This is a genomic window from Mesorhizobium hawassense (genome assembly GCF_003289945.1).
GTDB classification, from domain to species: Bacteria; Pseudomonadota; Alphaproteobacteria; order Rhizobiales; family Rhizobiaceae; genus Mesorhizobium; species Mesorhizobium hawassense.
In genome coordinates this window covers 1-115,343 of sequence record NZ_QMBP01000009.1, presented here as the reverse complement: position 1 = coordinate 115,343, position 115,343 = coordinate 1, and the positions used below count along the sequence as shown (strand labels likewise).

At 60.9% G+C, this 115,343-nt stretch carries 95 protein-coding genes, 1 tRNA gene and 4 pseudogenes (1 of these 100 running past the window's edge); 53 read left to right on the top strand and 47 right to left on the bottom strand.

What is annotated here, in order from left to right:
- The 4 genes from serS to DPM33_RS19285 form a co-directional block, all read left to right on the top strand.
- Window positions 1-715 carry the 3' portion of a serine--tRNA ligase gene (serS, locus tag DPM33_RS19300; protein ID WP_112099029.1) on the top strand. The gene continues 590 nt to the left of window position 1, outside the view, so 715 of the gene's 1,305 nt are visible here — the last part of the coding sequence; the start codon falls outside the window, past its left edge; the stop codon is at window positions 713-715.
- 4 nt (window positions 716-719) lie between these two features.
- A complete protein-coding gene (surE, locus tag DPM33_RS19295; RefSeq protein ID WP_112099028.1) occupies window positions 720-1,478 on the top strand; it encodes a 5'/3'-nucleotidase SurE in 759 nt (252 codons plus the stop codon).
- The gene (locus DPM33_RS19290; RefSeq protein WP_112099027.1) at window positions 1,475-2,128 is read left to right on the top strand and encodes a protein-L-isoaspartate(D-aspartate) O-methyltransferase; all 654 of its coding nucleotides are present in this window, start codon (window positions 1,475-1,477) and stop codon (window positions 2,126-2,128) included. The genes surE and DPM33_RS19290 overlap by 4 nt, the downstream gene beginning before the upstream one ends.
- Before the next feature lie 138 nt (window positions 2,129-2,266).
- Complete coding sequence (locus DPM33_RS19285) at window positions 2,267-3,775, top strand: peptidoglycan DD-metalloendopeptidase family protein (RefSeq protein WP_112099026.1); 1,509 nt, start codon at window positions 2,267-2,269, stop codon at window positions 3,773-3,775.
- 93 nt (window positions 3,776-3,868) lie between these two features.
- Here the strand turns inward: DPM33_RS19285 and DPM33_RS19280 are convergent, their stop codons facing one another.
- The gene (locus tag DPM33_RS19280; protein ID WP_112099025.1) at window positions 3,869-4,741 is read right to left on the bottom strand and encodes an ATP-binding protein; all 873 of its coding nucleotides are present in this window, start codon (window positions 4,739-4,741) and stop codon (window positions 3,869-3,871) included.
- A 266-nt stretch (window positions 4,742-5,007) separates the two neighbouring features.
- Between DPM33_RS19280 and yajC the strand changes: the two genes are divergently transcribed.
- The 7 genes from yajC to DPM33_RS19245 all read left to right on the top strand — a co-directional run bounded on the left by yajC (window position 5,008) and on the right by DPM33_RS19245 (window position 11,825).
- The gene (gene yajC / locus DPM33_RS19275; RefSeq protein ID WP_112099024.1) at window positions 5,008-5,343 is read left to right on the top strand and encodes a preprotein translocase subunit YajC; all 336 of its coding nucleotides are present in this window, start codon (window positions 5,008-5,010) and stop codon (window positions 5,341-5,343) included.
- A 50-nt stretch (window positions 5,344-5,393) separates the two neighbouring features.
- Window positions 5,394-6,392, top strand: coding sequence for a SecDF P1 head subdomain-containing protein (locus DPM33_RS19270; protein ID WP_112099023.1), 999 nt, complete (start codon window positions 5,394-5,396; stop codon window positions 6,390-6,392).
- Window positions 6,393-6,480: 88 nt separating this feature from the next.
- Entirely contained in the window at window positions 6,481-9,033 is a 2,553-nt protein-coding gene (gene secDF, locus DPM33_RS19265) for a protein translocase subunit SecDF (RefSeq protein ID WP_112099022.1), read from the top strand.
- 78 nt (window positions 9,034-9,111) lie between these two features.
- A complete protein-coding gene (locus DPM33_RS19260; protein ID WP_112099021.1) occupies window positions 9,112-9,501 on the top strand; it encodes an Mth938-like domain-containing protein in 390 nt (129 codons plus the stop codon).
- Entirely contained in the window at window positions 9,502-10,368 is an 867-nt protein-coding gene (locus DPM33_RS19255; protein WP_245442250.1) for a phytoene/squalene synthase family protein, read from the top strand.
- An 81-nt stretch (window positions 10,369-10,449) separates the two neighbouring features.
- The gene (locus tag DPM33_RS19250; protein WP_112099020.1) at window positions 10,450-10,875 is read left to right on the top strand and encodes a hypothetical protein; all 426 of its coding nucleotides are present in this window, start codon (window positions 10,450-10,452) and stop codon (window positions 10,873-10,875) included.
- On the top strand, window positions 10,875-11,825 hold the full coding sequence (locus DPM33_RS19245; protein ID WP_208648427.1) for a sterol desaturase family protein: 951 nt from the start codon (window positions 10,875-10,877) through the stop codon (window positions 11,823-11,825). Before DPM33_RS19250 ends, DPM33_RS19245 begins: the two co-directional genes overlap by 1 nt.
- Window positions 11,826-11,834: 9 nt before the next feature.
- Here the strand turns inward: DPM33_RS19245 and DPM33_RS19240 are convergent, their stop codons facing one another.
- The 4 genes from DPM33_RS19240 to DPM33_RS19225 form a co-directional block, all read right to left on the bottom strand.
- Complete coding sequence (locus DPM33_RS19240; RefSeq protein WP_112099018.1) at window positions 11,835-12,317, bottom strand: T6SS immunity protein Tdi1 domain-containing protein; 483 nt, start codon at window positions 12,315-12,317, stop codon at window positions 11,835-11,837.
- Between the two features lie 55 nt (window positions 12,318-12,372).
- On the bottom strand, window positions 12,373-13,782 hold the full coding sequence (trmFO, locus tag DPM33_RS19235) for a methylenetetrahydrofolate--tRNA-(uracil(54)-C(5))-methyltransferase (FADH(2)-oxidizing) TrmFO (protein ID WP_112099017.1): 1,410 nt from the start codon (window positions 13,780-13,782) through the stop codon (window positions 12,373-12,375).
- A 430-nt stretch (window positions 13,783-14,212) separates the two neighbouring features.
- Window positions 14,213-14,353, bottom strand: coding sequence for a DUF1127 domain-containing protein (locus DPM33_RS19230; protein ID WP_112099016.1), 141 nt, complete (start codon window positions 14,351-14,353; stop codon window positions 14,213-14,215).
- A gap of 50 nt (window positions 14,354-14,403) precedes the next feature.
- A complete protein-coding gene (locus tag DPM33_RS19225; protein ID WP_006335194.1) occupies window positions 14,404-14,544 on the bottom strand; it encodes a DUF1127 domain-containing protein in 141 nt (46 codons plus the stop codon).
- Window positions 14,545-14,778: 234 nt separating this feature from the next.
- On the opposite strand from DPM33_RS19225, the gene DPM33_RS19220 reads away from it, so the two are divergent.
- The gene (locus tag DPM33_RS19220; RefSeq protein ID WP_112099015.1) at window positions 14,779-15,897 is read left to right on the top strand and encodes a DUF2157 domain-containing protein; all 1,119 of its coding nucleotides are present in this window, start codon (window positions 14,779-14,781) and stop codon (window positions 15,895-15,897) included.
- A complete protein-coding gene (locus tag DPM33_RS19215) occupies window positions 15,894-16,475 on the top strand; it encodes a GDYXXLXY domain-containing protein (protein WP_112099014.1) in 582 nt (193 codons plus the stop codon). The genes DPM33_RS19220 and DPM33_RS19215 overlap by 4 nt, the downstream gene beginning before the upstream one ends.
- A 329-nt stretch (window positions 16,476-16,804) precedes the next feature.
- On the opposite strand, the gene DPM33_RS19205 is transcribed toward DPM33_RS19215, so the two are convergent.
- A tRNA-Leu gene (locus DPM33_RS19205) sits at window positions 16,805-16,889 on the bottom strand.
- 343 nt (window positions 16,890-17,232) lie between these two features.
- Between DPM33_RS19205 and tig the strand changes: the two genes are divergently transcribed.
- Together tig and DPM33_RS19195 are read left to right on the top strand one after the other, a co-directional pair.
- Entirely contained in the window at window positions 17,233-18,717 is a 1,485-nt protein-coding gene (gene tig, locus DPM33_RS19200) for a trigger factor (RefSeq protein ID WP_112099013.1), read from the top strand.
- Window positions 18,718-18,907: 190 nt separating this feature from the next.
- Complete coding sequence (locus tag DPM33_RS19195; RefSeq protein ID WP_245442249.1) at window positions 18,908-19,462, top strand: hypothetical protein; 555 nt, start codon at window positions 18,908-18,910, stop codon at window positions 19,460-19,462.
- Window positions 19,463-19,502: 40 nt separating this feature from the next.
- Here DPM33_RS19195 and DPM33_RS19190 read toward each other — a convergent pair whose 3' ends face one another.
- Window positions 19,503-20,183, bottom strand: a complete 681-nt coding sequence (locus tag DPM33_RS19190) for a GntR family transcriptional regulator (RefSeq protein WP_112099012.1) — start codon at window positions 20,181-20,183, stop codon at window positions 19,503-19,505.
- A 211-nt stretch (window positions 20,184-20,394) separates the two neighbouring features.
- Here DPM33_RS19190 and DPM33_RS19185 point away from each other — a divergent pair, with 211 nt between their 5' ends.
- The 10 genes from DPM33_RS19185 (at window position 20,395) to DPM33_RS19140 (ending at window position 30,943) form a co-directional block, all read left to right on the top strand.
- The gene (locus tag DPM33_RS19185; protein WP_112099011.1) at window positions 20,395-21,522 is read left to right on the top strand and encodes a sugar ABC transporter substrate-binding protein; all 1,128 of its coding nucleotides are present in this window, start codon (window positions 20,395-20,397) and stop codon (window positions 21,520-21,522) included.
- Between the two features lie 99 nt (window positions 21,523-21,621).
- Entirely contained in the window at window positions 21,622-23,154 is a 1,533-nt protein-coding gene (locus DPM33_RS19180; RefSeq protein WP_112099222.1) for a sugar ABC transporter ATP-binding protein, read from the top strand.
- Window positions 23,151-25,226 (top strand): ABC transporter permease subunit, encoded by a 2,076-nt coding sequence (locus tag DPM33_RS19175; RefSeq protein WP_112099010.1) that lies wholly within the window; start codon window positions 23,151-23,153, stop codon window positions 25,224-25,226. The genes DPM33_RS19180 and DPM33_RS19175 overlap by 4 nt, the downstream gene beginning before the upstream one ends.
- Before the next feature lie 12 nt (window positions 25,227-25,238).
- Entirely contained in the window at window positions 25,239-26,045 is an 807-nt protein-coding gene (locus DPM33_RS19170; protein WP_112099009.1) for an SDR family oxidoreductase, read from the top strand.
- A 9-nt stretch (window positions 26,046-26,054) separates the two neighbouring features.
- Entirely contained in the window at window positions 26,055-27,002 is a 948-nt protein-coding gene (locus DPM33_RS19165) for a 3-hydroxyacyl-CoA dehydrogenase (RefSeq protein ID WP_112099008.1), read from the top strand.
- Window positions 26,999-27,961, top strand: coding sequence for a 3,5-dioxohexanoate:acetyl-CoA acetone transferase (kce, locus tag DPM33_RS19160; RefSeq protein WP_112099007.1), 963 nt, complete (start codon window positions 26,999-27,001; stop codon window positions 27,959-27,961). The genes DPM33_RS19165 and kce overlap by 4 nt, the downstream gene beginning before the upstream one ends.
- Before the next feature lie 49 nt (window positions 27,962-28,010).
- Window positions 28,011-28,889, top strand: a complete 879-nt coding sequence (locus DPM33_RS19155) for an SMP-30/gluconolactonase/LRE family protein (RefSeq protein ID WP_112099006.1) — start codon at window positions 28,011-28,013, stop codon at window positions 28,887-28,889.
- 158 nt (window positions 28,890-29,047) lie between these two features.
- Window positions 29,048-29,179 carry a hypothetical protein gene (locus DPM33_RS37455; protein ID WP_281004798.1) on the top strand — a complete coding sequence of 44 codons (132 nt, stop codon included), beginning with the start codon at window positions 29,048-29,050 and terminating at the stop codon, window positions 29,177-29,179.
- Between the two features lie 104 nt (window positions 29,180-29,283).
- Window positions 29,284-29,664: a c-type cytochrome gene (locus DPM33_RS19145; RefSeq protein WP_112099005.1), complete on the top strand. Its 381-nt coding sequence runs from the start codon at window positions 29,284-29,286 to the stop codon at window positions 29,662-29,664.
- Window positions 29,665-30,124: 460 nt separating this feature from the next.
- Window positions 30,125-30,943: a DUF2189 domain-containing protein gene (locus tag DPM33_RS19140; RefSeq protein ID WP_112099004.1), complete on the top strand. Its 819-nt coding sequence runs from the start codon at window positions 30,125-30,127 to the stop codon at window positions 30,941-30,943.
- 42 nt (window positions 30,944-30,985) lie between these two features.
- Here the strand turns inward: DPM33_RS19140 and DPM33_RS19135 are convergent, their stop codons facing one another.
- The 9 genes from DPM33_RS19135 to DPM33_RS19095 form a co-directional block, all read right to left on the bottom strand.
- Complete coding sequence (locus DPM33_RS19135) at window positions 30,986-31,459, bottom strand: aminoacyl-tRNA deacylase (RefSeq protein ID WP_112099003.1); 474 nt, start codon at window positions 31,457-31,459, stop codon at window positions 30,986-30,988.
- A 131-nt stretch (window positions 31,460-31,590) separates the two neighbouring features.
- Window positions 31,591-31,983 (bottom strand): cytochrome C oxidase subunit IV family protein, encoded by a 393-nt coding sequence (locus DPM33_RS19130; protein WP_112099002.1) that lies wholly within the window; start codon window positions 31,981-31,983, stop codon window positions 31,591-31,593.
- 26 nt (window positions 31,984-32,009) lie between these two features.
- Window positions 32,010-32,729, bottom strand: coding sequence for a heme-copper oxidase subunit III family protein (locus DPM33_RS19125; protein WP_112099001.1), 720 nt, complete (start codon window positions 32,727-32,729; stop codon window positions 32,010-32,012).
- A gap of 10 nt (window positions 32,730-32,739) precedes the next feature.
- Window positions 32,740-33,444 (bottom strand): cytochrome c oxidase subunit 3, encoded by a 705-nt coding sequence (locus tag DPM33_RS19120; protein WP_112099000.1) that lies wholly within the window; start codon window positions 33,442-33,444, stop codon window positions 32,740-32,742.
- Window positions 33,441-35,210 carry a cytochrome c oxidase subunit I gene (ctaD, locus tag DPM33_RS19115; protein WP_112098999.1) on the bottom strand — a complete coding sequence of 590 codons (1,770 nt, stop codon included), beginning with the start codon at window positions 35,208-35,210 and terminating at the stop codon, window positions 33,441-33,443. The genes DPM33_RS19120 and ctaD overlap by 4 nt, the downstream gene beginning before the upstream one ends.
- A 21-nt stretch (window positions 35,211-35,231) precedes the next feature.
- Window positions 35,232-36,116, bottom strand: a complete 885-nt coding sequence (locus DPM33_RS19110) for a cytochrome c oxidase subunit II (RefSeq protein ID WP_112098998.1) — start codon at window positions 36,114-36,116, stop codon at window positions 35,232-35,234.
- Window positions 36,117-36,378: 262 nt separating this feature from the next.
- The gene (locus DPM33_RS19105) at window positions 36,379-38,445 is read right to left on the bottom strand and encodes a mechanosensitive ion channel family protein (protein WP_112098997.1); all 2,067 of its coding nucleotides are present in this window, start codon (window positions 38,443-38,445) and stop codon (window positions 36,379-36,381) included.
- A 231-nt stretch (window positions 38,446-38,676) separates the two neighbouring features.
- Window positions 38,677-38,946 (bottom strand): hypothetical protein, encoded by a 270-nt coding sequence (locus DPM33_RS37025; RefSeq protein WP_245442274.1) that lies wholly within the window; start codon window positions 38,944-38,946, stop codon window positions 38,677-38,679.
- Window positions 38,947-39,249: 303 nt separating this feature from the next.
- Window positions 39,250-40,146 (bottom strand): helix-turn-helix domain-containing protein, encoded by an 897-nt coding sequence (locus DPM33_RS19095; protein ID WP_146770288.1) that lies wholly within the window; start codon window positions 40,144-40,146, stop codon window positions 39,250-39,252.
- 306 nt (window positions 40,147-40,452) lie between these two features.
- Between DPM33_RS19095 and DPM33_RS19090 the strand changes: the two genes are divergently transcribed.
- The 5 genes from DPM33_RS19090 to DPM33_RS19075 all read left to right on the top strand — a co-directional run bounded on the left by DPM33_RS19090 (window position 40,453) and on the right by DPM33_RS19075 (window position 46,397).
- The gene (locus DPM33_RS19090) at window positions 40,453-41,241 is read left to right on the top strand and encodes a hypothetical protein (protein ID WP_112098994.1); all 789 of its coding nucleotides are present in this window, start codon (window positions 40,453-40,455) and stop codon (window positions 41,239-41,241) included.
- A gap of 486 nt (window positions 41,242-41,727) precedes the next feature.
- Window positions 41,728-41,871 carry a hypothetical protein gene (locus DPM33_RS36315; protein ID WP_167449139.1) on the top strand — a complete coding sequence of 48 codons (144 nt, stop codon included), beginning with the start codon at window positions 41,728-41,730 and terminating at the stop codon, window positions 41,869-41,871.
- 36 nt (window positions 41,872-41,907) lie between these two features.
- Complete coding sequence (locus DPM33_RS19085; protein WP_112098993.1) at window positions 41,908-43,416, top strand: arylsulfatase B; 1,509 nt, start codon at window positions 41,908-41,910, stop codon at window positions 43,414-43,416.
- A 214-nt stretch (window positions 43,417-43,630) separates the two neighbouring features.
- Window positions 43,631-45,262 (top strand): arylsulfatase, encoded by a 1,632-nt coding sequence (locus DPM33_RS19080; protein WP_112098992.1) that lies wholly within the window; start codon window positions 43,631-43,633, stop codon window positions 45,260-45,262.
- A gap of 214 nt (window positions 45,263-45,476) precedes the next feature.
- Window positions 45,477-46,397, top strand: coding sequence for a formylglycine-generating enzyme family protein (locus DPM33_RS19075; protein ID WP_112098991.1), 921 nt, complete (start codon window positions 45,477-45,479; stop codon window positions 46,395-46,397).
- Window positions 46,398-46,444: 47 nt separating this feature from the next.
- Here the strand turns inward: DPM33_RS19075 and DPM33_RS19070 are convergent.
- Both DPM33_RS19070 and DPM33_RS19065 read right to left on the bottom strand, forming a co-directional pair.
- Window positions 46,445-46,606 (bottom strand): annotated as a pseudogene (locus tag DPM33_RS19070) (JAB domain-containing protein); the annotation flags it as partial.
- Window positions 46,607-46,721: 115 nt separating this feature from the next.
- Window positions 46,722-46,946 (bottom strand): helix-turn-helix domain-containing protein, encoded by a 225-nt coding sequence (locus tag DPM33_RS19065; RefSeq protein WP_112098989.1) that lies wholly within the window; start codon window positions 46,944-46,946, stop codon window positions 46,722-46,724.
- An 848-nt stretch (window positions 46,947-47,794) separates the two neighbouring features.
- On the opposite strand from DPM33_RS19065, the gene DPM33_RS19060 reads away from it, so the two are divergent.
- The 3 genes from DPM33_RS19060 (at window position 47,795) to DPM33_RS19050 (ending at window position 51,081) form a co-directional block, all read left to right on the top strand.
- Window positions 47,795-48,502: a glycoside hydrolase family 75 protein gene (locus tag DPM33_RS19060; protein WP_167449138.1), complete on the top strand. Its 708-nt coding sequence runs from the start codon at window positions 47,795-47,797 to the stop codon at window positions 48,500-48,502.
- Window positions 48,503-48,532: 30 nt separating this feature from the next.
- Window positions 48,533-49,300 carry an NlpC/P60 family protein gene (locus DPM33_RS36310; RefSeq protein ID WP_167449137.1) on the top strand — a complete coding sequence of 256 codons (768 nt, stop codon included), beginning with the start codon at window positions 48,533-48,535 and terminating at the stop codon, window positions 49,298-49,300.
- 116 nt (window positions 49,301-49,416) lie between these two features.
- Window positions 49,417-51,081, top strand: coding sequence for a S8/S53 family peptidase (locus tag DPM33_RS19050; protein ID WP_112098986.1), 1,665 nt, complete (start codon window positions 49,417-49,419; stop codon window positions 51,079-51,081).
- Between the two features lie 398 nt (window positions 51,082-51,479).
- Here the strand turns inward: DPM33_RS19050 and DPM33_RS35875 are convergent, their stop codons facing one another.
- Complete coding sequence (locus tag DPM33_RS35875; protein WP_146770287.1) at window positions 51,480-52,247, bottom strand: hypothetical protein; 768 nt, start codon at window positions 52,245-52,247, stop codon at window positions 51,480-51,482.
- Window positions 52,248-52,416: 169 nt separating this feature from the next.
- Here DPM33_RS35875 and DPM33_RS37785 point away from each other — a divergent pair.
- The 3 genes and pseudogenes from DPM33_RS37785 to DPM33_RS35870 form a co-directional block, all read left to right on the top strand.
- Window positions 52,417-53,157: pseudogene (locus DPM33_RS37785) on the top strand (trypsin-like serine protease); the annotation flags it as partial.
- A gap of 171 nt (window positions 53,158-53,328) precedes the next feature.
- On the top strand, window positions 53,329-55,218 hold the full coding sequence (locus DPM33_RS19045) for a S8 family serine peptidase (protein WP_245442248.1): 1,890 nt from the start codon (window positions 53,329-53,331) through the stop codon (window positions 55,216-55,218).
- 13 nt (window positions 55,219-55,231) lie between these two features.
- Window positions 55,232-56,845 (top strand): hypothetical protein, encoded by a 1,614-nt coding sequence (locus tag DPM33_RS35870; RefSeq protein WP_146770285.1) that lies wholly within the window; start codon window positions 55,232-55,234, stop codon window positions 56,843-56,845.
- Between the two features lie 961 nt (window positions 56,846-57,806).
- Here DPM33_RS35870 and DPM33_RS35865 read toward each other — a convergent pair.
- Both DPM33_RS35865 and DPM33_RS19040 read right to left on the bottom strand, forming a co-directional pair.
- The gene (locus DPM33_RS35865; protein ID WP_146770284.1) at window positions 57,807-58,283 is read right to left on the bottom strand and encodes a hypothetical protein; all 477 of its coding nucleotides are present in this window, start codon (window positions 58,281-58,283) and stop codon (window positions 57,807-57,809) included.
- A gap of 436 nt (window positions 58,284-58,719) precedes the next feature.
- Window positions 58,720-62,553, bottom strand: coding sequence for an ATP-binding protein (locus DPM33_RS19040; RefSeq protein WP_146770283.1), 3,834 nt, complete (start codon window positions 62,551-62,553; stop codon window positions 58,720-58,722).
- 350 nt (window positions 62,554-62,903) lie between these two features.
- Between DPM33_RS19040 and DPM33_RS19035 the strand changes: the two genes are divergently transcribed.
- Window positions 62,904-66,551, top strand: a complete 3,648-nt coding sequence (locus DPM33_RS19035) for a hypothetical protein (protein ID WP_146770282.1) — start codon at window positions 62,904-62,906, stop codon at window positions 66,549-66,551.
- Between the two features lie 276 nt (window positions 66,552-66,827).
- A complete protein-coding gene (locus DPM33_RS19030) occupies window positions 66,828-69,188 on the top strand; it encodes a hypothetical protein (RefSeq protein WP_112098982.1) in 2,361 nt (786 codons plus the stop codon).
- A 169-nt stretch (window positions 69,189-69,357) separates the two neighbouring features.
- Here the strand turns inward: DPM33_RS19030 and DPM33_RS19025 are convergent, their stop codons facing one another.
- The gene (locus DPM33_RS19025) at window positions 69,358-69,852 is read right to left on the bottom strand and encodes a hypothetical protein (protein WP_167449136.1); all 495 of its coding nucleotides are present in this window, start codon (window positions 69,850-69,852) and stop codon (window positions 69,358-69,360) included.
- 152 nt (window positions 69,853-70,004) lie between these two features.
- On the opposite strand from DPM33_RS19025, the gene DPM33_RS36305 reads away from it, so the two are divergent.
- The 3 genes and pseudogenes from DPM33_RS36305 to DPM33_RS37020 all read left to right on the top strand — a co-directional run.
- The gene (locus tag DPM33_RS36305; RefSeq protein ID WP_112098980.1) at window positions 70,005-70,187 is read left to right on the top strand and encodes a hypothetical protein; all 183 of its coding nucleotides are present in this window, start codon (window positions 70,005-70,007) and stop codon (window positions 70,185-70,187) included.
- Window positions 70,188-70,244: 57 nt separating this feature from the next.
- The gene (locus tag DPM33_RS19015) at window positions 70,245-70,847 is read left to right on the top strand and encodes a hypothetical protein (RefSeq protein WP_112098979.1); all 603 of its coding nucleotides are present in this window, start codon (window positions 70,245-70,247) and stop codon (window positions 70,845-70,847) included.
- Between the two features lie 119 nt (window positions 70,848-70,966).
- Window positions 70,967-71,152 (top strand): annotated as a pseudogene (locus tag DPM33_RS37020) (IS110 family transposase); the annotation flags it as partial.
- 7 nt (window positions 71,153-71,159) lie between these two features.
- On the opposite strand, the gene DPM33_RS19005 reads toward DPM33_RS37020, so the two are convergent.
- The 5 genes from DPM33_RS19005 to DPM33_RS18985 all read right to left on the bottom strand — a co-directional run bounded on the left by DPM33_RS19005 (window position 71,160) and on the right by DPM33_RS18985 (window position 83,008).
- Window positions 71,160-72,023, bottom strand: a complete 864-nt coding sequence (locus DPM33_RS19005) for a phospholipase D-like domain-containing protein (protein WP_112098978.1) — start codon at window positions 72,021-72,023, stop codon at window positions 71,160-71,162.
- Window positions 72,004-74,160: a hypothetical protein gene (locus DPM33_RS19000; RefSeq protein ID WP_245442245.1), complete on the bottom strand. Its 2,157-nt coding sequence runs from the start codon at window positions 74,158-74,160 to the stop codon at window positions 72,004-72,006. Before DPM33_RS19000 ends, DPM33_RS19005 begins: the two co-directional genes overlap by 20 nt.
- Before the next feature lie 86 nt (window positions 74,161-74,246).
- Window positions 74,247-78,674, bottom strand: coding sequence for a DEAD/DEAH box helicase family protein (locus DPM33_RS18995; protein ID WP_112098977.1), 4,428 nt, complete (start codon window positions 78,672-78,674; stop codon window positions 74,247-74,249).
- Entirely contained in the window at window positions 78,671-81,355 is a 2,685-nt protein-coding gene (locus DPM33_RS18990; RefSeq protein WP_112098976.1) for a hypothetical protein, read from the bottom strand. Before DPM33_RS18990 ends, DPM33_RS18995 begins: the two co-directional genes overlap by 4 nt.
- A 9-nt stretch (window positions 81,356-81,364) precedes the next feature.
- A complete protein-coding gene (locus DPM33_RS18985) occupies window positions 81,365-83,008 on the bottom strand; it encodes an Eco57I restriction-modification methylase domain-containing protein (RefSeq protein WP_112098975.1) in 1,644 nt (547 codons plus the stop codon).
- Window positions 83,009-83,596: 588 nt separating this feature from the next.
- Between DPM33_RS18985 and DPM33_RS37780 the strand changes: the two are divergent.
- Window positions 83,597-83,829, top strand: a pseudogene (locus DPM33_RS37780) (ArdC-like ssDNA-binding domain-containing protein); the annotation flags it as partial.
- Between the two features lie 149 nt (window positions 83,830-83,978).
- Here the strand turns inward: DPM33_RS37780 and DPM33_RS18975 are convergent.
- Together DPM33_RS18975 and DPM33_RS18970 are read right to left on the bottom strand one after the other, a co-directional pair.
- Window positions 83,979-84,227 carry a conjugal transfer protein TraD gene (locus DPM33_RS18975; protein ID WP_112098974.1) on the bottom strand — a complete coding sequence of 83 codons (249 nt, stop codon included), beginning with the start codon at window positions 84,225-84,227 and terminating at the stop codon, window positions 83,979-83,981.
- Between the two features lies 1 nt (window position 84,228).
- Window positions 84,229-84,555 carry a conjugal transfer protein TraD gene (locus tag DPM33_RS18970; RefSeq protein WP_112099219.1) on the bottom strand — a complete coding sequence of 109 codons (327 nt, stop codon included), beginning with the start codon at window positions 84,553-84,555 and terminating at the stop codon, window positions 84,229-84,231.
- A gap of 173 nt (window positions 84,556-84,728) precedes the next feature.
- On the opposite strand from DPM33_RS18970, the gene traA reads away from it, so the two are divergent.
- From traA to DPM33_RS18950, 3 genes are all read left to right on the top strand, one after another.
- Window positions 84,729-87,758, top strand: a complete 3,030-nt coding sequence (gene traA, locus DPM33_RS18965) for a Ti-type conjugative transfer relaxase TraA (RefSeq protein ID WP_112098973.1) — start codon at window positions 84,729-84,731, stop codon at window positions 87,756-87,758.
- Window positions 87,759-87,886: 128 nt separating this feature from the next.
- A complete protein-coding gene (locus tag DPM33_RS18960; protein WP_112098972.1) occupies window positions 87,887-88,090 on the top strand; it encodes a helix-turn-helix transcriptional regulator in 204 nt (67 codons plus the stop codon).
- A 356-nt stretch (window positions 88,091-88,446) separates the two neighbouring features.
- The gene (locus DPM33_RS18950; protein ID WP_112098971.1) at window positions 88,447-89,037 is read left to right on the top strand and encodes a hypothetical protein; all 591 of its coding nucleotides are present in this window, start codon (window positions 88,447-88,449) and stop codon (window positions 89,035-89,037) included.
- A gap of 203 nt (window positions 89,038-89,240) precedes the next feature.
- On the opposite strand, the gene DPM33_RS18945 is transcribed toward DPM33_RS18950, so the two are convergent.
- Window positions 89,241-90,251, bottom strand: coding sequence for a DUF3800 domain-containing protein (locus DPM33_RS18945; protein ID WP_112098970.1), 1,011 nt, complete (start codon window positions 90,249-90,251; stop codon window positions 89,241-89,243).
- 327 nt (window positions 90,252-90,578) lie between these two features.
- The gene (locus DPM33_RS18940; RefSeq protein ID WP_112098969.1) at window positions 90,579-91,070 is read right to left on the bottom strand and encodes a hypothetical protein; all 492 of its coding nucleotides are present in this window, start codon (window positions 91,068-91,070) and stop codon (window positions 90,579-90,581) included.
- Window positions 91,071-91,126: 56 nt separating this feature from the next.
- On the opposite strand from DPM33_RS18940, the gene DPM33_RS18935 reads away from it, so the two are divergent.
- Both DPM33_RS18935 and DPM33_RS18930 read left to right on the top strand, forming a co-directional pair.
- Window positions 91,127-91,585 (top strand): hypothetical protein, encoded by a 459-nt coding sequence (locus tag DPM33_RS18935; RefSeq protein WP_112098968.1) that lies wholly within the window; start codon window positions 91,127-91,129, stop codon window positions 91,583-91,585.
- On the top strand, window positions 91,576-91,992 hold the full coding sequence (locus tag DPM33_RS18930; protein ID WP_245442272.1) for a phage exclusion protein Lit family protein: 417 nt from the start codon (window positions 91,576-91,578) through the stop codon (window positions 91,990-91,992). Before DPM33_RS18935 ends, DPM33_RS18930 begins: the two co-directional genes overlap by 10 nt.
- A 91-nt stretch (window positions 91,993-92,083) precedes the next feature.
- Here DPM33_RS18930 and DPM33_RS37010 read toward each other — a convergent pair whose 3' ends face one another.
- The 4 genes from DPM33_RS37010 to map all read right to left on the bottom strand — a co-directional run bounded on the left by DPM33_RS37010 (window position 92,084) and on the right by map (window position 95,311).
- Window positions 92,084-92,284 (bottom strand): AbiEi antitoxin N-terminal domain-containing protein, encoded by a 201-nt coding sequence (locus DPM33_RS37010; RefSeq protein ID WP_245442241.1) that lies wholly within the window; start codon window positions 92,282-92,284, stop codon window positions 92,084-92,086.
- A 110-nt stretch (window positions 92,285-92,394) separates the two neighbouring features.
- Window positions 92,395-93,648 carry a tyrosine-type recombinase/integrase gene (locus DPM33_RS18920; RefSeq protein ID WP_112098965.1) on the bottom strand — a complete coding sequence of 418 codons (1,254 nt, stop codon included), beginning with the start codon at window positions 93,646-93,648 and terminating at the stop codon, window positions 92,395-92,397.
- Window positions 93,649-93,795: 147 nt separating this feature from the next.
- Complete coding sequence (locus DPM33_RS18915) at window positions 93,796-94,455, bottom strand: JAB domain-containing protein (RefSeq protein WP_112098964.1); 660 nt, start codon at window positions 94,453-94,455, stop codon at window positions 93,796-93,798.
- A 28-nt stretch (window positions 94,456-94,483) separates the two neighbouring features.
- Entirely contained in the window at window positions 94,484-95,311 is an 828-nt protein-coding gene (map, locus tag DPM33_RS18910; protein WP_112098963.1) for a type I methionyl aminopeptidase, read from the bottom strand.
- Between the two features lie 171 nt (window positions 95,312-95,482).
- Between map and DPM33_RS18905 the strand changes: the two genes are divergently transcribed.
- The 3 genes from DPM33_RS18905 to DPM33_RS18895 all read left to right on the top strand — a co-directional run bounded on the left by DPM33_RS18905 (window position 95,483) and on the right by DPM33_RS18895 (window position 96,741).
- Window positions 95,483-95,878, top strand: coding sequence for a hypothetical protein (locus DPM33_RS18905; RefSeq protein WP_112098962.1), 396 nt, complete (start codon window positions 95,483-95,485; stop codon window positions 95,876-95,878).
- A 114-nt stretch (window positions 95,879-95,992) separates the two neighbouring features.
- Window positions 95,993-96,229 carry a hypothetical protein gene (locus DPM33_RS18900; protein WP_112098961.1) on the top strand — a complete coding sequence of 79 codons (237 nt, stop codon included), beginning with the start codon at window positions 95,993-95,995 and terminating at the stop codon, window positions 96,227-96,229.
- Between the two features lie 206 nt (window positions 96,230-96,435).
- Window positions 96,436-96,741 carry a DUF982 domain-containing protein gene (locus DPM33_RS18895; RefSeq protein WP_112098960.1) on the top strand — a complete coding sequence of 102 codons (306 nt, stop codon included), beginning with the start codon at window positions 96,436-96,438 and terminating at the stop codon, window positions 96,739-96,741.
- A gap of 3 nt (window positions 96,742-96,744) precedes the next feature.
- Here DPM33_RS18895 and DPM33_RS18890 read toward each other — a convergent pair whose 3' ends face one another.
- The 8 genes from DPM33_RS18890 to DPM33_RS18855 form a co-directional block, all read right to left on the bottom strand.
- The gene (locus DPM33_RS18890) at window positions 96,745-97,326 is read right to left on the bottom strand and encodes an aspartyl/asparaginyl beta-hydroxylase domain-containing protein (protein WP_245442239.1); all 582 of its coding nucleotides are present in this window, start codon (window positions 97,324-97,326) and stop codon (window positions 96,745-96,747) included.
- A gap of 218 nt (window positions 97,327-97,544) precedes the next feature.
- Window positions 97,545-99,038, bottom strand: a complete 1,494-nt coding sequence (locus DPM33_RS18885; protein WP_112098958.1) for an efflux transporter outer membrane subunit — start codon at window positions 99,036-99,038, stop codon at window positions 97,545-97,547.
- A 14-nt stretch (window positions 99,039-99,052) separates the two neighbouring features.
- Window positions 99,053-102,196, bottom strand: a complete 3,144-nt coding sequence (locus DPM33_RS18880) for an efflux RND transporter permease subunit (protein WP_112098957.1) — start codon at window positions 102,194-102,196, stop codon at window positions 99,053-99,055.
- A gap of 4 nt (window positions 102,197-102,200) precedes the next feature.
- Window positions 102,201-103,478, bottom strand: a complete 1,278-nt coding sequence (locus DPM33_RS18875) for an efflux RND transporter periplasmic adaptor subunit (protein ID WP_112098956.1) — start codon at window positions 103,476-103,478, stop codon at window positions 102,201-102,203.
- On the bottom strand, window positions 103,462-106,608 hold the full coding sequence (locus DPM33_RS18870) for an efflux RND transporter permease subunit (RefSeq protein WP_245442238.1): 3,147 nt from the start codon (window positions 106,606-106,608) through the stop codon (window positions 103,462-103,464). Before DPM33_RS18870 ends, DPM33_RS18875 begins: the two co-directional genes overlap by 17 nt.
- Entirely contained in the window at window positions 106,605-107,747 is a 1,143-nt protein-coding gene (locus DPM33_RS18865; protein ID WP_112098955.1) for an efflux RND transporter periplasmic adaptor subunit, read from the bottom strand. The genes DPM33_RS18870 and DPM33_RS18865 overlap by 4 nt, the downstream gene beginning before the upstream one ends.
- Window positions 107,740-107,925, bottom strand: coding sequence for a hypothetical protein (locus DPM33_RS18860; protein WP_245442236.1), 186 nt, complete (start codon window positions 107,923-107,925; stop codon window positions 107,740-107,742). Before DPM33_RS18860 ends, DPM33_RS18865 begins: the two co-directional genes overlap by 8 nt.
- Before the next feature lie 126 nt (window positions 107,926-108,051).
- On the bottom strand, window positions 108,052-108,711 hold the full coding sequence (locus DPM33_RS18855; RefSeq protein WP_112099216.1) for a hypothetical protein: 660 nt from the start codon (window positions 108,709-108,711) through the stop codon (window positions 108,052-108,054).
- A gap of 212 nt (window positions 108,712-108,923) precedes the next feature.
- On the opposite strand from DPM33_RS18855, the gene DPM33_RS18850 reads away from it, so the two are divergent.
- Together DPM33_RS18850 and DPM33_RS18845 are read left to right on the top strand one after the other, a co-directional pair.
- Window positions 108,924-109,670: a response regulator gene (locus DPM33_RS18850; RefSeq protein ID WP_112098954.1), complete on the top strand. Its 747-nt coding sequence runs from the start codon at window positions 108,924-108,926 to the stop codon at window positions 109,668-109,670.
- Window positions 109,667-110,914, top strand: coding sequence for an ATP-binding protein (locus tag DPM33_RS18845; protein WP_112098953.1), 1,248 nt, complete (start codon window positions 109,667-109,669; stop codon window positions 110,912-110,914). The genes DPM33_RS18850 and DPM33_RS18845 overlap by 4 nt, the downstream gene beginning before the upstream one ends.
- A gap of 22 nt (window positions 110,915-110,936) precedes the next feature.
- Here DPM33_RS18845 and DPM33_RS18840 read toward each other — a convergent pair whose 3' ends face one another.
- The 4 genes from DPM33_RS18840 to DPM33_RS18820 all read right to left on the bottom strand — a co-directional run bounded on the left by DPM33_RS18840 (window position 110,937) and on the right by DPM33_RS18820 (window position 114,691).
- Window positions 110,937-111,188 carry a hypothetical protein gene (locus DPM33_RS18840; RefSeq protein ID WP_112098952.1) on the bottom strand — a complete coding sequence of 84 codons (252 nt, stop codon included), beginning with the start codon at window positions 111,186-111,188 and terminating at the stop codon, window positions 110,937-110,939.
- A 653-nt stretch (window positions 111,189-111,841) separates the two neighbouring features.
- A complete protein-coding gene (locus tag DPM33_RS36300; protein ID WP_167449135.1) occupies window positions 111,842-111,994 on the bottom strand; it encodes a hypothetical protein in 153 nt (50 codons plus the stop codon).
- A 172-nt stretch (window positions 111,995-112,166) separates the two neighbouring features.
- Window positions 112,167-112,280 carry a hypothetical protein gene (locus DPM33_RS37775; RefSeq protein ID WP_425373545.1) on the bottom strand — a complete coding sequence of 38 codons (114 nt, stop codon included), beginning with the start codon at window positions 112,278-112,280 and terminating at the stop codon, window positions 112,167-112,169.
- A gap of 875 nt (window positions 112,281-113,155) precedes the next feature.
- Window positions 113,156-114,691, bottom strand: coding sequence for a TadE/TadG family type IV pilus assembly protein (locus DPM33_RS18820; RefSeq protein ID WP_112098948.1), 1,536 nt, complete (start codon window positions 114,689-114,691; stop codon window positions 113,156-113,158).
- A gap of 445 nt (window positions 114,692-115,136) precedes the next feature.
- On the opposite strand from DPM33_RS18820, the gene DPM33_RS18815 reads away from it, so the two are divergent.
- On the top strand, window positions 115,137-115,343 hold a 207-nt coding region (locus DPM33_RS18815), incomplete at its 3' end, for a leucine zipper domain-containing protein (RefSeq protein ID WP_146770280.1).

Genomic DNA, 115,343 nt, shown 5'->3' with positions numbered 1-115,343 from the left:
TGAAGAGGTCATCCCGCCCCTGATGGTGCGCGACGAGGTGCTGTTCGGCACCAACCAACTGCCGAAGTTCGAGGAAGACCTGTTCTTCACGCCGCATGGCGATGGGCGGCTCGGCCTGATCCCGACCGCCGAAGTGCCGCTCACCAACCTCGTGCGCGAAGAGATCACGGCCCACGAAAAACTGCCGTTGCGCTACACGGCGCTGACGCCGTGCTTCCGCTCGGAAGCGGGTTCGGCCGGCCGCGACACGCGCGGCATGCTGCGCCAGCACCAGTTTTACAAGGTCGAGCTGGTGTCGGTCACCGACCAGGAAAGCTCGCTCGCCGAGCATGAGCGCATGACGCAATGCGCCGAGGAGGTTCTGAAGCGGCTTGGCCTGCCGTTCCGCACGGTCACGCTCTGCACCGGCGACATGGGTTTCGGCGCGCGCAAGACCTACGATATCGAGGTCTGGCTGCCCGGCCAGAACGCCTATCGCGAGATCTCGTCCTGCTCGGTCTGTGGCGATTTCCAGGCCAGACGCATGGATGCCCGCTACAAGGACAAGGACGGCAAGGGCAACCGCTTCGTCCACACGCTCAATGGCTCCGGCACGGCGGTCGGCCGCGCTCTTATTGCCGTCATCGAAAACTACCAGAATGAAGACGGCAGCGTAACCATTCCTGAAGTGCTGCGGCCTTACATGGGTGGTCTGGTCAAGATCGGTCCGAAGTGAATCCATGCGCATCCTGCTGACCAATGACGACGGCATCCATGCCGAGGGGCTGGCGTCGCTCGAACGCATCGCCCGCACGCTGTCGGACGATGTCTGGGTGGTCGCGCCGGAGCAGGACCAGTCCGGCTACGCGCATTCGCTGTCGATTTCGGAACCGCTCCGGCTGCGCAAGATCGGCGAGAAGCATTATGCCGTGCGCGGCACGCCGACCGACTGCGTCATCATGGGCACGAAAAAGATCCTGCCCGGACCGCCGGACCTCATCCTGTCCGGTGTCAATTCCGGCGCCAACATCGCCGACGACGTGACCTATTCCGGCACCGTGGCGGGCGCCATGGAGGGCGCGCTGCTCGGCGTGCGCTCGATCGCGGTGAGCCAGGCCTATTCCTATGTCGGCGAGGACCGTGTCGTTCCTTATGAGACGACCGAGACGCTGGCGCCTGCGTTGTTGAAGAGGCTGGTGGAAACGCCGTTACCGGAAGGCGTGCTGCTCAACGTCAATTTCCCCAACTGTGCGCCCGACGAAGTCGAGGGCACCGTCGTCACCTCGCAAGGCAAGCTGGTGCACAGCCTGTGGGTCGACGAACGCCGCGACGGGCGCGGCCTGCCTTACTATTGGCTGCGCTTCGGCCGCGAGCCGGTCGAGGGCAAGAAGGGCACCGACCTCCACGCAATGCGCAACCGGCTGGTTTCGGTGACGCCGCTGCAGCTCGACCTCACCGCCCATGAACTCCGCGACCAACTGACCAAGGCATTGGCATGAATACGGGCCTCGACGACCGCGAGGGGTTTGCCGCTTTCCTGCTCAGGCTGCGGGGCAGGGGGACGGCGCCGAAGCCGTTGGTCGCCGCTTTCGAGGCGACGCCGCGGCGCGGCTTCTTGTCGGCCCAGTTCCACGCGATCGCCTGGTCGGACGGCATGCTGCCGATCGAATGCGGCGAGGCGATCGAGGGCGCCGATCTGCAGGCGGCGGTGATCGCCGCGCTTCATATCGAGCCGGGCAACCGCGTGCTCGAGATCGGCACCGGCTCGGGCTACACGGCCGCGGTCATGTCGCGGCTTGCTGCGCGCATCATCACCATCGACCGTTACAAGACGCTCACCGAGCAGGCAAAGCAGCGCTTCGAGGCGCTCGCCATCAGCAACATCATCGCCCGCCAGGCCGACGGTTCCAACGGCCTGCCCAATGAAGGGCCGTTCGACCGCATCGTCGCCTGGGCCGCCTTCGACAGCCTGCCGCGCTTCCTGCTCGACCAACTGTCGAGCGGCGGTATCGTCATCGCGCCGATCGGCCCGGAGGAGGGCGAGCAGGTGCTGGCCAAGCTCACCAAGGTCGGCAGCCGTTTCGAGCGCGAGGACATCGGCATGGTCAGGCTGCAGCCGATACTGCGCAGCGTCGCGGCGGTGATTTAGCGGGCCTCAACGCCTTCGCCAAAATTTCCGCCAATGCTTTAAGAAAATTTTCGTCGGATTCTAATGAGTTAACCGGCCAGTAACATTAACGCGCTTTAATTAGGGCCAGTTTGTACCGGGTCTGTGCGGGTTAGTGCGATGCAATTCAATCACTTGAAAGCAAACAGACGCAATCTGGCGCGCGGTTGCGCCGTCCTCATGATTGCCGGCGCGGCGGCCGGGTGCAGTTCCCAGTCGATGCGCTTCAACGGGGTCGATGATGTCTTCACGTCATCCACCAACAATCAGCGCGCCATCATCAACAAGCAGAATGCCGACCAGCCCTATCCGGGTGACACGGTGGCACCTGCGCCGGTCGACGGCGCGCACACCCAGTCGGTCAGCCGTTCCAGCCTCGAGCCGGTCACGGCGCAGCAGTTGCCGCCTCCGTCGGCGCCGGCTGCGGCCAAGCCGATGCGCACCGCTTCGGCACCCGCTCCGGCGCTTGCGCCCGCGCCGCATCTCGACAGGACGGCAACCGGCACGGTTGCGCCGGCAAAGCCGTTCAAGACCGCCGAGCCTGACGCGGTCCGCAACGCCAGTGCCACGCCGCATGCGACCGAGATCGTGGTCCGGGACGGCGAGACGCTTTCGGGCCTGGCGGCGCATTACCACGTGCCGGCCGACGCCATAGCCAAGGTCAACGGGATCGACCCGAAGAAGGGCATCCGCTCCGGCCAGAAGATCGTCATCCCCGCCTATGCCTACTCGAGCAAGGCGGAGTCGAAGGTCGCCGAAGGCAAGCCGGCGAACGCACCGAAGCAGCCTGCTCCGGAAAAGGTCGCCGTGCTGCCGCAGCAGCCGAAGGTCAAGGACGGCAAAGCGGCCGCCCAGGTCGACACGTCGGCAGCCGCCACGGGTTCCAAGAATCCCAAGCGCACGTCGCAGGTTGCCGAGGCGAAGCCGGCTGGCGCCGGGGGCACCTATACCGTCCAGCAGGGCGACTCGCTGTCGTCGATCGCGAGGAAGACCGGCGTCGGCACCACGGCGCTTAAGCAGGCCAACGGCATGAAGGACGGCCTGCTCAAGATCGGCCAGACGCTCAAGGTTCCGGCCGGCGGCACCGTTCAGGTGGCAGCCGCCAAGCCCGCGGCCGCCAAGCCAGCGATCGATCCGGTGACGACGGCAACGACGCCGCCGGCGGCCAAGACCACCGAGACGCTCGCCTCCTACACGCCGCCGAAGAAGGACGTCAAGGTCATTCAGCAGGCCGAGGACGACAATGCCGAGGCGCCCGATGCGACCGGCATCGGCAAGATGCGCTGGCCGGTGCGCGGCCGCGTCATCTCCGGCTTCGGCTCCGGCAAGGACGGCGTCGACATCGCGGTGCCGGAGGGAACGCCGATCAAGGCGGCCGAGAACGGCGTCGTCATCTATGCCGGCGACGGCCTCAAGGAATTCGGCAACACCGTGCTGGTGCGGCATGAGAACGGACTGGTCACCGTCTACGGCCACGCAAGCTCAATCGAGGTGCAGCGCGGCCAGAAGGTCAAGCGCGGCCAGGAGATCGCGCTGTCCGGCATGAGCGGCACCACCGACTCGCCCAAGCTGCACTTTGAAGTGCGCAAGAACTCGGCCCCGGTCGATCCGACCGGCTATCTCGAATAGAACAAGAGCCTTTTGCGGGCCGTCTGACCTCCAGTCCGACCCGCCGTCTTCAGCCCGCTCCACAGGAGCGGGCTTTTTCCGTTGGGATTGAGTTCAATCCTTCAACGGCTTGCCGAGGCGACCGGCCAGGTCCTGCGTGAACTGCCAGGCGACGCGGCCGGAACGGCTGCCGCGCGTGGTCGCCCATTCCAGCGCCTCGGCGCGCAGATGGTCGGGGTCGATGGTCAGCTCATGATAGCGGACATAGCCGTCGATCATGTCGAGATATTCGTCCTGCGAACATTTGTGGAAGCCGAGCCAGAGGCCGAAACGGTCGGAAAGCGAGACCTTTTCCTCGACCGCTTCCGACGGATTGATGGCGGTCGAGCGCTCATTGTCGATCATGTCGCGCGGCAACAGGTGACGCCGGTTAGACGTGGCGTAGAAGATGACGTTGGCGGGCCGGCCCTCGACGCCGCCTTCGAGCGCCGCCTTCAGCGATTTGTACGAGGTGTCGTCATGGTCGAAGGAGAGGTCGTCGCAGAAAAGCATGAAGCGGTAGGGGGCCGCCTTCAACAGGCCCATCAACCTGGGCAGCGTGTCGATGTCCTCGCGGTGGATCTCGATCAGCTTCAGCGGTCGGTCGAGCTTGTCCGACGCATTGACCGCGGCGTGCACGGCCTTGACCAGCGACGACTTGCCCATGCCGCGCGCGCCCCACAGCAGCACATTGTTGGCGGCGAAGCCGGACGCGAAGCGTTCGGTGTTGTCGAGCAGGATGTCGCGCACCCGGTCGACGCCGCGGATCAGGCCGATGTCGACGCGGTTGACCTTGCGTACCGGTTCCAGGACCCCGGGCTCGGCCTGCCAGACGAAGCAGTCGGCGACGCTAAGATCGGTCTCCGGGACGGGCGGCGCGGCGAGGCGGGAAACCGCTTCGATCAGGCGGTCGAGCTTCTTGTTCAAGGCGTCCAGGCTGTCGGTCATTTGGGTCTTTTTGTTAAGGCATTTCAGCATGTGGGTGCAGCATCCATGACATCGCTGCAAGAACCACGCCCAAGCTTTTGTTGGAGCATGATCTTTTCGGTGGCCTCGAAGCCGCTTCCGCTGCGACGCTCTAGCACGTCGCAAACGGCTGGAAAAGCAACGGATTGGGCTTGCTGCGCAGTTGCATTGGCAGCTTTAGCGACTATATTCCGGCCAAATTTTCGCGGGTCCGCCCCGGCGGTATTTCACCATCCAGGAGTTTCTTGATGTTCGTTACACCGGCATACGCCCAAGGCATCGGCGCCTCGCCAGACATGTTCATCTCGATTTTGCCGTTTGTCCTGATTTTCGTGATCATGTATTTTCTGATCATCCGGCCGCAGCGCGCGCAGCTGAAGAAGCGTCAGGAAATGCTGTCGGCGGTGCGCCGCGGCGATACGGTGGTGACCGGCGGCGGCTTCGTCGGCAAAGTGACCAAGGTGATCGACGACAATGAGCTGGAGATCGACCTTGGCGGCACAAAGGTGACGGCGCTGCGTTCGACGATCTCGGACGTGCGCGTCAAGGGCGAGCCGGTGGCGAACCAGAACGCCAAGAAGTAAGCGAAGCCGGCGGCAATGGCCGCGGGCAGGGCTCCGACGAACGGCAACATATGGTCCATCTTTCGCGCCTGAAGGTCATGTTGATCGGGTTTGCCCTGGTCTCGATGATCTTCGGCGCGTCGCATGCTTTCGCCGCCGATCCGCACATTCTGCTTCGTGTTGACGTGGCCTATCTGGTCAACGAACGCATGGCGGCGGTGCGCGATGAGATCAGGACGCTGCTGCGCGATGCTCAACCGAAGATCGACTACGATGGCCTTGTCGCATCGAGCCAGACGGTGCAGGTGCGCATCGTCGATGGCAGTCAGGTCGATGCCGCCAAGTCGGCACTCAAGACGTTGACCGACCCTGTCGCCGGTGTCCAGGAAATGGTGCTGGACGAAAGCCAACCCGGCTTGCTGAAGTTCACGATGACGGATGCCGGCTTGAAATCCCGAACGTCCATCGCGCTCAGGCAATCGATCGAGGTCATCAAAAATCGCCTGCAGGATCTTGGCGTTGCCGGCGCGCTGGCCCAGCAGACAGACGAAGACGGCATATTGGTTCAGGCGCCGGGCGCCGTGGATTTGCTGGGGGTGGGAAAAATACTTGCCCGGCCCGGCCGTCTGAGTTTCCGGCTGGTCGACACATCGATGCCGGTGAACGATGCCGTCAACGCCAGTCCGCCTGCGGGCTCGTCGGTGCTCTATTCACTCGATGATCCGCCGGTTTCTTACCTCGTCGAAGATCGTGTGATCGTGGCGGGCAAAAGTGTAGTCGATGCGCAAGCGACGACCAATTCGTCGAGCAGCGAACCTGTCGTCGCATTCCGGCTCGATTCCAGGGGTACGGAACGTTTCAAGTGGGCAACCACGCGGAATATCGGCAAGCCATTCGCGGTGATTTTGGACGATCAGGTGATTTCAGCGCCGATCATCCGCGAGCCGATCGAGCATGGCACCGGGCAGATATCAGGCAATTTCACGATCGAAAGCGCCAAGGAACTTGCCTTGCTGTTCCGCACCGGCGCGCTGCCGGCGCGATTGACAATCGTCGAGGAAGCACGATAGGGCCGGCGTGGTTGAAATGACGACGATAGACGACAACCGAGCCGATGGCGGGACGCTGCCGCTCGTACGCCTGAACGGATAAGAACGAATGCTCTATTTCTCGCGCCTGAAGATGATCCTGATCTGGCTCGCCGTGGCCATCACAGTGATCCTCGCCGCGCCCAACCTTTTCCCGGCAAGCATGCTGGCGCAACTGCCGAGCTGGGTGCCGAAGCGGCAGATGACGCTCGGCCTCGACCTTCAGGGCGGTTCGCACATTCTGCTCGAAATGAATCAGAACGACCTGATCAAGGACAGGATGGAGACGACGCGCGACGAGATCAGGACGCTGCTGCGCGACGCCAACCCGAAGATCAACTACACCGGGCTTTCCGGTTCGGGGCGCACCGTGCAGGTTCGCATCACCGACCCGACGCAGCTCGACCAGGCCAAGAAGGTTCTGAAGCCGCTGACCGATCCGGTGGCCGCCGGCCTGTTCAGCGGCGGTTCCATCCAGGAGATGGCGCTGGATGAATCCGAGCCGGGCCTGCTCAAATTCACGGTTACCGACGCCGGCCTCAAATACCGCACCTCGACGGCGCTGACGCAGTCGATCGAAGTGGTCGAGCGGCGCGTCAACGAGCTCGGCACCACCGAGCCGATCGTGCAGCGCCAGGGCGATGACCGCATCCTGGTGCAGGTGCCGGGCCTGCAGGATCCGCAGCGGCTGAAGGAAATCCTTGGCCAGACCGCGAAGCTGACCTTCCAAATGGTCGACCAGTCGATGCCGGTGCAGGACGCGTTGAAGGGTCGCCCGCCGGCCGGCTCGACGGTGCTTTATTCGCAGGACGATCCGCCGGTTCCGTATCTCATCGAGAACCGCGTCATCGTTTCCGGCGAAAACTTGGTCGACGCGCAGGCGACCTATAATTCGCAGACCAACGAGCCCGTCGTTTCCTTCCGCTTCGATTCCAAGGGCGCGACCCGTTTCGGCCAGGCCACGGCGCAGAATGTCGACAAGCTGTTTGCCATCATTCTCGACAACCAGGTGATTTCGGCGCCGCAGATCCGCGAGCCGATCCTCGGCGGCACCGGCCAGATTTCCGGCAATTTCACGCCGCAGAGCGCCAACGACCTTGCCGTGCTGCTGCGTGCCGGCGCGCTGCCGGCGACGCTGACCGTGATCGAAGAGCGCACCGTCGGTCCGGGCCTCGGCCAGGATTCGATCCATGCCGGCAAGGTCGCCGGCTTGATCGGCTCGATCCTCGTCGTCGCCTTCATGTTCGTCGCCTACGGCTTTCTCGGCTTCCTCGCCAACATCGCGCTGGCCGTCCACGTGGCGATGATCGTGGCGCTGCTGTCGCTGCTCGGCGCCACGCTCACTCTGCCCGGTATCGCCGGTATCGTGCTCACCATCGGCATGGCGGTGGACTCCAACGTTCTGATCTATGAACGAATCCGCGAGGAGCGACGAAATGGCCGCTCGGTGATTCAGTCGATCGATACCGGCTTCTCCAAGGCGCTGGCGACGATCGTGGACTCCAACGTCACCTCGCTGATCGCGACCGTGGTGCTGTTTTGGCTGGGCACTGGACCGGTCAAGGGTTTTGCGATCACCTACGCGATCGGCATCCTGACCACGGTCTTCACCGCCTTCACCTTCACCCGCATGCTGGTGTCGATCTGGCTGCGCCGCGCCCGCCCGAAGGAATTGCCGCGCGCGCCGGTCACGTTCATTCCGCCGGGCACCAAGATACCGTTCATGGGCATCCGCCGCTGGACGTTCGCTCTGTCCAGCCTGCTGTCGATCCTGTCGGTCGTCGGGTTCCTGACCATCGACATCAATTACGGTATCGACTTCAAGGGCGGCTCGATGATCGAGGTGCAGTCCAAGCAGGGCGACGCCAATCTCGGCGACATCCGCAACAGGCTGTCCGAGCTCAACATCGGCGAGATCCAGGTGCAGCAGTTCGGCGCGCCGAACGACGTGCTGATCCGCGTCGGCACGCAGGACGCCGGCGAGAATGCCGAGCAGACCGTCATCGACAAGGTGCGGGGCGAGTTGCAGGACCAGTATGATTTCCGCCGCGTCGAAGTGGTGGGTCCGACGGTTTCGGGCGAACTCGCCAAGCAGGGCACGATCGCCATGCTGATCGCGCTGGTCGGCATCCTGCTCTATGTCTGGTTCCGTTTCGAATGGCAGTTCGCGGTCGGCGCCATCATCGCCACGGTGCACGACGTCGTGATGACGATCGGCTTCTTCGTCCTGACAGGACTGGAGTTCAACCAGTCGTCGCTGGCGGCGATCCTGACCATCATAGGCTACTCGCTGAACGACACGATCGTGGTCTATGACCGCGTCCGCGAGGATCTGCGAAAATACAAGAAGATGCCGCTGCCGCAGCTCTTGAACAACGCCATCAACGAGACGCTGTCGAGAACCACGCTGACCTCGGTCACGACCATCCTGGCGCTGCTGGCGCTGGTGCTTTTCGGCGGCGAGGTCATCCGCTCCTTCACGCTGGCGATGCTGTTCGGCGTGGTGTTCGGCACCTACTCGTCGATCTTCATCGCCGCGCCGCTGCTGATCCTGTTCAAGTTGCGCCCGCAAGCCGCGACGGAAGGGGAAAAGCCGGTGAACGGCAAGGCCGTGACGACCTGACGCCGTCCAAGTCAAAGAGATAGAGCATGATGTCGTCCGAAAACTGCTCCACACTTTTCGGCATCATGCTCTAGACCCATGGCCAAAGGCATCATCATCCGTGAGGCGCATTTCCCCGGCAAGGCGCCGATCGAGGCCTATGGCAATGGCGGCTTCCGCTTTGCCGACATGTCGCATCGCGGATCGCTGCTCGTCCTGCCCTCGGGCATCCATGGCTGGGAGCCGGCCGATCCGCTGGCGCTGAAGGCCTCGGACTTCGACAGGCTGTTCGCCGAGGTCGGCAAGGTGGAGATACTGCTGGTCGGCATGGGCAAGGAACTGCGGCCGCTGCCTGCGGCGCTGCGCGCCGCGTTCAAGGAGGCCGGCATCTCGGCCGACCCGATGTCGACGGGAGCGGCGGTGCGGACCTACAATGTGCTCCTGGCCGAAGACCGCGCCGTGGCCGCGGCACTGATCGCCGTCGATTGAATGGCCGGCAGGTCCAACATCGTCAAGAATGGCAACATCGTCATGGACGCGGTGCGCGCCGCCAACCATGACCGGTATCTGTCTGCGCTCTACGCGCCGGCCGACAAGCGCGACGCGCTGTTTGCGCTCTATGCCTTCAATGCCGAGATCGCCGGCGTGCGCGACCGTATCCACGAGCCGCTGCCGGGCGAGGTCAGGCTGCAATGGTGGCGCGACATCATCGCGGCCGACGGGGATGCCGAGACAGGCCACCCGACCGCCGATGCCTTGCGCGCGACGATATCGGCCAACGGGCTGCCGAAAGCGGCGTTCGAGTACATGCTCGAGGCGCGTATCTTCGATCTCTATGACGATCCGATGCCGTCGCGTACCGACCTTGAAGGCTACTGCGGCGAGACGGCCGCCGCACTTATCCAGCTTGCGGCCATGGTGATCGATCCGGCTGCGGCGCCTGGCTTTGCCGAACTGGCGGGCAGGGCCGGTTGCGCGCAGGCCATCACCGGCCTGCTGTTGCTCCTGCCGCTGCATCGCCGGCGCGGGCAGTGCTTTGTGCCTGCCGATATCCTGGCGGCAGCCGGCACGACGCCGGAAGAGTTCGTCAAGGGAGAAAGCGGGGCTGCCGCGGAGCGCGCCGTTGCGGCGATGATCGCACTGGCGCGGGAGCATCTCAATGCCTTCGAGAAAGGCGCGCCGGCGCTTCCCGTTACGCTGCGACCCGCCTTCCTGCCGCTGGCACTGACCCGTGCCTATCTCGACAAGATGGAGAAGGCGGGCAGGTCGCCGCTCAACACAACGGCGGCGCTCTCCACCTTGCGTCGGCACTGGCTGCTGCTGCGTCATGCGATGCGGGGCTGGGAGCCTCTTTGACGTAAACGTCAACCGTGCTAGGGGTTTTGTCGTGTGGACTCGCGTCGAAGAAATGCGAGCCGCCGGAGGAGCCGCCTTTCCATGAGCCTGCCAGTCCTGGTCGTCCTAGTCGTGTTCGGCATCGCCTTGTCCGTCGCGGCCGTGCATTTCACCGGTGGCACGACAAACGCGACGCTTGCCGGCACCGGTCAGGCGCTCGCGCGCTTTGCCGAGGATTTTCCCGATGAGAAGCCGGGCAGTGTGCGGCTGACAGCCGACAACCACGCCGCGTTTCTCGAACTCGGCCCGCAGCGCCTGGGCATCGTCCAGAGCATCGGCGACTGTTTTCTGACGCGCATCGTCACGCCGTCCGACATCCTGGCGCTGGCGCGGGAAGGCAATGAGGTCTCGGTGCGGCTCCACGATTTCACCTGGAAAGGCGGCAGGTTCGTTTTCGCCGACGAAGCCGACGCGCTGGCGGTGGCGGCCGCGCTGCAAGGCCGTGATCAAATCCGAGAGGCGGCGTGATGGACCAGTATAATTTCCCGCAGGTCACCCAGCTTGCCATTCCCTTCTTCGTCGCCGCGATCCTGATCGAGCTCTGGCTGGTGCGCACCGGCCGTGCCAAGGGATCGTTCGAGACGCGCGATACGCTGGCCAGCCTGATGATGGGCACCGGCAATGTCGTCGCCGGCCTGCTGCTCGGCGTCGTGTCCTACTGGGCGCTGCTGTGGCTGTGGCAGTTCCGCTTCTTCAATCTCGGTCTCTCGATCTGGGTCTTCGTCGCCGCCTTCCTGCTCGACGATTTGCGCTACTATGTCTATCACCGCATCGCGCACCAGGTGCGCTGGGTGTGGGCTGAGCATGTCAACCACCATTCCAGCCAGCACTACAATCTCTCGACGGCGCTGCGGCAAAGCTGGACCGGGCTTTTCACCTTCATGTTCGTGCTGCAGGCGCCGCTGGTGCTGCTCGGCTTCCATCCGGCGGTTATCGCCTTCGTCTTCGGCTTCAACCTGGTCTGGCAGTTCTGGATCCACACCGAGACGATCAGCAGGATGTGGGGCTGGTTCGAGTTCATCTTCAACACGCCCTCGCATCACCGCGTCCACCACGCCACCAATCCGCGCTATCTCGACGCCAACTATGCCGGCACGCTGATCATCTGGGATCGCATGTTCGGCACCTTCGTCGCGGAGTTGGAGGAAGACCGGCCACGCTACGGCATCGTAAAGAACATCGGCACCTTCAACCCGCTGAAGGTCGCCTTCCATGAATGGATCGGCATGTTCAAGGACGCGCTGACGCCGGGGCTGACGCTCAGCCAGCGGCTCAACTATCTGATCCAGCCGCCGGGCTGGAGCCATGACGGCTCGCGCGACACGTCGGAGACGCTGAAGGCGGCTTATGTCAGGCGAAATCCGGGAGAGGCGGGCAAGCCGGGGTTGCCGGGGGCGAGCGCCGAGCCGGCGGAGTAGCTTACCAGCCTAATCGACGACCTTGATCCGCACCCGTGAGCCGTCGGGCAATTCGTTAATCTGGCGATGAACCTCGGCCATGCCGATGAACTGCTCTCTGACTGGAACTACGAACATGTTCTTGATGTCGAATTTGCCTTCATCGAAGACGGGCAAGATGGTGAAGCCGAAGCATTCCCCCGCCTTCGGCTTCTTGCCAGCGGCGTGAAGGCGTACGACAAGCGGAGGCAGGAACCACTCGTCGACGAGGTCAGGAGACACCCGGATCATCTCCTCGAATCGCGCCCGACTGAGAGCGACCCGCTCGACCAAGCCTGTCCCTGTGTCTAGCCAATGAACCTCCTTGTTCGGCCGCTCGACAAACATGCCGCCCACCATGGAGCAGACAAGTGGGGTCCAAGGCTCGGGCAACAACCAGGACCACGCTTCCGCCGCCGCCTGCGCTACATCCGATTCAAATTGAAAAGCGATATCACGCCAGGTGATGCTCATTTGGGCCCCCGACCCAAAGATAGAGCCGGAGGAAGAATGTCTGCAACGGGTAAGGCTACTCCGCCGCTTCGGCCCGCATGGGCAGTCCGAGCCACTGCCGGCAATCGGCCAGTGCCCGCGACGTAATCGCATGCCTTTTGGCGACGGTCTTGTCCTTGCCGCGCAGGCGCTTGCCTTCGGCCTTCGGCGCTTCCACCGGCGGGAACAGGCCGAAATTGACGTTCATCGGCTGGAAGGAGCGTTTGCCCGGCTCGTCGTCCGAGACGATGTGGCCGCCGGTGATGTGGTTGAGCAGCGCGCCGAAGGCGGTGGTCGAAGGCGGTAGCGAGGGCGCCTGGCCGAGCCGTTCGGCGGCGGCGAAGCGGCCGGCGAGCAGGCCGATCGCGGCACTTTCGACATAGCCTTCACAGCCGGTGATCTGGCCGGCAAAGCGCAGTCCCGGCCGCGACTTCAGCTGCAGCGAGGGATCGAGCAGCGTCGGCGAGTTGATGTAGGTGTTGCGGTGCAGGCCGCCGAGCCGGGCGAAGTCGGCGTTCTCAAGTCCGGGGATGGTGCGGAAGATGCGTACCTGCTCGGCATGCTTCAGCTTGGTCTGGAAACCGACCATGTTGTAGAGCGTGCCCAGCGCATTGTCCTGGCGAAGCTGCACGACGGCATAGGCCTTGACCGTCGGATTGTGGGCGTTGGTCAGCCCCATCGGCTTCATCGGACCGTAGCGCAGCGTCTCGACGCCGCGCTCGGCCATCACCTCGATCGGCAGGCAGCCGTCGAAATAGGGCGTGCCTTCCCACTGCTTGAATTCCGTCTTCTGCCCGTCGAGCAGCGCCTGGACAAAGGCGAAATACTGCTCCTTGTCCATCGGGCAGTTGATGTAGTCCTTGCCGGTGCCGCCGGGACCGACCTTGTCGTAGCGCGACTGAAACCAGCAAATGTTCATGTCGATCGTATCGAAATGCACGATCGGCGCGATCGCGTCGAAGAAGGCCAGCGCGTCGGCGCCGGTGGCTTCCGCAATCGACTGCGCCAGTGACGGCGCGGTCAGCGGGCCGGTGGCGATAATCGCCTGGTCCCAATCCGCCGGAGGCAGTCCTGGCACTTCCTCGCGCTCGATCGCGATCAGCGGATGCGCCTCGATCTTCGCGGTGACCGCGTCGGAAAAGCCGTCACGGTCGACGGCCAGAGCGCCGCCGGCGGGAACCTGGTTGGCATCGCCGGCGCTCATGATCAGCGAGCCGGCAAGCCGCATTTCGGCATGCAGCAGGCCGACCGCGTTGCTCTGGGCATCGTCGGAGCGGAAAGAGTTGGAGCATACGAGCTCGGCCAGACCGTCGGTCTTGTGCGCATCGGTGCCGCGCACGGGACGCATCTCATGCAGCACGACAGGGATGCCGGCTTGCGCGATCTGCCATGCGGCTTCGGAGCCGGCGAGGCCGCCGCCGATGACGTGTACTGGATTTTTGTTCATGAGCGCCGGAATAGTCGCTTGGCGAAGCGATTGCAATTGCCGGCGAAGGCGGGAAAGCCTGCCCTGACTCTAGCTGGAGCATATCTTTTCCGAAAACCGGTTCCCACTTTTCGGGATCATGCTCTGAAAACAACAACACCCGCCGGGGGAGGAGGTCCGGCGGGTGTCGTTTTGGTGGTCGATCCTCGGGAGGAGGTGAAGATCGACCTAATTCGTCATCGCCGGGGAGGAGGTCGGCTTTGACGAAATTCCTTTCGCTTTTTAGAGGGGGCGAAACCCCTGGAAGACGAACTTCGTTCGCTTTTGAACAACGCCCGCCGGGGGAGGAGGTCCGGCGGGCGCCGTTTCGGTGGTCAACCCCTGGGAGGAGGTAGGGGTTGCCCGTATCCGTCAGGGTCGGGGAGGAGGTCGACCCTGGCGAAATTCCTGGTTAGACCGCCTTGCGGGCGACCATCTTGATCTCGTCACGGACGATACCAAGATCATGGAGCTGACGGTTCGACAGACGACCCAGCTCGGAAACCGTCTCGCGATAAACGCGCCAGTTACGATAGTTGCGGATCAGGTTCATTGTCTTGCTCTTTCAGAAACTTGCTCGGACCATTCGCGGTCCGAAGCGGATTAGACCGCCTTGCGGGCGACGTAGTGGATGTCGCTGCGGCTGATGCCGAGGTCGGTCAGTTCACGGTTCGACAGGCGGCTCAGCTCGGAAACGGTGTCCCGGTAGCGGCGCCAGTTGCGGTAGTTGCGGATCAGGTTCATGGTAGTGCTCGTTTCGTCTTTGGTTCGGATTATTCCGTTTGCGTACGAACAGAAAATAGGTGCGGTCATATCGATTTAAAAGTGCGATTGGCGCATGGCAGCAATGCAAATTGTGCAATGCAACATTAACGGCCATTCACGGCTGCGTCGCAAAGAAGGCCGAATCGGAAAATGCCGCCGCGTCAACGGTTTGGGCCTTGCGGCTGAAAAAATGACCTAGCTTGGGGGAAACGCGTGGCGGGCTATGCGACAAGGGTAAGGGCGGATATCGCCCGCTGGCGGGACAGCGGGCTGATCGATGCGCCTACGGCGGAGGCATTGACGCGCGACGTCGCCGCCAATGAACGGGCATCGCTGAGCTTCGGTTCGATCCTGGCGATGATGGCGGCCCTGCTGTTCGGCGCCGCGATCCTGATCTTCGTCGCCGCCAACTGGGAGGCCATCCCACGCCTGCTGCGCGTGGCGGCGCTTTTTGCCGTCATCCTTGCCGGCTACGTCGGCGGCGCGGTGCTGAAGACCCGCGATCATGCGGCGATCGCGGAGGCGCTGTGGATCGTGGCGGCGGCCGCCTTCGGCGGATCGATCGCGCTGATCGGCCAGATGTATCATCTGTCCGGCGACGAGGCCTCGGCGCTGCTGACCTGGTGCGCCGGAACCGCGCTGGCGGCGGTGGTGCTGCGCTCGAACCCGCTCACCGTCGCCTCCGTCGGCATTGCCGATGCCTGGCTCTTCCTCAAATGGGGCGGGTTTTTCCGCCGCTCCGAGTTTCCCCATCTCTTCGTGGCAATCGCGCTGGTGCTGTTCGCCATTTCGTTCTGGACGCGCAGTCAGGCTGCGCGGCACCTGATCATCCTCTCGATCCTGTCTTACCTCGTGCTGCTGGCGCTGGACCACAACATGCTCCAGGTCGCCATTCCGGTGGTGCTTGTCTCGGCGCTGGCCTTTGCCGCGGGGATCCTCGCCGCTGAACCGGTGGACAGGATCATGCAGCTCGGCGGCCGGCTTCCCTTGCATGCGCTCATCGGCTTTCTCACAGGCCTCGCAATGGTCCAGTTCGAACTGGCCGACGAGGCGACCTACAATAGCGGCTTTGCCATTGCGTCGGCGGTCGCGCTTGCCGGCATCGTCGCGGCAATCATTCTGGGCGGCCGTGAGAGCCGCGGCTTGCGCTGGGTAGCCTATGCCGGCTTCGCCTTCGAACTCGCCATGATCTATGGGGTGATGCTGCAGTCGATGCTCGACACAGCCGGTTTCTTCCTGTCCGCGGCCGTGCTGCTCGGAGTACTGGCGCTGATCATCATCCGCGTCGAAAAACGCATGAAGACGCCCGCCAGCGGAGGAGCAGTGGCATGAGCGGGAAAAAACTGATCGTCTCGGCGCTGGTGCTGGCGCTTGTCCAGATCGGCTTTCTCAGCTGGATCATTGCCGGCCGCGCCGCGATCCTGCGCGACGGCAAGGAAGTGCTTCTGAAGGTCGAGCCCGTCGATCCGCGCGACCTTCTGCGCGGCGACTATATCTCGCTCAACAACAACATCTCGCGGATCCCGGTCAAGCTGATCGCCAACATTCCGGAAGGCCAGCTCTCCAGCGACGACACATCGATCGTGGTGCGGCTGAAGAAGGGAGCTGACGGCTATTGGCAGCCGACCACCGCCTGGTTCGGCCAGGCGCCGGCGCCGGCCGGCCCGGACGAGGCCGACATTGCCGGACGCGTCGCCGAAGGTTGGGGCCTGCGTGACGCCGGTTCGACGATCGCGCCGGACTATGGAATCGACCGGTTCTATCTGCCGGAAGGCGAGGGCATGACGATCCAGGACGACATTCGCGTGCGGCCGTTCGGCATCAAGCTCGCGCTCTCGGCCAACGGCACGGCGCAGATCAAGGCGCTGATGGATGGCGACAAGACGCTGTTCGAGGAGCCGTTTTACTGAATTACCAGAACCAAAGCGTCTTCATGCTTTTCAGGAAGACGTCGGTTATCGGGTAGCCTGATTTGTCTCCAAGAACAGAATCGATGCCGCATTTGGGGCAGGTCGCCGTCGTCCCACCTCCGTCGTGATCTTCATCGACCCATTCTCGGATCTCAGAGGGCGGGTAGACGGAAAGGCAAAAGAAGCATCCGCAGATTAGGCTGCTCTCCACTTCCTGCCGATGGTTGGAGCAGTGTTTGTGGGCTTGCCTAAGTTCCTCAGGGATTTCCACAGTAGGAGCGACATTAGCTATGGGTGGCTCGCCACCCGAAGCTCGAAGAGCGAAAGGATGGTGCGGATGAAGGGACTCGAACCCCCACGCCTTTCGGCACTGGAACCTAAATCCAGGGCGTCTACCAATTCCGCCACATCCGCTTTCCCCGGCAATCCCATGTAGCCATCATTCTGTCAATGTCGGCGCCCAGATCATGCTTATCCGGCTAGACGCGAAGATAGTTGAAAATTGGCCTAGCCTGTGACAAAAGGCGTGTCGAATGTGACGGAACGTGAGTTTCCGCTTCTGCAAGATGTGAAAAGTTATAGGAAAAACAAAGACTTATTCGCATCCGGCAAAGCGTAGTTCAGGAGAGTTTGAACCGCATTAGCGGTCAAATCGCCAGGTTCCGTACCAAAAGCCATTTCCGGCAACATCATACCGGCAGGCTGTAAACGGCTAAGACCGTTTGGCAGTCTCATTGTTGAAAACAAAGGTTCTAGGATGCAGGTCACCGAAACGCTCAACTCCGGTCTCAAGCGCGAGATCAAGATCACCGTGCCGGCCGGTGACATGGAAGCCAAGCTGATGGCGCGGCTTACCGATGCCCGCGACAAGGTGCGCATCAACGGCTTCCGTCCGGGCAAGGTGCCGGTGCAGCACCTGCGCAAGATGTACGGCAAGTCGTTCATGGCCGAGGTCGTCAACGAGATCCTCAACGACTCGACCCGTTCGATCATCTCGGGGCGCGGCGAAAAGGCAGCCATGCAGCCCGAAGTGATCATGACCGAGGACGAGAAAGAGGCCGAGAAGATCCTGGCCGGCGGCTCCGACTTCGAATTCAGCCTCAACTACGAGGTCATCCCGGCGATCGAGATCAAGGATTTCTCCGACATCAAGGTGACGCGTCAGGTCTACGACGTGCCGGAATCGGAAGTCGACGATCAGGTCAAGCGCGTTGCCGAATCGGCGCGCAGCTATGAGCCGAAGACCGGCAAGGCCGCTGAGGGCGACCGCGTGACCATCGACTATCTCGGCAAGATCGACGGCGAGGCTTTCGCCGGCGGCGCCGGCACCGACCAACCGCTGGTGCTCGGCTCCAAGGAGTTCATCCCGGGCTTCGAGGACCAACTGGTCGGTACGAAGGCCGGCGATGAGAAGCAGGTCACCGTCACGTTCCCCGAAAACTACCAGGCGGCGCATCTGGCCGGCAAGGAAGCCACCTTCGACGTCACCGTCAAGGAAGTGGCCAAGCCCGGCGAGTTCGAGGTCAATGACGAGACGGCCAAGAATCTCGGCCTGGAATCGCTCGAGCGCCTGCGCGAGATCGTGCGCGGCCAGATCGAGAACCAGTTCGGCTCGATGACTCGCCAGAAGGTGAAGCGTCAACTGCTCGATCAGCTCGATTCCGCCTATTCCTTCGAGGCGCCGTCGAAGCTCGTCGAGGCCGAGTTCAACAACATCTGGGCTCAGGTCAACCGCGACCTCGAGGCCGCCGGCCGCACCTTCACCGACGAAGAGACGACGGAAGAAGAGGCGCGCGCCGAATATTCGCGCCTTGCCGAACGCCGCGTGCGTCTTGGCCTGGTCCTGGCCGAGATCGGCGAGAAGGCCGGCGTCACCGTGTCGGATGAAGAACTGCAGCGCGGCCTGTTCGAGCAGGTGCGCCGCTTCCCGGCCAACCAGCAGCAGGAAGCCTTCGAGTTCTATCGCGGCAACCCGGAAGCCATCAACGCACTGCGGGCGCCGATGTTCGAAGAGAAGGTCGTCGATTATCTGCTCGGCCAGATCTCGGTCAACGACGTCAAGGTCGGCAAGGACGAGCTGATGGCCGACGACGAGGAGGCCGAAACCGCTACAAAGGCGAAGCCGGTCAAGAAGGCTGCCTCGAAGAAGGCCGAAGCCAAGGCAAGTGAAGCCGCCGACGAGGCGGAAGAGCCGAAGAAGAAGGCCGCGCCGAAGAAAAAGGCGGCGAAGGAAACCGAGTAACAGGTTTCAGCACCCCGATTTCGAAAGGCCGCCTCCGGGCGGCCTTTTTCATTGTGGCGGCGCGGCAACGCAGGCAAATTGTCTTGATCAACTACCGCTGGCGATACCATCCATTGAACATTATCTGTTTTTCATCGCATTTCGCGGATGTGTGGAGGCACTTGTGAGGCTGGGGTTCTTGATAAGAGGCGTGGTTATTGCCCCGGCGCTCTTGCTGGCAGTGATCGTTGGGGGCGTCCGCGCCGAGCCGGACTCGGCAGCGTTCCTATTGGTGGCGGCCGAAGGAGGTGACCGGACTGGGCCGGATCTCGGCAACTGGCGCGTAAACACCGGCAGCGACGAACAGGTCACGGCATCGCTGCATGCCAGCAACAAGCTGATCACCGGGGGCGGCGCGCTGGGGTACAGCCCGGTGCTGACCTTGGCTTGCCGGCCCGATGGCGAACCACGCTGGAGCGAATGGCTGCAGCTCAGCGATGCCGTCTCCGCCAGCCGCAAGATCACCATCTCCGTCATTGTCGATGGCGGCGGCAAAACCGATGAAAGCTGGTCGGTCGGCTCGCGCGGCAGAACGCTGGTCAGGGATGGAGACGACGGCATCAAGCGCCTGGCTTCAGCGAACCGGCTGACGCTGTCATGGCGCTTCGGCCTCCTGTCGGGACGCGGCGAGGCTGACTTCGAGCTCGCGGGTCTCTCCGAGGCAATCGGCCAGATCGCCGCAAGCTGCAAAACTGATCCGCCTTGAATTCATCCGCCGACTGCTGAGCGGCCCGGTGCGTGAAATCCTATTTCAGCAGATCGACCAGGACTTGGAAAGCGGCGTCGATATCGGCGCGGATGGCCTTGCTGACCGCTTGCGCGTCTCGGTCTCGCAACGCGGCAAACATCTCCTGATGGTGCTCGTTGGCCGTCGAATAGTTTCCGGAATCGTGCAGCATGTTGAAATAGGGGCTGATCTGCAGCCACAGATTCTCGATGATGCTGAGGATGTTTTCGGAGCCCGCCGCCCGATAGATCGAGAAATGGAAGGCGTAGTTGGCGCGCAGGTAAGATTTGACGTCGCCAGCCGCATTGGCCTGTTCAAGTGCATCCAGAAGCTGGCGCAGCCGTGCGATGTCCTGGTCGCTCATGCGCTCGGCCGCCCATGCGGCGGCAATCGCCTCGATCTCGAAGCGGACATTCCTGAGATCGACGAGGCGCGCGCGGCTCAGGGCCGGAATTCCTATGGAGCGGCCCGACACCACCATCAGCGCGTTGGCGGCGGTGAGGCGCCTAAGCGCCTCCCTGACCGGCATCGGGCTGACGCCGAAGGCGTCGGCAAGGCTTTGCACCGTCACCATCTCGCCGGGCACGATGCTGCCGTCGAGGATCAGTTCCGTGACATGCCGGTAAACCCTGTCCTGCAAAGTTTCCTTGGACAGCGGTGCGATTTCCACACCCGGCTTCCTGAACGCCGCTCCAGCCATCTCCCGTCAATCTTCCCGCGTAAGACCACTCTGTTACCTGCTTCCCGAATGCAAGGTTCCGGCTGCTGCGTCAAGCGTCCGCGCCTCACTCGAAATAACGCTATTTCATCATTGATCTTTGATCAAATGATGGTACGGTCGCAGCCGCCGAATGACAAGGGCCACGTTTCGGGTCCTTGGGAAGCGTTCGCTGGTATCGGGAGGAATTCACATGGAAATCGGATTGAAAGTCCGGCAGCTCGCGCTGCTGGCCGGCATGGCCGCTTGCGCCTTTGGTGTGTCGGGCGCCGAAGCAGCCGGAAAGCACAAGATCTTTCTCAGCATGAGCTACATCGGCAACGATTGGCAGGCCGAGGCGGCAAACATGGTCAAGGCCATTGCCGCTCACAAGAGCCTGGCCGACAAGGTTGACCTGCAGGTCCAGGTGGCCGGACCCAACGCGCAGCGCCAGATCCAGCAGATCAACGCCATGGTGCAAAGCGGCGCCGAGGCGATTGTCGTCTATCCGATCTCGCCGACCGCGCTCAATCAGGTGGTGAAGAACGCCTGCGACAAGGGGGTGAAGGTCTTCGCCTATGACGCCGAGATCACCGAGCCCTGCGCCTACAATGTCCATATCGACCAGTTGGAAGCGGGCAGGGTAACCGCCGAATGGCTGGTCAAGAAGCTCAACGGCAAGGGCAATATCATCGCCATCACGGGGGTTCCCGGAACATCGGTCGACGACCAGCGCACCAAGGCAGCCAAGGAAGTCTTTGCCAAATATCCCGACATCAAGATTGTCGGCGAGGCTGTCGGCATGTGGAGCCAGGCGGTTGCCCGGACCGAACTGTCCAAGATCCTCGCGACCCGGAGCTGGGGCGACATCAATGGGCTGTGGATGCAAGTCGGCTGCTTCACCGCCAATTCGATGCAGCTCGAGGCAGGCAAGAAAGCCAGCGAGCTGCTGCCATGTGCGGGCGAAGGCTCCAATGGCGGCCGCATTCAGATGCTGCCGCAGGGCACCGAAGTCGAAGGCGCGGCTGCCCCTTACGCGCCGGCGGGCGCCCAGCGCATATCCTACGCTTCGCCACCCTACTCGGGTGCGTTGGCGCTTAAGCTTGCCGTCGAAGCGATCGAAGGCAAGGATGTGCCGAAAACCACGATCCTGCCGCTGCCGGTCGTCACCAATGAGACTATCAAGTTGTGCAATGAAGGCACGTGGGAGGAGATGAAGGCCGGCTGCAACGTCTTCAAGCCGTCGCTGGTTTCCAACCCCGGCTGGTTCGCCTCGATCTTTTCGGACCAGACGCCCGAGATCGGCCTCAACGCCGCGCTTGTCGGGCAGCCGGAGAACTGAGCCTCCCAAGGCAAATCTCGACGATGCGCGGGCGTTCTGTCCACGCATCGTCGATCCACGCTAATGCGTTTCGAAGGGCGTAGCCCGGTGATCGAGGACATGACCGAACACTCCGCGCTCCCCGCCATTGAGATCGACGGCATCGGCAAGGCCTTCGGCCCGACCGTCGCGCTGGACGGCGTGTCGTTTCGCGTCGAGCCCGGCAGCGTCCACGCGCTGCTTGGGGAGAACGGAGCCGGCAAATCGACCCTGGTCAAATTGCTGTCGGGACTGGTGCGACCGAGTGCCGGTCATATCAGGGTCTTCGGCAAGGAGATCGGCTATGGCGCGCCGCGCGCCGCACATGCGCTGGGCGTGCAGACGGCGTTCCAGGAGATGACCCTGGTGCGCGATCTTTCCGTCCTCGACAACATGCTTTTGCCCTATGCTCCTGTCGGCGTGACCGGTCTGATCCGCCGCAAGGCGGCGCGCCAGGCAGTGCGCCGCCATATCGACGATCTCGGTTTTGCCGTCGATCTCGACGCCGAGGTGGGCGAACTCGAGCTTTCCGTGCGCCAGAAGATCGAGATCGCCCGGGCGGTCCATCGCAAGCCGCGCATCCTGCTGCTCGACGAGCCGACTTCGACGCTGGCCGGCCGCGACGTCGATTGGCTGGGCGACATCATTGCCAGGCTGAAAGCGGCGGGCACCACGATTGTCTTCATCACTCATCGCATGCGCGAGGTGCGCGCCTTTTGCGATACGCTGACGATCCTGAGAAACGGCCGCCACATCGTGACCGCGCCGGTTGGCGATATCTCGGACGCCGACGTCATCGAAAAGATCATCGGCCGCAGCATCGAACAGACTTTCCCGCCCAAGCCCGACGGCGCCCAGGCTTTCGGCCCGCCGGTACTGGGCGCGCGCGATCTCAAGGTCGGACGCAAGCTCGACGGCGCCAGCTTCGATCTGCGCCGTGGTGAAATCCTGGGCGTTGCCGGACTACAGGGCATGGGCCAGCAGGACCTGTTCCTGGCCTGCTTCGGCATGGCCGAAATCACCCGGGGCCACATCCTTGTCGACGGCCGCAAGGTGTGGCTCGGCTCACCGGCGGATGCGCTTAGGCCCAACATGGCGATCGGACTCGTGCCCGAGGATCGCAAATCCGAGGGTCTGTTCCTCAAATTGTCGGGCAGCCAGAACGCCACGCTGCCGGTCGTGTCGCGTTTCACACGGCTCGGCCTTGTCGACGCCGCTGCCGAGAGCCGCTCGGTCGAGGAAGCATTCGCCACCGTCGAGGTCGACCGCCGTGCCTTGTGGACGCGGGCCGGCGCATTTTCCGGCGGCAACCAGCAGAAGATCGCGATCGCCAAATGGCTGGTGGCGCAGAGCCGCATCCTGCTCCTGTTCGATCCCACGCGCGGCATCGATGTCGGCACCAAGCATGAGCTCTATGTGATGATGCGAAACTACGTCGCCGCCGGCGGCTCGATCCTGCTGCACTCGACCGAAATCCCCGAGCTGGTTCACCAATGCGACCGGATCCTTGTTCTCTATGACGGACACATCGCGGCCGAACTCGAAGGAGACGCCATCACCGAGCCCGCCATCATGCGGCCGGCGCTCGGGCATGCCGGGGATGTCGCCGCATGAGCAGCGGTTCGTCTCCTGTTTCCATGGGCCTTGGGCTGCGCCGCGCGCTGATGCGCAATCGCGGCGCGCTGATCGCCGCGGCCGTGCTTGCGATCCTACTTTTCATCGTCGACTGGATCAGCGCCGGGCCGTTGACCTATTTCGACGTGTCGTTCCTGTCGAGCGGCGGCGCGACATCGGCGCTCGCGGCGATCGGCCAGACCATCGTGATCCTTTCGGGGGGCTTCGATCTCTCCGCCGGCGCGGTGATTTCGCTGGTCAATGTCGTGCTGGCATCGAGCATGGACCCGATGGCGCCGGGCGCCAGCATCCTGTTGTGGACGACGGTCGGCATCGGTGTCGGCATGGCGGTGGGCGCCTTCAACGGCTTCTTCATCGCGGTGCTGCGCATGCAGCCCATCGTGGTGACGCTGTCCACCATGTTCATCCTGCAGGGGGTGACGCTGCTGGTCATGGACAAGCCCGGCGGCTTCGTGTCGCCCGATCTCGGCACCTTCTATCTCGGCGATGCGATCGCCGGCTGGCTGCCAATGCCGCTGGTGGTGATCGGCGTGGTGCTGCTCGCCTGGTTCTGGCTGAAGGGAACCCGTTTCGGCACCGCGCTCTATGCCGTCGGCAGCGACGTGGATTCGGCCGCTTCCGTCGGCATCAACATCGTGCTGGTGCGCTTTGCCGTCTATGTGATCGCCGGCGGCTGCTACGGTCTCGCCGGTGTGTTCATCAGCGCGCAGACCGGCAGCGGCGACCCGCTGGTCGGCAACCCACTGCTTTTGTCGATGTTCGCCGCGGTCGTCGTCGGCGGCTCGCGCCTTGGCGGCGGGCAGGGTGGTCCGGTCGGCACCGTCTTCGGCGCCTACATCCTGATGATGGTCGTGAACATCCTGCTGGTGCTCAATGTGTCGGCTTACTATTCGACCATCGCGGAAGGCACAATTCTGGTGCTGGCGGCTCTTGCCGGATCCTTGTCCCACACATCCGTGCTTGCCGCGCAACTGCGCGCGGCGCGTGCCCGGCTGGCCGCCTGGCGCGCCGGGATGTTGCCTTCGCAGCTCGAACCGATCGACCGGCGGCTCAAAGTCGCCGAACCGTCGAATGCCCAGCGCCGGCCGGCATCGCCACGCCCGGCGTTTCGCCTGCGCAACGCCGAGGCGCTGCGCTATGCGCTGCCTGCCTATGTCTGCCTGCTGGCGATCGTGATCGTCACACAGATCTGGCTCGGCCGCGCCATCCTCAATCCGGGCTACTGGAACTCGTTGCTGGTCCTGTCGTCCTTCCTCGCCGTGTCGGCGCTGGGGCAGGGAACCGTCATCCTGACCGGCGGCCTGGACCTTTCCGTGCCGTGGACGATCGGCATTTCCGGCATCATCCTCGCCGGCATGGTCAACGGCTCCGACTCCGCTCTTGTGTACGCCTTGCCGGTCGTGCTGATGATGGCCTGCGCCATCGGTTTCGCCAACGGCTTCGGCATCGCCTATCTCGGCATCTCGCCGATCGTCATGACGCTCGCCACCAACGGCATCCTGCAGGGTTTCGCGCTGCTCTATTCGCAGGGAACGCCGGCCGGCTTTTCCTCGCCGATGCTGCGCTGGTTCATGACGGCCAAGTTCGGTTTTGTCACGCCGGTCGTTCTGTTGATGGTGGTGTTCGTGGCCGGGGCAGTGCTGCTGCTCGGGCGCACGCCGTTCGGACGCCGGGTGTATGGCATCGGCAACGGGCTGCGCGCGGCGCGTCTGTCGGGCATCGGCGTCGAGCGCACGCTGATCCTGGTCTATATGCTTTCGGCCGTCTGCGCTGCCATTGTCGGCGTCATGCTGACCGGCTTTTCGGGCCAGGCGAGCCTTGGCATGGGCGACGACTACCTGTTGCCGTCGATCGCCGTCGTGGTGGTCGGCGGAGCGCTGATCACTGGCGGGCGCGGCCACTATCTCGGCATGCTCGGCGGCGTGCTGCTTTTGACGGCGCTGCAGATGCTGCTGGCCGGCACCACGCTGCCCTATGCAACGCGGGCAATTCTCTACGGGCTGGTCGTTCTGGGCGCCGTCATGGCGCTGCGCGAACGGCGGCTGCAATGAAAGGACTGAACTATGAGCTCAAAGGCACCAGTGTCGGCGGACGAATTTCTGGCCGGGCTGAAGGGACAGCGCGTGCTGGTGACGGCAGGTGCAGGCGGCATAGGTTTCGCCATCGCCGAAACGCTGTCGCGGCTCGGCGCGCGCATAATGGTCTGCGACGTGTCCGACGAGGCTCTGGCCGCCGCGCCTAAGAAGATCGCACTGGTCGACGCGGTCAAGGCCGACGTCTCGCGCGACGACGACGTCGACCGGCTGTTCGAGGCCGTGGAGCAAAAACTCGGAGGGCTCGACGCGCTGATCAACAATGCCGGTATCGCCGGACCGACGGGCGGTGTCGACGAGATCGATCCTGACGACTGGCGACGCTGCATCGACGTTTGTCTGACCGGCCAGTTTCTCTGCGCGCGGCGCGCCGTGCCGCTGATCAAGGCGGCGGGCGGCGGTTCGATCGTCTCGATGTCGTCGGCGGCAGGCCGCCACGGTTATGCGTTCCGCACGCCCTATTCGGCCGCCAAGTTCGGCGTCATCGGTTTCACGCAGAGCCTGGCCAAGGAGCTCGGCCCGCAAGGCATCAGGGTCAATGCCATCCTGCCCGGCATCATCGAGGGGCCACGCATCGAAGGCGTCATCTCGGCGCGCGCCAGGCAGGTCGGCATCAGTCACGAGGAGATGACCGGACGCTATCTGCAGAACATCTCGCTGCGCCGCATGACCAGCCCCTACGACGTGGCCTCGATGGTCGCCTTCTTGCTGTCGGACGCCGGCATCAACATTTCCGGGCAGTCGCTCGGCGTCGACGGCAATGTCGAGACGTTGTGAGGATCAGGGATGGCCACGGTTGCAATTGTCGGAAGCGGGTTCATCGGACGGGCCTGGGCGATCAGCTTCGCCCGCGCCGGTCACGATGTGCGTATGTGGGACCAGTCGCCGACCGCGACGGGCGGGGCGCGCGACTACATCGCCGGCGTGCTCGGCGACCTAGCCGCCAATGACCTGCTGCGCGGGCAATCCGTCGCCACCGTGCTGGGCCGCATCGCTGTCGTCAGCGAGCTGGCGGAGGCGCTGGCCGATGCAGCCCATGTCCAGGAGAACACGCCTGAAAACCTCGATGTGAAGCGGGAAGTATTCTCCCTGATCGATAAGCTTGCTCGCCCGCAAACGGTCATCGCTAGCTCCACCTCGGCGCTTTTGCCGTCGAAATTCACCGACCATCTGCAAGGGCGGCACCGCTGCCTGGTCGTGCATCCGATCAACCCGCCCTATCTCATTCCGGCCGCGGAGGTGGTGCCGGCGCCATGGACCTCCGCCGAGACGCTCGAAAGAACCCGCGCCTTCCTCGTCGATGCCGGCCACGCGCCGCTGGTGATGAAGCGCGAGCTCGACGGCTTCGTTATGAACCGCCTGCAGGGCGCTCTCTTGGAAGAGGCCTTCCGGCTGGTCGCGGACGGCTACGCCAGCGTCGAGGACGTCGACATAGGCATTCGCGATGGGCTGGCGCTGCGCTGGTCTTTCATGGGGCCGTTCGAGACCATCGATCTCAACGCGCCCGGCGGCGTGCGCGACTATGTCGAGCGCTATCAGGGAATCTATTCCAACATCTTTCCGCAGATGCTGCGTCGTGTCGACTGGGGCGGCGAGGTGATGGAGACCGTCGAGGCCGAGCGCAGCAAGCGATTGCCCAGAAAAGACCTTGGCGATCGCCAGGTGTGGCGGGATCGGCGGCTGATGGCGCTGGCGGCGCACAAGAAGAAATCGGATCAGGAGTTTGGACAATGAGCGAAACCAGCCGCAAACCCAGCGCCCAAACGGCCAAGGGCAAGGTCATCATCACCTGCGCGGTGACAGGCGCGATCCATACGCCGACCATGTCGCCCTATCTGCCGATCACCCCGGACCAGATCGCTTCGGAGGCGATCGCGGCGGCCGAAGCGGGCGCGGCGATCCTGCACCTGCACGCCCGCGACCCGGAGACCGGCAAACCCGACCAGACGCCGGAGGCCTTTGCCCGCTTCCTGCCGCGCGTCAAGCAAGGCACCAGCGCGGCGATCAACATCACCACCGGCGGCAGCCCCTACATGAAGGTCGAGGAGAGGGTGCGCCCGGCCGCTCAATTCAAGCCGGAGGTGGCTTCGCTCAACATGGGCTCGATCAATTTCGGCCTCTATCACCTGGCCGACAAATACGAGACCTTCAAGTTCGATTGGGAAAAGCCACATCTGGAGGCGACGCGCGATCTCGTTTTCCGCAACTCGTTCAAGGACATCGAATACATCCTGGCAACTTGCTACGACAACGGCACGCGCTTCGAGTTCGAGTGCTACGACATCGCCCATCTTTACAACCTCGCTCATTTCGCCGAGCGCGGGCTGGTGAAGCCGCCTTTCTTCGTTCAGTCGGTTTTCGGCCTGCTCGGCGGCATCGGCACACACCCGGAAGACGTAGCCCATATGAAGCGCACCGCCGACCGGCTGTTCGGCGACCAGTTCCGCTGGTCGGTGCTCGGCGCCGGCGCCAGCCAGCTGCGCATTGCCGCGCAGTCGGCGGCGCTCGGCGGCAACATAAGGGTCGGGCTGGAAGACAGCCTGTGGGCCGGCAGGGGCAAGCTCGCCAAATCGAACGCCGAGCAGGTCGTGCTGGCGCGCAAGATCATCGAAGGGCTCGGCATGGAGGTGGCGACGCCCGGCGAGGCGCGCGCGATCCTGTCCCTGAAGGGCGGCGACAAGGTCGCCTTCTAAGGCCGGCCCGGCCAAGCGCTGCACGAATGCCGAATACGTGGAGGATGGCATGAAGATCGAAGTCGTAGTGGACGTGAAGACAACGTTGGGCGAAGGCCCGCTCTGGGACGTCGAACAGGAGCGGCTTTACTGGATCGACAGCTTTGATGGGCGCGTGTTCCGCGCCACCGCCGATGGGCGTGAGATACGCTCCTGGGACGTGCCGATGAAGATCGGTTCGATGGCGCTGCGCAAGGATGGCAGCGGCGCCGTGGTCTCGCTGCAGCGCGGCTTCCATCTGCTCGATTTCGCCACCGGTGAAGTGACGCTCATCCACGATCCGGAACCGGATCTGCCGGCGAACCGTATCAACGATGGCAAGGTCGACCGGCGCGGGCGCTTCTTCGCCGGCTCGATGGACACGATGGAAGAGGGACCGTCGGGCGGCCTTTACCGGCTCGATCCGGATTTCTCCGTCACAAGGATCGACTCCGGCATCATCTGCTCCAACGGCCCATGCTGGAGCCCGGACGACCGCACCTTCTATTTCGCCGACACCTGGACCGGCGAGATCTGGGCTTACGACTACGACATCGCCACCGGTAATGCCACCAACCGGCGCACCTTCGTGCGCGTCGACACCAGCAAGGGCGGGGCCGCCGATGGCTCGACCGTCGATAGCGAGGGCTATCTGTGGAACGCGCTGGTCTACGACGGAAGGCTGGTGCGCTATGCGCCGGACGGCACCGTCGACCGCATCATCGACATGCCGGTGAAGAAGATCACCAGCGTCATGTTCGGCGGGCCGAAGCTCGACACGCTCTATGTGACATCGATGGCCAAGCCGCCGCTGCCGCGGTTCCCCGGTGACGGCGTGCTGCGCGGCAGCCTGTTTGCCATCACCGGCCTTGGCGTGACCGGGGTCCCTGAACCGAGATTTGGCGGGTGATAGGGCTGCGCTCGGGCGTCCGCCAGGACCTCTTGCGCGAGTTCGGCTGAATTCATCACGCGGCCAAATACCTTGCCGAGGATGGAAAGCGTCGCATCGTGCGAGGCCTCGTCCAGCCCGCCATTGGCGTTGCTGATGAAGGCCACCTGTAATCGCGCATGAAGGCGCTGCGAGCGGTGGATTCGCGGCAGATGCTGGTCACCGCGCCGATGATGATCACGGTGTCGACCTGGCCGGCGCCGCAAAAGCCGGGCCTTTTTTGCCCATCGGGACGATTCTGTGGTATGTAGGTGCCGCATTCCACCGAGGAGATGCGGATATTCCGCTCTGCCGCGCAGGGCCAGCGGGCTGGTGCGGATCGTCCGACGCAAACGACGATCAGGGAGGAAATGCCATGCGCGAAATCGCGCTTTTCATCATCATGTCCGCCACGGCTTTCATCACGAGTCCATCGCAGGCGCAGGATGCGGCCGCGGGCGAGAAGGTCTTCACCAAGTGCAAGGTTTGCCACATTGCCGAGCAGGACCAGAATAGGATCGGCCCATCCCTGAACGGCGTTATCGGGCGCATCGCCGGCACGCATCCCAATTTTAGCTATTCCGCGGCAATGATCGCGGCCGGGAAATCCGGCGTCAAATGGGACGAGCCGACCCTGACGACGTACCTTCACGCCCCCCAGGCAATGGTCAAGGGGACGAAGATGACATTTCCCGGTCTCAAGGACGATAAGGACATAGCCAACGTCATCGCCTACCTGAAGCAGTTCTCCAAATAGACGGCCCTGCCGGGCGCCATCGCTGTCGCCCGGCAATTGCGCTGTTGAAATCTCGCGACCCGCGCGGTTACGCCGGCAGCGCGAAGAATCCCACCAGCAGCAGAACAACTATGCCAAGGCCGAGTATGACTAGCGTCCGTGTGTCCATCACGTTCACCTTCGACCGGGCGTATGCCCCGAAAATCAGGATCGATTTTCGAAAAGGACCATAGGCCCATCAAAGCGATACAGCGCCCTTTACGCGCCCAAAAAGGGGGCGCGCGACGCTGCAAGAGAATATCGAAAAAAATCTTCTGGAGCCAGTATGCCGCTGCCGCACCCGTTCCAATGAAATGGCGACAGATCGGGCGCAAAGGAGTATGGTGTGGTCAGTGCAGGTCGCGGTTTGCGTGGCCAGTGACGCAGAGCGGTTGCACCGTTGAATCCGCGACCTTGCCGGACCCGATCTGGAGGAACGGTCATGGCAAGCTTTCACGTGATTGCAGGCGCCAGCGAAACGCTGGAGCATACCAAGGTGAGGAAAATCAGCGTTTCTGATCTTTTCGACGCCCTTAGGCGCGGTGTCGACGACTTTATGGTCAAACCCTCGCACATCGTGTTTCTGTGCATGATCTATCCCCTCGTCGGAGTGGTGCTCGCCACCTGGACATCGGGGGCGAACACGCTTCCACTGCTATTTCCGCTGGTGTCGGGCTTCGCGCTGATCGGCCCACTCGCCGCGATCGGCCTCTACGAGATCAGCCGCAGGCGGGAAGCCGGGCTCGACGCATCCTGGCGCCATGCATTCGAAGTCAGGAACTCCCCGGCGCTGCCGTCCATCGCGGCGGTCGGGATCATGCTGTTCGCGATCTTCATCACCTGGCTTTTGACGGCGAAGATTTTCTACGAATATCTCTTCGGCCCGGCGCCGCCGGAATCGATTTCCAGCTTTATCAGCGCGATATTCGCCACCGGAAGAGGCTGGACGCTGATTATTCTGGGACACGCCATCGGTTTCGTCTTCGCTGTGGTGGTGCTGTGCACAACCGTCGTCGCTTTCCCGCTGCTGCTCGATCGCGATGTCGGCGCCTACGAAGCCATTCACACCTCCGTGCGCGTGGTGCTGGCCAACCCGGTTGTGATGGCCGTCTGGGGCCTGATCGTTGCCGTTGGGCTGATCATTGGCTCGCTGCCGGTGTTCGCGGGGCTGGCGGTGGTGCTGCCGATCCTCGGTCATGCCACCTGGCATGTGTATCGCAAGGTCGTGGAGCCGCCGACGAACCCCAGACCGGCGAACTGAGCAAGTCCCTGTCGTTGCTGACGACGGCTGCGCAAGTGCGATTCAGTAGGCAGGCTGGCTGAACCGCGCCTGACGCGCGTCCGTCGTCAGGTTGCGGAAATCCTTGCCGCTGACATGCACAAGCGTCTTGTGATCGCCGCCCTCGAAATAGATGTCCGTGGCATCGCGCAGGCTTTCGTCCAGGAAGACCGGCACATCATAGGCAGCGCCGATCGGCGGTACGGCGCCGATGTCGCAATCGTCGAAAAGCGATACCACCTCGTCTTCGGACGCGAGCCCAAGGCGCCTGTCCATGATGTCCTGCAGCTTGCCCAACTCGATCCTGTGGGTGCTCGGCACCAACGCCAGAGCATAACCAAGCTCATGGTGGACGACCACGGACTTCGCCATGATGCTGCCAGGCACGTGCGCGGCGACGGCGCTCTGCCTGCTGGTGGCGGTTCGATGATGCGCGACGGTGTCGTAGCGGATGCCCTTGCCGTCGATAAACTGTCTCAGTCTGTTTGCTATCGTCATTTCAACCTCCCTTGGCTTGAGTTCACGAGGGATACATCAGCCCCAAAATGGACCGGCGGCCTAATGTTTCAAGCCGCAGGCGCCCTGCGGTTTCCGGCTGATCATTGCCGAGGATGGGTGCCAATCGTGCGTCAGGGGCCGGGCCCGAAGAAGGCGATACGGGTCAGCAACGTGTAGTCGGCCTCCAGGACCATCATCGTCACGAAAACCAGCACCAGTATAGGCGGCAGGATGATCGCATACATCATCGCCAGCCGCTCCCAGGCCATGTGCATGAAGACGGCGACGATCAACCCCGCCTTCAGCATCATGAAGATCAGGATCAGCGACCATCTGAGATAGCCGTGGATGCCGAAATAATCGACCAGGTAGGAACAGGTGCTGAGAATGAACAGCCAAGCCCAGACCACCAGATAGAGCTTGATCGGGTGCTCTTGATGGGCCTCGGCTACCGCCGCAGCGCCAGGCGCATGAGCGGCATCCAGTGCGTGTTGCCCGAGACCGTTTGCGGTTGCTTCAGCCATATCTGCCTCTCAACGAAGCCTGCCTCTCACCAAAGATAGAAGAAGGCGAAGATGAACACCCAGACCAGGTCGACGAAGTGCCAGTAAAGGCCCATGATCTCGACATTCTCGTAACGACCTCGGCGGCTGGTGAAGAAGCCGGGCCGCCCTGTGTCGAAGTCGCCTCGCCAGACCTTCCGGGCCACGATGATCAGGAAGATCACGCCGATCGTGACATGGGTGCCGTGGAAGCCTGTGATCATGAAGAAGCACGAGCCGAACTGCGCCGCGCCCCAGGGATTGCCCCAGGGACGTACCCCTTCGGTGATCAGCTTGGTCCATTCGAATGCCTGCATGCCGACGAAGGTCGCGCCGAGCGCGGCGGTCAAAAGCATCAGGATCGCGGTTTTGCGACGATCGCGGCGGTAGCCGAAATTGACCGCCATGGCCATGGTTCCGCTGCTCGAGATCAGCACGAAGGTCATGATGGCGATCAGGATCAGCGGGATCTCCGAACCGCCGATGCGCAAGGCGAAGACTTCGCTCGGGTTCGGCCATGGCACGCGGGTCGACATGCGGGCGGTCATGTAGGAGAGCAGGAAGCAGCCGAAGATGAAGGTGTCGCTGAGCAGGAAGATCCACATCATGGCCTTGCCCCAGGACACGTTCTTGAACGCGCGCTGATCCGAGGCCCAGTCGGTGGCAATTCCGCGCCAACCGTCGGGACGGGCCATCGGGCTGGAGTGCGTCAGTGTCGTTTCAGCCATCGCCGGTCTCCTAGGTCAGCAGCCGTTGGCAAATGTCGATGAACGTCGCCGCCCAGCCGGCCAGAACGGCAAAGATGCCGAGCCAGATGAAAAGCAGGAAGTGCCAATACATGGCGCAGAGCTCGACGCTGAGCCGCAGCCGCTCCGGTCGCGTTCCGCTCCAGGCGCCGATGCTCGTCCTGCCAAGGCCTATCAGACCGCCCAGTATGTGCAGGCCGTGCATTCCGGTGATCAGATAGAAGAAGCTGTTGGCCGGGTTGGAGGCCAGCAGGTAGCCGTCTTCGGTCAGTTGCCTCCACGCCATCAACTGGCCGGCAAGGAAGGCGAGGGTGGTCAGCCCGGCCGTCGCAAGACCAAGCCTGACCATGTCCGTCTGGCCTCCGCGCGCGGCGACCACGGCGCATTGCAGCGCGACGCTGCTCAGCAGCAACAAGCCGGTGTTCAGCCAGAGCAAGCGCGGCAGCGGCAGCGGCTGCCAGTCCGACAGGCCCATGCGCATGAAATAGGCGCTGGTGAAGAGCGAGAACAGGCAGCCGACGACGGCGAGGAAGACGCCGAGCCCGATCTTGGCGGTGGGCAGGGCCGACCGGTCGAGGCCTACGAAATCCCCAGCCACGCCTTGCTCCAGCCACGGCTTGGACGTCAGCCGCTGATGCGAAAGCCACCAGCCGGCAAAGCCGGCGATCACGAGCAGGAAGACCAGGATGACGCTCATGCCGGCTCCCTCGAGGGGGCGAAGGAGCCCGGCACGTTCTGCGGGATGAAGTCTTCCTTGGCCCCTGGCACGCTGTAGTCGTAGGCCCAACGGTAGACGATAGGCAGCTCCTTGCCGAAATTGCCATGCGCCGGCGGCGTCTCCGGCGTCTGCCACTCGAGCGTCGTCGCCCGCCACGGGTTGCCGCCGGCCTCGCGGCCATGGCGGATGCTCCAGATCAGGTTGAACAGGAACACCATTTGGGCGAAGCCGACGACAAAGGCCATGATGCTGATGAACGAATTCAGATGGTGGGCCGATTCAGTCATCACATTCATGTCGGTCAGTTCGGCGTAACGCCGCGGAATGCCCATCAGGCCGAGATAGTGCATGGGGAAGAAGATCAGGTAGGCGCCGAGGAAAGTGACCCAGAAATGGAAGCGGCCGAGCGCCTCGTTGAGCATCCGGCCGGTGACCTTCGGGTACCAGTGGTAGATCGCGCCGAAGATCACCAGGATCGGAGCGACGCCCATGACCATGTGGAAATGGGCGACGACGAACATCGTGTCCGACAGCGGCACGTCGACGACGACATTGCCGAGGAACAGCCCGGTCAGGCCGCCGTTGACGAAGGTGACGATGAAGGCCAGCGCGAAGAGCATCGGTATGGTGAGGTGGATGTCGCCGCGCCACAGCGTCAGCACCCAGTTATAGACCTTGATCGCGGTCGGGATGGCGATGATCAAGGTGGTGGTGGCGAAGAAGAAGCCGAAATAGGGATGCATGCCGCTGACATACATATGGTGCGCCCAGACCACGAAGCTCAGGGCGCCGATGGCTATGATGGCCCAGACCATCATGCGGTAGCCGAAGATGTTCTTGCGCGCATGCGTGCTGATCAGGTCGGACACGATGCCGAAGGCCGGCAGGGCCACGATGTAGACCTCCGGATGGCCGAAGAACCAGAACAGATGCTGGAAAAGGATCGGGCTGCCGCCATTGTGCTGCAACTGCTCGCCCATCTCGACGATCGCCGGCATGAAGAAGGATGTGCCGAGCACACGGTCGAGCAGCATCATCACGCAAGCGACGAACAGCGCCGGGAAGGCAAGCAACGCCATGACGGTGGCGGTGAAGATGCCCCAGACGGTGAGCGGCAGGCGCATCAGGGTCATGCCGCGTGTGCGGCCCTGCAGCACCGTCACCACATAATTCAGGCCACCCATGGTGAAGCCGATGATGAACAGGATCAGCGAAGAGAGCATCAGGATGATGCCCCAGTCCTGGCCGCCCGGGGTTCCCGACATGATGGCCTGTGGCGGATAGAGCGTCCAGCCGGCGCCGGTCGGCCCGCCCGGCGCGAAAAAGCCCGAGACCAAGACCAGAACGGCCAGCAGATAGATCCAGTAGCTCAGCATGTTGACATAGGGAAAGACCATGTCACGGGCGCCGACCATCAGCGGGATGAGATAGTTGCCGAAACCGCCGAGGAAGAGCGCGGTGAGCAGATAGATCACCATGATCATGCCGTGCATGGTGATGAACTGGTAATAGGCCTCCGGGGTGATGAAATCGAACGTGCCGGGGAAACCGAGCTGCAACCGCATCAGCCAGGACAGCACCAGCGCCACCAGGCCGATCGCAGTTGCCGTTATCGAATACTGGACCGCGATGACCTTCGCGTCCTGAGAGAAGACATATTTCGTCCACCAGCTATGCGGATGGTAGAGTTCCATCTCGCCCACTTCGGCGGGCGGGACGGCATCTGCGGGTGTGACATCGACCATGGGGGCGCCTCCGTGCCCTGTTCAGCGGGCCTCGACCGGTTCGAGTTTTGCCGCGACGTCCAAACCGGACGCCATCGTCTTTCCTGACGGTGCGTTCGCCGAGCCCGTTTGCTTGGGGGCCGACAATTGCGCAAAAGTCTGCTGCTGGCCGAGCCAGGCCAGATAGTCCTGCTCGGTGTCGACCACCACCACGCCATGCATCAGCGGGTGCCCCTGGCCGCATAGCTCGGCGCAAAGAACCTGGAAGGTCCCGGTCCTGGTTGGGGTGAACCAGAAATAGGTGACCGAGCCCGGGATCATGTCCATCTTGGCGCGGAATTCCGGAATGTAGAAATCATGCAGAACATCGATCGAGCGCAGCAGCACCTTGACCGGCTTACCGACCGGCAAGTGCAGGTCCGCCGCCTCGACCACGACATCGTCCTGGCCATTGGGATCTTTGGGGGCAACGCCCAATGGATTGTCAGCGGTTACGTCGCGGGTATCCGACGTGCCGAGCTTGCCGTCCTTGCCGGGCAGGCGGAAACTCCACTGCCATTGCTGCCCAATAACCTCGACATCGGCGGCCTCGCTCGGAACATTGACGAAGCGGCTCCAGACGAACAGGCCAGGCACCAGCAAGGCGGTGACACCGACCGCGGTGACGATCGTCAGCCACGATTCCAGCCGTCTGTTCTCCGGTTCGTATGCCGCGCGATTGCCTTCCCGGTGCCGGAAGCGGAAGACGCAATAGGCCATAAAGAGGACGACGGCGGAGAATACGACGCCGGTGATCCAGAAACTGATGATGATGGTGTTGTCGATATAGTCCCAGTTCGACGCAATCGGCGTCCACCACCATGGGCTCAGGAGGTGGAACAACACCGAGCCCACGACAATCAAAACGAGTACAAGCGCAATCGCCATGTCCCGTTCCTCCCGGCATTCCCAGGAGCGCGAAGCATTCGAGAATGCCAAGCCGCATCATGCTCGATTTCCGGTTGAAATTCCAGAGCCGACTATCTGCTTGTGCAAAACGTTGCTGCGCCCGGACCTTGCGCGTGAGCGGGGCCTGACGCGAGTCTCGCTGAAACGGATTCAGGCGACGCGCTTCAAGCTTTTTGTCATTCACGCTTTTCCCAGACCGCTGCGGACTTTTGGGCGACATGGTCAGGCGCCGGGTTTGCCGCTAGCTCGCAACTTGCTTCATCTTGAGCAGTTGCTGCGCGGCGGCCGCGTTGTCGCCGCCACCCGCCACATGCACGGTGGGAACGGCGAGCTTGATGCCGTTCTCGTCGAATGCCTTCTTGATCATCATGAAGGCTCGCCGCTTGATGCCGAACTGAGTTCCCGGCTTGGTCATCAGCTTCATCCTGAGGTCGATCCCGGAGTCGCCAAAGCTGTCGACACCTTGCATTTTCAGCGGCTCGATCGTGTCGGCCGCGAACTCAGGATCCGCGGCCAGCTCCTGACCGATCTTCTTGATGAGCCTGCGAGCGAGGTCTACGTCTGAATCGTAGGTGATGCTGAGAGCCATCTTGTCCATCACCCAGTCACGGCTCATGTTCTGGATGGCGCCGAGCTCGCCGAACGGCACGGTGAAAATTGGGCCGCGGTGATGCCGCAGCCTGACTGACCGTAGGCTGAACGATTCGACAGTGCCCTTGTAGCTGCCGCTCTGAATATACTCGCCGACACGGAAGGCATCGTCGAGCATATAGAAAACGCCGCTCAGCACGTCCTTGACCAGTGTTTGCGAACCAAAGCCGATGGCTACGCCGAAAATGCCCGCGCCGGCGATCAAGGGCGCGATCTGCACGCCGAGTCCGGACAGGATCGTCAGCACGCTGACGGCCCCGATGAAGACAGCGAGCGCGTTACGGAATATCGGCAGCAGCGTACGCAGCCGGCCGCTGCGGGCAAGCTCGTCGGCATGGGACCCTTCCTTTGGCTCAAGCGCCATCCGATAAGCGATCAACTCCTTCGCCAGCTGCCAAAGAAGATCCGCAACCAGGAGGACGATGATGCTATTGAGAAGGCCTGAAATCACCAGCGCGCCGGCTTGACTGCCGGCAAGGGCTGCAGCTCTGATGCGCCAGATATAGGCGAGCCAGGCGACCGCCGCGCCAATTACCGCTGCTCGGGCACCCCTGACGATCAGCACGTTCAACATGATGCCGAGGGCACCGCCGCGCTGCGCTCGACCGGCGAAGGCCTGTGCGACATTGCCGACCCCACGCACCGCCGCCGGCAACAGCAGCGCATAGAGGCCGAGCCACAGTACGGCGAGCAGTCCCGCCACCCAGGCCAGCCAAAGCGCGATCAGATAGAGCGTCAGCAGCGATTGCCTGACGGCGGAAGTTGCGCTGCCCGGCCGCCGCCAGACGATTTCAATGGCGACGGCCAAGATGCCCAGGCCACAGAGCAGGGCAACCACCCGCGCAACGTCGATGGAGAAACCGATGCCAGGCATGAGGCTGACCACGGCCCAGCCAAACAGCAGAAAGCCGGCGATGAGGCTGACGCGCCGAAGCCAGAAACGCTGCGCGGTCCCGCTTGCGACAGGGATTGCCGTCGGCGTCTCATCCGACGTTCTGCTTTCCGCGTCGGCAAGTCCAAACAGTAACCTGACAATGGCGCGGACCACACGCACGGCGATGAAGGCGAGCAGCAAGGTCAGCACGATGCGGCGCAGCAAAGGCGGCCATTCGAATGCGAGGAACGAGCCGATGCTGGCCAGAGCAAACGTCAGCAAGGCGGCGACCTCCGACAGAGCCGCCTGTCCGGGGTCAACTGGTCCGACAGAACCGCCCAGAGCCAAGGCCCGGCGGAGCAGCCACTCGGCGCCGAAGCCGACGATGGTCAGGACTGCCAGGATCAGGATCACCAGGCCGGGCCTGCCTGAATTCACGTCGCGCGAGACGACGCCGGCGGCGTTGGCTAGTTCCCCCGGGATGCGGGGAACGGCATCGGTGAGCGCGACAAGACGTGCGCGAACGGCTTCCTCCCAGCTCGAGATTGCGTCGACCGGCGATGCGGCAGGGGGAGCCTCGGCGGCTGCCGGCATCTTTCCTTCGAGCCATCCCTTCACCTCCGGATCGGACAGCAGGTCGAGGAACTGCCGTGCCTTTTCGGGCGGCACGCCGTCCGGGGGCTGCTGGGCTTGGGCCCAGCAGGTTCCAACGAGCACCCAAAAGAAAATCGGAACGACGGTCGAAAGCAAAATACAAATTCGAGTGGGCAGTGCGTTGCTCATCGCGCGCTCCGGCAATTCTCGGTCGACAGTGCGACCAAACTATCCTGCAATGGAACGAACCACGCCGCCTCGACGGAGCGGCGAACGCTGCGCGCTACCCGCCTATCTTTCAGAACTGCATTCATGAAAGTCTGGACGGGCCGGGCGCACTCGCCCGGTCCTCTAACCGCGCCGCGGCGACCGCGAAGCCTCACAAAGGAAAGCTCCTTTGGTGCCGAGTTCCACTCCCGCTTACTGCACGTGCACAACCACATATCGCCCACCGTAGGGCTGATAATACGTGCTGCCGCAGTGCCACAGCACGGCGCCGTTGATCGAAGTCTTCACACACGCTGCCGGGAGCCTGGTCACGTAGACGGTCGTACGGCGAATCGTTCGGCGCGTGGTGCGCCTCGCAACCCCTGCGACGCTGCCGGGCGTGAGCGGACGACCGACTCGCGCCTGCGCATCGCCGACGAAAGGGGCGAAGGGTGTAAGGGCCTCGACGAGCCCAGCAAACATCAAGGCGACGGCGATCCCGGAAGCGCCGGTCAATCTCAAGCTAGGTCTTGGCATTTTGCATCCTCCCAAATCCTCACCACCCCGTGCGTTCATTTTTCCGGCCGATAAAGCCATGCGCCCGGCGCAAGTCTGTGCCGAACCGAAATCAAACGGCCACTCCCGACCTCGCGAGCCGGGGATGGATTATTATTATGTTAGAATATACTAATTCGCGAACGCGACTTCTATCCGGATTGCGCAAATTCCATCGAACTGCTTTGCAGCGATGCCGCGACGCTTTTCTCGGCGCAGGTTACACCCTGGTCACGATCTTCCGGCACGCTGAAGCGTTTCTTTGGGAGACTCGCCGAAGAAGAGGCGATAATTCGCGGCAAAGCGGCCCAGATGGCTGACGCCTACATCCATGGCGATCGTTGTAACACTCAAGCCGTTGGCGCGCGCCGTGGTAAGCAGCCGTCTGGCTTCGTTGAGGCGTAGCGCTCTGATGAATTCGAGCGGGGTCACAGCGAACGTGGTGCGAAAGGCGTACTCCAGCTGTCGGCGACTGACACCGATTTCCTTGCATAGCCGAACAATGGGAATGTCTTCCCGGATATGAGTGCGAATGAAATCCTCGGCCGCCGACGCTTGTCTAAAGTGATGACTCGCGGAACCGGCTGTCCCGGTCTCACGACTATCTGGGCCTGCGAAGGCGTTAGCCACCACTCCTAGATATTCCACGAACGCACCTGGAGGCTGCTGCGGCAGAACCGAATCGCTTGCAACTGTCGCAAGGTGGTCTGCCATCGACCTCATCTGGCTTCGGATTCTTTGCGCTTCGCCGGCGGCGAGCCGGACTGCGGCGGGGCGATCGCTGACCTGTTCGAGAACCGTCCTCGTGGCGACCGACTGGATTTCCATCCAGGTCGCAGTCGGAACGATGGCGACTGCGTAGGTGAGACCGGGCCGGACCGTTGCCGTCACGCTCGTGCCGGCAGGGATTGCCAGGATCAAGTCGTCTTCGAGCGGGATGCCGCATATCGTCGACCCGCAGGCCCGCTCGACGGCCACCAAAGCCACGGAATCCGGATTGAAATCGCCAATGGCGCGGAAGGCGCAATTGAATTCGGGCAGGTCGAGCGCCCACCTGCCGGGGGACTGGATTTGCCGGATGCGCGAGGGAAGCCAGCCGGCCGAAAGCCTGTCGACCTTGACCGGCAAGCCGGATGCGGCGCTGGTCAGGTCATCAGGCCCAAGTAACACGTCCCTGTACGACGGCGATGAAGGCCAGGCACTCAAAAAGACAACCTTTGCGCAAAGTGGATAGCAGCGCAGTTATATTAGGTGTAGCTTAGACCTGAATTGCGCGAGATCAATTGGCGCAAAATACCGCCGACTTACGGCTGATGGGGACAGTGGACGAAGCAGATTTGGTCCCATACGGATGCGCCATCAGAATGACGCGGGCGCACAGGCGTCGGCCAGTGTTCTCCACCAAGACTACGAGGAGGATAGATGGGGGCAACCATGAACAAATTTCGTTTGGCCGCTTTGGGAACGGCAGCCGTGTCGGTACTTTGTGGGGCCAATGCGTTTGCAGCGGACACGACCAAGCAGCAGCAGGATGAAGGCTGGACTGTTACTGTCGCGCCATATCTGTGGGCATCGGGTATCAAGGGCGAAAGCGGCCTCTTCGGATTCCCGCCTCAGGATGTCGACGTGAGCTTCGGCGACGTGCTGAATCACCTCAAATTCGGCTTCATGGGGCTCACGGAAGCTCGCAACGGGCCTTTCACGATCAGCACGGACATAGTCTACGCCAAGCTCGACGCCAATATCGGCACTCCAAGGGGAATCCTCGCCTCCAACATTGACGCGACGGTGAGCACTTTCATGGGGACCGCGCTCGGCGGTTACAGCGTTTACTATCAGGATGGGACGAATTTCGATCTTGTAGCCGGCGCCCGCCTTTGGTCGGTCGACAACAGGTTCGACTTCCATGGCGGTGCTCTTGACGGCAGATCAGCCAGCGACGGCGACACGTGGGTCGATCCGGTGATCGGCGCCAAAATCAAGGCCAATGTCGGCAATGGAATTTACCTGGCCGGTTGGGGGCTCGTCGGTGGTTTCGGCGCAGGATCCAAATCGATGTGGGACGTGATGGGCGGCGCCGGATATCAGTTCAACGACAAGATGTCGATGTTCGTCGGTTATCGGGCCGTGCACGACAACTATAGCCACGACGGCTTCGTGAACAAACTCACTCAGCAGGGCCCGATACTCGGCTTTACCTATCAATTCTCGGCCGCCCAATAGAGGATCGACCTGAGGTGGCCGGCTCGCGGCAGCGCCCGCGTTTTGCTGCCGGATTACTTCCATTCCAACAGTTGAAATGGCGTATTGACTTTGCGCTGTTCTGATTTAGCTGCCGGTGCAGACCACCGCCGATGCCATCGGGCCGTGGGCCGGAATTGCATTCTCGCCGGCGGTTGCTGCTGCCCTGACATGCTCCCAAAGGCTGCATAGCTAGGTTCGTCTAGGGGGAGCGGCGCGTCCCTGTGCGCACGCGATCGAGACCAGAAGGCCAAAAAATACATCCTTTGCGCAAAGTGGATAGCAGTAGGGTTGTATTAGCTATAGCTTATTCGGAATTGCGCGAGACCAAACAGCGCGGGCGTATCGCCGATCAACGGCGAGTTGGGAGCATGAACAGGGCGGGACCATTCCAGAGGCGTGCGCAGAGGACATCGAGCGCTCTGCAGCAATCGTGCCTTGTGGGGCCGGCGGCTTCCTGGAGAGGCCATGGCGGTGCTGACACGCTTTATTTTGGAATCAAAGAGATGTCGCGGCGAGCCGGTGGGCGATGTCGATGCGAAGTCCTTGCGCTGCGTCTTTGGTTCCGAGGCAGTGATCGGCGGCAGAACGCTAGACGCGCCATGGTTTTGAGTAGGACGGCATGAACTAGCAGATCAGGGGCACAACATGAGCAACGATCGTGACTTCCCGGCTGAAGCCGGTACAAGCAACAAAATCACGCGGCGCGACGCATTGATGGCCGGAACGGCGGCAGCCGTTTCGCGATTTGCCGCACCCGTCGGTCTTTCAGGCGCGCTTGCCGGCTTCGCTGGCGTACAGGCTGCGGCGGCCCAACCCTCGCAGCCCAACATCGTCTACATCATCTCCGATGACCAGGGCTGGAAGGACGTGGGCTACCATGGGTCCGATATCAAGACGCCCAACATCGACAAGCTGGCGGCCGACGGTGCGCGGCTGGAGCAGTACTACGCCCAGCCCATGTGCACGCCGACCCGCGCGGCGCTGATGACTGGCCGCTATCCCTTCCGGTATGGCCTGCAAACCGCGGTCATTCCTCAGATCGGCTCTTACGGCCTGGCGCTCGACGAATATCCACTGCCGCAAATGCTCAAGGACGCGGGGTACGCCACCGCGATGAGCGGCAAGTGGCACTTGGGCCACTCCAAGACCGCGTACTGGCCGCGCCAGCGCGGTTTCGACTCGTTCTACGGTGCGCTGCTCGGCGAGATCGATCATTTCACGCATAAGGCGGCAAATGGCAGTCCGGATTGGTATCGGAACAACAAGGCTCTCAGCGAGCCCGGCTACGACAACGTACTATTCGGCACCGAAGCTGTGCGGGTGATCAACAAACACGATCAGAAAAAGCCCCTGTTCCTGTATCTGGCCTTTACGGCGCCGCATACTCCGTTCCAGGCACCGAAGGAATTTCTCGACCGCAACAGTCATATCGCCGATGAGAGTCGGCGGAAATATGCGGCTATGATTTCGGTGATAGACGATCAAATCGGCAAAGTCGTCGACGCTCTCGAAAAGCGCGGCATGCGCGAGAATACCCTGGTCGTCTTCCAGAGTGACAATGGCGGCGTGGTCGACGCGCACTTTGCGGGCGAAAGCGAGGTCAAGGGCAAGCTTCCCGCCGACAATGGTCCTTACCGCGAGGGCAAGGGTACGACGTATGAAGGAGGCACGCGTGTTGCAGGCCTCGTCAACTGGCCAGGTAAGATCAAGCCCGCGTCGGTCGATGGGATGATGCATGTCGTCGACATGTATCCGACGCTGGCAGGCTTGGCGGGTGTCAAGCTTGGCAAGAACAAGCCGCTGGACGGCGTGGACATGTGGCCGGTGCTTAGCGAAGGAAAGCCCTCGCCACGAACCGAGGTCGTCTACAATGTCGAGCCGATGACGGCCGCCGTGCGCGAAGGCGATTTGAAGCTCGTCTGGAAAGCGACACTGCCGCAAAGGATCGAGCTCTTCGACCTTTCCAAGGATCATCAGGAGACGAGCAACCTGGCCGATCAGAATCCCGAAATGGTGAAGAAGCTGCAGGCGCGCATCACGGAACTTGCGTCTCAGATGGCTCCCCCGCTGATCATGCTGGACGCCGTGAAGCTGCTTGTGCACTCGCAGACCTTGCTGCCTGATGCGTCCGAAATGTTCAATGTTGGGGACTGATCGTGCCAACGGCGGCATGGGCAGGCCAATCAGGGAACCGGCTCGCGGCCAGCGCCGATTCATTGGCGCCGGCTCAGCCTTTTCCGACTGACCCTCGCGCGGCATTGGGGACTGGGGCATCCAACGGGGTGGGAAAATCAACATGAATGGGAACTGACCCCGGACCGCGCATTCATGAGCGGTCCCGTGAGTCGCAACAAAAGGGAGGACTGCCATGCACAAGAAACCGGAAGCAGGAAGCGAAGAGCGTGCGTCAGGCCTACCGATCAGGCGTCGCGATGTTCTGCTCGGCGCCGCCTCGGTTCTCACCATATCGGCTATGGCGGCCGGGGGGCTGGCGAAGCAAGCCACGGCCCAATCGAGGAAGCAGCCGAATATACTCATCATCTGGGGCGACGACATCGGCTGGTGGAACATCAGCGCCTACAACCAGGGCATGATGGGTTACAAGACGCCCAACATCGACAGCATCGCGAAAGAGGGCGCGCTCTTTACTGACTACTACGGCCAGCAGAGCTGCACCGCCGGCCGCGCCGCCTTCATCACCGGGCAGACACCCTTCCGCACCGGTATGCTCAAGGTCGGCCTGCCTGGCGCCAAGGAAGGACTGCAGCCTGAGGATCCGACGCTTGCGGATATGCTCAAGGCGCAGGGTTACATGACCGGCCAGTTCGGCAAAAATCATCTGGGCGACCGCGATGAGCACCTGCCCACCGCTCACGGTTTCGATGAGTTCTTCGGTTCGCTCTACCACTTGAACGCCGAGGATGAGCCGGAGCATCCCGACTACTTCAAAGACCCGGAGATGCAGAAGAAATACGGGACGCGCGGTGTGATCCATTGCTGGGCTAACCCGGATGGCACGCAGAAGATCGAGAGCACGGGACCGCTGACGAAGAAGCGCATGGAGACGATCGACGCCGAGGTCACCGACAAGGCGCTCGATTTCATGCAAAGGGCCAAGGCCGCAAACAAACCGTTCTTCCTGTGGTGGAATTCGACCCGCATGCACATCTGGACGCGACTGAAGAAGGAGAGCGAAGGAAAGACCGGGCTCGGCATCTATCCCGACGGTATGGTCGAGCACGACGGCCAGGTCGGCCAGGTCCTCGACAAGCTCAAGGAGCTAGGTCTCGATGACAATACAATTGTCATGTATTCGACCGACAACGGCGCCGAGAAGTTCACTTGGCCGGACGGCGGCCAGTCGCCTTTCCGCGGTGAGAAGAATACCAATTGGGAAGGCGGCTACCGAGTGCCTGCGATGGTGCGCTGGCCGGGCGTGGTGAAGCCGGGTACGATCCTCAACGACATCGTGTCACACGAAGACTGGATACCGACATTGATGGCGGCGGTTGGCGAGCCCGACATCGGCGAGAAGCTGAAGGCCGGTCTAAAGGTCGGCAAGAGGACCTACAAGGTTCACCTCGATGGCTATAACCAGATGGACTACTTCGCCGGCAAGGGGCCGGATCCCCGCCATGAGTTTTTCTACTTCAATGACGACGGGTCGCTGGTGGCATTGCGCTACGACCAGTGGAAGCTGGTTTTCGCCGAGCAGCGCGGGGAAGGGTTCGAAGTCTGGGAGGAGCCATTCGTGCCGCTGCGCCTGCCGAAGCTGTTCAACCTGCGTTCAGACCCGTTCGAAACGGCCGATCACGAAGGCATGGACTATGACCGCTGGCGCGTCGAACACGTGTTCTTGCTGGTACCGGCGCAGCAATATGTCGGCAAATTCCTTGCCACGTTCAAGGAATTCCCGCCGCGACAGAAGCCGGGTAGTTTCTCTATCGACCAAGTTCTCGCAAGCCTGACGGCTGGGTCCGCCGGCACCGGCGCGAATTGATGCAAACGTCGGCCGCGCCCGGTTCGACCGGGCGCGGTCAGAGCAAAAGCGAAGGGTTGGACTCTGGTGGACATCAAGAGCAACCGGAACCGCGTTTTCGATTTCGATAATTAGGCGTGGGGTGCGTCCAATGAGCCTGCGTATGGATGTCGGTACTCAACCCGCCGCGGAACATGAACCATCACCCAGGCAAGGCGAGGCCCCGTCTCCCAACATGATCTGGATACCCGGTGGTGAGTTCCTGATGGGTTCGGACCGGCATTATCCTGAGGAAGCGCCCGCACACCGAGTACGCGTCAGCGGTTTCTGGATCGACCCGTACACCGTCACGAACCGGGAGTTCGGTCGCTTCGTCGCGGAGACGGGCTACGTGACCCTGGCCGAGAGGCCCGCCAACCCTGTCGACTATCCAGGCGCCAAGCCGGAAATGCTGGCGCCGTCCTCGACCATCTTCAAGAAACCGTCCGGTCCCGTGGACATGCGCAATCATTACAATTGGTGGGTCTATGTGCGCGGCGCCAATTGGCGACATCCGCGTGGACCGGCGAGTTCGATCGCCAAGCTCAAGGACCATCCGGTCGTCCACATAGCCTTCGAAGACGCCCAGGCATATGCCGAGTGGGCCGGGAAAATGCTGCCCACCGAGGCCGAATGGGAGTTCGCCGCCCGCGGCGGCATGGATGGGGCTGAATTCGTATGGGGGGAAGAGTTTACCCCAGCTGGCCAGCACTTGGCCAATACCTACCAAGGTGATTTTCCGTATCACAACTCGGCGGAGGACGGATTTGAATACACGGCCCCGGTCGGCTCGTTCCCACCGAACAACTACGGGCTATACGACATGGCTGGCAATGTCTGGCAGTGGACAACCGATTGGTACCAGGAACATAGCGCGATCGACAGCCCCTGCTGCACTGCGGACAACCCTCGCGGTGCCGCGCGCGAGATGAGCTACGACACCCGTACGCCCGACATTCGAATTCCGCGCAAGGTCACCAAGGGCGGATCCTTCCTGTGCGCTCCCAGCTACTGCCGGCGCTACCGCCCGGCCGCTCGCATGGCGCAGCCGGTGGATACATCCACCTGCCACCTTGGATTTCGTTGCATCGCGCGCACGACAATCGGGAACTCATGAGCTCAGCGCCGCCGCCTTCGCGGTGGCGCACTCTTAGGCGACAAGGGTTAGATCAAAAGCAGGCCCTTCATCGAGGCGTTGCCCTTGCGGCCGATGATGATGTGGTCGTGCACGGCGATGCCGAGGGGCTTGGCCGTATCTATGATTTGTTTGGTCATCTCGATGTCGGCGCGGGACGGTGTCGGGTCGCCGGACGGGTGGTTGTGCAACTTCCTCCTTCTGAAAGTTATCACATTGAAAAATATATATAATATTACGCTCATCAACAGCGTTGGGAGCGTCTTTTGGGAGCGCTATTGTATGCTGCTCTATGACGAATCATGCTCACTCACCGGCGTCCATCATCAATCGCCTTGAAGCACGGCATGCCACTGTATTCTTTTGATCCCACTTCTCGAGTTCCTCAACTGGGTACAACACCGCTTTGCCGAGTTTGACGTAGGCCGGTCCAATCCTCTTGGCTCGCCAATTACGCAGCGTGCCAGGAGAGATACTGCCGCGATAGCGTTCGGACACTTCCTCAGCTGTCAGAAATTTCCTGTCGTCCATCGAGCTCTCCAAAAGTCCGACGTCAGGAGCAGTTGAGCAAGCTCGGGCACGCTCCCAAACCGTGGATAATGCAGTTGCACAGCCATGATTGGGTATGTGTTTAGGAAAAAGAAGGCGCTGGCGAGGGAGTAGAAGCAGCGGATATGGTTGGATACAAATCGGATCGACTCCTGACGGAATTCGCAAGGCCAGGTCGGTCGACCTGGCTCAGCCGTCAATGGGAGAGGGGGGCCTGCACCATCGGCGGCGCGTTGGTCCCCCCGGGGGCAGAGGTGGGAGTGGCGAATTCAGGCGATCGAAACCTGAGTCTTCTAGACGCTCATCGAAACCAGGCAGGCTGCAGAGTGGCCTGCTGCCAGGGTGTCTGTCTCTTCAGTGGCTCACCCTTCAGTGCATATGCGGTTCAGTCGATAGAGCGCTACATCGCGAGACCCACTCTCGGGGGAGTCGCCCGGTTGGGAAGCGATTACTGGCGAGGTGGTTGTCAGGGGCTGGGAGGTGCATTCACATGACTCGCCGCGAGGCATCGAGCCAATTCAATATCTCTGCCCCAAAATCGCAAAATTCTCGAGGCCAGGGCCACTGATAGCAAATGAAGGCCTCGCCGGGACTGACGATCTCGGGCCGGCTTTCGCAGAATGCCCGGTAGAACGCGCGTGGTGATTGCCTGTGAGGGCGCCGGTGAAACCGACGAGTGGGAAAGCCGCAAGCCTAGGGGCCACTACAACCTTCTAGGTGGATATTGGATTTAATTTTCAAGCACCGCTATTTTCCGTTAGCTAATACAGTAAAACCGGTTATCATCTATTTCTCGTCCAGCTCCGAACATGCCTCACTTGGGGGAAAGCATGACTCATGTCGATATCATCGGCTCGGTATGTTCGGAATGGGACTACACCAAAAGGACCTGTGTTGCACAGGTCGATGTTCGACTTGTGCAGGGATCAAAGTCACCATTTTTCGTTAGTAAACTCGCCATTGATGCAGACGGCTCGCCGACGGCGTATCATCCCGGCGATATAGGTTCTTACGATTATTTAGCCAACGTCAGCAAAAATGATTTGCACGGAATTCAAGGTGAGGACGGTGCAGTCGGGCCGGCACCCGGATTTTACGTCTCCGGGACGTCGTTGTCGAACCCAGCATACAAGCCGAGCGACACGCGCCATTGGGTGGATGCGGCAACGGTCCCGTATTTCGTGATCAATCGCCAGGAATTCCCCCAATTCAACGTCCCGCTAGGTTGCGTTGCTACGGTCGTCGACCTACAGAGCCGCAAACGAACGGGGGCTATCCTCGCCGACACGGGACGGGCCGTCGGGGAGGGGTCAATCGCATTGGCGGTCAGCCTGGGTCTGAGTCCGTTCTCGAAAATGCACCCCCCAAAGGTCGTGGGCTTCGACGAGTCACGTTTTGTGTACCTGCTGCACCCCGACCGGACCGTGGATGCCCCTTGGCCTGTGGCCCGCATCCAATCCGAGGCAGACGAGGCATTCCGCGACTGGGGCGGGGACGCCCAGCTTGAGGCCATGTTTCCGAAAGAGAACTTCACCTGAGATCAGCAACCGCTTTGGGAGGAAATTCGCATGACGGACATTCCAAGCACAATTCTGGAACACATTGGCTCCGGACAGACTGCCGTCCTCGTCGAGAAGACCACTGTCGGCACGGACACGCTGTATAAGCTGAACATAACGTCTGAAGACGAGGGTGGTCAGCTGGTCGCCAAAGTCGATCAGGCCGGCAACATCAGTTTTCCGCTGGGCGATGCCGGCGTGCTGCAGGCTGACGCCCAGGACGACATCGGGTCAGACCTGAAGTCGGCCCTCGACGGGCTCAAGATTCCGGAGGTCACGGTCGACTTGGATTGGAAGGCGGCCGCCGGCGCGACGTTTCTGACGAAGCAGCAGCTCGACAGGAAGCTGGCAGACGAAGCCAAGGCGTGTGTCAACACGCTTCTTACTGGTGATGTCCCTGGGACTGACCACGGCAACCTGGCGTGCGCCTGGGCGGTGAACGAGGTCGCAAGACGCGCGCTCCTGCGGCAGATCGGCGGAGGGCTTTCAACTGCCAGCATGTACTTAGTCCTGAAGGCCAAGCACCAGCCCGTGAAACGTGCCGATGCCGTACCTGGCAACATTATCATATCGCCAACTGAAGGCTCCAACATCGGCCATGTCGGCATTGTGGGCGACAATGGCCAAGTCTATTCCAACAGCTCATCGCTCAAGAAATTCTACAACAAATACAGCTTGGACACTTGGCAGGCGCACTACGGCGACAGCAAGGGACTCCTGGTCCTGTTTTATCAACTGGACCCCAGTCAGTTCCCACTATCGGGGGCAATCAGCTGACGCGCTTGGCATCGAGCCCGTGGCCGGTGCAAGCGCACGGTCTATGATGAAATCGGCCTATCACAATCCAAGCACCTGGGTAGCTAAGGCTCTGAGATCAAAGGTCGGAGGTATCGGTGGCGCTAAAGGGTAACGGTCAGCTTCTCGTAAAGGTGCGCAACCAGCCGTTTGCAGTCGTCTTCAGCGCCACGCAACCGTTTGCCATCCCGGGGTACTCGCTCGAACCTTTGTCCACCGCGCTGCAGACTCGACCGCAGTTCACCGCTGCCGTGGCAGCCGATCACTGGTTGCTGGCTAAACCCGCCACGCTCGCGGACGACCTGGCGCCTTGGGATACCGCCCACGCCGCTGCCAGCGCGCACAACTATGCGCACTATGTTGAGCCGGACATCCTGCACGAGCGTTCTACGATCCCGCCAGGTAAGCTCGATCACGGCCTAAATGGCGATTGGCCGCCTTTCGTGGATGCGACGGACGGCATCTCTCCTGGCTGGCATCTCGGCGCGAACTTTACCGGCTTCGAAAGTGTCCGAGGTTTGGCGACCGGAAAGGGCGTAAGGATCGCTCACTTGGATACGGGCTACACACCGGGGCATGCCTCAAAGCCTCGAAATCTCCGACCGGGCCTTGGATATGACTACTGGGACAAAAAGAAGGACCCGATCGATCCTGGAGAGCGCGGTGTCCTCGATCAACCTGGCCATGGCACCGCGACGCTGGCGCTCCTCGCGGGGAACGCAATGGACCTCACTTTTGGACTCCAACATTTCAAGGGGGATATCGGAGGTGCCCCCGATGCCGAGGTAATTCCCATACGGATCAGCCCATCCGTCGTGCACGTTTACACCAGCACAATGGCCAGAGGGCTTTACGATGCGCTAGGCCCCAGCGGTGATCCCGATAAGCCAGATCCGTCCAATCGTTGCGAGGTTGTCTCGATCAGCCATGGTGGCCTGCCAAGCCAGAGTTGGGCAGATGCAGTGAACACCCTCTACGATGATGGGATCGTTATCGTGGCAGCTTCCGGCGACAGCTACCAGCTTGAGGTGGCCGACCTTGCCACGCACTTCACCGTTTACCCGAGCGCATTCAATCGCGTTCTGACCGCTGTGGGAGCGACCTTCGACAAACAGCCTTACGCGACTGACAAGTTCGGTAGGATGCAGGGCTGTTGGGGGCCTGAAACCGTTATGGAAAAGGCGGTTGCGGCATACACCCCAAATGTCGTTTGGATGAAATTCGACGACTGTCCCGCCGGTTTCGAGATGGACGGCGGCGGCACATCTTCGAGCACACCGCAGGTTGCTGCGGCCTGCGCGTTGTGGCTCGAACTCTTCCGCGAGCAATTGCCTTCGGACTGGACACGTGTCGAGGCGTGCAGACTGGCTCTTTTTGACAGCGTCGATCACACCCATCCTAACAAGGCGCAATTGGGATGGGGCATCCTCAGCGTTCCGAAAATGCTCGATGGCGGTCTTGCCACCGAGATAATCGCAAAGGCCAAATCTGGTCAGCTCGATCGATCCGCGCAAGATAGCGTTTCGTTTCCGTTTTGGCGTTTGTTGATGGGCATTGGACCGCCTCAAAGCGACGAGGAGCGCATGTACGAGACGGAGGTCGCTCAGGTCGTTCTCGAGTCGGATAACATGGAACTGCGAGCGGCTGCCGCCGAAGCGGCTGCGGGTTCCGTCTTCTCTGCCGCGGAACAAGCGCACTACCGTTCCTTGCTTGCCCAAGAGGAGATATCAAGCCCCCTCAGGAAGAAAATCGGGTTGCCCTAGCGGTTCGGAGGTGAAGACCCTCCTATGCCAGGACGTGCTCGCGATGTGGCAGGATTCCTGCCAGGCGACTGGCCTCGGCTCTGTAGCTACCAGTTCGAAAAATTTCGAGACCTACTTCGAGTTATCGCCACCAGAGGCATCTTGCTAGCTAGACTAAAGCTTCTTCAAGTTGGTCTTGCCGACTGCACCCCGCTGCCAAATGATTTTCGGCTGCGTCTCAGACATAGTTGCTGCCCTTGTAGATGAGTATGCCAGGCTTCTTGCATCGATGGCGATGGATCTTGTACCTGAGTCGAATACGCTGGGCATATTAGAGGCGTGGTGGCACAAAAAATCCAAACGTGAAGAGATGGTCAATAGAATGCTCTCGTTCGTGCGCCGACAACACGAAGAGGTACTCAACGACAAAGGCCAAATACCGACAAGCAAAGCCGATGCGCCGCGGAATTTGGCACGCCAACGACGCCATTTTTCTTGATATCTTCGACGGAAACTCCGTTTTGCTTCCGAAGCATTCTGTCAATGTCTACTCCTTCTCTCCTGATTGCCTCTCGGTCTGCCAGCGCAAAATTCGAGACACGTTGACCAATAGATGCCAAATTGGCATCTGGGTAAGAGAAGATAAAATTTAGAAATGCCGGCGTCGGGCTCTGTCCTGCTGCCATCTCTTGCAGCATGGTACCGATGTCGATAATCTCATTATCCAAATTCCTTAGTGCAAGTAACTTATCTTCAACAGTCCGCGAGTCGCATTTGTTATTGCGATCTGAATCAATGTCACGTTGAATAGTCTTTGACTTATCAATATCCCGATCTATTATAGAGTATGCCGACGGAATTAACGATGACGCAAATAATTTCTGTTCTTGTTGTGTATACTGGCCGCCTGTGTTTAGGTATATGCTTTGCACTCGATTGACGTCCGCATCGGACGCTTCACCGGGAAATTTAGCAAACGTTCGTTCTACCGTGTATCTCACAAAGTATGCATAGATAGGTCCTGCTAAATTATCGGTTAGCGTAGAAGAGTGGTTGATCGCTTCTGCCTTCGTAGCACTATCAACTACTGAACCTGCTTGAGCTATGGCATCAGCCACGGCGCTACAGTCACCCGCATGCGCCCAATTAGCTGTCATCATGATAGAAATTACTGCCGCCAGCCTCATTGCCGTACTCAGAGCCGAAATCAGTATTCCATCAGGTCTTCGGTTAGCCGCGAAGAGATCAGAAAATGGTAAATTAGGCTATCCTAAAAAGTTTCTGTTGCCAACGTCTCAATTGAGGTAATAAGCTTCGTCCGCTCAAACATTGAGCCAGGTCGCGGTCGGTGGCCAAATGAATAGTTATCCCTTCCCTTCCTCCTGGGGTGCCCTGGCGACGGGCTGGACCTGCACGGTAGCTGCAATCAGGATACTATTCTCGGCTACCATTTGGTCGCTTTTGTTGGTTGATCCAAGCGCGGCAGTGATTGCGCCTGGTGCACTCGGCCCAGGGCCGTTGGCTCCGAACCCACCGGCGGCAATAACGAAGCCGAGCCTTTACCTGTTGAGGGCTCAAAATCCTGATCGATACTGTACCTCCGTTGTTGTTGGGCCGCGAGTACTGCTAACGGCCGCGCAGTGCGTGCCGAGTTCGGGGCAGGAAAAGGACCTCTCACTGCTCTCTGGTGGGCACCAGATTGTCTATACCATCAGGTGCGATGCCTACTACCCGACGGCGTCAACGGTTGGCCTTGCATTGTGTCAGGTCGATCAACGGCTTCCGACAACGGAAATTGAGAGAGTGATGTTCGATTCTCCTTTTCCACAGGGTTCGGTGACGCTTTGGGGCTATGGCTGCAGCGAGCGACTAACCGGCAGTTTCAGCGGTTCCTTATCGAGTGCCTTATCGCCAACTGGATTGCAGCCTATTCAATCCCATCCCGAGTTGCTTTCAACTGGTGTTCAAGGCTGCCCTGGAGATGCCGGGGGTGCAGCGTTTGTGGACTCCCCCAATATCGGCCGAGTCGTGACTGGAATAATAACCCGGAGTGACGAGAAAGGGATCGCTCTCGTTACACCGACGACCCTGAAGGAGTTTGCTAGCTGGGCCAAGCAATGGTCGAGTTCCGCGAGAGCTTCGATCTGCGGACTTGACCCCGCAGAAACAAGCGCCTGTGCTCCTCTTCCCAGCGCTGCGCCAGTCCCTTCGGCCGGAAAAGAGGCTTCCGCCGTCTCGATAGCTGATAGCGTCGCGGCCCCAGCAATAGTGGCTGCCACTTCCGCTGGGGGGACCCTTTCGGGCACGCGGCAGTTGGTTTTTCGCGCAGGCGATGATTTCAGTACTGTGGTGACTACATCCTGTTTCGGCGCGGCAGATACAAAGTATATTGATCGTGTGATTCAGTATCTTGCGCAATTTGGCAGATCCATGGATGCGCATCACACTTTTGATAGAATCGAAACGCTCACAATTCCGATATGCCCGGAGCCAGCGGCGCCAGGGGATACGATTGTTGTTACAGTTAGTGAGAAACCTCGGCGCAACCTCTGGTACTATTTCTTGCTATTGACCGAGGACAAGAAAATTAGCACTGCGTGGAATTTTGAGTACCACTCCGAGGACGGCCCGCGAGAATGGCCTAATGATCGTTCAAGTCGCTACTTTGTGGATGTCTTTAGGGCACTCAATCCAGGCCAGGACCCCACGGCCTTAACCCCCGGTGAGATTGTGCTGCCTGTTCGGCCCAACGAGCACACGCTTGATCTCCCAGCGTCGAATATTGATACGCTCGAGCCGATCTTCGGATTGCAATCCGCGCCAAATGACGGCAGTTGCGATCAAAATCAAGAAGCGTTGTCGTATCCTTATGATCTTAAAGGCGTCTTGGAAGCCTTAGACGGTCGGGAGTTAAGTTCGCCGGCGCGAGTGGTGATAGTCGACAGCGGTTTGTACACAGCACAAAAAGGTGAGTCGATATTTGCAGATAACCTTTTCTTCGATCGGGCCAATTTTTCTGACGCGGATCGGAAAAGAAGAACTCTGGAAGTGATGCCGTTACTCCCAACCGAAGCTGAAGCTGTGCATGGTACGCAAGTGGCGTCGGTCGCTCTTGGCGGCCCTCTTTTTGCGCGAGCGCACAACCTTGCGGCATCGCCGAGGTGGATTCGGATCGACCCCTACAATATCGATGAATCTAGAGCAGGGAAGGCGAGAGCCCGTGCAGATCGGTTCCTTGCAATTTTCGATTCGATACAAGCCCATGGTACCACAATCGTAAATCTGAGCTTGCGGACGGACCGGCCCATCAACACAATCGAACATTTTCTAGACAATGTTGACTCCCCATTTCTCTTTGTTGTTGCTGCAGGCAACGGGGGCCAAGAGTTGAAGCAGGATGCGGCTGTGCCGAGTTTTCCTGCCATTTACGGAGGTAGCGACAGCAAGGGCAGGTCCAAACTTATAACTGTCGCGGCGCTCGCGAGGAGTGCCGACGGGGTTTGGGCGCTAGCTTCGTTTTCCGACTTCAGCCCGAGGCATGTCGAGATAGGAGCCCCAGGCTGTAGGGTACCAGTTGAAACTTATTTGCGCTCTGAGGAAGCGTGGTCGAATCGGGTTGAATTTGCGAATGGTACGTCCTTCGCGTCGCCTCTTGTCGCTTTCGCCGCCGCACTTCTCAGTGCGAGCAACGATCAATTGACGCCGGAACTTTTGAAGGCTCGGCTAATGGCCTCAGCCGACCTTCAGCCCCAACTAACCTCATCCATCGCTGATGGGCGCGTCCTGAATGTGGTCAAAGCTGTAGCGAGTAATGTTGACATTGTTCAGACCGCATCCGGAACATTTGCTGGCTCGGCCACGTTCGTTAAGACTGCTGATGGAGGCCCTTTGGCGGACGAAGCTGCCCTGGTGACCGGGTGCGTCAATGATCCTGAAAAGCCACCTTCTCCCAACACCGTTTGGAAAATAGTCCCGAATTTTGGAAAAGAGCCATTTCCTGACAAAGTGTATATATACAACAATAATACGAAGACAATTGTCTCGATCGATTGTAAGCTGTCGGACGGTGTTAAGTTAGTATTTAAACCTCGTGGTGCTACTGGAACGTTGCAACTTGGTTGGGGTAGTATTGTGGACTTCGTACCCCGCATCCGTTGATCGGAGGGTTCAGATGGCAGGTGCTCTTGGTAGATGCGCCATATATGCATCCCTGATGCTATATGGAATGGGAGGTTCTCAGGCTCAGGAGATCAGCGCTCCGAGCGTAGCGGTGGCAAACCCGTTCGAGGCCACAGCCGATTTTCATCTGCTGGCGACGATGAAGGTGTGGCAACCGGGCGACCCTGTAAAGCGTACAGAGGACTTAGAAGAGGAGGGCGGTCGACAGCCTCGTCCCGGTAGAACGTTGCAGCCGAGTCAGGCGGATCCTCTGCTCGCACAGCAAACTCTCGCTGGCGCGGCTCCAAATGTGAGCATCGTAGCCAGTTTCGACGGCATCCCGGCTACAGGATACGTCCCCCCGGATGTGACAAGTGCGGTGGGACCAAACCATATCATCCAAATGGGTAACGTGGCATTTGCTATCTTCGACAAGGCAGGGAAACTGCTTGCCGGGCCATCGCCTATCAACTCTGTGTGGGCGGGCTTTGGAGGACCTTGTGAATCCGAGAATGCGGGAGATCCTGTTGTTCGCTACGATCATTTCGCGGATCGATGGTTGATTAGCCAGTTCGCCATTGATGAACATTTTCAATGCATTGCGATCTCTAAAGGCGCTGATCCCGTGCAGTCTGGTTGGTACTTATATGCCTTCCCAACAAATGATGCCGACGGAAAACCAGTCACCCCCGACTATCCCAAGATCGCCGTTTGGCCGGACGGTTATTACATGGGTACCCAGCGCGGCTTTCCCGATGGCGGCTTAGACGTCTGGGTATTTGAGCGCGATAAAATGCTGGCTGGGAAGCCGGCGCGGCAGGTTCACTTTTCGGTTGGACCGCCGTCTCTTTTCCTTATGCCAGCAGACGTGGACGGGCCGCCACCGGCCGACGGGTCACCCGAGATTTTCTTGCGGCATGTGGACGGACAGCAATTCGGCGGTCACGACCGTTTGGAATTATATGCGTTTCAAACAAAATGGGACAATCCGGATCAGTCTCGATTCGCAAAGTTGGGCGAGGTGGGAACGTCAGAGTACAACGAGGTGCTTTGCAACGACATGTTCTCCGGGTTTTGTGTCCCGCAACCGGGAACGGACATCAGGCTGGAGACTTTGCCGGTTTGGACCATGTGGAGAGCCCAATACAGAAATTTTGGTGACCATCAGACACTTGTTGTGAATCATACAGTAAATGCTGATGGTCACGACCGAGCTGGCATTCGATGGTATGAGTTGCGAAAAAATGGAAGCTCTTCTTGGAATAAATTCCAGGAGGGAACCTTCTCGCCCGACTCATTGAATAGATGGATGGGCAGCATAGCGATGGATGCCGGGGGTAATATAGCGCTTGGCTATTCTGCATCGTCTAATTCGGTGTTCCCGAGCTTGAGAGTGGCGACCAGGTCACCGTCCGACAAGATTGGCTTTTTATCAATGGAATTTGTTCTGCAGCAAGGTAGCGGCTCTCAGACTTCCAACCCTAGCAGATGGGGTGATTATAGTTCTATGGAGGTCGACCCAAGTGATTCTTGTACATTTTGGTATACGGGTGAATACTATCCGTCAACTACTGAAGTTGGTTGGCGCACAAGGGTGGTTGGTTTTAAACTTCCAAGTTGCAAGTAACCGTAGGGGAGATACGTTGCCATACGGGACAGGTGGCTGATAGCGGACCGACGTGCTTTGCCCGCTCACCGAACGGCGGTTTCAGCCGGCGGCATGAGGGGTTCTAACTGTCTTCGCTAAATGTGCGTCATAGTCCTCGGCCTATTGCGCAGACCATCGCGGGAGCGCTTGATCCCTCGCATCCCGCGAAGCAGATTTTCAGATGCTGGCTACGCCAAGGGGTTGCATATTTTGGACGGATAAGGGCTGCGGTTGCGGGATACGAGTTGCCGCCCCACTCTGACCTTTTTGTAGGTCGAGCTGCTCTTCGCAACTGGCTTGGCCAACGTGACAAAGTACTGGTGAGCTTGTGAAAATATCGGTCAGGCCCCGCGTTTCTGATTGGGCTGCGTCGGCGTCCTGCGGGATGCCGCCTTTGTCACCATGTCGCCTCATATGGGCGCTATCATTATTGCCCTGCGTCGGATTGGTCTGAGATGATCACATTTATCCGCAGCGTTGCGACCGTTTTCTTGGCAGTGGAGGCCGGAGCCTTTGCTATGGGAGGGGGCCAATCGGATGAGGCGGTTGTCAGCTGCCAGGGCGTTCAAGCAGAGGATACCGTGACGGAAAGTACGGCGACTTCTCCTAAAAGTCCGGAGATTTCCCCGCCCCGCACCTCAGAGCCGGTTGCGCCTGGGTCATCGCAAGCGCCAGCGGGCGCTACTGTCCCAGTTTGGCGACCCGGAGAAGGCTATATCGTCGTTCCGGATTTGAAGCGAAGTTCGCGGTGACTCTACGGGCTAGATCGATGATCGAGCTGCGCGGCATCTGGATGCACATTCATCACTGCGCAGGTACAAGGCAGGGACGCTTGCGGTTCGGAAGCAGGAAGTTGGCCGAAGCGTCTTGCAGATTCGGCCGCGGTGCTGCTCCTTACTCTCATCATGTCTCAAGCTAGGAGTAGGCTCTGGTTGCGGCGTCAGTGCGCGGGTTTCAAGATGATGGGAACGCATTCTCCCCGAACCAGTATGAAGCCCTTCTCGCAAACCTTGCTTCCGCCCAAGGCAGGGCCACTCTTGATGTCCGCCGTAGCCAGATTTTTAAACTTGATTGTAATAGTGTTTCCACGGTTCGCGGCCGACACGTTTTGGGTTTCCGCATTGGCGCCGAGCGTGCCGCCTGCCAGAGGCACATTTGATATAGTAAGACCGCCCTTGTCGGTAACGGTCGAGCTCGCAGCTACATTAAAGACTACTGTAACTTCATCAGCAATTAACCCCGACCGTTTATTGGCCGGCACTCGATCCTGAACGTCTCGAAGAGAATCGGCAACTTCGAAGATTGCGTCGCGCACTGTTACGCGACTTGGCTCTGCAATTTCTCTTGGTGTGAAAGTGCCGCACCCTGCCAAGGCGATCGGGAAAACGACCAGGCACGCAATTTTGCTGATGTTCATAGTTCCCCCCATCCAGCACTGACGACATGCAGTCATCGCGCCAAAATTTTCTCATAAAACTGTACATTAGTATCTTTTGATATGCAATATAAGTATTAGATCAGTTGATGGCGGCAGGGCAGTCGGCGCCGCGTCCACGTACTGTCCTTTCGGCTATTGCCGCCGCGCTCACCGGAAACAACGAAACAACCAAGGATCGCGCGACCCTCCGAGGGGCAGTGATGACTAGGCTATCTAGGGTCGCATTGCCGGCCTGTTGGGGGATCGAGGCGGTAGACCGCTACATCCCGACACCCACTATCGCGGAAACACTCTTCTCCTATCGGCGACGCTCTTTCGAGAATGCAAATGTCAACGGTGGCCTGGGCGCTCTTAAAGAGCCGCTTGGACGCTAAGCCTATCCGCAAGCTGATGACTCGTCCAATTGTGCTCGACGTCATGCAGGTTCTGTTTCCCGCCGTTTCGTCACCAGGGGATCGCCGAAGACGGTCAGCGCGAGGCGGTTTGCGGGAGAGTTTCCCAGGGCGCGTTCGACTGCCTTGTTGCCTTCGAAATTCGCCTCGATCACAGTCGCTCCGGCGGACCACGCGTCCATAAACGCAGGTAGCCAGTAGGCGGGGACACTCGCGTTGAGCGGCCACGGTGACGCGACTACCGCCGAACAGCCCTGATCGAGCAGTTCCTTTGTAAGTCCGGTCGTGGTGTCGGCCATGGGATGCTTATCAAACCTGCCGGCGCTGCAGACAAACAGAATGACAACGCCTGCGTCGCGCACAGCACTCGATATTGCGTCGGGGGTAAGCCTCATATTGGCATCATCTGCGACAACCTGAAAGAAGCGGCCTTCCGGAATGATGCTTCCATGCGCCGTGACTATTGCCAACTCGGCACCCTTCAAGCGGTCCGGAACCGCAAGCCCTGTGTCGAGGTCGACCGAGTGGTCGCGAAGCGTGCCGCTGAGCCGGTCGGCCAGCGTTCCGAGAGTCTGAACAGCTTCTGGGTCGTCCGAGATGGGAATCCATGCTAACGGTGCACCAGTCCTCGCCGGGCGGTCTCTTGCCTCCTTGAGCCACGAAAGGGACGGTGCGGCCGCCACGGGGACTTGCAGGCCGAGCAATTCGCCGGATGCCATGAGCAGGTTCGCAGGGAGTTGCTGCAGCGCAACGTCGGCAACAAGAAGAACGGGCGTCGTCGGGGCGACGCTGATCCCAAGTTCGCGCATACTGTTGTAGAACACGTTCAGATCGTCTGAATCGAAGGCGTATTGGTACGGGTACTGTTCCCCCCACGTGTCGAACGCTGTCTTGGAAAAAACGTCCGTCGGTTCAACTGTCGTCGCCGACAACTCGCCACGTTCTGCGGTAACGCGCACCACGCGGTTTGTGTCCGTCACACCAAGCAAGGTGACGCTGATACCGGCGTGCGAGATTTTTTTCGCGATTTCTGCCGGCTCCTCGATCGAGCATGGAAGGGCAGAACCGCTGTCGGCGGATTGACGTTTGATTGCTTGGTCGGCGAGAAGCTCGATCGCGAACGCCGCAATCTCGGCATCGTCGCCCGCCTCCTTAGAGCCCAGCAGCCTCCGTGCCGCCATTGCCACGGGACGAACATCGTATGCCGCATCTTCCGAGTGCCGCGCGGGTTCGAGGCGCTTCGCGAAAGACAATACATCTTTTGCCGACGGTCCTCCTATAGACAGGGTCCGGACCATCGAAGCGTTCGGCTCGCCGAGTGCTGCCAGCGCCGCCTCCAGCAGTTCCCGCGTCCGGTCCGGTACGGCAATTCCACTGGCCTCCGCCATCCGGATCGCCTGTGCCAGCAAAATCGAGACAGGGGCGAGTTCGTCATGAAGGTCGATTACCGTCTGGCAGTTATCGGCAAGAGTGGCAAAAAACTCAGCCATGTTTTCCGGAGCGGGGATCGTCATCACCAATTCGCGGAAGCGAAGGCCAAGTTCGATCGTTTCAAGGCGATGCCCCTGAGGCTGCTCCACCCCCATGGTCCGGAAGAGCTGCTTTGCAACGGGCAGAAGCGAGCGCGCGAAGGCCGTCATGTTCAGGTCACGCATCAACCGGATCAGGCCATGAGTTTCATACCATGCTTCTTCGGGGCCGACTGGCGCTTCGCATGAAAGTGCGCACGCCATTCCGACAAGCGATTCGGTCAGGTTGTGGAGGCGATGATAGATGTCGGCGAAGCCGTACCATGCGATACGCGATCGCAGCGGATCATCTCCTGCGACCTGAAGGCCATGTTCTGCAAGGTTGCGCGCATGCTGGACTCGTCCGGCAGTCACATACGCGCCGCCTACCAGCCTTATCAGCATGAGATCGATGTTCGGCGCGCTTGTGTGCGGCGCGGTTGCCACGGCGATCGCCAGAAGCTTTTGGATATAGTCGATATCCGAAGCATCGCGCAGGCCTTGGCTTACATGCTCTATCAATCCGGAAAGCCCGTTGATGAGCGTATCCGCCTGCCCATTGAGAAGGGCTGCGGGCAGCGTCGTGCGGCCCAAAGCAACGACCCGTTGGTCAGCCAGCCATTGCAGCGCCGATTTTAGGAACGGCATGAGGCTCTCTTCGTAATCCGCTTGACCCCTTGCCCGCAGCCTTGGCGCGTTGCCTGTCGGCGCGGGAGTGGCTTGCACCAGCTTCAAAGTTGCGGTCGCGATCACCGGCAGGCCGTAGGTCCCAGTGACCTTTACCGACAGAAGCTTTGCGAGTGCTTGCCGCGTCTCGCCGTCGGCAGGATTACGTGCAAGGTAGCCCAGAAGGGCATTAACCGGTCGATCAAGGTCCGCCGGATCAATACCGAGCCCGCCATCTTCGTCACGACGGATCAGCAGCTGTTCGATGGCATGCAGAAGCGCCCATGCGGATCGCTGGGCGTTTCCTCCTGTCAGCTCAAGCGTCATGCAGAGAGCCAGTGCTTGGGAGAACAGGCCACGCGCATCCGCATCCCGGATGCAGGCGAGCCGCGCCTGGACGAGCCGGCCCGGCCAACGATTCGCGACCTCGGCCAGAACAGCTTCGTAGCCGGACTTGTCGGCACCAGACAAACCGGTAGCGAGCCGCTCATAGTAAGCAGCAACCTCTTGATCGATGCCGGGCGGCGGCGCTGCCAGCATTGCGGTGACGCCCGCATAGTCGCGCGCCTTCAACAGTAATCTCAGGCGATGCCTCTGAAGATGGTGCGAACCCGGAAACATGCGTTCGAGCTGCGCGACACTTCTTGATTCAAGCTCTTTCTCGCCGAGCTCGTAAGCGAGGTTCACAGCGGCTTCCAGCATTTCCTCCGTAGCCAGCTCGCGGATAGCCGGGTTCAGCAGTTCCGCAGCAAGGTCGTGCGCGCCAGCTTCGACGGCGATTATGGCGAGCTTTACGCGGCCCTCAGGGCTGGGATCTGATCCCGAGCGCAGATCCTCCCGGATCAGCTCAACAGCCTGCGGCGCAAGCCCTGCCCGGTGAAGCATCTGGATTTTCAACCCGGTCTTATGGCGCCTGAACCCGCCGGGCAACTCGTCGATGGCCGCAAGCACGGAACCGATGCGACCGGCCTCGATGGCGGCAAACCACAGCTCTGCGTTCTCTGCCAGCACGCCATCGATATCGTTGTCGTCTTCAGCGGTCAGCAGACCACAGTTTTCGACCGACAAAAGAAGGTTTGCGTTGCCTTTGCGATGCGGACGCCACTTACCTGTATGCAGCGCCACATAAAGCTCGTTCCGACCTGCGACAGCTACGGCCTTTGCCGCGAGGCTGTGAAAGTGGGGGACCCACAGATCCTCCTCCAGCCCCGGCTGACCTGGCCCGGCATCGGGAACTTCGACTGCTTCATCGCGATACTTTGCCCCGGCACAAAGTATCAGGACCGAGTTTCGCCTTACCCTCTCGACAATCTCCGTGACGGCATCGACCTGCAGGTTGGCGGCGTGAACAATCTGTAGACGCCTTGGCAGGACCTTGAGTTCCTGCTCGTCGAGCGGCCTGCCGCGATGCACGGCAACGGCGTTGGCGAACGCGGCCCTAACGTCCTCCACGGTGTGTTCGGAATCCGGTGGAAGCACAACCACGAACTCCGAGATCGGGTTCCGGCCACCCCTGTCTTCAACCATGGATAGGATGAAGATCATGTTCGCGACGTGCTCCAAAAGCCCGAAGGGCCCGCAGCTGAAAATGTCGCCTCCGCCAAAACTAAACGGGGAGTTTTGGAAGAAATTCGCCATACCGTCGATGTCAAAGCTGAATCGGGATGTGCCTTCGCCGTTCATTTTAGCGTCCATGTTGTGGCATCTGATCTTGTGACCGCACCTTACCGCTTCGGGCTAAGCGCCACGTACGTGATGGGCCGAAGCCGAGGCCAACCATTGATCTATGTTGGCGTCTTCTTGACAACAAGCACACAGACCAAATCGGATGGCGAAACTGGTGCAGGTCTCATAGTGTTGCCCCGCAGCGAATGTCTACCAATGCGGAATGCCGAAACTACGCCGGGCGCATTTTTATGGCTGCTGACTAGCGATAATCTGAAGATGCTCGGGAGAGTCTCTTGTTTTCTCTTCAACCTCCAGTCGACATTGCCCGACGCCTAGCTCCGCTCGATGGCACGACGCTTCGCCTTATGCTGACGGGTATCCTGCTCGAGCCGGCCTATCTCGCTAACCATGCTCGAATTCTAACGCTGCTGCACTGGGCACTCGTGCTGGCGAATGGTCGGCGATCGCCGGTCAAGAACGACCTAACGGGCCTCTTTGCAGCTATGTCGGATCATCCTGCTGCTTTGAGCGAAGATCCACCGGAAGACGCATTCGTGGACATTGTCTGGACGACGCAGTCGGGTTTCCGGATATTTCCCGGCATTTACACTGGAGCGGGCTTTCATCTGCAACGCCTGCTCGACACGGCCCAACAGGAAGAGGACAACGTTGCAGACGCCGCGGGTGTACGCGATGTCATGACATTACTTTGCCTCAGTGAGGCCGTTGCGTCTCGGTGTGGCCTGCTGGCCGGCGCGTTCGAAGAAAGCCAGCCGAGAGCGTCACTCCGGCCAAATTCGCGACACGCGTTCAAGGTCGGCGCGTTCACCTGTTTTCGAGCCGAAGAATTGAATGCGCTTGGCATCGAGGCCGCGCAGCTCAAGAGATTCGTCCTTCAGCCAACGCCTGATCTGCTCGAGCAACCGTTCGGCGCGACGGATCTGGAAAATTCTCCGCTTATAGAATGGGAGGGTGGCGTCCAGGTCTTGAGTCCCCCCGGCCTTGTGGCCGCAGCCATTGCACACATGGTGCTGGCGCTGGGTCCATCGCTCGCGAAAAGCCTATACCTGCGCGATATGGCGCGCTGGCTTGGGGTAGACCTGCCGCGGGCGCACGCCAAACCCCTTCCAGGGTGCGACGTTGCCATCGGCGATCCGGGTTGGAGCAAGTCCATCGAGGAGCGCGCATTAGCGTTGGAATTCGACCACGACAAGCATGCGCATTTACTCGTCCTGGAGGCAAAGTGGCCAAAATCGCGCGACAATGCCGTGCCACCACCGCTGGGTGGCGGCAGTCGGCTAGCTTCTGCGCTCAGCCGGCTGGTCCGCAAGCTATACGACGAAATTGAGGAGGGGGACGGTGCTGACGCCGGTCTTACAATGCTCGTGCATAACTCGCCAGGGTGGGATCTTCAGATCGGCGATCTACCTGACCTCGGGCCGAGGTGGTTTGTAGTATCCATGAGCGCGTACTCGTTTTCGATGCTGCTTCGGGCACCTGGATTCGAACTGCTCAAATTCTGGAAGATGTTGGCCGAGCTTCGCGAGCTCAGGCATCGCGGCATGATTATCAAGCTGTGGCCCGACCCGATCGTCTACTGGAGCGTTTGGGAAGATTTCGGATTTACGTTCACGCCGGCCTTGGCCGATATGCGCGGCGTGGCGTTGATCGGCGACACATCGTTGGTGGCGCCTTTGGTCCGCCGGGTGCGGGATGCATGGTGCACCCATGGTGTCGCTACCCCTTGGGGCGACCTGAGCATTGTCGAACGATACCCTGACAATGATGATACCGCGCCGGATCCGCAGTCGCCCATCTACAACGATCACATGGCCATCGCGGCCGGCACACTGGTCGGAGTGGTTGAAAACGAACACGGCCCCTGGTGGGTATCCGTTGGCCGCCCACCTGCCGACGTGGAAGACCGGCAGTTTCTCCTTCTTCTCTGGCAGGCCGTGCTGGAATGGTTGTCACGCGCCAGCGTAGAGGTGGGAGGGCGGCTCTCAGCAACCGCGAAGCCACTTCTCGTGACGCTGCTTCCAATACCGATAACGATCACCGACGGTCCGGACACTGCGCAGTTCTTTTATAGCCCAGACGGCTCGGAGGTGAGGATTGCTCTGCCGGCTAATCTCATGGAGCGCATGGTCCGCGTGGACAACGCGGCTGAGGTTCAGGTCTTGGCTTGGATCTTGGAGGGCATCTTGACGCTTCGCGGCGAAGCAACAACCATCAACGCGCTAAATTGGGCGGGCGAGATACTTGCCAATCCGGATCTCAAGATGATCCACATCACCCGCGACATCGATCAGGCCTTCGCCATCGATCTTACGACAGACAAGACCCGCTACCGCCCGCTCCAAGCACCCGACCTCGCGGTTGCGGGCCGCTGGATGGACGAGCGCCTTATTGGCCGCCACCGACTTACGGTCGCGCCGCCCATGACGCCGATCAGCGATGCTGGGCAGGTCAATGTCATTCTCAACGCTGCTGTGGACGTGCACTGGGAGACGTGCCGCGACCGCCTTTCGAGCCTCGATCGAGGCGAGACATTGCACCTTGTGCTCGGATTGATCGAAGCGGCGCACAGGCATCGGGTCGACGATGAGCGCGGCGCGCGGGCACGGCGCGTCGCCTACACGGATGATCCTCAACTTGGCGTCCGTCGCGCTAATCAGCGTGACCATGCCTTCCGAACCTATCGCGTGGTGGCCGAGATGGCGCTCTGCGCATGTCCCATGACGGGCGGTCGTCGGCCCGGGCTGTCGGATATCGACGCTATCGCAGCGCAGGTAGCGGCGCTCGTCCATACGGCCGAGTTCAGCGACGCCGCACAGCGCACGCTCATAAAGGGAGAGCTCACATTTCTACCCGACGGTTCAATCCTGCCTTATGGCGGCGGAGCCGAGGCATTCATTACACAATACCTCAAGGCGTGCCTCGAGGAGGCTGTCACCATAGATGAGGAACGCTATCCGGATCTCTTCGATACACCGCAAGACGACACGGAATGGATCGAGCGCCATCAAGATGACCCGCTGTCATCTGGAAAGGAGGAGGAGGGAGATAGCGGTGCCTTCGAACATGTGGTTCGAGAAGAGATCGGCCTGACGTCTTCTGCCATCGCGGTTATCTCTTTCGCATTGCAAAGCATAGCCGCTGAGCGATCCTTCGAAGTCACTCGCTTACGACGGTCCGAGTTAACCGCAGCCATCGTTCCTATGACTGGGCGGTTGGGGAATCCCATTAGCAGCGACGAATTCGATCGCTTCCTCGCCGCCTTCGGACTGTTTACGCGGCCGGCGTGGGATACGCCGCCTCCGGGATTCGCGCCGAGCGACATATTCCCATGGTTTTTCGAGCGCAGGCTATCGCTCATGACGCGCCCGCTTCTGGTACTGGGTAACGAAGATGATCCTGAGATCATGTTCGGCGTTCGCCAAGTTCAAATGGGAACTGAGTATGCGATGCTGCTGCTGGAAATGGGTATATGGGACAAGGCCAAACTGCGTACCGCCGCAGCAAAGGCCTATATTGATGCCGAGGTCGCCCGCCGCGGGCGCGCGTTTGAAAGGAAGGTGGCGGAGATCTTCACCGAAGCAGGTTGGAGGCCGCATGAGTCGATTCCGATGACGCGCCTAGGGGCGAGCAAAAAGCTCGGCGAGATTGACGTACTGGCAGTCAGCGTCGACGAAACGACTTGGGTAGTCGTCGAATGCAAGTGGTTCGGCGCCGCCCGGACCCCTCGCGAAGTGGCGGCGTGGATGCAGGACTTCCACGGCCACGACGGCGACAAGCTGCACAAGCATCTTCAGCGTTGCGATTGGATCGAGGTCAACTCAGCCATGGTCGCCCAGCGGCTCCACCTGAAGCCGCCGCAGAGGATTTTGAGGCGTCTCGTAACCACTCGCCCCACCCCGCTTGCATTTGTCAACGAAGTCCCAGCTCAAGCGAACGTTCGGACCGAGCGCCAGCTGCAGGCAGAGTTCGGCCAGCTTCCAACCGTCCGATGATGCGAGAGCGCTTTGTGCGTTCAAATCTGCGACCAGCCCTTCGATGCAAAGTAGCGTCCGCTCGAGCATATCAGGTCCCTGATAGCACCCCTTCCGCTTCCGGACTCATTTCGGTCTCGCTAGGGCGAGTTAGCGCGGCCTTCGACCGTTGGCTTATGCTTAGCTTTTGCGACATTCTCGTCAGACCCCTGCGCTTTGGTCCCCCAAGGGAGACGAATCGGGTATGTGCGCGCTCTCCTTCACCCACCTCGCTGACGAACCATATCGCTTGCCCGCATGACTGAACCTTCGCATACCAGACTGCTTTCCCGTAAAATCTCCGATTACTGCCGTATCCGTCTCGACCCTCTTTTTCCGCCTCAAGAAGGCGCCCGCATTAGAGCGTTTCTGCTCAACCTCATCTCCTGTGCGAAAACACCGCCGCGAAAACTGCGCGGCTATGATTGGCAAGAGATCGGTATTCTTTGCGACCTCGACGGTGAAACGCTTCGATCTGCCCGGACCGCGATCGAACCAGCATTGGATGCGATCGCGCGAAATACGAAAACCGCTCCGAAGCAGGCGCCCATCGCGGGCCCTCGCAACACGAAACCGCAGCGTCTTGCGCGGGAACGTCCGCAGCCGACGGCAGGGAAGGCGCCAGTTCCAAGTCGTCATAAGAAGCTCGACCGGTCGGAGCGGGAAGTTGCAGTAGACCGGCAGAAGCCCGGCATAAAACCGCGTGCTATCGAGGAGTTCCCACAACCTCTTTTCGAGGAAGGGTCTGATCCCCCGAGCTTCCAGGCGGCGCTGGATTTCCAGATGCGCCGCCACGGCGACAGCTATTGGCATCTTCATCGTGCTGTTGTCCGAGATGACGAGAGCCTGGACCGCTCTACAATCCGTCACTGGCTCCAGGGATCAAAATCCCCGCGAAGCGTGGCGAGCATGGAAGTACTAGCTCGGATCGAGCGCCGTTATCGTCTTTCGGCAGGGTATTTTAAAGCGAAACTCCCGCTTCAGACGCGTTCTGCCTCCGGCCACATTCTCGATGATATCGGCTCGGCTGAACGCCGTCGGCTTGCGTGGCACTTGCCTGACGACTTCAACACGCGGCGTTCCGAGGAGCAGGAAGAGATCCTGGAATGGGTTCGGCGCGTGATTATCAGCGGGTCAACTGATTACCGGAAATTCCAGGCGGCCGCGTTGAAACAGCGTTACGCCATCCGCTTCCCGGGTATCACCTATGGTCAGTCCGATGCTGCAAATGACGGCTATCGACTTCAGCGCGAGCAACAGGACGATGATGGTGCGCAGTTCGAAGACCCCGACCTGATGTCCGGCGTCATAGACGCACCACCTGTCCTCGGCATGGAAATGGCGGATTTGATCCGCTTCAAGACAGCGACGCTCACTGCGTTCGGTTTGCAGCGAAACGGTGTTTGGGGCGAGGAGACGGCATCGCAGAAAGTTGAGCATCTCGGTTTGATGTTCGGTGCGTTGGCCGCGCATCCACGCGGACCCGTCCGTGGCTATGGCGTTCCGACGCAGCATGTGACTTTTGGCCTGCTCGTCTTCCCCTCTGTCTGGGACTGGTATGTGCAATGGCGCGAGAGGCGGCGCGGGTTCTACACTGCATGGGAGGTGGACATGCTGCGAATTTCGCTCGCGCTCACCCGCAAAGACACGGGCTGGCTGAGACAGCAACCTCATCTGGCGTCGCGACTCCGCCCCATAAATGGACTGGTTTCACAGCCTGACATCGATCGCGCCCGCGGTGACTGGGACGACGCCTGCGATGTCTACTTCAAGCACGCCTCATCTCGCGTGAAGGAAATTCAGCGTGTCGCGCGAGTGCATCGTGATCCCTTTGAACCAATCATGCCTGTACTGGAGGCCGATAGCCCAGTCGCCGAGTATCGAAAGATCACTGAAGAGATTCTTCGGCTCATGCCTGATGGACGCATCCATCGCCGTCCTGCCGCCGAAGCCGTGCGCTCGTTCCTGATGCTTCGGTTCGGGCTGCATCTTGGGTTGCGGCAGAAAAACCTGCGCCAACTGATGGTCAGTGAACCTGGGAGACTGCCGAGGTCTGAGCGTCAGCTAGCCGACATGAAGCGCGGTGAACTCCGCTGGAGCGAACGCGAAAAGGGCTGGGAGGTGCTTATTCCTTCCGTCGCTTTCAAGAACGCAAATTCCTCCTTTTTCGGGAGCAAGCCATTTAGGCTCCTCCTGCCGAACTTGGGCGGTCTTTACGAGCACATCGAGGCATATATCGATCGCCACCGCCGAGTACTGCTTGGAGGAATGGAAGATCCCGGCACCTTCTTTATCAAAACGGTGAAGGCGACCAGCAAAGACGCCGCATACGATCGAAACACATTTTATGAGGCGTGGCGCCTGACCATCCAGCGATATGGTATTCACAATCCATATACTAAACGCGGCGCGATCCCCGGTCTTCTCCCTCACGGCCCGCATAATGTACGTGACGTGCTCGCAACGCACATACTGAAGCAGACCGGGTCATATGAGCAGGCGAGCTACGCGATCCAAGACACGCCTGATATGGTGGCGCACCACTACGGTCGCTTTTTGCCGCAAGACAAAGCTGCACTTGCTGCACGGATATTGAACCAAGTCTGGCAGGCGGCATAAGGAACATCGGGGGTGAAAAAATAGCTTAACCCTGCCCGATTCACGTGATTTTAAAGGCTGACTGCTTTGCGCCTAATACTAATTATAGACATCGGCTTGCAGGTCCGGCGAACGCAATCATCGCTCGTGCTAGATTAGAATCGAACGTTTGACACAAAATGTTGACCCGTTAGAGCTGGACCGAAAGCTGCCAGTTCATTGACTTCGTGCGCGAGATTATCTCCGGCACCGATGTTAGGAGAAGCTCGCCAGTGATCTTATTAAATAGAGCCACTCGATGTCTTTGGCCCAACTGCTCTGACGCGGCGATTTCGCTTTCGGTTATAGCGAAAAAGAAGCCTTTAAAACCGGGTTGAACACGAGGTTGATTTGCGGACTTGATCTCAATGAAAGTAATCTCAGGGAGACGCAGTCGAACCTCCCCGCGATCAGAAAAATCTATCGTGGTCGACAGGGCCAAAGCATCGAAACTGGAGGCCCTGATCTTGATTCCGTCCGCAGCAAGCTCCTCAAGAAGAATTCGCAGTCCAGAGCCTTTCGGGCGAGCGATCCACCGATCCATAACCAACAATGCGTGCTGCTCACCTAAGGCTCCTCCCTCATTGGCCAGACGAGCAAGGTGAGCCCGCTTTGCGGCAATCACCTCAATTGGATTCAGCAGCATCATATCATCCCATTCACATCAAGGGCGGAGACCCTGGGCATGGATCGGTAAAAAACGGTTGGTGGCCACTAGGGCCTGCTTTCTGTTCCAGGCAACGTTTCGCAAATCTTGCAGAAAGGAAGTCTGCGAAAAGCTTCGCTGACCAAATTAGCTTGCTCGGCGTTTTCACGCGCAAGCTCGACTCGGCGTGGGGCAACGGCGAGCTTGCGAAGCCGTTCGACGAGTGCCATCCGATTATGCAGTGGTACCAGACCTATTGCAAATACCAGCAGAGCGTCGTTAAGGCGCCAAGTGTCGTTCATTCCAGCCCCATCACCGACCGAAAAACGTCTTGATGAGGGTTTCCGCCGGGAGAAACGCGACATCATGAGCCTCCGGCCACCCAGCATTGCGTGAAGGACGTTATCTTGCCTTACGAATACTCAGCTCAAAACCATGACTGGGACCTGACGCTCAATGCAGCAGGCGATTTAATCAAGATAGGGCTGGCAATGGATAAGCGCCCAAAGACGGGCAACCTCTCGATGGGATTTTCTTTCTTCACGGGAGGGATGGTCCTCTCCTTCGCCGCTATCGAGAGCTTTTCCGCATCCGTGGCGTTCTTGATGCAATCGGATAGTCGCTTCGAGGGCTTTGACTACCAGCAATACCGGCAGGGAAGGCGATTCTGGGACAAAATGCAATTGCTGATGTCTGCCGCCGGCATTCAGATTGATAAGCGCCAGGGCATGTTCCGCGATATCGGGCAGATGCAGCAATGGCGTAATCTGGTGACCCACTCTTCTCCCTATGAGATCGAGCCAACCGAGATTCAAGATACTGTTAAAGCCCCGCTGAAGCTGCATCAAAAGACCCGGCATCTCGACTACTCGAGAATGGCCGATCCCGAGAATGCGACGAGGTTCTACAATACGGCCGCCGGCTACATCGAAATGGTCAAGCGGCGGACCGGTCTCGAACCTTATGCATCAGCTTCCTATAAAGCTCTCGAATAGCAGACGGCTCAGATCTCGGAATTGTCAGTTTAGAGTGTCGCGGGATCATTCATAATCTGTCGGAGATCGTCAACACAACGGCCTTCGCGGCGTCGGCTCCGAGGGGAGGATCGTCGTAGCCGCGGCTGCATCCGGAAACCAGGAAACTCGGCCTGCAAGCAGTCTGCCTGGAGACGCAGCACGCGCGTGTCGCGATGTCGGTCCAACGCAACAAGACCGACAAGGCCGACGCGCTCGGCGTCGCCCACATCGTGCGCACCGGCTGGTCCCGGCAGGTCCATGCCAAGCCGCAAAGCTGCGTGCGACCGACCATTAATAGTGGTGCACTGGCTTGGCGATTGAACGTAAGGCGGCCAGAACAGAAGACAGTTCCTTCGCTGCTCCGCCCTCCACGAGGACACCGCATTCAAATGACCGATCCAGCGCCGATCCCATGAAGTTGCTCGATCCGATATAGAACAGGTCTTGGTCGGCAAGCACGACCTTCGCGTGAAATGTCTCCCGCCCTGAGGGCAGCGTTGACGGAAGTGCGTATTCGTAAACTAGGACGCCTATTCGTCTGAAATCGTTTGCGCGTTGGAGAAATGCGGCGCCACACTGAGGCTCACTCAGGGGACGACAGACCAGATGACAGCGCACGCCCGGCCCGCAGATTGAGAATAGTTCCACCAGAAGACTGGCGCCCTGATTGTCGATGAAAGGAGCAAGGACGACGAGATCATGCTTCGCCGCACGCGCAACGCGGAAGAACACGTCGGTTGTTTGAAACACGATTGGCGAAAGCGCATGCAGGCCATCGATGGCTTTGCGAAGCGTGCTGTTTTCACCAGGCTCAGTGAGAACTAGCTCGACCAGGTTGCGATCCTTGTGAGCGAGCAAATACACCGCGATACCCATGAGATTCTCAGCCAGGCGTCGCAGCATTTCCGGAGCTGCGATGAGCTTCGTGGAGAAGTTTACTTGGGCGGCAAAGCCAGCAGCTAAAAGGGAACGACGTGCGATAGCTACATGTTCAGCGGAGACTTCGCCGATACGCGACGATAGCGCGACATCGGAACCGCCTAGGCCGTCGGGAAACACCGCCAAATATGCGAGAATCCGAGAGGCCTGGCGGGCTAGCGGTGAGAGCCCGAGAAGAAGCCCATCAATGGTGGCCTCATTGCTTTGATCGGGCATGATCTAGCGCGAACTGAAGGTAGCCTCTGATTTGCTCTTCACCGACGATGAAATCCGGCCTGCCGCGACCAATCAGTGTCGAACGGCTCAAATACTTATTAGCCGTGAGACAGATGACCTCAGGAATCATAATGCAATCCGGGCAGGCGCCACCCTTGGTCATGCAAAGATTTCCGAGATTGCATCCCAAAGATGTCGGAAAATTTCTCAGGTAGGATAGAAACGCCTCGTGGTGGTTGCGCCACAACGCCGACAAGTCTCCGAGGTCGAGCGTCATACCATTGCGGTAGACCACAAAACCCAGATCGCAGGGGAACAAATACTCGCCAATGGACCCCAGATCGAGGCCCGAGAATTGCTGTATTCCCTGCATAATGTAGTGGGAATAGGAATGTAGCAGCGCATAGGTCATTGTGTAGATGGTGGGGTTCGACTCGCGGTCATGCTCCTCTAGGTACCCGCTCATCACCCCGGCCGATCCCAGCATGGCAGCGGCAAAATTGTCCGGGTACTCCGCAAGAAACCCGATATCAACACAGCCCAGCGCGGCCTGCGACAGCCATGCTCGAACCAGAGCTTCATCGAGCTTAAAATAGAAGGCTTCGTTCGATTGCTCCAAAACATAAACCGGATGAAGCGTCTCCTGTGCCACGTGAACCCTTGGAAACAGGTTTAGACGCACGGGCATCATCCTGCCGTGCTTGTGGATTTTGGGACCGTTTCCGACGCGCGAGAATCCGTAGCTGAACTTGCACAAGTCGAACTTGCTTATTAGCCCCGCGCGCTCAACGCCCAGAAACGTCTTGGCTTGCTCGGCCGTCGATATCATTGTGGCACGTTGCGGTGAATTCGGTGTCACAAGCCATTCGTCGGGGTTCGTAAAATCGACATAGCTCGCGCGCCCGCCAACGATCTCGCCGCGCAGCTTGGTCTTGGAGAGCGCCTCATGTTCGACGAGCAGCCTGAAGGGATCATACTTGCCCGTCCATTCGTGCCTCTCCTGAAGCTTTGCCAGGATATGAGCCGGTAAAGCGCTATTGCGTGTCAGCCAACCGGCCCTTTGCCAAATAGAAAGCCGTTCGGCTTTCATGTTGATCATCAAATTGGCGACGGCTGTGTTTTGATTGTCTGTGGCGAGTTGCAGACCCTGCAATATCTCGTCGAACTCTCTCGCTTCGACTGGACGGTCCCTGGATACCAGTTGTGCTGCCACCTCCGCATCACTGAGCGGCGGCCCCTCGAGCCCAACAATGCGTTCAATTACATCGGCAAGAAGGTGGGCCTGTCCGGGTTCCAGTGCTTCAATTCCAGAATTTTCCGGAAAGGTGATGAACGTGTCGGATTTCACGAAATAGGCCGATGATGCGGCGTAGTTGATTTTCTCCATCGACGCTTCGCCGACGATATTTCCTCCGGATCCAATCGTGGCGGCGATCCGGCCAAGTGTTTCGTCGCATTTCTCAATCCAGGGATCAGGGTGCTTAGTTCCGCAATTCGCGCAGGAGAACGACCAATTTGACAGCGCGACTTGGTCCTTGTTGAGCACGAACTGGCGGGTACCGCATTTTCCGCAAACGGCATATCTCTTGATCGGCCGGCGTGAGGCTTGGTCATAGACTGTCATGTTAGGGCTGGCGGCCTTCCAGGACCCCGACCAATGCGCAAAGATCACATCAAGCTGCCCCCACGAGCAGCGCGTCGGATCGTTCGGCCGTTTCGGGTGCGCGCAAGCCTGACTAAGGGCCGAGAGACGTTCTCCCATCTGCCTGGGATTGTCCGTTGCTTCAATTAACCCGCACTCGCTGCATATCAATGTCGTCGGGCGGGGCAGATATCCCATCCGATCTGGCCGGAGATAGGTAAACACCTGCGGCCGGAAGGAATATTGTGTTCGAGTTGAATCTAGCAACGACACCTCGACACAAAAATCGGCAAATGGAGGGGGGGCGTTGGTATCGTTTTGGCGACAGGCGATAGCCTTGTCGAACCACGCGCGCGCCGCCTCATTGATACGCATTTCAATCTGAACCCGCGTCGTCGGATCAAGTCGAGCTGGCGTCGCATTGGGCGAGGGTATGGCCTGGCACGCCCCGGCGGCGCCCTCAAATGTGAAGTGCTGACCCGGTGCGTAGCTCATGGCGATTTGAGCCTGCGAACGAGTCATGGAGGGGCCTTTGGCATCCGCCTCGTTATTCGACTGACTGGGTTGCCTTGCCATAACGCCTACTCCCCGGTCTCTCCGGCCGTCCAACTGTTGTTTCCCCGCATGAGCGCGGACATGACACGGCCAAGGTTGCTTAGACCGATGCGATCGGAGCCTGTTCCAATACCACCTTCAATCAGGCCAGCCTCGCTGACATCTCGGAGACTCGTCATGGGCTTGGATAACGGCGCGCCAAGTTGTCTGAAGAACATGTCGAGTGTCTCAGTCTTCCAGTTGGACTTTTCCATCGCCGTGGTGGCTTGATCGAACAGATCGTGGATGCGCTGCTTGTAAAAGTCCTTATTGACGGGAGAGGTCGCGTGGTAGAGGCCAATGCCATCGACAACGAAGTCGCGGAGCTCGTTCAGCAGATTGATATGATCCGTCCGCGATCGCGTGCCGATTTCTCCCACATTGTCAGGCTCAGCCAGCGCTGCCTTGCCCGCCGCCGAGCCCGCACCGTTCATGTTTCGGATGTAGTCCACTCCGCACAGCTTGAGCTGTAAGAATGATGCAAGCGTTCGCGTGATTGCGTTCTCGGCCCAACGTTCGACCGGCGCGGCGTCGATCATGCGCTCGAGAAAGCGGTGGAAGATATCGTGTATCTCGACAATGTAACGGTCGCGACGTTGCTGCGGCGTTGGTATCAGAATGCTCGTGCCAACATGCGCGCGTCCCACACGCGACGAGGCCTGGATATACTCAGCGATATCCGGCGGCTGCCCCGCAAAAAACATCATGTTGAATTCGTCGACATCGACGCCATGCGAGATCGCCGATGTTGCAATCACGCCGCGGAGTGAGTTCTGCAACGCGTCGAAACTGAAGGGCGTTCCGACGGCTGGCTTATACGCCGCTTCCGTCACGATTGAGCCGATCAGACCCGCATCGATTGCGCCAGTAATCAAAGATGTTCGGACACCCGGGATATCATCAATGCCGGCGAGCCGGTGGTCCCGCCGAATAACGTCCTGGAGCGCTGCCTTAACGTTGTCGCCACCTTTCTTGTTCGTGACGTAAAGCAGCGCGATGCGGTTGAGGTCCACGACATATGCGATGTGAGCGTGCTCAATGCTGGTGTCGAGCAGGCAGTCGCGATGACCCTGCCAAAAAATGTCTGAAGGAAGTGCATCGGCTAGCGCGCGACGCACGGCCCAGCGCGCGGGTTCGTCACCTTCGATGAACGATTTCAGAAGCTGGGTGATCGTCAAATGGAATGCCGACAGAACCGCAACGGTTGCGGCCGTGTGTGTCCGCCCGTTCGTCATTAGCGAGACGTAGCGCCGTCTTGTCGGCGTTCGATGCTCTACATTACTGCTAGCATCGCGTGCGGCATCGCCACTTTGTGGCCGCTGCAACCTTGCGTAAAAGCTCTCGTATAGGTCTGGGCCTGGCTGGGGGAACAGACGAACTTGCCGTTGATAAATTTGATCGATCTGGCGCGCCGGCTCTGAGACCGTGGCTGAGGCGGCGATGATCCTCGGTGGGCGGGCCTTGCCGTGTTCGGTGACCAACTGGTCGCCGAGTAGCGGCGCCAACATTTGAAGTGCGTGATGGAAGGTTGTCTCAAAGAGCCCCGAGAAAGTGCCCAGGGACTCATCCAACAGGTGGGCCTCGTCCTGGACTTCCAGAAGCGGGTAGGGGTCGAAGAGGAGCTTCTTGCCGTTCGCATAGAATGGAAAGAGCGCCTCACAGCCGTGGAACTCGGGTCCTTTTCGGAACTGTTCGCGGGTGTAGGGAGAAACGAACCGGCCTGATTCAACATGATGCCATGCCGGATACCCAAACATGCCAAGAACCCGAACAAGCGTACGGGCGCTCTGTCCGATCAATGCGAGCTTATCGACTGTCCCCAGCAGTATGGCAGGCGAATACGCGTAAATGTCCGAATCCATAATGTGGATTGGCAGGGGGGACGGCTTGCCGTCGTTCGGATTTCGGCGGTTCCACTCGCAGTCCTTGTTGAAGCAACAATGTGCTAGCCGCTCCTCTTGCGGCGGGCCTTCGCGAAAGCGCCGAAGACCAATGGTCGAGACACGCTTGCCCTCCAGACCGACGAGACTGCCGCTGCAGAATGGGCAGGTCGCCAGCCGACGCCATTTCTTCAGATAGACGGCATAGTCCCCGTGACGTAATGCTACCTCGTCCCAGTCGTTGCTTAGGGACGGTATTTCAGACACGCCACGGTCATTTCGATTATTAGGCGTGTTGCCGCCACCGACCCAGAAGCCGATCTCAAAGCCACTGCCCTTGAGATCTAAGCCTTTCTTCGTCCAGGCCCATTTGACCTGATAGGCAGCCGCCAACACCTGGGCGAGGCGCTGCGCCTGTTGGCTTGTGAGTAGACGCAAAGGATATCGAACAAGTGCGCTTATGCCGCGCTTTTTTCCCCGCAATCTGTCAAAGGCGAGGCAAAATACCAGCAAGCCGAAAAAGCTCTCTGATTTTCCGCCACCCGTCGAGAAATAGAGAAGGGTCGCCTCGCGGTCGTCGGCGGATGTTTGCGCAGGCGCAGGCTTCCATGCATCGAGGCGCGAGACCACGGCAGGAAGCTGGGACAGAAGGAACGCTACCTGGAATAGACGCCACCCCGTGACGCTCGTGTTTTTTCTTCCCCAGAATTCGCCGAAGGTCTGGTTTGTGAACCGCCACGCAGTTAGCGGCAACACCTCTGGATCATCATAGGCTTTGCCGCTCGATTGCGCCTGAAAAGCCCGCTCAAGTATGGCAAGTCCACGCGCGATGCCTTCCCGTTCTGCTTGCCATCCGCGTAAATCGACTTCCTCAAACTGCTGCTTCTCGCGGGCGTAGTCTTCGGCATCTGCAATGGGATCGAGGGACTGCGCGTAAGGTCGCGCTGCCACGACGGATGCGAGCCAGTCGTCAAAGGCTTTCAGAAGGCTTCTCAGAATATCAAGTCCACCGTCGTCTAGCCCGAGAGCGGCAAAATCAGGTGCGGGCGTGATGTCGAACTGCCGAATAAGCGGTTGGCAATAAACCGGCAGCGATGTCGTCTCGAGGATACGCGCATCGATGAGCCCCCGCCGACGGACCCCACAATTGATCCCAAGCGCATCGTACGAGAGAAACTGATTGTAGCGGTATGACGGCGCAATCCGCTCCAGACGGATGGGACGGTGCAAGTCAGGATCGAACTCGGTCGATATCTCTACTTGGTACAACGTCGCGTCGGACTCGCGCGCCGCAGCCTGCTTTGCGTCAATAAGATCGGATTCGTTTGCCAGAATGATCCGAACTGTCCGCTCATCCGGATCAAGGGGATCTTCTAAATTCTCGTACTCCAGTACAGGTAGAATGCTCGGCCTTGCAATTCGACGATTGGTCCGCAGGGTCGCCAGCGTTTGATCCCAATTAACAACCTCCGCAGGGTCGATAGTCCGACTATGCATGCCTCTACCGGCAGGAAATCCCCAAAGCATCCCGCCTGTCTCGGGGTTGTCGTCTGCCTCCCACGCATCAATCGCGCTCTCCACGCGGCGCTGCATTTGGGTGTTGAATTCCGCAATCGACCGATCGATGGCTTCGCGGCTCAATGAGAGGTCGATACGCAGCGAGCCGAGATCGAGAGGAATGCGCAGCCATTTTTGCGGAATATGCTCACGCTCAATTAGCGCAGCCGGAGGTGCATCGGTTGCTCCCGGCCCGACTTTGAACTCGAATGCTTTCAGCGTATCGCTGTCCGCCGTAGCCGGGCCTCGCGCTTGGTCATTGATCGTGTCGATTGCAGGTTCAGGCGCTGTATCGCCAGATTCTACTTCAGCCGTCTCCGGATCGTCGTTGACAGCAGGATCGTCTGAGCCAGGTGCTTCGTCCTCTTCCGAGAGGATAGAAACGAGGGCATCTTCGCGTGCCGGTGAATGGAGGACCGCTGGCGCAATCCCAAGTTCGAGCAGCGCGGCATTTTCCGCCTCCTCCGTGACGCGATTTTTGATCTCCAACCATGCAGGGTTTTTGCGACCCTCATCGCCTAGTATTGCCTTGTTCTCTTCTTCTGCCCGGCGGAGCGCCTCGCGCCGATGCCTGAGAATGATCGACCGGGCATTTTTGGCTAACCTGAAAACCACGTTTGACGCGGTCAGATCTGGCGTCGACGGCAGCATGCGAAGATAAATGCACGCGCGTAAGCCAATTGTTATCGCCTTGTCTTTCCGATCCCCGATTTGAAACGTCAGCCCGGCTGTCCCGATGTGAGCAGGAGACGTGACATCATCTTTTTCCTCGTAGGTTGTAGCAGTCTCTGACGGACGCCTGCGTGGCAACAAATGCTGGGTGTGAATAACTTTCGACGGCTTTTCGCGATAGATTATGCGGCCAGTAGGGCCTGAGCCTCGCAACCGGTCATAGACAGTATGCAGGATTGCGGAGGCAACCGCCTCTTTTGTGGCGTGGGATATGTCATTGTTATTTGGGTAGAGGAGCTGCGTCATCGGGCTGCCGCCTCGCGAAGAATGCCGTTGGCATTGGTGGCGGAGGCTGGCTCCAGGTGTTTCTCCAGTACAGGATAGACACTGGCCATAGCCTCACGACGCACAGCCCGTAGTTTCTCGAAGGACGTGTTAGGGCCTCTCATCAGGCTATCAGTGTCGAGAAGGAGCCTGTCGAAGAGCCCACGATTGGTTTGTCCATCGCGGCGAAGATCGCTGCGTACGATCCGGACGGCATCAGCGAGCGGCCGCGCCAAAATTCCGGCGCCCATAAGACGTAAAAATGCTTCGATATGAACCGGGTTGATCGCAGCGTGCGGCGTATCGACCTCGGACCGTTCAGCTGCTTCGAGCCAGTATTCTACCGCTGCTTTGCTGATGGGAGGCAGGGCAGGGTTTTGGGCAAAGAGCATCCCATGAATCCGTTGTCCAAGCATTTTCGATCCATATTGCTTGGACAAGTCTTCAATGCCCTTTTTCACGGTTGCTTTGTATTGATCGACCAGTGCTTGTTCGAGCGTCCGGCCTTTCTCATTCTTTTCGCGCAAAGCCGCTTCGATCTCTTCCCGGATAATGTCCGACATGACGAATACGGCGTCGCCAGTATCAATCGCGCGAGCCTCGCGCGGAGCCAATTGATGCGTGACTGGGTCAAGAACGTAAAACTGCGATCCTGGTCCCGCTGCGATCTTGCCGTAGCCGTCAAGGAGCAGGTAGCCTTGGCCGACGAAGGGCAGGGCCGCACGAGAGCGATCCGCGTCCAAACCAAGGGCGGCCGATAGCCGGCCCATATCCTTGGGTACCCAAGGCAAAGCTTTCAGGAGCAGCTCCGTCCGCTCGCCGTAAGCTCCGTACTCGGGACCCTCAGGGACTGCACTCAGCGTACGTTTCAGGGTCAGCGCATCCTGCCCGGCAACGACAAGGCGGAATTCGGCGGGACAGTAGCTATCCCCAACATAGGCGCGGGCGCCCAGGATGGCCGAAGCGGCCCAGATCACGGCAGTGGGCAACCTCCGTTCAAGTTCAGCAGGATAGTTGCCGGGCGTTGTCACGCGTAGTTCAGGAACGCCCGCCGCAAACGATCCTGGCTCGGTGAGAAAATCTAACAGAAGGTCACTGGCCAGTTGTGCGTCCTCGGGGTGGCGCAGCACGACAAGCACGTCATTGTTCTTATTGATTTCTGTCAAAACGCGCTTGAGATAGCGCATGAGCGGTGTGTCGACGCGAAGTGTTGCCGCGAGAGCCAGTGCCTCGGCTAGATCCGACTGGATCGCGTCGCGCTGGGAGCCGGCATGCCCTTCACCGATCAGCGCCATGGCTTTGTTGTGGTGAGGCTCAAAGGAATGACGCTCGCGCTTAATGCGATGATAAGCGTCGCGCGTATCTGTGTAGGGAGCCAGAATGGCATCCGCTCCGGAAGCGGTCAGTCCCATGCCCTTGAGCGCCGCAGCGCCCTGGTCAAGTACGGAGACCAGCGGATTGCCTGTCCCCAGCTCTCGTGCATGATTCCACAACCGCGTCGCAACGATGCATTCGTTGGAAGCGATTGTCTCGACAATCGGCTGCGTTGCGGCCGCTAGGGGTTGTGGTTCTTCAAAGCCCCGCCCGCGCGTTGGCCAAATCAGGCGATGGTTTTCGCTTCTGACATCCAGGCTGCCAGAGTCCGGACGTCCCTTGAGCGAGTGACGTATGAATGAAAATCGCAGCGGACAATCGGTGACGATCAACACATGGCTGGGAGGTGAATGTAGTTCCTGTTCGAGTTCAGTGACTAGCGTTCGGATCAAGGAACTCGCATCACGGCTGCGAAGGGCATGGGTCGACATGTCGATGATCGCCAAATCGATACGGCCTGGTATCTGCTGCAATGCACGTCGTCTATCGACGTCGGGAAAATGAGACGGCAGCATGAATGCAAACGCTGGACCGCGCTCTGCTGAAGCCAGGATGTCCAAATGCTTCCGGATCGAACTGAGCCGGTCTGCCGGATAAAGCCGCTTGAAGCCTTTCAAGGTTTTTTCGTCGAAATCTCTCCAGTAAACTCCATCATTCAGTGCAACCGAGTGGGGGACAATCGAAACCAGCGGAACGGAAGCAATGCCGCTTTCCCGCGTGTCCCCAAGTAGCAGATAAAAATGGGCATCGGGGCCGATCACGCCCAGAACGTTGTCCGCATTTGCCCCGCTTCGAAGAAGACCACGCGCATGCAGTTTCGAGGTCTCGGCCTCGATGCCGGCTACCGCCTGAAGGGCCGGGCGCCCCATATTCAAAAAAAGCGTCCGCACTGCCGGGGCAGCCTTCCCTCGGCCAACTTCGCGCAACATCCATGGCAGTATCGCTCGCGGAGGAATATGGGGCCAGAAAAGTGCGGTATGAAGTTTTTGATCACTCGCGACGACAGTATCGAGAAGTTCTGAATATTCGACCAAACTCCGAGAAGGGTTGGACTTAATGACGCTGAGGTCAATGTCTTCCAGGCGATCGATCTTATCTCCAATATTCACAGCTTCGAGCTGAACAGCGACCGAACGAGGCCCCGCTTGCGCGTTTTGAGATTGGCGCTCTTTCATTTGAACGAGAAGCTGCCTAGCGCGCTCTTGCTTTGATACGGCAGCCTCGGCAATTCGTTCATTCCACGGCGGTTGGCGCTCACCAATTCTATCGTTCCAAGGTGTCTGACGCATGGGCAGTCTCTATCTCCCTGTCGGCTTCGAGGAGATGGCAGCCCAGTCTCGGGCAACGTAGCCCGCTAGCAGCCCAGCCTCACACTGGTATAGCTCGGCCACCAGGTCCAAAGTGCGCGCCCAGTTCTTAGCCCGATGAGTCTGACTGAATCTTTTCTTCCAGCTTGACTCAATTTCTTCCCAGCGTGGGATGTGCACCGCCGAGAGTTGGCTCTTTTGAAAACGGTGGAAACCGGTAGCGGCTCCGGTAGACAGCGCCTTCACAAATAACCCGAGTACTCCGGCTGAAAGAAAAACGAGAAGGTCTTCTAGGGGCCAGCTCATGCTCTTGATCTGGTAAACGCCGCTCCCCGCACAATAGCCGACCGTATCGATACCGATTACAGGCGCGGCGGAGACGTCAACGACCAGCAGTTTGGGCGACGAATACCAGTCGGGATGAAGGCAATCGATCGACCGCCACCACGTTTTTGATGTACTAGCCTTGGCCCGCGACTGTAGCGGCTTCTTATGTTTCCGGAGATAGGCGGCCATTTGAGGGTAATCGGTAAGCTTGACCACCTTTCCGTTGGCATCGAACACATTGACGATGCTTGTGCCACTCCACTGAACTGTTCCATCTTGGATGGATCGCGCGTTTACAAAGGGCAACGTCCGGCTGCGCTCGACGGGCAACTTCTCAGTCGGGCCGAGAAAGACTTCGTTGCATCCTGTGGCAGACCCTACGCGAATGACGCATCCTGCGTCTTCAATTCTTGGAAATGTTCGGCGTGCGAACTCCAGCGTTTTCTCAGCGGCGGCATCGCGACTGAGAAGAAGCGGCGACGAAGAAGGTGCGAACGTCCGAACGGCCGAGCTACCTGATCGAATGATCGTATCGGCCCCGGCCATCGACAATATCTTTGTCGAGCCGGATGTGCCGTGCTCGAAGACGAAAAAGTGGGGATAGGCGTCAGCGGGAGTCTCGAAGCTATCGACGTCACTGAAGTCAACAATCGCCTTTAGATGTCCCAGGGAGGTGAAAGCTTCCCTAATGGAACTGCCATAGACATTTCTCGTCCAGGTGCCGGGGCACAGAAAGGCAAGCTGGCCGCCTGGCCTGAGCAATTCGAGCGAGCGCTCGATGAACGCGATATATAGGTCTGCCCGCTGCTTGAACGAGGAAAACCGCTCTCGATATGAGGCACGCAGCGGTGCAGGGATCGCATCCCAGCGGATATATGGAGGATTGCCGACGATGTGGGTGAAGCGGGTACGGGGGCCGGCTTCTAAGAAGTCCTCGTTCTTTATCCAGGCACGGGCGATATCGCGCGCCATCGGTTCCGCAACGCCAAGCTCATTCAGTTCTTCGGTGCACCGGTCGCGCAATCTAGCCGCAACATCGGGGTCGATCTCGTACGCGCGTATAACGGGGCGAAGCTGGTCGTAGGATTTCCCTTGTTTGCAGCAGGCTTCGACCAGACCGCGCAGCAGGGGAAGAATGAAAGCGCCTTGACCGGCCGCCGGCTCGAGCAGTCGCAGCGCGAGAAGATTTTCAGGAAAGCTCACATGGCGTAGGCAAAGCGTCGCCACTTTGTCCCGAGTGAAAAATTGGCAGAGACCCGCCTGCCACGGCCGGTCGGCCTCGACATTGCTGTCGACTCTTCCCTCCATTTTATTTGCCCCTGACCCTATACCGGCTGTACCGCTTTCGTGCGTATTACTCGCCAATAGGGCCTGTCGATGCAATCGAAATCCTCGCGGTTATATGCGTCATTCACGAAAAGATAGAGATGCAGCTTATTCCGGAACGACAAAGTTTTGCTACACGGGCTCAGCAACCGGAATTCAAATAGTACCTGTAGCGTTTGCTTGAGATCGACTGCGGAAAACAGCGTTTTGGCTCAACTCGCTAAAGGATGCTAAAAGCAAGGGCGTAGCGACATTACATAAGATGCGCCACGGGTTAGGTCATCCTGCTACGCAGGAGCGGGCTCTAGGCGTAAGCGACAGAAGCCGCAGCGCGTCTCCGCTCTTCGGTTAACGATCCTTTGCCCAAGACGGGGCGACATGGCTCCGCCCTCATACCCGCAGCAACAACAAAATTGCGATCTCCCAATTCTCGCTTCCTCGGCTGCGCCTCACGCGCTGCGAACCTGGCGGTCCCCCTAACGATTTTCTTGATGCTCCCCCTAACCCGGTCTCGCCGACGGCAGGGGTTCAGACGCAGCTGAATCCCAAAACAAAAGAGACCTCGAACAGGGCACACGCCCGTGGCATGAACCATGGACCGCGCGCCATGCGGGAGGTCGTATCACTCGGCCGCTACGCTCTGGTGGCCTTCCTTGCCGGGGCATCAATGTGCTGATGTTGCAGGCGGCCGCAGTCGAGAAGGGATACGAACCCCGTTCTGGTTCACCTTTGAACAGGCGCTCGATCTCGGCGCGTATGTCCGCAAAGGCGAGACGGGCAAGGTTGAAGCCTTGGCTGGGTGATGCTTAGGGGACGGCTTGCACCGCTTTGCACGACAGGCACTGCTCTGACCGGCTGCGCTGCGCTAGGCCGCACAAAGCAGCATGGTGCCCTCGGCGGACGGCGGCCTTCGCCCCTGCTCTTGCACCCTACGTTCCTTTCGCCACCATCGCTACGGTCGCTGGCCCTCTCGCTTGTCATGCCGTTCCGCATTGAACGCCTGCGTTCCCTTCGCCACCCACAAGTCCCGTGCATGCTCGCCTTCATGACTCTGTAGCTTGGCGGCGATCCAGAGCAGCGCGCCATAGATGATGGCGCGATCGTCATTGGTCAGCTCGACAATGCCTGCCTTAACGACGAGACCGCCAAGTTCGATTAGATGTCGGGTGCGCTTGCGGCGCTCGACCTGCCAGGCGCGCATGTCATTGCGAGCCAGTGCCGCTTGCCGGCGATTGCGGGCCGCCTTGTTGCGCTGGAGCGCCCCGAGAGTTGCGCTGAGATGCCGGAGCAGTTCGCCGGGAACCGCTCTCGAAAAACATCGCTCCACGCTTGGCCCATGCCTCGCGCTTCGCGGTGTCTTTCGTTTCAGCGAGTGCGACCAGCGCACCGGCCAGTTCGTCGGTGCTGAGTTGATCGGCGCCGGTGGCAATCACCAGGTCGCCCAGCTGCTGCACCTTTCGCGTTTTGAGCTCTCGCGCCTTGTCTTCCAGTGCCTTGAGTTCCGCGTCGAAGTCTCGTGGTTTGCGCATGTGCTGTCTCCATCGATTGTCGATGCGCAGATGATAGGGGAGCGCCTTCCGGAAGGCTTCAGGGTTGCCGAGACAGCCCGGGACGGGCTGGTCCATCCCGAGAATTTTTCGAGGGAGGGCGCGCTTATACGTCGTGCCGACGTGCGCTTTGACGTGCAAATGATCCAGTCGCGATGGCGATCTATCATCTTCACGTCAAGGTCATTGGCCGCAAGACAGGCTCGAGCGCTGTGGCGTCGGCCGCCTATCGCTCGGCCTCGCGACTGCGCGACGAGCGCATTGATCGAAGCCATGACTTCTCGGCCAAGCGTGGGGTCGTCCATTCCGAGGTCTTGCTGCCGCAGAAAGCGCCGGAAGCCTGGAGCGATCGCGAACGGCTGTGGAACGATGTCGAGGCGCTCGAGGTCAGGAAGGATGCGCAGCTGGCCCGCGAGGTGGAGTTCGCTCTTCCACGCGAACTGAGCCAAGCGCAAGGCATCGAACTGGCGCGGGACTTCGTGCAGGCTGAGTTTGTCAGCCGGGGCATGGTCGCCGACCTCAACGTGCATTGGGACCGGGCAGAGGATGGCAGTCCCAAGCCGCATGCCCATGTCATGCTCACCATGCGGTCCGTGGACAAGAATGGCTTTGGCCCGAAAGTGCGCGGCTGGAACCAGACGGAGCTGGTCGAGCGCTGGCGCGAGCGATGGGCGGAGCTTGCCAATGAGCGCCTTGCCGAACTCGACATCGACGCCCGCATCGATCATCGCAGCCTGGAAGCGCAAGGCATTGCCCTGGAGCCGCAAACCCAGATTGGTGCTCCGGCCCAGCGCATTGAGGGCAGCGGCCTCGACGCTGCCGGCATTGAAGCCGATCGCGCCGAACTGCATCGGCACATCTCACGCAACAATGGGGCGCGGATTATCGCCGATCCATCCGTGGCGCTGGATGCCATCACCCACCAGCAATCAACCTTCACCCGAAAGGACATCGCGAAGTTCGCGCATCGGCACAGCGACGGAATCGAGCAGTTCAACGATGTCATGAGAGCCATCAGCAACGCGCCCAATCTGGTCGAACTCGGCAAGGACGGACGCGATGAAGATCGCTTTACGACGCGGCAGATGATCGAGACCGAACAGCGCCTGCATCGCGCGGCCGAACGCATGGCCTGGGAGAGACAGCATGCGGTGAGCGATCGGGATCGCGGGGCGGCTCTGGCGGACGCCAATGGTCATGGCCTTGTTCTGTCAGGCGAGCAGGCCGATGCTCTGGATCACATCACGGATGGCCGTGGTCTTGGCATCGTGGTTGGTTTTGCGGGAACGGGGAAGAGCGCCATGCTGGGCGTCGCGCGCCAGGCCTGGGCAGCGGCCGGCTACGAGGTTCGAGGTGCCGCACTCTCCGGCATTGCCGCCGAGAATCTCGAAAGCGGTTCAGGCATCTCGTCACGCACCATCGCCAGCTTGGAACATAGCTGGGGACAGGGCCGCGATCTGCTCACTGCCCGTGATGTCCTGGTGATCGACGAAGCAGGCATGGTCGGCACGCGCCAGTTGGAGCGCGTGCTCTCCCATGCGGCGGACGCCGGCGCAAAGGTCGTCTTGGTCGGGGATCCACAACAGTTGCAGGCGATCGAAGCCGGCGCCGCGTTCCGTTCCATCCACGAGAGGCATGGCGGCGTGGAGATCGGCCAGGTGCGCCGGCAGGGCGAGGACTGGCAGCGAGACGCAACGCGCGATCTGGCGACCGGCAGGATCGGCGCCGCGCTCAACGCCTACGACGCGCAAGGCATGGTGCATCAGGCTGCAACGCGCAATGAGGCGCGAGGTGAACTCGTCGAGCGCTGGGATCGCGGCAGGCAGGCAGAGCCTGAACCAAGCCGGATCATTCTCACCCACACAAACGATGAGGTGCGCGCGCTCAACAAGGCAGCGCGCGAGCGCATGCGCGCTGCTGGAGATCTCGGCGACGAAGTTCAGGTGGATGTGGAACGCGGTGCAAGGAACTTCGCAAGCGGCGACCGGGTGATGTTCCTGCGCAACGAGCGGTCGCTCGGCGTTAAGAACGGCACGCTCGGCGTGATCGACCAGGTCAGCACACAAAGCATGACAGTGCGCACCGACGACGGCAGGTCGGTGTGCTTTGACCTGAAAGACTATGCCCACATCGACCACGGCTATGCCGCGACCATCCACAAGGCCCAGGGCATGACAGTCGACCACACACACGTGCTGGCGACGCCGGGCATGGATGCGCATGGCAGCTACGTTGCCCTGTCGCGGCATCGCGGCGGGATGGAGCTGCATTACGGTAGCGATGATTTTGTCACTCGAGACCGGCTCATACGCACGCTCTCACGCGACCGCTCCAAGGACATGGCGTCCGACTACGATCAGATCGACCCGGCGCAGACCTATGCCGAACGGCGCGGCATCACGTTCCGCGAGCGTGTGGTCGAGATCGTGCGCCGGATCGTTCCGGAGAAGCTCCGCGACAGGATCGGCGGGCTGCTCGACGGGTTGCGCTCGCCCGCAGACGCCGAGCCCGGTCTAGACCGTGGGTACCAGCCGGGAAGGGAAGACGGTCGAGCACAAAACGGCGATGCCGCGCCTGGAAGAGAAGCGTCCGCCAGGCGTGCGCAGCGCGAAACGGATTTGCCGGTGGGCGCGGAGGCGGCGCTGCGCAGCACTCGCACGAAGGCGCTTGTGCGCCACGCGCGTGCTCTCGACGCTATTATCGGCAGCCGAAACGCGGATGGGCAGGGAACGCCTGAACAGATGCGCGAATTGAGAGACGCGCGCAACGCTTTCGAGAAGGTTCGGCCGCATGGCTGGCGCGATGCCGAAGCGGCCTACGTCAAGAACCCCGAGCTGGTGCGCGAAGCCGGAGCCGGTCGCGTCAACCGCATCGTGCGCGCGCTCCAGCTTGAAACAGAAATCCGCACCGATCCGAGCCGCCGGGCCGACCGTTTCGTGGAAGACTGGCAAAAGCTAAAAAGGACAAGCCAGCGCCAATACGAGGCCGGCGATATGTCCGGCTACAGGTCAACACGCTCGGCCATGTCCGACATGGCCAAGAGCCTTGAACGTGATCCGCAACTGGAATCGCTACTCGCCAATCATAAGAAGGCGCTTGGCATCCACGTCGAATCCGGCCGGCGCCTGGGCGCGGAACTCGCGTTCAGCCAGGGCATTGGCATCGGGCGTGGGATGGGCATCTAACCCGCCGATTTGCCGCCGGTCCCACGCCCCAGGTCTATGAGATGCCAAATCTGATTGCGCGCGAGCCTTGGCTTGTCCTGTCTGGTTCCAGCAGGTGCCAAATGCTCTCACCGAAAGGCAACGCAGCCATGCCTGAACCGGATCGTATCATTCGCCTTAGGACAGTCCTGGCGCGGACCGGTCTGTCCCGCTCAACCCTTTATCGCAAGATTGCCGAAGGCACGTTCCCGACACAGATCAAGATCAGCGTGAACGGTGCTGGATGGCGGGAATCAGAAGTGAATCAGTGGATTGAAAATCCCGTCGCATGGCGAAAAGAGCGTCAGTTCTGATTGCGAGACAGACGAACGCCAGGGCCTGCGCCATTCTCTGCAATGAACTCAATGCCAGCGCTTTCGAACGTGCTTCTTATCTGATCCACAGTCGATTGTTTCAAGGCCTCGCCTCTTTCGAAGCGAACAATCGTCTGGGTGGATATTTTGGCTTCTTTTGAGAGGTCTAAAACACCCCATCCTAATGCAGCCCGAGCCATGCGGCACTGCACCGGATTCATAAAATCACCATATTATGGTGATTTTGGTTGCTTAGATAATGCACTGTGTGTAGTCTCGGTTTCACTTGGCGGCCGGATAGGTGATGCAACACCGATCCGGCCTGGCCACGCCAAAGCTGTTGAGGAGCTCGGATCATGGCTGATTCCGACAATAGCACGACTTTGCCTTCCGTCACGCACGGGCGAGGGCAACGGCGGACGGCACACGGGGTAGATCGTTTCGACGATGCGGACCCGGCTCTCGTGCTGCTCCAAGGCTGGTTGCGAGCGCAGCATGTGTCGCATGTCCTGTGCCGACTTCAACAACGTCTAGAGAGGCGTGTTCTCGACGCTGCGGCCCCGGACGCGAAGGATAAGAAGGTCGGCTACTCAATCGCCTGCCAAGCGGAAGTCGAGGCCACGACTGCTGCCTTGAAGCTTCAAGACAAAATCCCCCAAGTACAGGCGCGGTCGCTTCTTGGCGTTATCGCCAAGCTCGAAATCATCGCTGGCGCAGATCGTGACATCGACGATCCAACAGACTTTCCCTGGCCGCATATCGCTTCGGTCCTTGTCGACTTGAAGGAAATCGCCGGGCGCCCGCCGTCCGAACGACCTGAGCGATCCGTCGTTCACGCGGACTGCAGGCGATATCAAGCGATGGCGGCCGGCCTGATCGGTCTGGAAAAGCAGGCCGCGATCTTCCATTTGGGGCGTGGCTCCGCGTTATGCACTAACGCGAAGTAGAGAAAGAAATTCAGCCTTAAAGTAGGGGATTTGGCGCTGAGCGATTTCGCTGGGCATGGCATGTCCAGCCGGCGTCTTTCTGATTAGAAGTGCATCTCGTGCAAGAGACGTCTTTCTCAACCCAGGTGCGGATGCGGCCAAACTCTCCCGGACATTGTCGTGCGCCCTTTGGATAAACATTGCCGTTCTCCATCGCATGGGCGCTAGGGCCGCTTTCCCTCCTTGATAAGATCGAAGTCGCCTCGCACCCAGCTGATTTCAGCCATCCGGTACATGGCCGCGAGATTCTCGTAAGGATCGCCATGCCGTTCGGCTCGTTTGGCGAGGTCGTAGGCAATGAGGGCGTTGACCGCGGTGGAGCGGTTCGCCAGATCAATGACATCCATGTCGGGCATAATGGAATGGGGATGCCCGTGACGGCTGATGTTTTCGGCAATCGCCTCGCAGCCTGGAAGGCTGTCGTTTGAGAACAGTGCGACTGTCGTCCCTGCGATTACATCCGCGAGTTGAATTGAAGGGTGATTGCGGGAGTCGACGAATGCGACCGGTTCAAGCAGCTTCCAGCCGAGCGGCTCAGGGTTGCGCTTCATGCGAGCCCGCCTGATAACGGGATCATCCTCATCACCGGTAAACTCGCCTGCAATTGCCTTGAGTGGCTTGCTTGCATCGCAGCGCACGGACAAAAGCTTACCGGTGCGGCCCCAGTGGTTTAGGTGGCTCCACAGCGATGACGCTGATAGATCAAGGGTCCACCGTCCTGCGTCAGGCAGGGCGGTATTGAGCTTCGCGTTATCCGCGATGATGATGTCGCGATAGCCGTAGGCAAAACGCAGAATGGATTCGAATGGATGCTCGGTACCGTCTTCGGTCAAAGGCGGGCGCGGATTGTCGAAGAGAAAGGGCGCGTCAGCCGGATCGAGAGAACGCATGTACTTTTGGAACTGCTCAATGGCCCTCTTTGCATCGCTGGTCGGGTCCGTCATCCAGAGCCAAGTATACATGGCAACGAAACGGTGGAAGTTCTTTTCGTAGAGAAGGCGTGAGTTGTCCTGATAGACCGGCTCGTAGATATACTCGAAGAACCATCCGCACAGCGCGAGCAGCTTGTCGTGTATGGTGACGGCGTAGCGGCCATCGACTGCATTGAGGAGCTCGCCGATAAGCCTGCGGCCACGTGCCGACCCCAGCAGCTTCGAAGCCTTGAGTTCCGGCATCTGTACCGGGTGATCGGCGCGGGCCTTGGAAATGATTTCGAAAGCTTCGTGTCGCTGATGGCGACAGAACTGAAAGCAAACATCCGCTGATCCTTGTGAAGAAGGTCAGGGCCGGTATGTCCGGCTTCATCGCACGCTATTTCCAGGATGTCCAAAAGGGCCATTCCTGAAAATAGACGGTCCCAGGCGAGGTTTAAATCAAATTCAGTTCTTGAACGGGGCAGCTAAGCGCCGTGGTCGTCCGCGGAAGAAGCTTGCGGAAAAACAGGACCAGAAGCAGATCCGGCAAAGGGCTTTCGGTACAGGCCCTAACCGGCAGACGAGGAGCTATATCAAGAGTTCCGCCGTTTTGAGGTCGGCGGTAATGTCTTTGACGCCGCCCATTTCCCATACCGAATCCCGCAGGATGAACTTCCAAGCCTTTACGCTGTCGACGTAGGCGGCAAGCGGCGCAACGACCTCGTAAGGGATGATGGCTCCGCGTATGACGCGGAATTTCCCATCAAGCAGCACGGCGGCCAGCCGGTCGAATGGCCGGTCCGGCAACCGCCTCATAAAACCCAATTGCCGCGAACCCTTCGGTGTTGCCAGTCTTCGGCATTTGATCTGGTAGCGTATCCCGTCTGAATCTGTGGCATCCGCATCCGCCGACGAGTTTCCGTTCAGGGTCCAGCCGAACGTTCTTGCAAACAGCAGCTCACCGTAATCGCCGGTCGGATTGTTGGCGCTTCGAACAATCTCGCGGCGGCGCAGCTCGGCAAGCACATCGCCGTGGAGTTCTAAGAGCCCGGGAACGAGCATATTCGTGAGGTCGATCATCCCTTTATGCTACCTGGATTCGGGACCGCTCACTATCATGCCTGCAAGAGGTAACAATGACCCAAGACGACATTCGCGATGACGATGATGTTCAGCAGGCGGCCCGCAATGTTCTGATGGGCTGTGCGCCGGAGCGCAAAACCGCTCTCGACGACATGTGGCAGGAACTCAACCCGAAATTCCAGCTTGCGCCAGACCTTCACCAAGGCGAACGCATCATTATGGACGCGGGTGCTTACCGTTACGTCCGTTTCAATCACCGGGTCATGCGAGCATTCTGGATTGCGGGGTATGCAGCTTGGGAAGGCTATCGTGCGGTTGCCGATGCTCCTTCTTTCGATGCGGTCGATCTAGGGCGGTTCAGGGATCTCCTAGAGGCCTTTGAGAGCGTCATTTCAAGCGACAATCCGGAACTGGAGCCGTTGCGCCCGGTGTCGCGGAGCCGGGGCAATATCCTGACAAGGAGGGCGACCCGCAGGCCCGAGCAGCAAGTGAGCTTGCCACTATCGCCGTAGCCTGGGCAGTGCTGCACGAGCTACGCCATATCCGTCATCAGCACGAAGGAACCGGGGCCGACCCTCACGCCAACGACGCCAAGGCCAATCATGAAGAGGAGTTTTCCTGCGACGCGTTCGCGACGCGTTTCCTGTTGGAGGGAATCGATGCCTACGGTGTGCTCACCGGTGAGGCGGTCGAGCAGGTCCGTCGCAAACGTCAGCTAGGAATTCATTTCGGCCTGTTCGCCGTTGCGCTTCTCGCCAAGGATAAATGGGCGGCATCAAACAGCCACCCTTCAGTTCAAAGCCGGATCGACGCCGTTCGTGCGCTCATGGTTCCGTCATCCGATATGGCAACTGCAATGGCGCATGCCGCGTTCGCAGCGTTGAGAACGATTTGGCCCGGCGCTCCCAGGTCTCCCTAGGCCCTGCATGAAACTTATATGGCGATTGCGATGAAGCCCGCTAGTTTCGCTCACTCGAAACAGGCGCGAAAGCGGACAGTTAGAACACACCTTACCTGAGGGCCTCATGGTCGATGCCATATAGGTGTATCTTCGAGAGGCCGGACGCTGACACGTAGTGACTGAATCCCTGAAGATCGAGGGCGGTGCGCCTGCCCACAACCAGATTGCTTCCGAGCAGATTTTGCAGAGATACGATGACCTTTTCCCAGGTCAATTCGCCAGGCAGCGAGCTACGGTGCCGCGTGGCCACCGCTATGATTCGAGGCCGATCTGCAATTAGCTTCGGAGGTCTGTCTCTAGGTGAAGCTCTAAACGTCTGCCAGCGATCACAGATGTGATGCCGGAGAGGAATAGCAATCGTCACGCAGCTTCCTTGAATGTGGCTTTACGCTTCTTTTTCGCCAGGATATCGCGGACAAACTTGTCCCACCGCGCCATGGCGGCACGCTTTTCCGGCATGTAATTCCAGCGATCGTAGCTCTTGGAACTGACGTCCTGCAGAGTGTGGTTCTGTAGTCGGTCTCGGATCTCTTTTGAGAGCCCAGCCTTGCCGGCAAGCGTCTTCCAGGTTCGCCGGAGATCGCGGTTTGTCACGATGGGGATGACCTCGCGATCGCGTTGGCGCCACATGAACGAATAGAGCGTGCCATGGCTGACCGGCTTGGACGGGTCGGTCGCGGATGGAAAAAACCAGCCAAATTCATTCGGCTTGATCGACCCGATAAGTTCCGCCGCCATCTTGGGCACTGGGATGGCGTGAGGTTTTCCATTCTTAGTCTTGGACCAATCGATGATGCGCTCGGCCGCATCCCATTGATCGACGTGTAGCCGAGCGATCTCCTCGACGCGCTGGCCGGTCAGCATAAGAATTCTTACGGCACGCGTGTAAGGAGGGTGGACCGGCGCATCAGGAGACTCGAGCCAACGATAGAGACGGATGAATTCCTCCTCGTCCAACCAGCGCGTTCCAACTTTTTTCGGTTCGGTTGGAATGCCCGCAGCTGGATTGTAGACGAGACGAAAGCGACGGACCGAGGTTGTTCGGTAGTCATGCTCGGATTTCAGCCCCCAACTGTATGCCGATCGAATATAGCTGCGAACATGATCGGCCATAGACCGTTTGCCTCGCTGATAGATCGGGCGAATGAGGTCCCTGATCTCGTCAGGCTCGATGTCGCGGGCAGGGCGGTTGCGACCGAGCGAATCGGCGATCTTGTTCAAGCCCTTTTCGGCCTCCTTCCAAGACGGTTTTCCATCGGCCTTAAGCGACGCTACGTAAGCCTCGAACAGATCGGCGACCGTGCCGGGTCGCGTGTCGCCGGCTATCTTGATGCTGCGTCCCTTCTGGATCATGTCGGCGAAGTCGCGTCTGAAAATCTCGCGAGCCTGGCTGAGGCTCATTGACGGATACGACCCGAGCTTTTTCTTGAGACGCTTTTGGTCTCGCCACTGCTGGGCCATCCAGTCCGCCGTTATGCGGGTCGGCATTGGCTTTATCACTAGAACGAGGCGGCCTGTTCCATGACCCTCGCCATCGACAAGGTTCTGCTGCTTACTGGTCTCCTCGACCTGCTTCAAAGCGTGGCGAATCTCTCCATCGGTAAGGCTTGGCACTGGGGTCTCCCGTAGGCTTTCGAGTGGGATCGGCTGACGGGTAGTAGGGGTCTGTGGTTGGGTTCAAAACGGGCTTCGATCCCCCTAGAACCGACCCCAGTATGCCACAATGTCCGACTCTACGACAAGTCGAAAAAGCGATATGTATCAATGTGCTAAAGCGTGATCGTGCGTGATTGAAAAGGGCCGGGTGGGATGATTGTGGACCAGGATGACGGCGCTGGCCGAGAGCTCGAGCGCGCGCTTCACCACCTCGCGCGGATAGACCGGCGTGTGGTCGACGGTGCCGGTCTGCTGCACTTCATCGGCGATCAGCCCGTTCTTCTTATCGAGGAACAGGATGCGGAACTGTTCGCGGGCCTCGAAGGCCATGGCCGAGCGGCAATAGTCGAGCAGTTGCGTCCAGTTGGACAGCACTTCGCGGCCGCGCACCTCGCCGCGCGCCATGCGCTGGGCCGTGGCGGCGATGACCTTGAGGTCGGTCGCGACAGTCGGCCCGATGCCTTTGATTTCTTCAAGCAGGGATGGCGGCGCGCCCAGCACTTCGGCCAGCGAACCGAAGCGGGCAATCAGCGCCTTGGCGATCGGCTTGGTGTCGACGCGCGGGATCAGCCGGAACAGCAACAGCTCGAGCAGTTCGTAGTCGGGCAGGGCGTCCGGGCCGCCGGCGACAAAACGTTCGCGCAGCCGGTCGCGATGGCCGTGATAATGCGGCTTTTCTTCCGCCTCGGTCTTCTTGCGCGTTGTCTTAGGCGGTTCGCTCCAGCCTTCGGAAAAGAACGCCCGCTCGTCCTCGACTTTGCCCATGCCATCCCCCAAAGGCTTCGGTCGAAACCTAGGCCGGCAGGCCAGGGCGGTCGAGCTTTTTCGGCGACAGCGTGAAGATCTCGCAGCCGGCGTCGGTGACGCCGATCGTGTGCTCGTATTGCGCCGATAGCGAGCGGTCACGCGTGACCGCCGTCCAGCCGTCCGACAGCACCTTCACATGCGGGCGGCCGAGATTGATCATCGGCTCGACGGTGAAAATCATGCCGGGCCGCATCTCGACGCCTTCATTGGCGGTGCCGTAGTGCAGGATGTTCGGCGCGTCGTGGAAAAGCTGGCCGACGCCATGGCCGCAGAAATCGCGCACCACCGAGCAGCGCTCGGCCTCGGCATAGGTCTGGATCGCGGCGCCGATGGCGCCGGTGCGCGCGCCTGGCCTGATCGCGGCGATGCCGCGCATCAGGCACTCATAGGTGACTTCGAGCAGGCGCTCGGCGGCGCGCTTGATGGTGCCCACCGGATACATGCGCGAAGAATCGCCGTGCCAGCCGTCGAGGATATAGGTGACGTCGATGTTGACGATGTCGCCTTCCTTCAGCGGCTTGTTGTCGGGGATGCCATGGCAGACGACATGGTTGATCGAGGTGCAGGACGACTTGGTGTAGCCGCGATAGTTGAGCGTCGCCGGCAGCGCGCCATTGTCCATGCCGAATTCGAAGACGAAGCGGTCGATCGCTTCGGTCGTCACGCCGGGTTTCACCATCGGCACGAGTTCGTCGAGGCAGCGCGCGGTGAGGTCGCAGGCCTTGCGCATGCCCGCGAAGCCTTCCTGGCCATAAAGGCGGATCTGGCCGGTATTGCGAAGCGGGGCCGTCGAAGCGTCGAGATAGGTAACCATTTTTGTCCGTTTGCCGGCGTTGGCTCCAGGAGAGCCGAGAGCGAAAAATCTGCTCCAGATTTGGCACCGGAAGCCGCAAGGTTCAAGGACGAAGTGCGATTGCGGCGGCCATTGCGCCTTTCCTTTGGCCATTCCATGGGTTAGGGCGGGTGCTGGTATCGGGAGATTGCCTTGACGGCGCCTGAACGCGAAAGATCGAAGCTGCTGTCTGTCAGGACCGCCTGCGCGGGCCTGATGGCGCTGCTGATGCTTGCGCTGCTGAGCTTCGCCCAAGCCGAAATGTCGGCGTCAGCCTTCGCGACCCCGGGCGGCTCCAACATCAGCGCCGCCCGTCAGGGCGACACGATCGCGCTGCTCAGAACAACCGGCAAGGCGCAGGCGCTCGAGGTCCGCGCCAGCCGGCTGCTGCCCATGAAGCTCGTCAGCGGCATTCCTGGCGCGCTCGCGCACGCATCAGATTTTCTCATTGTCGGCCAGGCTTTGCCGGCCGAGATGGGTGTCGCGCCCGGATCGGCGAGCGCAATAGGCTCGCGCACCAACCAGCCGCGCGCGCCACCGGTCGCTTAAGAGCTCAGCCGCAAAGCGCGGCACTCAAATCAAACAGCATTTTCTTCGCGTCGCGATCCGGCGACGGCCGCGGCCGTCCGCCGATCGCGTACGCGTCAGTTCGGATATCATTCAATGCAACGCATCAAGACGTTCAAGACACTCACGCGTGCCGCCGCGGCGGCCGCGTTCCTGGCAGTCCAGGCGATCATCTGCCTCGGCACCGTCTATTGGGCCGTAGCCGCCACGCTTCGCATGGAAGGAACGGCGGCGATGGTGCTCGGCGCACTCTTCGCAGTGCCGTCAGCCTATCTGCTGATGGTGGTCACCCGCATGGCCTATGACGCCGAGACGGATCCAGCCAACCAGTAATGAAGGGACATAGGGCAGGGCGATGCAGGCTGCGTCGCCCTGTCGCACAATGGTTATCTTGCGGCCGAAGCGGGGCGCCCATCCGCCGCACCGGTAACGCGATTCTTCATCGCACTGAGGTCACATTTGCGAGTCAGAAGGGCGCCAAAAGCAACTTTTCATAACGAGCGGCGTTGCTGGAGTTGCGCCAGTTCGGGAGACAGGGAATGGACAGACTGCAATTCGAGGTGCCGGTGCGCATTACGCCCGCATCCGGCCTGCCGGTCGAGGAAATCTACAGCGTCGAGCAGGCGCTCGACTTCCTGCAGGATTGGCCCAAACGCCGGCAAGGCAAGGTCTACGATGCCGCCTTCAATGCCTGTTTCGGCGCGACGGTCGATATCGCCAGCGCCGAGGAGGCCTGCCGTGCCTTCGCGGCATTCTGCCGTGTCAGCGGCTTGCTCGCTCGGGACGCTATGTTCCCGGGCAAGCGTGGCCGCGGGGCAGGGACGTATCGCGAGGCGCGCGCTTAGGGTTCAGCCGCCGAACGACACGCCCCGATAGCGCATTCCCACCTGCACTCCGCGCACGATCACGCGCGACAGGATTTCCATGTCCAGCGGCATCTTCGGGCGCCAGACGTCGAGGAGAAGGGCGACGCGCGGCTGATCGGAGTTGTTCATGACTTCGTGCTCGAACGTATCGTCCCACAGCATGCATTCGCCGTCGGCGATGCGCCGTTCCTCGTGATTGATCATCATGATCGTTGCCGGGCGACCGTCCTGTTGTTTCGGGATGACCAGGCCAAGATGGAAGCGCATGATGCCGCGGAAGGGGCCGCGGTGCGCTGGGATATGCTTGCGCGGGGCGAGGAATGAGACGGCCGCCGATTTGACCTCGGGGCACTCCGTGAGCAGCCTGCTCAGTACCGGCATGCGCGCGAGGTTTTTCGGTACCGTCATGTCGTAGGCCTTGAGCACGAACATGCGCCAGTCGAGGCCGTCATTGGCCGAGATGTCGGCCTGCTCCGGCATGATGTCGTGGAACCGCGGCGCCTTGTTCAGCTTCGCCGCCAGCGCCTCGTCACGGATGCTCTGCCATGCGGCGGCGAACTTCACCGCATTGGGAAAATGCGTGCCGGCATCAAGAATGGCCGGCGCATCTATGCGCTTTTCATAGATGCGGCGGACAAGATTGGTTCCCAGATCGTAGGCGCCTGACATCTCGTTACCTCGAAGCCGTTGTTATTGTTATATAGTGGCTGATTGCTTCCCGCCATGACTCACGGAGATTTGTTCGAGCCGTCAACAGCGGAATCGACATCGGGAGCTCGCCGTCATTGCGTCTTGGTCGCCAGCCGGGGGCCGGTGGCGACATCGACGACTTCGGGCCTGGCGGTATCGATCGCGCCGTTCCAGCCGCCTCCAAGCGCCTTGTTGAGGGCTATGTAGTCGGTAGCGATCGAGACGCGGCTCTGCAGCAGCGAGTCCTCGGCCGAATAGGCCGAGCGCTCGGCATCCAGCACATCGAGGAGACTTGCCTCGCCGGCCTTGTAGAGGGTGCGCTCCAGTTGCGCGGCGTCGGCGTAGGATTTCGTCGAGGACGCAAGTTTGCCGTCCCTGATCCCCTCCTGCGCCAGCGACACGATCGCGTTCTCGACATCTTCCAGCGCGGTCAGGACCGAGGCCTTGTAGGCGATGAAATACTGGTCGCGCTGGGCGCGGGCGACGTCGACGGCGGCCTCCAATTGCCCGGCATTGAACAGCGGCACGCTGAGCGACGGCCCGAACGACCAGCCGATAGTGGAATTCTTGCCGAGATCGCCGAGCTTGAGGGCCGTGGTGCTGATGTCGCCGGTCAGGCTGACGCTGGGGTACCGCGCCGCCTCGGCCTGGCCGATCTTGGCGGTGGACTGCGCATACTGCCGCTCGGCCATGCGCACGTCCGGGCGCGTCAGCAGGATGTCGGCCGGAATGCCCGTCGGGATCGGCAGACGGGGCGCCGGGATCGGCGTCCCTCGTTTCAACCGCTCGACAAGGGTGGCCGGCGGCCGGCCGGTCAGCACTGAAAGCCGGTGCACGGCTTCGGCATAACTCGCTTCCAGTGACGGTATCGTGGCTTCCGTACTGCTCGCCTGTCCCATGGCCTTGGCGACATCGGCCGCCGTCGCCGTGCCTGCTCGCGCCATCGTGCGGGTCAGTTCGGCCGTCTGCCTTTGCGACGCGGCGGCGCGCCGGGCAAGCGCGATGCGGCTCTGATAGCCGCGCGCCTGGACATAGTTCGAGCCGACATCGCCGACCAGGGTCAACAGCGTCGAGCGCAGGTTTTCCTCCGAAGCGTCGAGACCATAGCTGGCGGCCTCGACGCCCCTGCGGTTGGCGCCGAAGAGGTCGAGCTCCCAGCTGGAATCGAAGCCTGCCTGATACTGGCCATAGGTCTCGCTGGCTGAGGTGTCCGAGCTGGTTGCCGCGGCCCTGTTGCGGGTGGCCGAAGCCGAACCGTCCGCGGAGGGCAGCAGTGCCCCCACCGACTGGCGATAGCTCGCACGCGCCTCGCGGATCTTGGCCCTGGCGGTGGCAACGTCGAGATTGCCGGCAACGGCTTCCTCGACCAGCGCGTTCAGTTCGGGATCGCGCAGGCGCTGCCACCATTTCGACAATTGCGCCGGCTGTGCCGGTTTGGCCGTCTTCTGTCCGCTCCAGCTCGCCGGCATCGCCAGCAGCGGCTTCTGGTAATCCGGACCGACGACGCATCCCGACAGCAGGACGGCGGTAAATGCGGGCAAAAAGAGCCCCTTCGCGGCCGCGAGACCGCGTTCAAAACCTATCATTTTTGGGGAAACCTCTATTCTTGAGTGGCTGTGGCTTGGGTCCCGCCCGAATTCTCGTTGGCCGCCTTGCCCTTGAAGATGCGCCGCACCGTGACGAACAAAAGCGGCACCAAGAAGACGCCGATCGCGGTCGCCGCGATCATGCCGCCCATGACGCCGATGCCGACCGAGTTCTGCGCGCCGGAGCCCGCGCCGCTGGCGATCGCCAAAGGCGTGACGCCGAGGATGAAGGCCAGCGACGTCATCAGGATCGGCCGCAGGCGTTGTCGCGCCGCTTCGAGCGTCGCTTCGATCAACCCCATTCCGGCAGCTTGCCGCTCGATTGCGAACTCGACGATGAGGATGGCGTTCTTGGCGGCAAGACCGATCGTGGTCAGCAGCCCGACCTTGAAATAGACGTCGTTGGTCTGGCCAAAGAGGGTAGCGGCCGCCAGCGCGCCGAAGATGCCGATCGGCACGGACAACATCACCGCGAACGGGATCGACCAGCTCTCGTAGAGCGCGGCAAGACAGAGGAAGACGACCAGCGCCGAAATCGCGTAGAGCGACATCGCCTGGTTGCCCGAGAGCCTTTCCTGGTGCGAAAGCCCGGTCCATTCATGCGAATATCCGGCGGGCAGTTGCGCGACCAGCCTGTCGATCTCGTCCATGGCCGCGCCTGAGCTTTGGCCGGCGGCCGCGGCGCCCTGGATCTCCACCGCCGCCGAGCCGTTATAGCGTTCGAGGCGGGGCGATCCGTACGTCCAGTGGCTGGAGGCGAAGGCCGAGAACGGCACCATGGCGCCGCCGGAGTTGCGGACCTGCCACTTGTCGAGGTCTTCCGGCTGCATGCGGAAGTCCGCGTCCGACTGCAGATAGACAGGCTTCACGCGCCCGCGATCGATGAAATCGTTGACGTAGTCGCTGCCCCAGGCAGTGGAGAGCGTGTTGTTGATGTCGGCGAGGCTGATGCCCAGCGCGCTCGCCTTCTCCTGGTCGATGTCGACCGAGAATTGCGGCTGGTCCTCCTGGCCGTTGGGACGCGTGTTGGCGAGCAGCTTGCTCTTCGCGGCGAGGCCCAGGAGCTGGTTGCGCGTCTGGATCAGCGCTTCATGGCCGGCGCCGTTGACGTCCTGCAGGTAGAAATCGAAGCCGTTGGTGTTGCCGAAACCCTGGATGGCGGGCGGGGCGAGCGCGAAGACCTGCGCATCCCTGATCTTGGAGAAGGCGCCCATGGCGCGGCCGGCGACTGCTTGCGCAGCCAGGGCCGGCGATTTGCGCTGGTCGAAATCCTTCATCCGCACGAAGGCGATGCCGACATTCTGTCCGGCGCCGCCGAAGCCGAAGCCGGAAGCGGTGAACACGCCTTCGACCGCATCCTTCTCCTCGCTCAGATAATGGTTGGTCACCTGAGCCAGCACGCGCTCGGTGCGGTCCTGCGTCGCGCCGACGGGCAGCGAGGCGCTGGTGATCAGGATGCCCTGATCCTCTTCCGGCAGGAACGAGCTCGGCAGGCGGGCAAACATCCAGCCCATGGCGATCACAATGGCCAGGAAAACGACGAGGAAGCGCCAGGACCGGTTGATGATGCCGTGCGAACCGTCGCGGTAGGCGATCGTGCCGCGATCGAAGGTGCGGTTGAACCAGCCGAACGGACCTTTCTGCATCGCATGGTCCTTGGCCGGGCGCAGGATGGTGGCGCAGAGCGCCGGTGTCAGCACCAGCGCGACCAGCACGGACAGCGCCATCGCCGAGACGATGGTGACCGAGAATTGCCGGTAGATGATGCCGGTGGAACCGCCGAAGAAAGCCATCGGCACGAACACCGCCGACAGCACGGTGGCGATGCCGATCAGCGCGCCGGTGATCTCGTTCATCGATTTGCGCGTCGCTTCTTTCGGCGGCAGGCCTTCCTCCTGCATCACGCGCTCGACATTCTCGACCACGACGATGGCATCGTCGACCAGCAGGCCGATGGCCAGAACCATCGCGAACATGGTCAGCGTGTTGATCGAATAGCCGAAGAAGGAGAGCACGCCGAACGTGCCGAGCAGCACCACGGGTACGGCAATCGTCGGGATGATGGTGGCGCGCAGGTTCTGCAGGAACAGGAACATCACCAGGAACACCAGCACGATTGCCTCGGCCAGTGTCTTGACCACTTCCTCGATCGACAGGCGCACGAAGGGCGAGGTGTCATATGGGTAGACGACCTCGACGCCCTGCGGAAAGGTCGAGCTCAGACGATTGATCGTCGCGCGCACTGCCTCGGCGGTGCTGATGGCGTTGGCGCCGGTCGCCAGGTTGACGGCGAGGCCGGCTGCCGGCTTGCCGTTGTAGTGGGCTTGCGTGGTGTAGCTCTCGGCGCCGATCTCCACCTTGGCGACATCGTTCAGCCGCACCAGCGAGCCGTCGGTGTTGCTCTTCAGGATGATATTGCGGAATTGTTCGGCGGTCTGCAGCCGGCTCTTGGCCGTCACCGTGGCGTTGAGCTGCTGGCCCTTGCGCGCCGGAAGCCCGCCGAGCTGACCGGCCGAAACCTGCGTGTTCTGCGCCTCGATCGCGGTGGCGACATCGCTCGGCATCAGCGCGTATTGCGCCAATTTGTCGGGATCGAGCCAGATGCGCATGGCATAGCCGGAGCCGAAGAGCTGCGTCGAGCCGACGCCTTCGACACGCTTCAGCGTGTCGTTGACGGTGCTGTCGACATAATCGGCGAGGTCGGTCGAGTTCATCTTGCCGTCGCTGGAGACGAAGCCGATGACCATCAGGAAGCCGGTCGAGGATTTGGAGACGGTGATGCCGTTGCTCTGCACGACCTGCGGCAGCTGCGACTGCACGAGCTGCAGCTTGTTCTGCGTCTGTACCTGGGCGGTGTCGGGATTGGCAGCGCTGGTGAAGGTCAGCGTGATCGAGGCCTGCCCGGTCGAGGTCGACGTTGCCGTCATGTAGTCGAGATTGTCGATGCCGGTCATGCCTTGTTCGATGACCTTGGTCACCGAGTTCTCGACGGTCTGGGCATCGGCGCCGGGATAGCTGGCGCTGATGTTGACCGTGGTCGGCGCGATCTGCGGATATTGCGAGATCGGCAGCGACTGCAGCGCCAAGAGGCCGCCCAGCATGATGACGATGGCGATCACCCAGGCGAAGATCGGCCGGTTGATGAAGAAACCCGACATCGCTTCAGTTCCCGGTTGCGCCAGAGGCGGGCTGTTTCACGGTGCCGGGTGGAGCCGCCGAGGCGGAACTCTGCTCGCGGTCCTTGATCTCGCCGGTCGTCTCGTCGATCGTCACCTCGACCGCTGTCGCGTCGCCGCCGGCGCGCACCAGCTGCAAGCCTTCGACGATGACGCGGTCGCCGTCTTTGACGCCGGAATCGACCAGCCAGTTGTTGCCGACGCTGTTGCGCACGCTCAGCGTCCGCTGCTCGACCTTGCCCTCAGCATTGACCACCATGGCCGTCGCCTGGCCCTTCGGGTCGCGAGTGACGCCGCGCTGCGGCACCAGAAAACTGTTCTGGGCGACGCCTTCCTCGACGATGGCGCGCACATACATGCCGGGCAAAAGCAGCCGGTCGGGATTGGGAAACTGGGCTCTGAGCGCGAAAGTGCCGGTCGACTGGTCGACATTGGCGCCGGCGAATTCCAGCTTGCCGTTCTGCGCATAGATGGTGCCGTTGTCGAGCTTCAGCTTGACGCTGACATTGGGTCCGCTGAACTTCAGCCGGCCCTCATTGATCGCCTGGCGCAGGTTGAGCAGGTTCGTGCTCGACTGCGTGACGTCGACATTGATCGGGTCGAGCGAGCGGATCGTGGTCAGCAGCGTTTCCTGATTGGCGGTGACCAGAGCCCCGGGCGTCAGCGAGGATTTGTCGATGCGGCCTGCGATCGGCGCGGTAATCGAGGTGCGGTCGAGGCTGATCTTCGCGGTTTCGACGCTGGCCTTGGCCGCTGCCACGTCGGCCTGCGCCTGCGCCAGCGTCGCTGCGGCATCATCATAGTCCTGCTTCGAGACGACGTTCTGCTTCAGCAGGCCGGAATAGCGGTCGAACTTGGCCTGCGCTGTTGGGATTGCTGCTTCCGCTTTCTGCTGCGTCGCGACCGCGCTGTCATAGGCGGCCTGATAGCTCGCCGGATCGATGAGGTAGAGCGGCTGTCCCGCCGCCACCTCGGCGCCTTCCTGGAACAGGCGCTGCCGCACGATGCCGTCGACCTGCGGGCGCACTTCGGCGACGAGGGAAGCGGCCGTGCGTCCAGGCAGTTCGGCGGTGATCGCGACCGACTGCGGATGCAGCGTGACGACGCCGACCTCGGGCCTGCCGGCGCCGCCCATGCCGGGCGGGACCTGGCTCTTGTCCTGCGAGCAGGCGGTCAGAAGAAGCACGGCACAAAGCACACCTGCCCAGGCAGACAGCCGGGACAGCCTCGCCAGCGAAAGAGAACGACTAGGCTGGATATGCATTGGCTGGATCTTTCGCTGGAGTTGCAATTCCCGCCGGGCCGGCCGCGCTGGGCGCCTCGACCAACAGCTTGCCGAGGTGACGGGCGAGGACGCCCTGGATGTCGTCCATGAAGGTGTAGACCACCGGCACGTAGACGAGGCTGAGCACGGTCGAGGAGATGAGCCCGCCGATCACGGCGATTGCCATCGGCGCCCGGGTCTCCGCGTCGGCGCCGATGCCAAGCGCGATCGGCAGCATGCCGGCGCCCATGGCGATCGATGTCATGACGATGGGCCGGGCCCGCTTGCGGGCAGCGTCGAGCAGTGCCTCGAAGCGGCTCATGCCGTGCTCCTTCTCGGCGACCAGAGCATACTCGACGAGGAGGATCGAGTTCTTGGCCGCGATGCCCAACAGCATCAGTATGCCGATCAGCGGCGAGATGCCAAGCGCCTTGCCGGTGATGAGCAGGAAACCGAGCGCGCCGCCGACCGATAGCGGCAGCGCGACCAGGATGGTAACGGGCTGCACGAAACTGCGGAAAAGCAGCACCAGCGTCAGGTACATCAGGATGATGCCGGCGGCGATCGCGGTGGCAAAGCCCGTGAACAGCTCCTGCATGCGTTGGGCGTCGCCGCGCGCCAGTTCGTGCACGCCCGGGGGTGGGCTCTTCATGACCGGCAGCGCGCGAATGGCGGTGGTCGCCTGGCCAAGCGTCAGGCCGGAGAGGTCGGCCTCTATCGTCGCGCTGCGGCTGCGGTCGACACGCGTGATGCTGTTCGGTCCGGCATTGAAGCCGATGTCGGCGACGGCGCCGAGCGGCACCGTGCCCTTGCTGCCGGTCAGCGGCAGGACGGCAAGCTTCGCCGGCTCGTCGACGGCGCCGTCGGGCAGAGTGACGACGATCGAGACCTGGCGGTCGCCGAGATTGTATTTCGCCAGGCTGGTGTCGGTGTCGCCGATGGTGGCGATCTTCACCGTCGCGGCGGTCTCGGTCGGCGTGACGCCAAGCTCGGCAGCCTTGGCGCTGTCGGGCCGCACGATCAGCTCGGGCTTGGTGGTGGCGGCCGTCGAGGTCGGGTTGATGAGGCCCGGCACCGATTTCATCTGCTCGATCAGCGCGTTGCTCGCCTTTTCGAGCGCCGTGCCGTCGTCGCCGACCAGCGTGATCGCCACCTTGGCGCCGGCGAAGCCGTCGGCGCCGAACTGGATGCGGGCGCCGGGTATGTCGTTGAGCCTGGGCGAGGCCTCGGCCTCGAATTTCTGCTGGCTCATGCTCCGCTCGGCGCGCGGCTTGAGATTGACCGTGACGGTCGCGGTGCGAACTTCGGCCGAGCTCGAGCTTTGGTTGGGACCTCCGCCCGACGAAGCAGCCGTGCCGATCGTAGCAAACACGCTGTCGACAGCCGGCTCCTTCTCGAGCCGTCCGGTGATGTCCTGCACCACCGCCGTGGTCTGCTCGATGGTCGACCCGGGCTGCAGCTCGACCGAAATCATCGAGCGGCCGCGGTCAGCCGCCGCCATGAATTCGGTCGGCAGCCGGGTCGCCAGCAGCATCGAGCCGGCGAAGAAGGCAATGCCGGCCAGCAGTGTGATCCAACGGTAATCGAGCGCCTTGCGCAGCAGCCAGAGATAGGTCGGCACCCAGGCAGGCAGGTCGTCCTCGTCATGGCCGCCGGCGCGCACCAGATAGGCGCCCATCAGCGGGGTGAGCATGCGCGCCACGAGCAGCGAGAACAGCACCGACACGCAGACGGCTACGGCGAAGGAGAAGAAGAATTTGCCGGGAATGCCAGGCATGAAGGCCACGGGGAGGAACACGGCGACGATGGTCGCGGTCGTTGCCACCACGGCGAGCCCGATCTCGTCCGCCGCTTCGATTGCCGCCTGGTAGGCGCTGACGCCGGTCTGGCGCATATGGCGCACGATGTTCTCGATCTCGACGATGGCGTCGTCGACGAGGATGCCGACGACCAGCGACAGCGCCAGCAAGGTGATGTTGTTGAGCGAGATGTCGAAGGCGGCCATCACGGCGAAGGTCGGGATCAGCGACAGCGGCATCGCCACCGCCGACACCAGCGTCGCCCTGATGTCGCGCAGGAACAGCCAGACCACGCCGATGGCGAGCAAGGCGCCGAGCCACAAGGCTTCGAGCGCGGCGTCGTAGCTCTCCTGGACGAAGCCGGAGGAAGAGGTGACTTCGGTGAACTTTGCCGTCGTGGTCTTCGCGCCCATGTCGGCGATCGCCGCGCGGGCGGCCTTGACCACGTCGATCTCGCTCGAGCCGACCGATCTGTAGATATTGAAGGCGACGACCTGCCGGCCGTCGAGATAGGCGGCCTGGCGCGGCTTTTCCCAGCTGTCGACGACGCTGCCGAGGTCGGAAAGCTTGACGTCGCCGGCGCCGGAGAGCGCGATGCGTGTATTGGCCAGCGCCTCGACGGTGGTGGCGCTGGCCAAAGTGCGCACCGACTGCTCCTGGCCGCCGATGGTGGCGCGGCCGCCGGGCTGGTTCACGTTGTTCGCGGCAAGCGTCTGGCTGACATCGCCGGCGCTGATGCCGAGCGCTGCCAGGCGGTCGGGATCGAGCTCGACGCGGATAACGCGGTCGACGCCGCCGGAACGGGTGATCTTGGAGACGCCGTCGACGCCGAGCAGGACCTTGGCGACGTCGTTGTCGATATACCAGCTCAATTGATCCGGCGACATGGCCGGCGCCTCGACGACGAAGGTCAGCACCGAATTGCCCGTGGCATTGACCTTCGCCACGACCGGTGTCTGCGCGGCGGCCGGCAGGCTGGACTGCACGCCGGAGACCGCGTTGCGGACATCGTTGGTGGCGGTCTCGGGATCGGTGCCGAGGGTGAATTCGACAGTGGTGACGGACGAGCCCTCGCTGAGCGAGGTCGAGACGTCGTCGACGCCTTCGAGCGTCGCGACCGCGTTCTCGATGACGCGCGCCACCTGGACTTCCATTTCGCTCGGCGCCGCGCCCGGCTGCGCCACCGTGACGGGGACGGTCGGCAGGTCGATGTCGGGCATGTTGTTCGTGCGCAGCTGCGTGAAGCCCCAGGCGCCGGCGATCGCAAGCGACAGGAACAGCACGATGGTCGGAACCGGATTGCGGATCGACCAGGAGGAGACGGCGTTCATTGCGCCTGCTCCTTCACGCTTGCGGCATCGGCAGCCGCGGCTTCGCCGGCAGCGACGCGCACGAGGTTGCCGTCGTTGAGGAAGCCGGCCCCGGCGACGACGACCGGAGCGCCCTCCGACAGGCCGCTTTCGATGGCGACCCGGCCGTTCTGGCGCGTGCCGGTCACGACGGCACGCGCGCTGACCTTGCCGTCGTCGCCGACGACGAACACCGCCGGTTTGCCGTCATGCCAGACCAGGGCCGTCTCTGCGACGGTGAGCTGCCGGGACGTCGCCGTCTCGATCGTGACGCGGGCGAACATGCCGGGCTTCAGCCCCGAGCCTTCGCCGACCGCGACATAGATGGTGGCGAGCCGCGTGGTCGAGTTGACGGTCTCGGCGATCGCGGAAACGCTGCCGGAGAAGGCGCGGCCGGCCGCATCGACGATGTTCGCCGCCTGACCGACGGAGATTGCCGCCAGGTCCTTTTCAGGGACGAGTACGCCGACCTCCAGCCTGCCGTCGCGGATGATCTTCATCAGCTCGGTGCTGGCCTGCACGATGGAGCCTGCCACGGCCGGTTTGCTGGAAACGATGCCGTCGAAGGGCGCGCGGATGGTCGTCCTGTCGAGCTCGGCCTGCAACCGCTCCGCGGCGGCCTCTGCCTGCTCGACCCCGGCCTTGCCGGTTTTGACGGCCGTTGCCTTTTCCTCGGCGGTCTCCGCGCTGACGGCATTGCTGGCCAGCAGCTTGTCGGCGCGCGCGGCAGCCGACAGCGCGGAATCAAGCGTCGCCTGCGCCTGGGCGACGGCCGCCTTCTCCTCGGCAAGCTGGGCTTTGAGAAGCGAGTCGTCGAGGCGGACGATGACATCGCCGGCCGTCACGCGGTCGCCCTCCTTCACCAGCACCTCGATCAGGCGCAGGCCGCTTTCTTCCGCGCCGATCGTCGCTTCCTGCCAGGCGGAGACGGTGCCGGTGGCGCTGACGGAGGATGTGATCTGGCGCGAAAGCACCTTCTCGACGGAAACGGTGAGCGTGGTGACCTGAACGGGCGCCGCTTTCTCGGCCTCCGGGGGCGCGCCGCGGCCATAGGCCTTCAGCATCGCGGCGACGCCGGCCGCGACCAGGATGGCGACGAGGAGAAGATGCCTTTTACGCAATTTTCTGGCCGTGATTTTCAGGGTTTGCAGACGTGATCGGAAGCGACAGCCGGTAAGCGGCGAAGCTCAGCCGGATCGCTCCCGTCAGGACCTGCCGCGACGGCATCTGCCGCCTGGCGCTGGCCCCTTGGCGGATCGGCAGGGGCGAGCCGAGGACGGCAAGCAGCCGCAGCATCATCATGGCTTCCCACATCATAACGCGTTCCATCCTTGATGGCGGTCGCGCGCACGCGGCCGCCAATTCGCAAAAGGAACCGGCCGGCCCTTGAACGGGTGGGTCAGCGGGGCCGGCCGGCGCAGCCGGTCAGGGTTGTTCGCCGTCCCGGGGTAGGGGCGGCGGGAGCTGTCCGCGAGGACCTCCGGAGCCGGCTGCGTCATCCGGCGGATTGCTCCAGGGACCGGGGGGTGGTCTGTGCGGCCGATCCGCCGAAGCGAGGATTTCGAGCTGCTCCGGCGTCAGCGTGGTGCGCAGCACGGCGATGGCGTCCTTCAGCTTGGCGGCCGAGGCGGCGCGTTTGGTGACCTCGTCCGCCAGCTTCTCCTGGAAGGCGAAGGGATCGCGGGCAGCACCTGGCGCAGGTCGGTCGGGATCCGGACCGCCTGTGCCGCCCAAACCGAAGTCCGGTCGCGCCGGCGGCGCCAGCACCGCTTGCAGGGCGCTGGTGTAGTCACGCCAGGCGTCGAGCTGTTCGGAGCGGATGCCGATCCGGGTCTCGAGCGACGAAAGGTGGGCAGCGAGCATTTCAGGCGGCGGGGGACCCATGTGGCGAGGACCAAAATCCTCGGGACCGTGCCGCATCGCCCAGCGCGGACCATGCCAGGGCATCGGGCCGGGTTTCGCATCGTCCGGCCGGCCGATTGCCGGTGGCTGGTCACCCGGCGCGTCGGGGCCGGGCTGCGCCGCCAGCACCGGATGGATGGCCGCGACCGAGAACAAGCCGAGCGCCAAAAGTCTGCTTCGCATGATGTGATCCTTTCCTTCATGCTTCGGATGGCTGGAGGATAGGAAGCGTCTTTTGCCGCTTTGCTTCGGCGCGTTGCCGAAGGTTTCCCGAAAAAGGAGATTTGTTTCCGAATGTTTCCGGCACCTTCCCGGAAACATTGCGTTGCAATTTTCCATGCCGCTTGGCGGCGCCGCTCCCTATAATCACGAACGAAAAGGCAAACGGGCGAAGAATGCAGACACAATCCCACATCCTCGTCGTCGACGACGACCGCGAGATCAGGACGCTGCTCGGACGCTATCTCGACGGCCAGGGATTCCGCGTGTCGGTGGCAGCGGACAGGCGCGAATGCGAGCAGAAGCTCGGCTCCGGCCAGTTCGACCTCATCGTGCTCGACGTCATGCTGCCCGACGGTTCGGGGCTCGACATTTGCCGCAGCATGCGCGATCGCAAGCCGCATATTCCGGTCATCCTGCTCACCGCGCTGAAGGAGGATGTCGATCGCATCATCGGGCTGGAGCTCGGCGCCGACGACTATCTCGGCAAGCCGTTCAATCCGCGCGAGCTCACGGCCCGCATCCGCGCCGTGCTGCGGCGCTCGGCGCCGGAAGAGGCGGCGCCGGCCAAGGTGCGGGTCTATCGTTTCGCTGGCTACCGGCTGGAACCTGACACGCGCAAGGTGATGGATGTCGAGGGTGCGGCGGTCGATCTCACCGGCGCCGAATTCGACCTGCTTCAGGTCTTCCTCGACCGGCCGGGGCGGCTTTTGTCGCGCGACCAGCTGCTCGACCTGACGCAAGGGCGCGAGCGCGATCCGCTTGAGCGTTCGGTCGACGTGCTGATGAGCCGGCTGCGGCGGAAGTTCGCCGAGGCCGGCGAGGGTTCCCTGTTCAAGACCGTGCGCAATGGCGGCTATCAGCTCACCGCGCGCGTCGAGACGACGGAGCACCGCGTCCCGACGACGGATGTCGAACCATGACTTCGCTGCGCCGGCGACTGATCATCCTTCTCGTCGTTTCGATCCTGGGCGTGGTCGGCCTCGCCACCTTCGTAGCCGTCAAGGTGCTCGGCGGGCCGTCGCCCGAACTGGTCATGGGCCCGCTTGCCCATCAGATCGAGTACATGGTGCAGCTGGTTCCGGGGCACGTGCCGAATGCCGGCGATGCGCCCGTCATCGTAAGGGATCGCCCGGCCGATGGCTTCGAGGACCGCAAGCACACAAGGGTGCTGAACGAGATCCTGCATCACAACGGCCTCGACGTTTCGGCTGTCGTCAGTCGCAATGCCGACCGGCCGGGAATGGTCGCTTCGGTCGCGCTGCCGGACCATCGCTGGATGATTGTCGACGTGCCGGATTTCGGTCCGCCGCGCGATGTCTGGTACGGGCTGGCGGGTTGGATGGCGCTGATCGTGCTCGGCGCCACGCCGGTCTCGATCTATTTCACCGGCGTTCTGGTGCGGCCGCTGGAAATGCTGGAAAGCGCCGTTGGCAAGATCGGATCGGACGGGATGCTGGCAACGGTGCCGGAAAAAGGCTCGGCCGAGGTGAGGGCCACCGCTCATGCGCTCAACGAGCTGTCGGCAAGACTGAAGATGGCGATGGAGAGCCGCATGCGGCTGGTCGCGGCCGCCGGCCACGATCTCAGAACGCCGATGACCAGGATGCGGCTCCGAGCGGAATTCCTCGACGAGGATCGCGAGAAATGGCTCAACGATCTCGACGAGCTCGATCGCATCGCCGACAGCGCCATACGTCTGGTGCGCGAGGAGGTGAACCAGGATGCGGTCGAGCCGCTGGAGCTGGACAGGCTGGTCCGCGATATCGAGGTCGAGATGACGTCGCTCGGCCACGCGGTGTCGATCGAGCATCTGGACAGGGTTTCGGTCCGGGCCGGCGCGCTTGGGCTGCGGCGCGCGCTGCGCAACCTGATCGTCAACGCGGCGACGCACGGCAGGGGCTGCATCGTTTCGCTGGCCGCGCAAGGCGGCCAAGCGGTCCTCACCATCGCCGATCGCGGCCCCGGCATTCCGGCGGATCTGCTGAACAAGGCGTTCGAGCCGTTCTTCCGGGTCGATCCGGCGCGCACGCAATTCATTGCGGGCGCCGGTCTCGGCCTCGCCATCGCCAAGGAAATCATCGAGCGCTATGGCGGAACGATCCGGCTGGAGAACCGGCCGAGCGGCGGGCTGCTGCAAACGGTGGTTTTCGGCGCCGTTTCCTGATGGAAGGCGCCGTCAAGCTCGCTCACTTGACCTTTTCAATCACCGGGCCGGCCGGCTGGTCCGTCGCCGGAGCCGGCGTGCAATCCTGCCCCTTGCACTCCAGGGCGGGGTCGTCCTTCGGTGGCAGGCAATTCTGCCCCTCGCAGTGAATGGCCGGCTGCTGTTGCGCCGCGTCACCGTTCGGCTGGGCAGGCTGATCCTCGGCGCGGACGGGCTGCAGCCCCGCCAAGTTGATGATTGCCGCGCACAACAGCGCTGTTCGAAGGAAGTTCATGCTCGTCTCCACGTCTGGGAGCCGGTAGAATCTTACACTTTCGCGCCGAGGCCGGCATCCCGCCGTCCGCCAACGACGTTAACGGTGGGTTTCCGCCCCAAGGAAGGTGCGCCAGGCGAGGCTGTGGCCTGGACCGCGGCCTCGTCGCAAATGCGCTCACTTGCGGTCATTCCAAGCCCTTGGCGCGGTCCCAGGCTTTCGACCATATCTTCAAAGCCTTCTGATCGAGCGCTTTCGGCAGGTGGCAGTGCTGCTCGACGGGAAACTGCGTTCCGATCCCGATCTCTATCCGTCCGAAGAAGCGCAGAAGCAATTTCAGCGACAGCGATCTGGCGCTCGCGGCCGCCGAACTCGGCCAGGGCGTGGCGCTGGGGAGCCTGACTTTGGCCGAGGAGGCGCTCGCGTCAGGGAATCTTGTACAGCCATACGAGCACATCCTTGACGCCTGTCGCGGATGGTATGCAGTTTCCACCCAGGATCGTCTCCGGGACATCGATGTGCTGGGTTGGCTGCGCGGGCAGACGTCTGATGGCGACTGCTGACGGATCGCGCCTCAGAAGTGCACGTCATCAAGGGCCACATACCCGCAGGTCATGCTGCCTTTGCTGTGCCGACTGTGGCTTTCTCGAAGTCCTCAACTGGCCAGCGCAACCCTAGTTGTTCCAAGACACCTTGACCATGCCCGGGAACTCCTTGAGCTGCTCAAGATTTGTCACTGCCGTAATTCTATAGGCGCTCTTGTTGGCCAATCCGTCCCAGACAAAGAACGCGGCGACGGCAACGACCACCAGAAGGATCGGTCGCATTGGAACCTCCCTCAAAGCTCTTTGCACCCGCGCGATATTATGCGCCTCGCAGGAGAAGAGTACAAGCAGATGCTAATATACAAGCCTTCGCCGGCGAACGAAGGGATCTAGCAAGCTCTTTCGCCTCGGTGGCACGCTGCCGTGCCGCGCCCGACGATGTCGGCAGGTTGGATCAAGATTGAATCCGACAAATCGTTTCACAAGCAAGGCCGTTGCCGTCCCCGTCCAAGGTCTTGCCCCATGGGCAGTTGTGAAGGTGCCATGTGGCATCTTCGCAGGAGAGCATCTGCGCGCACTTCAGCACAGGCTCGCAGGACCGGTTTATAGAGCCGGACGGCAGCGGCGGGACCTGCGGGGCTGAGTGCTTCTCCCAGGCAAAAGCCGCCAGGGCCAGTGCCACAGCAAGCCCGAACAGGATTCTTGGCGATCTCAGCAGAACCAGTGCCTTCCTCCCACCAACAAATGCATCAGCGACTGACCGGGGACGTGATAGAAGCGAGGTAGGGACGTGTATCTTGCATCGCAATCCAGGAGAGCGGGGCCCAATTGCAAGGCCAGCAGGCCAATTATCAATGCGACGCCCGCCACGATCTTGGCTCGGTTGAACCATTGTCGACGGAGTTTTTTGCGCCGAAGGCCAATGCGCCATCGGTTAGCCTGATCGGCGCCAATGTTGAGTTTCGCACCCAACCTTCTCTCAGGCGGGCTGCGCGGTAGCCAGCGACACAATTCCGCCGAAGGGCGCTTCGCCGCTTGAGTGCCCAGAATGCGCGCGCACCCTGAGCACGAGCAATCGCGCAGCGGCCAACGGCGTCATGGCCAGGAATGCAAATGTGAGAGCCAGGAAGACTGACGGAATGCAGATCATTCCGCCGGGATCAAAGCACGATTCCATGATACAACCCTCCAACCGCCTCCAGCGTGCGGCGGCCTCTCCATGCCACAAAAGATGCCTCTCATTGAGAAAGAATTCAAGCGTTTACTAATTCTCGTATAGCTTGCATGAGAGCCACCCGGTACGGTTGCGGTCCTTTCAGAGATACTCAATGCAACCAATACCTTCAGCGCAAAGCCCGGCTTGCGAACCCTGTGTCTGTCCCGACAGGCATCGCAAGCCGGGCTATAGTTGAACGGCCAGCAAGCACGCTACCCCTGCAATCGCTAGCGATAGAGTTGGGCCTCATCACGCAGGAAATTATCCAGCGTCCCAGAGCCGCCGCGACCCGTGATGTCGACGAGTTCGACGAAAACGGATCCACCTGCATTGGCGCCTGGAACAGGTTCCGTCATGAAGAAGCTGGCGAAGGCCTCGACAGGAAGGTTGGTGCTGTTGCCGTTAAGGTTGTTTCCGGCGGCCTGCAGCGCGTTGCAATTCAGGATGGCGCCGTACAGCAATCTGCGATCGACGGAAGTCACGGGCGGCTGGCACGAATTTGGCGGCGTGCCGAGTTCGCCTCCGGTCGACGCGTGCCCGACAAGGTTGTTGGCGATTTCATATTTGTAGACTTGGTAGCGCGTCGGTTTCGTCGTGTCCCACGCGGACGGGTAGCTCGTGGACTGGAAATTGGTGCTCCAATAGCCCGACAGGTTCCAGTTTCCGTCCCCCATGCGTCCGCTCATATACGGTGTCGTGCCGTCCCGAGGCAGGCCCATGTAGCCCGCCGCGTTGAACGTCAGCTGATTGTAATTTGGGCACTGGTTGCTGTTGCCATTGCCGTTCCCGTTTCCGCCGGTGGACGCTCCCTTGCGCACATTCGCGGCCGGGCCATACTCGGCGCTGTTGAAGGCATTGCCGTTGGCGTTGATGCCAAAGCGGACATTGAACGCGTCCTGAACAGGGCCGTTGTTCTGGCCGGTCTTGGTGCTGACGCCCTGCGCCGAGTAGCAGCCTAGCGGCCTCGATGTTGCGATTGTCTGTGCCAGGCCCTGGGCGCCATTGCCTACGCTGTCAGGTGGCGCCAGAAAGCCGAAATTGCCAGGTCCGTATGCGGCATTGTTTCCCACTAGGCGGAGCTCGATCAACCGGCGATGGACGGCCGGATCAGACACCGCTTGTTCAAGGGTCGCACCACCTGCACTGTTGGTGCCGTTCACCATCTCATAGGGGTTGCACATAAAGACGGGAGTGTAATTGCAGACCCCGGAGGTGAAACCAGCTACCGAGACAGCGCCGAACTGGATGCGGTCGTCGGCGGTGTTCCCCGAGAGGAACGAAGCTGGAAAGATGGTCGAGAAGGTCTCCGGATGGGTCTCCACCATGATGAACCGTGTGACCGCGGCAGAGGCCGCGTAGTTGGCAGACGTAATCATGTCGGAGTCGTTGGCAGGGATGCTGGAAAGGAAACACCACGAAATCTGGCCCATCGATCGGCAAGCCGTGTAGGTCGCGTCTACTGTCGTTGCCCCGCTGCCGGGAATGGGGACGATGCCGGCATCCGAGAAGGTGGTGTCGTTCGAAACCAGATTTGCCAGGGCATTCTGGGCACGGGTCCAGGCATCCGACCTGCCGTTCAATTCGGCCGCTGCAGCGAGGGCCAACGCATCGGCAGCCTTCTGCATGTCGTTATGCAGATTGGTAACCCGGCTCATGTCGATGGTAAGCGCGGAAAAGCCAATGATGGCCGGCAACATGATGCTAAGCAGGATCAGGGCTACGCCTCGCTGATCGTGCCAGAACTTACGCAAAACCCGAAACATTCCGCGCCCCCGCGCAGCAACTCTTGTTGCCCCCTCTGTTTGAAAAGATGATCCCCTTCGGCGTGCTACCGCAAGGTGGACCCAAGGCCCTGAGCCGACCTCCCTGCGGCGCACCCGCTACGGACTTCGGTCGCACGAACGATTGAAACGTTCGGCCATGACTTCTAACCATTCTGTAATGAAGCGAGATGCGTGCCGCGATTTCGATCCCGCGCTCTGGCGACGTGAGTGCCAGACCCCAACTTTTTCGGCATCGTCTTGTTATGAAACCAAAGAGCGCCGGTGTGATGATCACCAACCCTCCGGCAATTCTCAGCTCGAACCGGACGCAGGTGGCAGGCGCGATCGCGAACAGGCCTAGGTGTGAGCTTTCAGGAGGTTGTCCATTCGGACCGGACCGAGGAGACTGGAGTTACCAGGCTTCAGCGCTCGTCGGAGGATCCGAATGAACATCCACAAGAATGCCCGTCTCACGCCGCTGCGTCGAGAGGAGATGGCGCTGGCGGTGATAGAAGGCGGTTTTTCCAAAGCCCATGCGGCGCGAACGTATGGTGTGTCGGCCAAGATCGTGGCGCGTTGGGTCGAGCGCTACAAGGCCGAAGGCAGCAAAGGCATGGCCGACCGCTCGTCGCGGCCCACCGTCATGCCGGGC

Coding starts and splice junctions, on each gene's coding strand:
- surE (WP_112099028.1), top strand. CDS start 720: ATGCGCATCCTGCTGACCAATGACGACGGCATCCATGCCGAGGGGCTG.
- DPM33_RS19290 (WP_112099027.1), top strand. CDS start 1,475: ATGAATACGGGCCTCGACGACCGCGAGGGGTTTGCCGCTTTCCTGCTC.
- DPM33_RS19285 (WP_112099026.1), top strand. CDS start 2,267: ATGCAATTCAATCACTTGAAAGCAAACAGACGCAATCTGGCGCGCGGT.
- DPM33_RS19280 (WP_112099025.1), bottom strand. CDS start 4,741: ATGACCGACAGCCTGGACGCCTTGAACAAGAAGCTCGACCGCCTGATC.
- yajC (WP_112099024.1), top strand. CDS start 5,008: ATGTTCGTTACACCGGCATACGCCCAAGGCATCGGCGCCTCGCCAGAC.
- DPM33_RS19270 (WP_112099023.1), top strand. CDS start 5,394: ATGGTCCATCTTTCGCGCCTGAAGGTCATGTTGATCGGGTTTGCCCTG.
- secDF (WP_112099022.1), top strand. CDS start 6,481: ATGCTCTATTTCTCGCGCCTGAAGATGATCCTGATCTGGCTCGCCGTG.
- DPM33_RS19260 (WP_112099021.1), top strand. CDS start 9,112: ATGGCCAAAGGCATCATCATCCGTGAGGCGCATTTCCCCGGCAAGGCG.
- DPM33_RS19255 (WP_245442250.1), top strand. CDS start 9,502: ATGGCCGGCAGGTCCAACATCGTCAAGAATGGCAACATCGTCATGGAC.
- DPM33_RS19250 (WP_112099020.1), top strand. CDS start 10,450: ATGAGCCTGCCAGTCCTGGTCGTCCTAGTCGTGTTCGGCATCGCCTTG.
- DPM33_RS19245 (WP_208648427.1), top strand. CDS start 10,875: ATGGACCAGTATAATTTCCCGCAGGTCACCCAGCTTGCCATTCCCTTC.
- DPM33_RS19240 (WP_112099018.1), bottom strand. CDS start 12,317: ATGAGCATCACCTGGCGTGATATCGCTTTTCAATTTGAATCGGATGTA.
- trmFO (WP_112099017.1), bottom strand. CDS start 13,782: ATGAACAAAAATCCAGTACACGTCATCGGCGGCGGCCTCGCCGGCTCC.
- DPM33_RS19230 (WP_112099016.1), bottom strand. CDS start 14,353: ATGAACCTGATCCGCAACTATCGTAACTGGCGCGTTTATCGCGAGACG.
- DPM33_RS19225 (WP_006335194.1), bottom strand. CDS start 14,544: ATGAACCTGATCCGCAACTACCGCAACTGGCGCCGCTACCGGGACACC.
- DPM33_RS19215 (WP_112099014.1), top strand. CDS start 15,894: ATGAGCGGGAAAAAACTGATCGTCTCGGCGCTGGTGCTGGCGCTTGTC.
- tig (WP_112099013.1), top strand. CDS start 17,233: ATGCAGGTCACCGAAACGCTCAACTCCGGTCTCAAGCGCGAGATCAAG.
- DPM33_RS19190 (WP_112099012.1), bottom strand. CDS start 20,183: ATGGCTGGAGCGGCGTTCAGGAAGCCGGGTGTGGAAATCGCACCGCTG.
- DPM33_RS19185 (WP_112099011.1), top strand. CDS start 20,395: ATGGAAATCGGATTGAAAGTCCGGCAGCTCGCGCTGCTGGCCGGCATG.
- DPM33_RS19180 (WP_112099222.1), top strand. CDS start 21,622: ATGACCGAACACTCCGCGCTCCCCGCCATTGAGATCGACGGCATCGGC.
- DPM33_RS19175 (WP_112099010.1), top strand. CDS start 23,151: ATGAGCAGCGGTTCGTCTCCTGTTTCCATGGGCCTTGGGCTGCGCCGC.
- DPM33_RS19170 (WP_112099009.1), top strand. CDS start 25,239: ATGAGCTCAAAGGCACCAGTGTCGGCGGACGAATTTCTGGCCGGGCTG.
- DPM33_RS19165 (WP_112099008.1), top strand. CDS start 26,055: ATGGCCACGGTTGCAATTGTCGGAAGCGGGTTCATCGGACGGGCCTGG.
- kce (WP_112099007.1), top strand. CDS start 26,999: ATGAGCGAAACCAGCCGCAAACCCAGCGCCCAAACGGCCAAGGGCAAG.
- DPM33_RS19155 (WP_112099006.1), top strand. CDS start 28,011: ATGAAGATCGAAGTCGTAGTGGACGTGAAGACAACGTTGGGCGAAGGC.
- DPM33_RS37455 (WP_281004798.1), top strand. CDS start 29,048: ATGAAGGCGCTGCGAGCGGTGGATTCGCGGCAGATGCTGGTCACCGCG.
- DPM33_RS19145 (WP_112099005.1), top strand. CDS start 29,284: ATGCGCGAAATCGCGCTTTTCATCATCATGTCCGCCACGGCTTTCATC.
- DPM33_RS19140 (WP_112099004.1), top strand. CDS start 30,125: ATGGCAAGCTTTCACGTGATTGCAGGCGCCAGCGAAACGCTGGAGCAT.
- DPM33_RS19135 (WP_112099003.1), bottom strand. CDS start 31,459: ATGACGATAGCAAACAGACTGAGACAGTTTATCGACGGCAAGGGCATC.
- DPM33_RS19130 (WP_112099002.1), bottom strand. CDS start 31,983: ATGGCTGAAGCAACCGCAAACGGTCTCGGGCAACACGCACTGGATGCC.
- DPM33_RS19125 (WP_112099001.1), bottom strand. CDS start 32,729: ATGGCTGAAACGACACTGACGCACTCCAGCCCGATGGCCCGTCCCGAC.
- DPM33_RS19120 (WP_112099000.1), bottom strand. CDS start 33,444: ATGAGCGTCATCCTGGTCTTCCTGCTCGTGATCGCCGGCTTTGCCGGC.
- ctaD (WP_112098999.1), bottom strand. CDS start 35,210: ATGGTCGATGTCACACCCGCAGATGCCGTCCCGCCCGCCGAAGTGGGC.
- DPM33_RS19110 (WP_112098998.1), bottom strand. CDS start 36,116: ATGGCGATTGCGCTTGTACTCGTTTTGATTGTCGTGGGCTCGGTGTTG.
- DPM33_RS19105 (WP_112098997.1), bottom strand. CDS start 38,445: ATGAGCAACGCACTGCCCACTCGAATTTGTATTTTGCTTTCGACCGTC.
- DPM33_RS37025 (WP_245442274.1), bottom strand. CDS start 38,946: ATGTTTGCTGGGCTCGTCGAGGCCCTTACACCCTTCGCCCCTTTCGTC.
- DPM33_RS19090 (WP_112098994.1), top strand. CDS start 40,453: ATGAACAAATTTCGTTTGGCCGCTTTGGGAACGGCAGCCGTGTCGGTA.
- DPM33_RS36315 (WP_167449139.1), top strand. CDS start 41,728: ATGGCGGTGCTGACACGCTTTATTTTGGAATCAAAGAGATGTCGCGGC.
- DPM33_RS19085 (WP_112098993.1), top strand. CDS start 41,908: ATGAGCAACGATCGTGACTTCCCGGCTGAAGCCGGTACAAGCAACAAA.
- DPM33_RS19080 (WP_112098992.1), top strand. CDS start 43,631: ATGCACAAGAAACCGGAAGCAGGAAGCGAAGAGCGTGCGTCAGGCCTA.
- DPM33_RS19075 (WP_112098991.1), top strand. CDS start 45,477: ATGATCTGGATACCCGGTGGTGAGTTCCTGATGGGTTCGGACCGGCAT.
- DPM33_RS19065 (WP_112098989.1), bottom strand. CDS start 46,946: ATGGACGACAGGAAATTTCTGACAGCTGAGGAAGTGTCCGAACGCTAT.
- DPM33_RS19060 (WP_167449138.1), top strand. CDS start 47,795: ATGACTCATGTCGATATCATCGGCTCGGTATGTTCGGAATGGGACTAC.
- DPM33_RS36310 (WP_167449137.1), top strand. CDS start 48,533: ATGACGGACATTCCAAGCACAATTCTGGAACACATTGGCTCCGGACAG.
- DPM33_RS35875 (WP_146770287.1), bottom strand. CDS start 52,247: ATGAGGCTGGCGGCAGTAATTTCTATCATGATGACAGCTAATTGGGCG.
- DPM33_RS35870 (WP_146770285.1), top strand. CDS start 55,232: ATGGCAGGTGCTCTTGGTAGATGCGCCATATATGCATCCCTGATGCTA.
- DPM33_RS35865 (WP_146770284.1), bottom strand. CDS start 58,283: ATGAACATCAGCAAAATTGCGTGCCTGGTCGTTTTCCCGATCGCCTTG.
- DPM33_RS19040 (WP_146770283.1), bottom strand. CDS start 62,553: ATGAACGGCGAAGGCACATCCCGATTCAGCTTTGACATCGACGGTATG.
- DPM33_RS19035 (WP_146770282.1), top strand. CDS start 62,904: ATGCTGACGGGTATCCTGCTCGAGCCGGCCTATCTCGCTAACCATGCT.
- DPM33_RS19030 (WP_112098982.1), top strand. CDS start 66,828: ATGACTGAACCTTCGCATACCAGACTGCTTTCCCGTAAAATCTCCGAT.
- DPM33_RS19025 (WP_167449136.1), bottom strand. CDS start 69,852: ATGCTGCTGAATCCAATTGAGGTGATTGCCGCAAAGCGGGCTCACCTT.
- DPM33_RS19005 (WP_112098978.1), bottom strand. CDS start 72,023: ATGCCCGATCAAAGCAATGAGGCCACCATTGATGGGCTTCTTCTCGGG.
- DPM33_RS19000 (WP_245442245.1), bottom strand. CDS start 74,160: ATGAGCTACGCACCGGGTCAGCACTTCACATTTGAGGGCGCCGCCGGG.
- DPM33_RS18995 (WP_112098977.1), bottom strand. CDS start 78,674: ATGACGCAGCTCCTCTACCCAAATAACAATGACATATCCCACGCCACA.
- DPM33_RS18990 (WP_112098976.1), bottom strand. CDS start 81,355: ATGCGTCAGACACCTTGGAACGATAGAATTGGTGAGCGCCAACCGCCG.
- DPM33_RS18985 (WP_112098975.1), bottom strand. CDS start 83,008: ATGGAGGGAAGAGTCGACAGCAATGTCGAGGCCGACCGGCCGTGGCAG.
- DPM33_RS18975 (WP_112098974.1), bottom strand. CDS start 84,227: ATGCGCGCCTGGCAGGTCGAGCGCCGCAAGCGCACCCGACATCTAATC.
- DPM33_RS18970 (WP_112099219.1), bottom strand. CDS start 84,555: ATGCGCAAACCACGAGACTTCGACGCGGAACTCAAGGCACTGGAAGAC.
- traA (WP_112098973.1), top strand. CDS start 84,729: ATGGCGATCTATCATCTTCACGTCAAGGTCATTGGCCGCAAGACAGGC.
- DPM33_RS18960 (WP_112098972.1), top strand. CDS start 87,887: ATGCCTGAACCGGATCGTATCATTCGCCTTAGGACAGTCCTGGCGCGG.
- DPM33_RS18950 (WP_112098971.1), top strand. CDS start 88,447: ATGGCTGATTCCGACAATAGCACGACTTTGCCTTCCGTCACGCACGGG.
- DPM33_RS18945 (WP_112098970.1), bottom strand. CDS start 90,251: ATGCCGGAACTCAAGGCTTCGAAGCTGCTGGGGTCGGCACGTGGCCGC.
- DPM33_RS18940 (WP_112098969.1), bottom strand. CDS start 91,070: ATGATCGACCTCACGAATATGCTCGTTCCCGGGCTCTTAGAACTCCAC.
- DPM33_RS18935 (WP_112098968.1), top strand. CDS start 91,127: ATGACCCAAGACGACATTCGCGATGACGATGATGTTCAGCAGGCGGCC.
- DPM33_RS18915 (WP_112098964.1), bottom strand. CDS start 94,455: ATGGGCAAAGTCGAGGACGAGCGGGCGTTCTTTTCCGAAGGCTGGAGC.
- map (WP_112098963.1), bottom strand. CDS start 95,311: ATGGTTACCTATCTCGACGCTTCGACGGCCCCGCTTCGCAATACCGGC.
- DPM33_RS18900 (WP_112098961.1), top strand. CDS start 95,993: ATGCAACGCATCAAGACGTTCAAGACACTCACGCGTGCCGCCGCGGCG.
- DPM33_RS18895 (WP_112098960.1), top strand. CDS start 96,436: ATGGACAGACTGCAATTCGAGGTGCCGGTGCGCATTACGCCCGCATCC.
- DPM33_RS18885 (WP_112098958.1), bottom strand. CDS start 99,038: ATGATAGGTTTTGAACGCGGTCTCGCGGCCGCGAAGGGGCTCTTTTTG.
- DPM33_RS18880 (WP_112098957.1), bottom strand. CDS start 102,196: ATGTCGGGTTTCTTCATCAACCGGCCGATCTTCGCCTGGGTGATCGCC.
- DPM33_RS18875 (WP_112098956.1), bottom strand. CDS start 103,478: ATGCATATCCAGCCTAGTCGTTCTCTTTCGCTGGCGAGGCTGTCCCGG.
- DPM33_RS18870 (WP_245442238.1), bottom strand. CDS start 106,608: ATGAACGCCGTCTCCTCCTGGTCGATCCGCAATCCGGTTCCGACCATC.
- DPM33_RS18860 (WP_245442236.1), bottom strand. CDS start 107,925: ATGATGCTGCGGCTGCTTGCCGTCCTCGGCTCGCCCCTGCCGATCCGC.
- DPM33_RS18855 (WP_112099216.1), bottom strand. CDS start 108,711: ATGCGAAGCAGACTTTTGGCGCTCGGCTTGTTCTCGGTCGCGGCCATC.
- DPM33_RS18850 (WP_112098954.1), top strand. CDS start 108,924: ATGCAGACACAATCCCACATCCTCGTCGTCGACGACGACCGCGAGATC.
- DPM33_RS18845 (WP_112098953.1), top strand. CDS start 109,667: ATGACTTCGCTGCGCCGGCGACTGATCATCCTTCTCGTCGTTTCGATC.
- DPM33_RS18840 (WP_112098952.1), bottom strand. CDS start 111,188: ATGAACTTCCTTCGAACAGCGCTGTTGTGCGCGGCAATCATCAACTTG.
- DPM33_RS36300 (WP_167449135.1), bottom strand. CDS start 111,994: ATGCGACCGATCCTTCTGGTGGTCGTTGCCGTCGCCGCGTTCTTTGTC.
- DPM33_RS37775 (WP_425373545.1), bottom strand. CDS start 112,280: ATGCTCTCCTGCGAAGATGCCACATGGCACCTTCACAACTGCCCATGG.
- DPM33_RS18820 (WP_112098948.1), bottom strand. CDS start 114,691: ATGTTTCGGGTTTTGCGTAAGTTCTGGCACGATCAGCGAGGCGTAGCC.